Genomic DNA, 110,262 nt, shown 5'->3' on the forward strand with positions numbered 1-110,262 from the left:
GCTGGCGAGCCGCGGCACCCACGCCAAGGTGCTTATCACACTCGAGGACGCGGCAGTCGAAACCCCTGACGGCACGCTGCTGTTCCGGACCGGCAAGCACCATATCTGCCAGGGCGATCGCATCACGCTGCTTGGCCGCAACGGCGTCGGCAAGACGCGCTTCATCGCGATGATCCGCAACGCCGTCGCCCAGCCGCGTTCAGTCGCGAACATCAAGGTGACGCCGTCGACCGTGCTCGGTTACAGCGACCAGGCGCTCTCGGACATCGATGGCGACGACACGCCACTGGCGATGGTCTCGCGCCGCTTCGAGATCGGCGAGCAGCGCGCCCGCTCGCTGCTTGCCGGCGCCGGCGTCCCCATCGAGATGCAGGAGAGGAAGATCGGCGCCTTGTCCGGCGGACAGAAGTCGCGGCTGATGATGCTGGTGCTCAGGCTCATCCATCCCAATTTCTATCTGCTCGACGAGCCGACCAATCATCTCGACATCGACGGCCAGGAGGCATTGGAGGACGAGTTGCTGAAGCATCAGGCGAGCTGCCTGCTCGCCTCGCATGACCGCTCCTTCATCCGCGCCGTCGGCAACCGTTTCTGGCTGATCGAGAAGCGCCGGCTGACCGAGGTCGATGACCCGGAGGCCTTCTTCCGCTCGATTGCCGAAACACCGAGCTGAGACGATGCATCTGCCGAGCCGGCACCGTCGGCGCGGCAATACTTTTCGATCTGCTAAAAAAAGCGCATGCTGAATTGCTCAGCCATGGAGGGAACGGGCCATGCGTGCAGTGGACATCGTCAACAATCTCTACCAGGCCTATGCGGACCGCGACATCGAGGGCGCCCTGGCGCAGTGCTCCGAGGATGTCGTGTTCCGCTGGATTGCCGATCCACGGCAATCGCGCCACGCCGGCACCGCACATGGCAAGCAGGAATTCCTCACCAGATTGCTGGCGCTGGACGACGACTTCGAATACCGGCACTTTGTCCCGGTCGAGATCATCGACGGCGGCGACAAGGTCGCCGCGCAGGTCGAGATCCATATGACGCGCCGCGCCACCGGCGAGGAGTTCATCATGCGCACCGCCAATTTCTGGACGGTCCGCGACGGCGAGATCATCGAGATGGTGGAATATTACGACACCGCGCTGGCGGCGTCGGTGCTCTGAAAAAGATTGAGGCGATCTGTCGGATCGCCGATTGCCGCCTCGTCCTTGGGATGCCGACACGATGATGCCGGCATCAACCAGGGAGAAGCAACATGTCGGTACTGTCATCCATCGGCCGCCTCGCCAACCGGTATGCGCAGGCGCGCGCCCGTCACCGCAGCGAGCGCATCCTGCTGTCGCTACCGTCCGAACTGCGCAAGGACATCGGCTTTCCGGAGATTTTCGAAACGCGGGAAAGCCGCCGCGCCACCACCTTCTCCGCGAAGGTCATATAAAATGGCGCTTTCAATGCGATTGTTTCCCGGTTGCCCGGACCGTCGGGGGCCGGCGCTTTAAATTTTTTTCGGGGGCCATGTCGGATCGCCGCTGCTTCATCCGTCCTTTGGCTCGCAAGCCAGATCAACCCGTGAAGAGGAACACGAGCATGAACGACCAGACCCCGCCCCGCGCCAAGGTCCTTGGCGGATTGACCCCTTATCTGCAGGTCGACGGCGCCATCAAGGCCGCCGAATTCTACAAGAAGGCCTTCGGCGCGGAGGAAGTGTTCGCCTATCCGCCGGACGACAAGGGCCGCACCATGCATATCCATCTCTATGTCAACGGCTCGACGCTGATGCTGGGCGACGCCTATCCCGAACACGGCCATCCCCACCAGGTGGCGCAGGGCTACACGCTGCAGCTCCATCTCGGCAGCGACGATATCGACGCCTGGTGGAAACGCGCGGTCGATGCCGGCTGCGAAATCGTCACCCCGCTGCAGGTGATGTTCTGGGGCGATCGCTGGGGCCAGGTGAAAGACCCCTTCGGCGTCGCCTGGGCGATGAACGCGCCGGTGAAGTGATTTCCTAGCGAGCAGGCGACGTCCCGCGGGATGACGCGCTCACTCGCGCCGGGTCGTTCCCCGCCGACCCGGCGCTCGTTTTCAGCAAAGGAGTTTCATCATGTCCTATGTCGATGGTTTCGTGCTTGCCGTGCCGAAGGCAAATCTCGATGCATACAAGAAAATGGCTGAGAACGGCGGCGCCGTCTGGATGGAGCATGGCGCGCTCGCCTATGTCGAATGCGTCGGCGACGACGTGCCCTATGGCGAGCTGACTTCGTTCCCGCGCGCCGTTCAGGCGAAGGACGACGAGGTCGTCATCTTCTCCTGGATCGTCTATGAATCCAGGCAGAGCCGCGACGCGGTCATGGCCAAGGTGATGGCCGACGAGCGTCTGAAGATGGATTGGTCCGCCATGCCGTTCGACGGCAAGCGCATGATCTTCGGCGGCTTCCAGCCGTTCTTGGAACTTTGAGGAACTCTGCCCCAAGCTGGCTTGAGATTGAGGTCAGGCCGAGTCGAGAATGGTGGTTCCCGAGAACCGGAGCGGAGCGTACTTGAAGTACGTGAGCACCGGAAGCGCAGGGAACCGCCGTTCGCAGACCGGCCTCACCTCAATATCAGCCTAGCTTGTCCAGCAGCGGCTTCAGCCGGTCCCCATAACGCTTCCACAAATCGACCGAGCCCTGATACATCGGCTGGCGCACCTGCGCGGCCGATGCGGTGCGCACCGGCCGGTCCGTCTCGTGGAACGACAGCACCTTGTCGTCCCAGGGCAGGCCGAGATAAGCCATCAGCGCCCGCGTCTGCCCCTCCTGGTCGGCGACGAAATCCTCATAGCGCACATCGTGCACGACGCCCGGCAGCACCTTGTGCCAATGCGCCATGATGTCGGTATAGAGGTTATGGAAATCGGCGAGCTCGCCGAGGTCGTAGCCATAGCGGTGGCTGTCGCCGCGGAAATGCACCTTGAAGATCGACAGGCACGTCGCCGCCGCATCGCGCGCGCAATGGACGATCTTGGCCTTGGGCAGCATCATGTGCAGGAAGCCGACCAGAAGGAAGTTGCCCGGCATCTTGTCGGTGACATGGCGGTAGCCCGGATAGCGGGTGTGCAGCATGTCGAGATAGGCCTGGCCCGCCTCGGCAAATGCCTTATCGGGCATGTCGGAGATACCGGCGGGGAAGCCGCCCGGCATGCTCATCGGAAACTGTTTGCCGACGACCGTCTTCAGGATATTCAACTCGCCGGCGCCAAGGACCTGTGGATGGCTGGCGATAATCTGCTCGACCAGCGTGGTGCCGGAGCGCGGCATGCCGACGACGAAGATCGGCGTGTCGTCGGAAATGCCGCTTGGCCTGTGCTTCTCGAAGAAGGCCGCGTCGAAGGTCGCCTTCATCGCCTCGAACTCGCCGCGCGTGCGAACGGGATCGTAGACGATCGCCTTGCGGCGGATGGCATTGCCCTCGGCGAAATAGTCGAAGGCGCGGCCATAATCCTTCAGGTCGTCATTGACCTTGCCCAAGCCGAAGGAGAGCTGCATGCGCGCGAGGCTGCCCTGCGGCGCCTTGGCGTGCTCGGCTTCCATGCCGGCAATCTCCTTGTCGCGCTCGGTCTGGCGTTTGACCTGCGTGAGCAGCAGCCAGGCCTTGGCCATGTTCGGGGCGATCGCCAGCGCCTGGCGGGCGAGATCGGCCGCCTCGTCGAGCTTGCCCTTCTCCATCATCGCGACGCCCAGCCCGTAGAGGAGCTCGGCGTCCTTCGGCCGGATCGACAGCGCCTCGCGGAACAGCTTGATTGCCTCGTCCAGCCGTCCGGCCTCCTGCAGCGTCTCGGCAAGGCCGATGCGCGCACGGACATGGAACGGGTTGCGACCGATCGTGCCGCGATAGATCTCCTCTGCAGCGTCGAACTGGCCGAGCTGCGTGAGCGACGAACCGAGATTGTCGCGCGCGGCCAGCTGGTCGGGCCGGATATCCACCGCGCCGCGGAAGAAATCGATCGCGGCGGCGACGCGCCCGAGGTCACGCATGACCGTGCCCATATTGTTGAGGAAGTCGGCATTCTCGGGCTGCAAGGTCACCGACTGCTCGAGGAGATCGAGCCCCTCCTCGCTCCTGCCGGTCTGGTGCATCAGCAGCCCGAGGAAATGCAGCGCCGCGGCATGGTTCGGCTGCTGCCCCAGGACCTGCCGGTAGAGCGCCTCGGCCTCCTGGCGGCGGCCGGACTGGTGCAGCTGCAGCGCCTTCTGCACATACGGGTCGAGCGGGCTCGCCGAGCCACCTGGCCTGCCGCCGGCATTTGCCGCTCTTCTGTGATTTCTGTTAATGGGAAACCTGCCCTATTTGTTGGTCCGCCGGACCTACGCCATGCGGGCAAGAGATTCAAGACAAAGCGTCGACGCGCGTCGCGGTCTCCATTGCGCAGATGGGCACCGCCGTCCTTTCAGCAGGGTCCGTCACCGACGATGCGATAGTCCGCCGCGCGCGCCTCGCATGCGTTGGGGAAGGTGCGCATTTGGCCGTGGCGCCTCGCGCAGACGGGAGCGTATTCGCGCGTGCAGAATGTCTGCTCTCCGCCGCCGCCGTCGCGGCAAGGACCGTCGCGCACGATACGGTACCCTTCCCGTTCGGCCAGGCAGGCATTGGCGAAGGTCTGGCGATCGCCGCCGCGCCGGGCGCAGACCGGTTGGTACTGCATGGTGCAGAGCTGCGGATGCGGCCTGGGCGGCCGCGGCCGGGCCCCATCGTCGACGACCACCGTGCAGGCCGCCAGCAGCGCGGACAGGATGAAAGTGATGACGCCCTGACGTGCGGCCGCAAGAAATCGCACATGTCCCTCCTCCGCCCCGGCGCGTGATGCCGGCTCGCGGCATCCTCGCATGCTGCGCGGCAAACGCAACCACTGTTTGTGGAGGCGCGAGACCCGCGGTCACCACCCTCGTTCTGGCCTATGCTTGGCCAGTCTCTGGCCGATGACCGGTGATGGAGCCGGGTCTATCGAGGCCCCAGCGTTGGACGCGCCGCGGGCCGCCCGCGACCGTCGTCTTGCAACTATCACGTTTCCGTGTAATAAAAATCACGTTCGGGCATTTGCGACCCGGAGAGCGGCACGTTTTGGACGACCTTTCCCCGACAAGTGTGAATCTCTGACAACCCCGTTTTTCGGCGGGGGGTTCGACCATGCGCAAATGCATGACCGCCGAAGCAACCACCGGGATTTGCCCAGGCGCGAGGCAGCGGGCAAACCACAAGACTGACACGGGTGAAGGAGTTTTCCCCAATGGCCCAGACCGGTACCGTAAAGTTCTTCAATGCCACCAAAGGCTTCGGCTTCATCACGCCGGATGGCGGCGCCAAGGACGTGTTCGTCCACATCTCCGCGATCGAGGCTTCCGGCCTGCGCACGTTGGTCGACGGCCAGAAGGTCACCTTCGACGTCGAGCCCGACCGCATGGGCAAAGGCCCGAAGGCGGTCAACCTGCGCGCCGCCTGATCGTCAAGCGCCTGTCCTTGCGGATGCAGTGGTGCGGCGGGATCATAAATCGGCTTGCGGGCAGGCCCGAAATTGCGAAGGCGCGACGGAACCGTCGCGCCTTTTTTGCACCCAAATGCTTGGGTCGGCAGGCGAAAACTTTCTCTTGCCGATAACGCTAAAATAAAGGACAAATTTCCTCTCGGGCAGTTTGCCGGCCCGAGACTTGACTTGATGGGATCAAAGGAGTTTCCCATGCCGCAGACCGGCACCGTCAAATTCTTCAACCATGCCAAGGGCTTCGGCTTCATCACGCCCGATGATGGCGCGAAGGATGTCTTCGTCCACATTTCGGCCGTGCAGGCGTCGGGCCTTCCCGGTCTTGAGGATGGGCAGAAAGTGACATTCGACACCGAGCCGGACAAGCGCGGCAAGGGTCCGAAGGCCGTCAATCTGTCGATCGGCTGACCGGCCCACGACGGATCCGACGGAGGCTATATGAGGCGGGGCCGCCCCCGCCCAGAACGGGTTGTGCCCAAGCCTCGAAATCGCCAGGCCACGAAAAATCGTTTGCGCGGACTTTCGTTCAGCCTCCGTTCAGCCACGGTCTTCTATTAACCTTTGCTAAAGCCGGTCTGTATCCCCTGAAAAATGCGCAGGCCGGCCCGAAGGAGACCGAAAATGAACCGTTTTCTCAAGACCGCCATCCTCAGCGTTGGCATTGCCGCGACCACATTGGCCACCTTCTCGGCGGCCAATGCCGACGACTGGCGCTGGCACCATCATCGCCATCATAACGGCGACGCCCTCGCCGCCGGCGTTGTCGGCCTTGCGGCCGGCGCTCTGATTGGCAGCGCGCTCAGCAACCCTGGCCCGCGCTATTACGAACCGGCCTATGGTGACGACTACTATGTCGACCGGCCGGTGCGTCGCTACTACGTGCAGCCCCGCGTCGTCTATGCCGACCGCTATGCCGAGCCGTGGACCCGGGCCTGGTACGAGTATTGCTCGGATCGCTACCGCACCTTCAATTCACGCACCGGCACCTTCACCGGCAGCGATGGCGATCAGCATTTCTGCGTCGCCAACTAACCAGACCCAAGCTTCCCTGCCCAAAAAAGCGCCGCCTCCAGCGGCGCTTTTCTTTGCATGCGGATCAGGTGAGAAAGGGGTTGGTCCGCCGCTCGTCGCCGAAACGGCTGCCTGGCCCGTGGCCGCAGATGAAACCGATGTCGTCGCCAAGCGGCAGGAGCTTGTCCTTGATCGAGGCGATCAGCGCGGCGTGGTCGCCGCCGGGCAGATCGGTGCGCCCGATCGAGCCGCGAAACAGCACGTCGCCGACATGCGCGAATTTGGCCGCGCGGTTGTAGTAGATGACATGGCCCGGCGCATGCCCCGGGCAATGCAGCACCTCGAAATGATGATTGCCGAACGACACCGTCTCGCCTTCGGTCAGAAAACGGTCGGGCAGGCAATTGCGCACCGGATCGGTGAGCCCGAAACGCTTGGCCTGGCTCTCGAGATTGGCAAGCAGCGGCTTGTCGGCCTCGTGCGGGCCGATAATCTCGATGCCCAGCGCGTCCTTCAGTTCCATCGCGCCGCCGGCGTGGTCGATATGACCATGTGTGATCCAGATTGCGCCGGCGGTGATGCCATTGTCCTTCAGCACCGAGAGTATCTTGTCGACATCGCCTCCGGGATCGACGACGACGCCCGTCTTGTCGTCCATATCGAACAATATGGTGCAGTTCTGCTGGAATGGCGTGACCGGCACGATACCGGCATTGAGCTGACCCATAACGTTCCTTTCCAAGTTTCGCACTGATGTAGACAGGTGTGCTAAGCGCGTCCACTGCCCCGGACAAATATCCTGGAAACGAAAATGGGCGGCCGAAGCCGCCCATTTGGAAGCTCGAAGCGAAAGGCCTCACTTCTTCATCGCGTTCATGACCGCGCCGACGATGCCGGTCAGGATGGCACCGCCGCCCACGCCGCCGAGAAGGTTCTTCAGGTCGAGCGCACTGCCGATTCCACCCGCAGCTGCCGCCGCGTCGACTCCACCGCCACCGAGCAGACTGCCAAGGATGGCGGCACCGCCGACGCCGCCGATGGCGCCGCTAAGGATTTTGGTAAGCTGGCCCATCGCCGCCTGCTTCAGCGCCGCGCCAACCGCCTGGCCACCGATAACGCCGGCAATTACCTGTACAACGATCTGAATAATCGTGTTGCTGTCCATGTAACTAGTCCCTCCATAGCCGCCTGCCTCCAAGGGCCGACACCATCATGAGACGCCGAACCGTTCGAAAGTCAAATGCGTGAAAGCTTAAATAAAAAGGGCGGCCCGAAAACCGCCCCTATTGCACAAAAAAAGCTGTGACTATCGCTATTCTGCGGCAATCGCATGCTTTGGCTGCACCGCAGCCGAATAGTCATTCATCAACGTCTTGGCGATCTCGCCGACCTCGAATCGGTACGGACCGATCTCCGAAACCGGCGTGACCTCGGCCGCCGTCCCGGTGAGGAAGCACTGCTCGAAACCTTCGAGTTCCTCAGGCATGATGGCGCGCTCGACCAGTTCGAAACCGCGGTCCTTCGCCAGGCCGATCACCGTGCGGCGGGTTATGCCGTCGAGGAAGCAGTCGGGCGTCGGCGTATGGATCTTGCCGTCCTTGACGAAGAAGATGTTGGCGCCTGTGGCTTCCGCCACCTGGCCACGCCAATCGAGCATCATGGCGTCGGCATAGCCCTTGGCCTCGGCGGCATGCTTGGACAGCGTGCAGATCATATAGAGGCCGGCGGCCTTCGACTTTGACGGCGCGGTGCGCGGATCGGGCCGGCGCCACTCGGCGATATCGAGGCGGATGCCCTTGAGCTTCTGCGCGGGGTCGAAATAGCTCGGCCACTGCCAGATGGCGATGGCGCAGTTGATGCGGTTGTTCTGCGCCGAGACGCCCATCTGCTCGCTGCCGCGCCAGGCGATCGGACGCACATAGGCGTCCTGGAAACCTTGCTTCTTCAGAAGCGTACGGCAGGCCTCGTCGATCTCGGCGACCGGATAGGGGATCTTAAAGCCGAGCAGGCGCGCCGATTCATGCAGGCGCTCATTATGCTCGGTCAGCTTGAAGATCTGGCCGCCATAGGCGCGCTCGCCTTCAAAGACGGCGCTGGCATAGTGCAGGCCATGGGTCAGCACGTGGATCTTGGCGTCGGCCCATTTGACGAACTCGCCGTTCATCCAGATGAAGCCGTCCAATTGATCGAAGGGAACGGATGCCATGGAAACCTCCCGCGGGCGGGCGCCCGCAAATCGTTGTGTCTTAAAGCCTTTCATATCGGCTCCGTCACGGGATCCGAAACGCCGGCCAATGCTTGAAAGCGTAGGTGGATATTCAATTCGTGGCAAACTCAGGAAGTTCCGGAAAAACGGCTTCCGCTTGCCTTTTCGTTCGCAATCCGCCGAAAAGCTTGTCAAAAATTATCAGTGCCTGGAAATTACGTCAATAGTACTGACATAATTCCCGCCTTGCATGGAGAAATGATGACGGATCAAAGCCCCGCAGCCGGAAAACCGATCAGGACGGCGATTGCCGACGAGGACGGCATCGACTTCGCCATCATCGAACTATTTTTCTTCGCCTATCGCGATTTCACCTCCGATCCGGACCAGATCCTCGCAGAATACGGCTTCGGCCGCGCCCATCATCGCGTGCTGCACTTCGTCAACCGCAGGCCCGGGCTCACCGTCGCCGAATTGCTTGATGTGCTGAAGATCACCAAGCAGAGCCTGGCGCGGGTCTTGAAACAGTTGATCGATACCGACCATATCGTCCAGGTGCAGGGTCCGCGCGACCGCCGGCAGCGCGAACTCTACCCGACCGCCAAGGGTCGCGCGCTGGCCTTGGCGTTGGCGCGGCCACAGTCGCGCCGCATCCGTGCGGCATTGGAGGACTCCGGAGCGACCGAACGCGCCACGATCGAGCGATTCCTGGAAGCGATGGTCAATCCGGAACTAAGAGCGCAGATCGACATTGTGCCTGCGCAAACATCGGGGAAAAACCATGGAGACCATTGAGAAGGTTGATCATCCGGCCGCGCCCGACGATGACGCGCCGCACCTCTTGGTTGTCGATGACGACACGCGTATCCGCAACCTGCTCAAGCAGTATCTGTCCGAGAACGGTTTTCGCGTCACCGTCGCCGGCAATTCCGGCGAGGCCAGACGCAAGCTTGCCGGCCTCGACTTCGACCTTCTGGTGCTCGACGTCATGATGCCGGGCGAGACCGGGGTCGACCTCACCAAGGCGCTGCGGGCCGAGAAGAACGTGCCGATCCTGATGCTGACCGCGCTGTCGGAGACCGACAGCCGCATCACCGGACTGGAGGCCGGCGCCGATGATTACCTGCCGAAGCCATTCGATCCGCGAGAGCTCATCCTGCGCATCAACAACATCCTGCGCCGCGGCGGCCCGGCGGCGACGCCGAAGGTCGAACAGCTGGTGTTCGGACCCTACACGTTCCAGATCGCCAAGCGCGAATTGAAGCGCGGCGGCGAGGCGCTTAAACTGACCGACCGCGAGCAGGAGATCCTCGCGATCTTCGCCGCGCGGGCGGGCGAGACCATACCCCGCCATGAACTGGTTGGCGACGAATCGGATGTCGGCGAGCGCACCATCGACGTGCAGATCAACCGGCTGCGCCGCAAGATCGAGCGCGACCCGTCCAATCCGGTGTGGTTGCAGACCGTGCGCGGTATTGGGTATCGGCTCAGCGTCGAATAAGTTACCGTGGAAGGCCCTTTGCTGAACGGCCATCGACGAGCGGAAGGGCGAATGGCGACCACGCAACTGGACAAGCCGAAGGGAGGCGGCCTCGGCGATTTCGCATCGCGGACGCTGAGGGCGATGCCGCGCGCCTGGAACCGGTTCTGGCGTCTGGTCGCGCTCTATATGCCGAAGCGGCTCTATGCCCGCTCGCTGATCATCGTCATCGCGCCGATGATCCTTTTGCAGTCGGTGGTGGCCTTCGTCTTCATGGAACGCCACTGGCAGACCGTCACCCAGCGCCTGTCGCAGGCGACGATCTCGGACATAGCGGCCGTCATCGACATGATGGAGACCTATCCGCACGACGCCGACTACGCCAACATCATCCGCATCGCCCAGGATCGCATGCAGCTGAAGGTCGACCTTTTGCCGCCCGATCCACTGCCGCCGCCCGGGCCAAAGCCGTTCTTCTCGATCCTCGACGAGGCGCTGTCGTCCGAGATCACCAGGCAGATCAACCGTCCATTCTGGATCGACACGGTCGGCAACTCCAACGTCGTCGAGGTTCGCGTCCAGCTGGAAGGCAAGGTGCTGCGTGTCTTCGTACGGCGCAGCCAGGCCTATGCCTCGAACACTCATATCTTCCTGATCTGGATGGTCGGCACCTCGCTGGTGCTGTTGATGATCGCCATTCCGTTCCTGCGCAATCAGATCAGGCCGATCCTCACGCTCGCCGAGGCCGCCGAGAGTTTCGGCAAGGGCCGGCCGATGCCGCGCGATTTCCGCCCGCGCGGCGCGGAGGAGGTCCGCCGCGCCGGCTTCGCCTTCATCCAGATGCGTGAGCGCATCGAGCGCCAGATCGAGCAGCGCACCGCCATGCTGACCGGCGTCAGCCACGATCTCAGGACCATCCTCACCCGATTCAAGCTGCAATTGGCGTTGGCCGGCGGCAAGTCCGAGACCAAGGCAGCGCTCAACCAGGACATCGATGACATGCAGTCGATGCTGGAGGGCTATCTCTCCTTCGCCCGCGGCGAGGCGGCGGAGGATACCGGCCGTTTCGACCTCAACGCCTATTTCCAGAAGCTCGGCGAGGAAGCGCAATTGCGCGGCTGCAAACTCACGACGACGCTGACCGGCGATCCGGCCGTGCATGTGCGGCCGAACGCTTTCACCCGGCTGCTGTCGAACGTCATCGGTAATGCTTTTCGCTATGCCAAAACCGTCGAGGTCCATGCCAACCATGGCCGTGGCTCGCTCATCGTCACCATCGACGACGACGGGCCGGGCATCGCTCCCGACAAGCGCGAAGAGGTGTTCAAGCCTTTCCTGCGCCTCGACGAGGCGCGCAACCTGGATGCCAGCGGCACCGGACTTGGCCTGTCGATCGCCCGCGACATCGCCCGCAGCCATGGCGGCGACATCAGCCTCGAGGACAGCCCGCTCGGCGGCTTGCGCGCCGTCATCAAGGTTCCCGCGTAGCCAGAGCATGATCCCGAACCGACCTCCGGTTCGGATAAGTTCATGCTCAATCAAAAACAGCTTCATCCGCCCGTCATGAAATCATGATCAAGAGCGCGCATGAAGCGCGCGACCTTCGTTGATTCGGCCCCGACGCCCCGCTTCGATCCGGTGCCCGCCCGGGTGCGCTGGAGCGAGGCGCGGGCTGCTGCCTGGTTGCCGTTCCGGCACGGCGCCGGCGCGCTCAGGACTTACCGCAGCGAAGGACCGTCAGGCGCATCGGGATCGCCATGCGTATCGGGATCGCCATGCGTATCCTGATGGTCACCGACGCATGGCGACCGCAGGTCAACGGCGTGGTGCACACGCTGGAACGCCTGACCGAGGCGCTCAAGCCCTTCGACGTCGATCTCGATTTCCTGACCCCGAACCTCTTTCGCACTTTGCCGATGCCGACCTATCCCGACATCCGGCTCGCCCTGACGACGCCGGGCCATGTCGCGCGCCTGATCGAGGCCGCCAAGGCCGACCACATCCACATCGTCACCGAGGGTCCGCTCGGTATCATGGCACGCCGCCATTGCCGAAAGGTGGGCCGCCCCTTCACCACCAGCTATCACACGCGCTTTCCCGAGTATCTCAGTGCCCGCCTGCCGGTGCCGGAGAGCTGGGCCTATAACTGGCTGCGCGATTTCCACAATTCCGGACAGGGCACGCTTGTCGCCACCCAATCTCTGGCGGACGATCTCGCGGCGCGCGGCTTCAACAAGCTGAGGCCCTGGACGCGCGGCGTCGACACCGACCACTTCCGGCCCGACAAGCGCAAGGAAACCAGGTTCCCCCGCCCGGTTTTCCTGTGCGTCGGCCGCGTCGCGATCGAAAAGAACCTGACCGCCTTCCTCGACCTCGACCTGCCGGGCAGCAAGGTTATCGTCGGCGAAGGGCCGGAACTGGCAAAGCTCAAGGCGCGCTATCCCGACGCGCATTTCCTCGGCCACCGACCGAACGACGAGTTGGCCGAGATCTACGCGTCGGCCGATGTCTTCGTCTTCCCGAGCCGCACCGACACCTTCGGCAACGTTATCATCGAGGCGCTGGCCAGCGGAACGCCCGTCGCCGCCTATCCGGTGACCGGACCGATCGACATTGTCGGCGACGGTGTCGGCGGAGCGGTGTCGAACGATCTGGGCGAGGCGGCGCTGAAGGCGCTTCACGTCGATCGCGCGGAAGCGCGCCAGCGCGCCATGCGCTACAGTTGGCAGGCCTGCGCCGAAATGTTCCTCGACGCGGTGGAGGAAGCGCTGGGCATGCCGCGCAAATTGGCAGCTTGATAATGCGGCGATTGGGATGCGCCGAGATTCAGATCAGGCCGAGCTGAGAATGGTGGGCTCCGAGAACCGGAGAGGAGCGTACTTGAAGTACGTGAGCACCGGAAGCGCAGGAGACCGCCATTCGCAAGCGGGCCTCACCTGAATCTCGGCGCATGCTAGAATAGGCGCCCGCCGTCTGGCACCTTGCGCTCTATGGCGCCGAGCACCACGGCGCCCTCTTCGTCCGGAAAGCCGAGCGTCAGCACTTCCGACATGAAAGGACCGATCTGTCGCGGTGGGAAATTGACCACCGCGAAGACCTGGCGGCCGATCAGCGTCTCCGGCGCATAATATTTGGTGATCTGCGCCGACGACTTCTTCACGCCGATCGCCGGACCGAAATCGATCTTCAGCTTGATCGCCGGCTTGCGCGCCTCCGGAAACGGCTCGGCTTCGACGATCGTACCGGCACGGATGTCGACACGGTCGAAATCGGCAAAGCTGATCTCGGGCTTGCGCTCGCTGCTGGAACTCATCGGTTTGGTTCAGGCGTTACCGTGGGTCTCGAAGAGCACGCTGGAGAGCGCGTCCTTGGCCGATGTACCCGACCAGACAACGAACTGGAAGGCCTGGAAATAGCATTCGCAGGCCTCGAGCGCCGAAGACAGCAGCACCTCGACCTGCTGGCTCGACGGCTCGACGCCGCCGGCAAGCAGCAGCGACTGCCTGAACATAATAGCGCCTTCCTGTTCCCACAGATCGAAATGCCCGAACAGCATCTGCTCGTTGATCAGCGACAACAGCCGCATCACTTCCAGCGCGCGTGTTTCCGGCACCTTGATGTCGAAGGCGCAGGCCAGATGCAACGCCTCGAAATCCTCCATCCAGGAAAAGGAGACGTGATAGTCGGTCCAGCTGCCGGCGACCGAAATCGAAATCTCATCGTCGCCGGCGCGTTCGAAAGACCAGTCGTTGTTGTGGGCCACCTGCTCGATGACGTCCACCGGGTGGATTTCGCGGGAGAATTCGAGTTCGAGGAGTTCCATGAATGCTTCCTGTGTTCAGGGGAGCGCCACACGCTCCGCGGGGCACACACGACGAACAATCTTGTCTAGAACTCGGACGGTCAGGACTTTCCAACGCAAAGACCCAACCGGACCCCACCGCCCGGCGCACGACCCTGCTCGAATCATGCAACAAATTCAGTCTATTGATCGGGAGTCGCGTGAACAGCCCAATTTTTCGCGCTGCGTCATCCGCATGTGGAAAGGTGGCTGTGAGGAAGATTCATGCAATGCCGGTAAGCGATTCACGGCAAAGCGATTTTTCGGATCGCGCTATGTGGAAAAGTTTAACGATTATTTTTTTGCGCGGGGCTTCGCAGCACCCGCAGGTGCGGCCTGTCCGGTCAGTTCGGCGAGCTTGGCCTCGAGCGCCTCGAGGCGCGTTGCCAGCTGAATGTTGTCTTCCCGCGCCTTGACCGCCATCTCGCGCACGGCCTCGAACTCCTCGCGCTGCACCACATCCATGGAGTTCAGCATGCGCTCGGCCTGCGCCCGGAACGCGGTCTCCACCTCGCGCCGCACGCCCTGCGCGGCGCCAGCGGCGTCGGTCATGATCTTTGCGAATTCGTCGAGAATGCGGTTCGGTCCGGTCGCCATGGCAGATCCTCGCTTTGTCGTTTTGACGTAGTGGCGCGCGGCGCGGAATGCAAGCGAAGCCTTGCCTTGACCGCGCCAAAAGCCTGCCGCATGGTCCGCGCCCGATCGTGACCGTCACCGGGGACCCCGTTTTGAGCGAATATTTCCTGCTGCCGCTGGCCTCCCTGCCCTTCCCCAACATCGATCCGGTCATCGTGCATGTCGGGCCGCTGGCGGTGCATTGGTACGGCGTCGGCTACATCGTCGGCATCCTTTTTGCCTGGTGGTACGCCAAGCGTCTGGTCACCAACGCCAGTCTCTGGCCGGAGGGCAAGCTGCCGATGAAGCCCGAGGACCTCGACGACTTCATCGTCTGGGCGGCGATCGGCGTCGTGCTCGGCGGACGCACCGGCTACGTGCTTTTCTATGACCTGCCGCGCTATATCGCGCATCCGCTCGACATCTTCGCGGTCTGGCAGGGCGGCATGTCGTTCCATGGCGGCCTGCTCGGCGTGATCCTTGCCATGACGCTGTTTTCGCTCAAGCGCCGCATTCCTACCTGGACATTGTTCGATGTGGTGTCGGCCGGCGTGCCGGTCGGGCTCGGCCTTGTGCGTGTCGCCAACTTCATCAATTCGGAGCTCTGGGGCCGGCCCTCGGACGTGCCCTGGGCAATTGAATTCCCCAATGGCGGCCCGTTCACCCGCCATCCCAGTCAGCTCTACGAGGCCTTGCTCGAAGGCCTCGTGCTCTTCCTGACGCTGCGCTTCCTCACCCATTCGCGGCTGAAACTGAAGACGCCGCGCTTCGTCGGCGGCGCCTTCATCTGCGGCTACGGCCTGTCGCGCATCTTCGTCGAGTTCTTCCGCGAGCCCGACCAGCAGCTCGGCTATCTGCTCGGCACCAGCTGGCTGACCATGGGCATGATCCTGTCCACGCCGATGGTGCTCGCCGGCATCTGGGCCATGGCAACGGCGAAGCCGGCGCCTGAGCCGCGGGCGGCATGACCGGGCTGAAGCAGCGCATCATAGGCCTGATCGGCGCAGCGGGGCCGATCCCGGTCAGCGAATATATGGCGCTCTGCCTGTTCGATCCCGACGCGGGCTATTACACGACGCGCGAGCCCTTCGGCGCCGCCGGCGACTTCATCACCGCGCCCGAGATCAGCCAGATGTTCGGCGAGCTCGTCGCCGTCTGGCTTTACCAGGCCTGGCAGACTGCCGACCGGCCTCTGCCCGCGATCTTCGCCGAGATCGGTCCCGGCCGCGGCACCTTGATGAAGGACATGCTGCGCACCTGGTCGCGGCTCGACCCGGCGCTCGTCGCCGGCGCCTCCTTTGCCATGGTCGAGACCAGCCCGCGCCTGACTGAAATCCAGAAGCAGACCCTCGCCGGCCAGAGTGCGGCGCTTGCCTGGCACCAGACGATCGACACGCTGCCGCGGCAGCCGCTCTTCATCGTCGGCAACGAATTGTTCGACGCGGTGCCGATCCGGCAGTTCGTCTATGTCGGCACGGGCTGGCGCGAGCGCGTTGTCGGCCTCGACGGGGCCGATGAGCTGCATTTCTTCGCTGGCGCGGGGTCAGTCGACCCGGCGCTGCTGCCGGCAGCCGCCGCCGATCCGCCGCAAGGCGCCATCGTCGAAGTGGCGCCTGCCCGTTCGGCGCTGATGTCGCGGATCGCTGAACGCATAGCCACCCGGGGCGGCGCCGGCCTCTTCATCGACTACGGCCATCTGCAACCGGGCATGGGCGACACTTTCCAGGCGCTGCGCCGGCACGAGCGCGAAGACGTTTTGGCCAATCCGGGCGAAGCCGACCTCACCGCCCATGTCGATTTCGCCGCTCTTGCCGAGATAGTGCGCGCGCACGGTCTTGGCGTGCAATTGTCGACCCAGGGCGAATTCCTGCTTGGCATGGGCTTGCTTGAGCGCGCCGGCACGCTCGGCGCCGATGCCGATCCCGAAACACGTCAAGCCATTTTAGACGCGGTCGAACGCCTGGCCGGTCCCGACGCGATGGGCGAGCTGTTCAAGGTCATGAAGGTCCTGCCGGCGGCAGAACCCGCCTGAGATCGGCGAGCGGCCTCGCCGTCTGGTCCGCTTCGTTCTCCGAACTTCGCCTTGACGAACCTGCCTTGCGCGGACGACAAACCCAACCATGCTGAATCAGACCAGACCCGATCCAGTACGCTCGCCGCTGCTTGAAAAGGCTGAAGGCATGCGACACGGCTACTTCACCCGCGTCGGCGGCGTCTCCGACGGCATCTATCGCGGGCTCAACATCGGCACGGGCTCTAGCGACGATCAGACACTGGTCGCCGAGAACCGGCGGCGCGTTGCCGACTGGATGGGCGTGCCGGCGGATCATCTGTTGACCGCGCACCAGATCCATTCGCCGGATGTCATTGTCGCCAGGGAGCCCTTCGCCGGTCCTCGGCCGAAAGCCGACGCCATCGTCACCGACCGTCCCGGCATCGCCGTCGGCGCCTCGACCGCCGATTGCGGCCCGATTCTCTTCGCGGATGCCGGGGCGCGCGTCATCGGCGCCGCACATGCCGGCTGGAAGGGCGCCTTTACCGGCGTGCTCGAAAACACCGTCGCCGCGATGGAAGCCCTCGGCGCCCGCCGCGAGCGCATCGTCGCCGTGCTTGGCCCCTCGATCGGCCCCGACAATTATGAGGTCGGGCCGGAATTCGTCGCCCGATTCGTCGAGGCCGACGTCGGCAATCACCGCTATTTCAGGCCCTCGAAGACGGCCGGCCACTCGATGTTCGATCTCAACCGATATACCGTCGACCGGCTGCGCAAGGCCGGCGTGACCGCCGAGAGCCTTGGCCGCTGCACTTACGCGGAAGAAGAGCTGTTCTATTCCTACCGGCGCACCACACACCGCAAGGAAGCGGATTACGGGCGCCAGGTTTCGGCAATCGTTCTGGAGAAAGAGTAATGGCGCTGCATTTCGAACGTTCGGAATTCGACGCGCGACGCGACCGGCTGCTGATCGAAATGGCCGAGAAGAAGCTCGACGCCGTGTTGCTGTTCGCGCAGGAGAGCATGTACTGGCTGACCGGCTACGACACCTTCGGCTTCTGCTTCTTCCAGTGCCTGGTGGTGAAGGCCGACGGCTCGATGGTGCTGCTCACCCGTTCGGCCGATCTCAGGCAAGCGCGCCATACTTCGACCATCGAAAACATCGTGCTGTGGACCGATCGTCAGGGCGCCAACCCGGCGATCGACCTGCGCAACCTGCTCAACGATCTCGATCTGCTCGGCGCCCGCATCGGCGTCGAATACGACACCCATGGCCTGACCGCCTATAACGGCCGCCGCCTGGACGAGCAGTTGCAGACCTTCGGCCAGATCGCGGATGCCTCCGGCATCGTCGGCCGGCTGCGCTTGTTCAAGAGCCCGGCCGAGATCGCCAAGGCGGAAAAGGCCGCCAATCTCTCCGACGACGCGCTGGATGCGGCGCTGCCGCTGATCAAGCAGGGCGGCGACGAAGGGCTCATTCTCGCAGCCATGCAGGGCGCGGTCTTTGCCGGCGGAGGCGACTATCCCGCCAACGAGTACATCATCGGCTCCGGCGCCGATGCCTTGCTCTGTCGCTACAAGGCCGGCCGCCGCAAGCTGACCAAGAACGACCAGCTGACGCTCGAATGGGCCGGCGTCTTCCACCATTATCATGCTCCGATGATGCGCACTGTTCTGACCGGCAAGGTGTCGAAACGTCACCAGGAATTGTTCGACGCTTCCCGTGCCGCCCTGCTCGCCGTCGAGAAGGCGATGACGCCGGGCAACACCTTCGGCGATGTCTTCGACGCGCATGCGCGCACGCTCGAAGCGCACAATCTGACCAAGCACCGGCTGAACGCCTGCGGCTATTCGGTCGGCGCCCGCTTCACGCCGTCCTGGATGGACATGCCGATGTTCTACCAAGGCAATCCGGAGCCGATCGCGCCCAATATGACGCTGTTCGCGCATATGATCATCATGGACTCGGAGACCGAGACCGCGATGACGCTCGGCCGCACCTACCTCACCACGGAATCGGCGCCGAAGCCGCTGTCGCGCCATGATCTCGACTTGATCGTGCAGTGAATCCATAATGGTTGGTCCACGCGGGGGCGTTCGCCAGCAGGGAGTTTTCAGGCAAATGAGACGATCGCAGGTGACGACCGTGTCATTGCTTGCGGCGCTGGCGCTTGGCGCCTGCACCAACGCCAAGGACGTGCTCGAGCCTTCGGCGATCACCCCGCCGGCGAGCTCGGTCCAGTCTTCGGCCGCCCCGCAGGCCACATCGACAACGGCCACATCTGCGACCACAACCGCGCCGGCTCCTTCGCCCGGTCCCGCGACGACATCCGCAAAACCCGCAACGCCGGCGCAAACCGCCGCCCTCGCCAGGACGCGGCTGCAGGTGGCGCCGATCGTCGGCGCGTCGGTTGACGCAGCGGCACCGTTGACGGCGGAGCTGCAGACCCGTGCCAAACAGCGCGGCCTGACGCTTGTCGGCAGCACGGACCAGACGGCGACGCATGTGCTGAAGGGCTATTTTTCGACGATGTCCGAGGGCAAGGACACGACCGTCATCTATGTCTGGGACATTTACGATCCCTCCGGCAACCGCCTCCACCGCATCAATGGCCAGCAGAAGGCGCCTTCCGTCGGCAGCGGCGAAGGGTGGCCCACGGTAGCGCCCGCCACCATGCAGGCCATCGCCGACCAGACGATCGACCAGTTCGCCGCCTGGCTCGGCAGCGGCGGCGCCGGTTGATCGGATCGGCCGAACTGTTGCCAGCCAAACTGTTGCCAGGTTGCGATGTTTTTGCGCTGTTCGTTCCGGTCGCCGCAAGGATTCCCCACAACGAGGCTTGCAATACCGGCGCGGGCCGCTAAAAGCCCGCATAAAAGGCTTATGAGAGTCTCTCCGGCCTCTCCATCCTTCACCAGGAACGGTGCATGAAGCTTTTCGCGGGCAATTCCAACCGGGTGCTGGCCGAGGCGGTCGCTCGCTATCTCAACATCCCGCTGGGGAAGGCCAGCGTCAGGCGCTTCGCCGACCAGGAAATCTTCGTCGAGATCCAGGAAAACGTGCGCGGCGAGGATGTGTTCATCCTGCAGTCTACCTCTTATCCGACCAACGACCATCTGATGGAACTGCTCATCATGATGGACGCCTTCATGCGCTCCTCGGCGCGGCGCATCACGGCGGTCATCCCCTATTTCGGCTATGCGAGGCAGGACCGCCGCGCCTCCGGCCGCACGCCGATCTCGGCCAAGCTGGTCGCCAACATGATCACCCGCGCCGGCGCCAATCGCGTGCTGACGCTCGACCTGCATGCCGGCCAAATCCAGGGCTTCTTCGACATCCCGACCGACAATCTGTTCTCGGTGCCGGTGATGGCCCGCGACGTGAAGGCGAAATACAAACAGCTCGGCAATGTCGTGGTCGTGTCGCCCGACATCGGCGGCGTGGTGCGGGCGCGCGCTTTGGCCAAGCGTTTCGACGCGCAGCTTGCCATCGTCGACAAGCGTCGCGAGCGCCCTGGCGAATCGGAAGTTATGAACATCATCGGTGCCGTCGCCGGCAAGGACTGTCTCCTGATCGACGACATCGTCGATTCCGGCGGCACGCTTTGCAATGCGGCCGACGCGCTGCTGGCCAATGGCGCGACCTCCGTCACCGCCTACATCACGCATGGCGTGCTCTCCGGCGGCGCCGTCGCCCGTATCGCCGGCTCGAAGCTGCAGGAGCTGGTGATCACCGATTCCATCCAGCCGACGCAGGGCGTGCTCGACGCGCCGAACATCCGCGTCATTTCGATCGCCGACCTGATGGGCGAAGCGATCTCGCGCACGGCGACGGAAGAATCCGTGTCGAGCCTGTTCGACTAAGCTAAGCTGCTGCTGGCCTGAGCAGGCCCGGTCATCCGTTTCGTCCCTTCGCCCGCCTCGCGCGCGCCGCGCATATAGCCGCGCGGCGAGGTGCCGAGCATGCGCTTGAACATGGTCGTGAAGGCCGGCACGCTGTCATAGCCGAGATCGAGCGCCACCCTGGTGATCGGCTCGCCGTCGGCGAGCCTGGGCAGCGCCGCGAACAGGCACGCCTGCTGGCGCCAGGTCGACAGCGACAGCCCGGTCTGGCGATGGAAGGCACGGGTGAAGGAGCGCCGGCTCATACCCACGACATTCGCCCATTCGTCGATCGTCGCATGCGGCGACGGGGCTGCCACGAAGCGCCGGCAGAGCGCTGCGAGCTTCGGATCGGACGGGAAAGGCAGGCCGAGCGGCCGTTCCGGCAGGTTCGGGATCTCGTGCAGCAGAAGTCCCATGACGAGCGCGGCACGCCCCTCGAGCTCACTCCCCTGCGGCAGCTTCTCCGATTCGACGATCAGGCTGTGCATCAATTCCGTGATGCCGACGACGCGCAAACCCTTGGGCAAGCCGGCGATGGCGTCCGGCATGACATAGACCGAGCGCATCGAGACATCGCCCAGCATCTCGACGGAATGCTCGGTGCCGGCCGGTATCCACATCGCATGGTCGGGCGGCACCATCCATCGCCCGTGCCTGGTCGTCACAAGGACCACGCCGACCAGCGCGTGCAGCAATTGGCTGCGGCTGTGACGGTGCTGCGGCACGTGGTAGCCGTCCGGGTATTCCGTGGGCAGTGCCACGGCCGGCCCGACGGCCTGTTCCAGCCATTGCCAGCGGCTTTCATGCAGCCGGCCGAGCTCGGCGGCGTCGCCCTTGAATAGCTCCCTGCCATGCGGCATCGATCTGGCCCACTTGCGAAACTATTGGACCAAACCACGAAAGAAGTCGCTTGGCAACCGGCCTATAAGGCCGGCTGCGGTTCGCCGCCTAGAGCATGATCCCGAAAAGTGGGAACCGGTTTTCGGAAAAGATCATGCTCCAACAAGACTACGGAGCATTGCCTTGACTGATACGACCGCCACCTCCGTCGCCGCACCGGCGCCGGCAAGCAACATCTCGGCGCAAGCGACGGCCTTCACCGTCATTCTTGCGGTGAGCTTCTGTCACTGTGTCAACGACATCATGCAGTCGCTGCTTTCCGCGATCTATCCGCTGCTCAAGGACAACTATGGTCTCGATTTCTGGCAGATCGGCCTTCTGACCTTCACCTTCCAGGTGACGGCTTCGCTGCTGCAGCCGGTCATCGGCATGATCACCGACAAGAAGCCGATGCCCTACTCCTTGCCCTGGGGCATGGCTTCTTCGCTGGTCGGGCTGGTGGTGCTCGCTCATGCCGGCCATTACTGGCTGCTGTTGATCGGCGCGTCGCTGATCGGCATCGGCTCGGCGATCTTCCATCCGGAATCCTCGCGCATCGCCCGCTTCGCGTCCGGCGGCCGCTTCGGTCTGGCGCAGTCGCTGTTCCAGGTGGGCGGCAATTTCGGCCAGGCCATGGGACCGTTGCTCGCCGCCTTCATCGTCGTGCCGTTCGGCCAGACCAGCATTTCTTGGTTCGCCGTCGGCTCGCTGATCGGCATCGTCGTTTTGTGGCAGGTCGGCGGCTGGTACAGCCGGCTGCGCGCCTCGATGGCCGCCCGCAAGCAGGCCGCCCAGGTCTCGCCCTTCGCACGCAAGAAGGTCATGTGGGCGCTGGTCGTGCTGACGCTGCTGGTGCTGACCAAGAACGCCTATATTGCCTCGCTCTCCAGCTACTACACCTTCTACGCCATCCATAAGTTCGGCGTTTCCGTGCAGATGAGCCAGGTGATGCTGTTCCTGTTCCTCGGCGCCTCGGCGCTGGGCATCCTGCTCGGCGGCCCGTTCGGCGACCGCTATGGACAGAAGGCGATGATCTGGTTCTCGATCGTCGGCGTGCTGCCCTTCACGCTGGCGCTGCCCTACGCCAATCTGGAATGGACGATGGTGCTCACCGTGCTGATCGGCCTGATCCTGTCCTCGGCCTTCTCCAACATCGTCGTCCTCGCGCAGGAACTGGTTCCGGGCCGCGTCGGCATGATCGCCGGCATCTTCTTCGGCTTCGCCTTCGGCATGGGTGGCATCGCCGCTGCCGTGCTCGGCGTCGTCGCCGACATGAAGGGGATCGACTTCGTCTACCAGGTCTGCTCGTACCTGCCCTTCCTCGGCCTGCTGACGGTGTTCCTGCCCAACATGAAGGAGGCGCGGAAGGCCTGATTGCGCGGCCACTTCGAATGGCTTCCGAGGATCAAAGCACCCGCCGTAGGGCGGGTGCTTTCGTGTTTGGCGACCTGCCTCAGGCCTTGAAGAAAGTCAGGAGGTCGGCGTTGATCACATCCGCATGGGTCGTCGCCATGCCGTGCGGAAAACCCTTATACACCTTGAGCTCGCCCTTCTTGAGCAGCTTGATCGCAAGCAGCGCGGAGTCCGCGATCGGCACGATCTGGTCGTCGTCGCCATGCATGACCAGCACCGGCACGTCGATGGTCTTGAGGTCTTCGGTGAAGTCCGTTTCCGAGAAGGCCTTGATGCAGTCGTAATGCGCCTTGGCGCCGCCCATCATGCCCTGACGCCACCAATTGTCGATGACGCCCTCGGAAACCTGCGCGCCCGGGCGATTGAAGCCGTAGAACGGCCCGGCCGGAACGTCGTGGAAGAACTGGGCGCGGTTGGCCTCCAGCGCCGCACGGAAACCGTCGAACACCTCGATCCGCAGGCCGCCCGGATTGGCGGGCGTCTTCAGCATGATCGGCGGCACCGCGCCAATCAGCACGGCCTTGGCGACACGGCCTGCGCCGCCATATTGCGCGACGTAGCGCGCCACCTCGCCGCCGCCCGTCGAATGACCGACATGGATGGCGTCCTTGAGATCGAGATGCGCGGCGAGCGCCGCCACGTCGGCGGCGTAGGTGTCCATCTCGTTGCCGGTGTCGGTCTGGCTGGAACGGCCATGGCCGCGCCGGTCATGCGCGATGACGCGGTAACCTTTTGACAGGAAGAACAGCATCTGGGCGTCCCAGTCGTCGCTGCTCAGCGGCCAGCCATGATGGAAGACGATCGGCTGGCCCATCCCCCAATCCTTGTAAAAGATCTGCGTTCCGTCCTTGGTGGTGATCGTGCCGCTGCCCGAACCTGACTTGTTCTGCGAGGTCATCTCAATCTCCTTTGGTTGATGTTGCGATAAACAATATCGCGATAACAATATTTCTACCGGAGTTTCGAGCTCTTGTCCACGAAAATATGTATCGCAATATCTTTTTTCGTGGTATAGAGCAGATGCTCAGTCGGCAAAAGGAATGCGCCGTGCCTCTCCCGTTGGACAATCAGCTCTGCTTCACGCTCTATGCGACCAGCATGGCGATCAACCGCACCTACAAGCCGATGCTGGACGAGATGGGAATCACCTATCCGCAATATCTCGTGCTCAACGCATTGGGAGAGGCGGACGGCATGTCGGTAGGCAGCATCGCGCATCGGCTCGCTCTGGAATCGAGCACCATCACCCCGCTGGTGAAAAGGATGGAGCAGGCGGGCCTTGTCACCCGGCAGCGCAGCCAGATTGACGAGCGTCAGGTGCAGGTCGACCTGACCCCAAGAGGACGGGCCCTGCTTGTCCAGTGCAATTGCCTCAACGAGACGCTGATCGAGCGCTCAGGCATGAAGCTGGCCGAGCTTGATGCCCTGAACCGGCAAATCCAAAAATTGCGCGATGCGTTGAGCAGCGACGAACCAGTCGACGCCGCCTGAAGCGTGTTGAGATTGAGATCAGGCCGAGTCGAGAACGGTGAGTTCCGAGAACCGCGTATTTTTGGGCATGTGGATACCGGCCTACGCTGGACGAGGCCCGCCTCACCTGAATATCGACACACCTAGTGCAGGCCGAACTCGCGCAGCAACTCCTCGCGATAGCGCACGAAGCGGCTTTCGCTGCGCTCGCGCGGACGCGGCAGATCGACGTCGATCAGCCGCGCCGCGCCGCTTTTTTCCTTGGGCAGGATCAGCACCCTGTCGGCGAGATAGATCGCCTCTTCCAGGTCGTGCGTGACCACGACCATGGTGACGTTCTCCTCGCTCCAGATGCGCGCCAGTTCCTCCTGCATGGAGATCTTGGTCATGGCATCGAGCGCGCCGAGCGGCTCGTCGAGCAGCAGTATCTCCGGCCGCACCGTCAGCGCCCGCGCGATACCGACGCGCTGCGCCATGCCGCCCGAGAGCTGCCTGGGATAAGCGTCGCTGAATTCGGCGAGGCCGACCAGCGCGATATAAAAGCGCGCCCGCTGCTCGGCCTCCGCCTTCGCCACGCCGCGCACTTCGAGGCCGAAGGCGACATTGCCGAGCACGGTGAGCCAGGGCAGCAGGCGCGGCTCCTGGAAGATCACCGCGCGCTCCTCGCCGACACCCACGATCTCCCTGCCGTCGATCGCGACGGCGCCGCCATCCGCCTCCTCCAGCCCGGCAAGGATACGCAGCAGCGTCGTCTTGCCCGAACCGCTGGCGCCAACGATGACCAGGCATTCGCCGGATCGGATGTCGAGGTTGAGCGAGCGCAGCACGGCGAGCTGGCGACCGCCAAGGCTGAAGGATTTCGACAAGTCGCGTATCGTGACCTCACCGCTGCTTGGCCTGGCCATGGCTTGCGCCTCCGTGCTCAGTTGGTTTTGGTTTCGCCGGGGCGGTAGAGGATGTCGGCGGCCTTGAGCTTGCCTTTCGGCAGGCGCCCGTCGCGTTCGAGGATGCTCACCCAGAAGTCGACGTCGCGGTCGGCAACCGCAGCCTTTTCGCGCAGGCCGAAGCCGGTGAAGTAGCGCGCCAGCTCGCCATTCTCGCCGCGCCTGTTGAGGATGTCGGCCAGCAGCTTGCGCGTCTCGTCCGGATTCTGCCGCGACCAATCGGCGGCACGCGCCGATTGCTCGACGAAGTTGCGCGCTGCGTCGGGATTGGCGGCAATGAAATCGCGCCTGAGCACGACGAAGCCGCCGGCGATCTCGCCGAGCACATCGGTGTCGTTGAAGACGCCGCGCACGCCGCCATCGGCGACCAGCTGGCCGGCGAAGGTCGCCTGCCAGTAACCCAACCCCGCGATATCGACCTGATGCGAGCGCAAGGTCTGCTCGAGCTGCGGCCCGGGCACCACGACGAGCTTGGCGGCATCCGGCGGCAGACCGACGCCATGCAGCGCCTCGCGCACCGTATAATCGAGATGCGCCCCGAGCGTGTTGACCGAGATCGTCTTGCCGGCGATGTCGGCGATCGATTTGATCGGGCTGTCTTCCAGCACATAGAAAACGCTTTTGACATCCTTGTTGATGCCGTTGCTTGGGTAGGCCGCGACGAAGTCGTTGCCGCCGGCGATCGAGTTGATCACGGCCGGCGTGGCGGCCGAACCGAGATCGACGCTGCCGGAGGCGAGCGCGAACAGCGATTCCGGGCCGCCCGCCGCATAGCCGACATTTTCGAGCTCGACGCCGAGGCCCTTGAAGTAGCCGAGCTCATCGGCGAGCTCGTGCGGGGAGATGCCGCCGCGGCTGGCGAGATAGCGGATCTTGACGGATGGGGCCTGCGACCTTGCGATCGAGGGCAGTCCCACGGCGATGATGCCAGCGGCAAGCGGGGCACGCAGGAGAAGCGAGCGGCGTGTGATGGACATGATCCGACCTTTCATGGTTTCAGCAGGGAGATCGGTTGCTTAGGCGACCGAGTTGTTCCAGCGGCAGAGCCGCCGCTGCAAGATGACCAGCGCTTGGTTGGCGAGCAGGCCGAGGGCCGCGAGGATGACGATCGCCGCGAACATCAGCGGGATCTGGAAATTGTATTGAGCATTCATCACCTGGAAGCCGATGCCCTTGTTGGCGCCGATCATTTCCGAGGCGATCAAGAGCAGCAGCGCGGTGGTGGCCGCCAGCCTCAAGCCGACGAAGATCGACGGCACGGCGCCCGGCAGCACGACGCGGCGGAAGATCGTCAGCCGCCGGGCGCCATAGACGCGCGCCATTTCGAGCAGCTTCGGGTCGACTTCCTTCACGCCGTTGATCGTGTTGAGCAGCAGCGGGAACAGCGTCGCCCAGAAGATGACGAACACCTTCGAGGCTTCGCCCAGTCCCAGAAGCAGGATGAACACCGGATAGAGCGCCAGGGCCGATGTCTGACGGAAGAGCTGCAGGATCGGGTCGAGCGCGGCTTCCACGGCGCGCGCCTGGCCCATGACCAGGCCGAGCGGGATGGCCACGACGACAGCCGCGGCGAAGGCGAGGCCGGCGCGCTGCAGGCTGATGGCGATGTCGCCGAGCAGGCTGCCGCCGGCGAGGCCCTTCCAGAGCGCTGCGACAATCGCATCGATCGGCGGCAAGACGGCCGCATTGACCCAGCCGCTGCTCGCCGCAACCTGCCAGAGCGCGAGAAAGCCCAGAAGCACGCCATAGCGCGAAGCGATTCTTGCCGCGGCCCGCCCGGCTGGCCGCAGGAAGTCCGTGAGCAGGCCATTGCCCTCTTGCCGGCCAACGCCGGCCGTCCGTTCGATGTGCTGCAAGGTCATCGTCTTGCCTTTCGTTTCGGGATCACTCGGCGGCGAGCACGGTCGAGCGTGCAACCGTCCATGGATTCTGCGGCCGCCTGAGGCCGAGGTTCTCGCGCAACGTCCTGCCCTCATAGGCGGTACGGAAAAGGCCGCGCCGCTGCAGTTCAGGGATCACCAGCTCGACGAAATCCTCAAGCGCGCCGGGCAGCCATGGCGGCAGGATGTTGAAGCCGTCGGCGGCTTCGTTGCCGAACCATTCTTCCAACTGGTCGGCGACCTGCGAGACGCTGCCGATCACCGTGTAGTGGCCGCGCGCGGTCGCCACCCATTGATAGAGCTGGCGGATCGTAAAATTATGCTCGTCCGCGATCTGGCGGATCAGCGCCTGGCGGCTCTTCATGCCTTCGGTTTCCCGGCTCGGCGGCAGCGGTCCGTCGAGCGGGTAGTCCCTGAGGTCGAGGGTCTGCCCGGCGAGACCGTTGAGCAGCGCCACGCCGTCCTCGGGCAGGATGAGGTCGTTCAACTGCTGGTATTTGGCGCGGGCTTCCTTTTCGGTGCGGCCGACGAAGGGCGCCACGCCCGGCATGATCAGCACCTGCGCCGGATCGCGGCCGGCCGCCACCACGCGCGCCTTGATGTCGCGATAGAACTCCTGCGCCGAAGCCAGGTTCTGATGCGCGGTGAAGATCACTTCGGCCGAAGCTGCCGCAAGCCTCCGCCCGTCCTCGGACTGCCCCGCCTGGACGACCACCGGGTGGCCCTGCACCGGACGCGGCACGTTGAGGGGGCCTTTGACGCTGAAATGCTCGCCTTTGTGGTTGACGTCGTGCAGCCTGTCCTTGTCGTAGAAGCGGCCCGTCTCCTTGTCGCGGATGAAGGCGTCGTCTTCCCAGCTGTCCCACAATGCCTTGACCGTCTCTACATGCTCATGCGCCCGCGCATAGCGCTCGGCATGGTTGGGCTGGACGTCGCGGTTGAAGTTGCGCGCGGTATCGTCCCCGGCCGACGTCACCACGTTCCAGCCTGCGCGCCCGTTCGACAGAAGGTCGAGCGAGGCGAATTTGCGGGCGAGCGTGTAGGGTTCTTCATAGGTGGTCGAGGCAGTGGCGATGAAGCCGATATGCGTGGTCAGCGGCGCCAGTGCCGAAAACAGCGTCACCGGTTCGAAACCGGCGATCTTGGCGTTGCCGCCTTCACGCGCGCCAAGCCCGACCGTCAGATTGTCGGCAAGGAAATAGGCGTCGAACAGGCCACGCTCGGCGATCAACGCCAGCTTCTTGTGGAACTCGAAGTTGGTCGCGCCGTCGGCCGGCGCATCCGGATGCCGCCAGGCCGCGATGTGCTGGCCGCCGCCGGGCAGGAAGGCACCTAGCTTGATTTGTCTCCTGGAGCTGGTCATGACTGATCCCTCGGTTCGGAAAACGACTGGCTGAAATCAGGCGGCAAGGCTGACGCTGCCGGTTTCACCGATGACGCGCGAAACCTCGGCGACGGCCTGGCGGGCACGGGCGTGGATGGCCTCCGACATCAGCGCGCCGTCGACGAAGTCCTTGTCCGAAGCATAGATCGCGGTCGGCATGGTGAGTGCTTCGAAGAAGCCGAACAGCGGACGCAGCTGATGCTCGACGATCAGCGAGTGGCGCTCGCCGCCGCCTGTCGCCGCCAGGATGACCGGCTTTCCGCGCAGCGACGACGGATCGAGCAGGTCGAACAAGTGCTTGAAAAGCCCGGTGTAGCTGCCCTTGAAGGTCGGCGATCCGGCGACCAGCACATCGGCGCGGGTGAGCAGATCGACGATGGCGCGGGCCGCAGGATCGAGATCGGAAAGGCGCCGTGCGTGAGGGAGCGATGGACCAAGATCCTCGATATCGAACACCGCGTGGGTCGCACCGATCCGGCCGGCGGCCTCACCGGCGATATGACTGACGAATGACTTGGTTTTCGACGGGCGGGTCAAATTGCCGGATATCCCGACCACCAGCTTCTTCGTCATCTCGGCTCTCCTCGCGGTGATACCGATTTTGTAGAGTTAGATGAGCCAGAAGATTTCAAAACGAGCCTGGCAGAGGGATTGAGTTTGCGTCCTTTCGTGGTTGCTTGGTTCAGCGGATGCGGCGTTGCAGCCTTCGCGCCTTCGCCCAGATGGTGCGGCTATCGTCATTTCCGCTGCGGATTGGCACATTCCGCAGCGGTCATCCTTCCCAAGGATCATTCGGATAGCGGTCAGTCCAGCACGACCTCGCCGTTGACCGGCGGCAGCTCCGGCGCTTCCAGCCCATTGAACGGATCGCGCCAGGCATCGATCTCCTCGAGCAGGCGATACCAACGGCCAAGGGAAGGATAATCGTCAAGCGGCAGCTTGGCGACATCGTTGAAGGCGAGAAACGTCGCCATGCGGAAATCGGCATAGGAGACCGAATTGTCGACCAACCACTCCCGTCGGGAAAGCTCGGCCTCAAGGATGGCTGCGGCCGCGTGAAACTGCCTCAGCCCCTCCGCAACCAGCGCCTTGTCGACCGGTCCCAATCCCCAGCGCTGCTTGGTTCCGCGTTCGAAATGCACCATGTCGCAGGCCCTGACAAAATTCTCCTTGCCCCAGCTTAGCCACCGGATCATCTCCGCCTCGTCGTCGCCGGTGCGCCAGAAATCCGAATGCGCAACGCGCGAGAGCCGGCAGGCTATGGCGTCGGCTTCCCAGAGGCTCCATCCGGGGCCAACCAGGATCGGCAAGGTCAGATTGGGGTTCAGCGCGCGATAGCGCTCGGCCTGCCCCGGCGCCATGGGCGATGCGAATTCAAACGCGATCTTAGCCTTGAGATAGCGCGCCGTCGCGACCGCGAGGCGCGGATTGGGATTGCGGCTGAACAGAAGTTTCATGTCGATCTCCAAAGTCTTTCGAATGCCTGTTATAGGACGATCGAGAACTGCCCGATGCTACATGACGAGGGTAAGGAACCCCTGGCGCCGCCAAGGCTTCCGGTTCAACGGCTTGCGCCTCAGGCTGCCTTCCGCTATAGAGCCGCCACCCGCGTAGACACCCTTGGAGGCAACGCGGAGGAAGGCCGGCCAGGCCTCGCATGATCCCCAAAGCATTTGGACAGCCAAAAGCGTTTGGACCGACTGTGCAAGGCCGACGGCTTTCGACGTTTACGGACGGGTTTGCCGGCCGTGGACGCTCCATAACACGCGAAAGGAAATGCCATGAGCCACGATACTTACGAGCTCAAGGCCGAAGCGCGCGAACAGGTCGGTAAGGGGTCCGCCCGTGCAGTTCGCCGCAACGGTAAAGTGCCTGCAGTCATCTATGGCGACAAGCAGCCTCCCCTGGCTATTGCGCTGAACTACAAGGACATCTTCTACAAGATCCATGGCGGCGGGTTCCTGACCACGATCGCCACGATCGATGTCGACGGCAAGAAGATCCAGGTCCTGCCGAAGGACTTCCAGCTCGACCCGGTCAAGGATTTCCCTGTCCATGTCGACTTCCTGCGCATCGGCAAGGACACCGAGGTCAATGTCGACGTGCCTGTCCACTTCATCAATGAGGACAAGTCGCCCGGCATCAAGCGCGGCGGCGTGCTCAACATCGTTCGCCACGAAGTCGAGTTCCACTGCCCGGCCAATGCGATCCCGGAATTCATCACCGTCGACCTCGCCGGCACCGACATCGGCGACTCGATCCACATCTCGGCGGTCAAGCTGCCGGCCGGCGTCAAGCCGGTCATCTCCGATCGCGACTTCACCATCGCGACCATTGCCGGCTCGTCGGCGATGAAGCCGGAGGCGGAAGCCACCACCGAGGCGGCGGCGACCGAGACGGCGGCCCCGGCGGCCGAAGAGAAGTAATTCTCCGAGCCGGATGATTTCATCCGGCTCTAAATCAAAGAAACAGAGCATGATGTTTTCCGAAAACCGCTTCACACTTTTCGGCATCATGCTCTAACGCCGGAGGCGACGATGCTTGTCTTTGCAGGCCTCGGCAATCCGGGCGCGAAATACGAGAACAACCGGCACAATGTCGGCTTCATGGCGGCGGACGCGATAGCCCGCCGCCATTCCTTTTCGCCCTGGTCAAGAAAATTCCAGGGCCTGATCTGCGAAGGCACGCTTGGCGGCGAGAAAATCCTGCTGATCAAGCCGCAAACCTTCATGAACCTGTCCGGACAGTCGGTCGGCGAAGCGCTGCGCTTCTATAAGCTCGAACCGGCTGCCCTCACCGTCTTCTATGACGAGATCGACCTTGCCGCCGGCAAACTCAGGGTCAAGGTTGGCGGCGGCTCAGGCGGCCACAACGGCATCCGCTCGCTCGACCAGCATGTCGGCAACACCTATCGCCGGGTGCGCATCGGCGTCGGCCATCCCGGCGTCAAGGAGATGGTGCACGGCCATGTGCTTGGCGATTTCGCCAAGGCGGACCGCGAATGGCTCGATGTCCTGCTGGACGCCATCGCCGACGACGCCGCGCTGCTCGCCAAGGGCGACGACAGCTCGTTCATGAACCGCGTCACGCTCACCCTGCGCGACAAGCTCGTGCCGACCGGCGATAAAGACCGCCCGCCGCCCAAACCGCCGAAGCAGCAAAGCCATGTCCGCCAGGCGCGCCCGCAGCAGCCGGCGGCAAAACTGCCCGAAAGCGGTCCCATGGCCGCCATGCTGAAGAAGCTGTTCGGAAAGGACTAAGAAGCGGCGCCACCCGCGCGAGGATCGCTCGGCGGCAATTCACATCGGTCGGCCCAGGCCTTCGTTCGCAGCGAACGGGTGCGTCTCGCCAGACTTCGCCGGCTTGCACGATGATCCCGCGCTAACCAGATTAGCGGCCACGAGGCGGCCGGGCCGATCGGGGCTTGACGTTCATCACCCCTATCGCCCATAGCCCTCACCAAAATCGAATTCCGACAGGACTGGACGAACATGGGTTTCAAATGTGGCATCGTTGGCTTGCCCAACGTCGGCAAGTCGACGCTGTTCAACGCGCTGACCAGGACGGCCGCCGCGCAGGCGGCCAACTATCCTTTCTGCACCATCGAGCCGAACACCGGCGAGGTGGCCGTGCCGGATCCGCGGCTGCAAAAGATCGCGGCGATCGGCAAGTCGAAGGAGATCATCCCGACCCGCATCTCCTTCGTCGACATTGCCGGCCTGGTGCGCGGCGCCTCCAAGGGCGAAGGGCTGGGCAACCAGTTCCTCGCCAATATCCGCGAGGTCGACGCCATCGTGCATGTGCTGCGCTGCTTCGAGGATGACGACATCACCCATGTCGAGGGCCGCATCGATCCGGTGGCCGATGCCGAGACGGTCGAGACCGAGCTGATGCTCGCGGACCTCGAAAGCCTCGAACGCCGCATCGTCCAGATCCGCAAGCGCGCCGCCGGCAAGGACAAGGAAGCGATGGCCGTGCTGCCGATGATGGAGGCCGCGCTCGAATTGCTGCAGGCCGGCAAGCCGACGCGCTTCCTGCTCAACGGCATCGCGCCGGAGGACCTGCGCATCCTGCAAGGGCTTAACCTGCTCACCTCGCATCCCGTCCTCTATGTCTGCAACGTCGCCGAGGCGGATGCGGCCACCGGCAACGAGCACACCAGGGCGGTGGAGAAGATGGCGGCCGCCCAGGGCGCCGGCACGGTGGTGATCTCGGCGGCGATCGAGGCGGAAGTCGCCCAGCTTTCCGACGAGGAGGAAATGGAGTTCCTGGCCTCGATCGGCCTCGACGAGCCGGGCCTCAACAAGGTGATCCGCGCCGGCTACGAGCTCCTGCATCTCATCACCTACTTCACCGTCGGGCCGAAGGAGACGCGCGCCTGGACGATCCACAAAGGCGATAAGGCGCCGCAGGCCGCCGGCGTCATCCACACCGACTTCGAGCGCGGGTTCATCCGCGCCCAGACGATTTCCTACAACGACTTCGTTACGCTGGGCGGCGAAGTCGCGGCCAAGGAAGCCGGCAAGGCCCGCGACGAAGGCAAGGAATATGTCGTCCAGGACGGCGACATCATGCTGTTCAAGTTCAACACCTGAGTGCCTGACTGGCTTACCAGAAATCACTTGACCAAATCGTCCCACCACCAGGATCTAAGGATGAACCGGACCGCCGACATGACGGGAAAGACTTGGGCCTATGAGGATTTCGTCGAGGGCTCCTCGCTGGACCTCGGCAGCAAGACTGTAAGCGCTGCCGAGATCATCGAATTCGCCTCGGAGTTCGATGCCCAGCCGATGCATCTCGACGAGGAAGCCGGCAAGGCCAGCATCCTCGGCGGACTTTCGGCTTCGGGCTGGCATACCTGCGCGATGTTCATGCGCATGCTCTGCGACGCCTTCCTGCTCGATTCGACCTCTCAAGGGTCGCCCGGCATCGAGCATGTGAAATGGAAGAAGCCGGTTCTGGCCGGCGACACCCTGCGCGGCACGGTCACGATCCTGTCCAAGCGCCAGTCCAAATCGCGGCCCCAGCTCGGCTTGATCACCATGCGCAGCGAATTGATCAACCAGCGCGGCGAGAGCGTCTTCGAGCTGGAGAACACCGGCATGTTCCTCGCGCGTGATGCCGCACGGGGCCTATCATGACTCTGGACGAATTCTTCCTGATCGGTCAGACCGTGACCCTCGGCTCGCACAAGTTCGAGGCCGACGAGATCAAGGCGTTCGCCAGGAAATACGACCCGCAGATCTTCCACGTCGACGAAGAGGCGGCGAAGAAGAGCGTGCTCGGCGGGCTCTGCGCCTCGGGCTGGCACACCGCCGCCACCTGGATGAAATACAATCTCGAAAAGCGCATGGAGACCGAGGGCGTGCGTTGGACCGGCCCCGGCCCGCAGCCCGAATTCGGCCCCTCGCCCGGCTTCCGCAATTTGAAATGGCTGAAGCCGGTCTATGCCGGCGAGACGGTGACCTTCACGCGCACAGCGCTGGCGCACCGCCCGCTCGCCGGGCGCCCGGGCTGGAACCTGCTCACGCTGCGCTCGGAAGGCTTTGATTCGACCGGCGACAAGGTGATCGAGTTCGACAGCGCGGTGCTGGTAAAGGTGGAGTAGGGCCACCTCCCCTTCTCCCCTTGTGGAGAAGGTGTCGGGAGGGCGACGGATGAGGGGTGCTCGAGGGAATGCCAACGTCACACTCCGCTGGAACACCCCTCATCTATCTCGGCGCTATCGCGCCGATCCACCTTCTCCCACAAGGGGAGAAGGAAGAGGCGCTCAATGCCCCTCGAACCCAATCAGCGTCCTGACCGGCACGCCGAGCGCTTCCAGCTTCTGGCGGCCGCCGAGGTCCGGCAGGTCGATGACGAAGCAGGCGGCGACGATGTCGGCGCCGATCTGCCTGAGCAACTTCACCGCCGCTTCCGCCGTGCCGCCCGTGGCGATCAGGTCGTCGACCAGGATCACCTTCTCGCCCGGCGAGACGCCATCCTTATGCATCTCCATCTCGTCCAGCCCGTATTCAAGGCTGTAGGCTACGCGCACCGTCTCGTAAGGCAGCTTGCCCTTCTTGCGGATCGGCACGAAGCCGGCCGACAACTGGTGCGCCACCGCGCCGCCGAGGATGAAGCCACGCGCCTCGATGCCGGCGATCTTGTCGATCTTCAGCCCGGCATAGGGATGCACCAGCTCGTCTATGGCGCGGCGGAAGGCGCGCGCATCACCGAGCAGCGTGGTGATGTCGCGAAACAGGATACCGGGCTTCGGATAGTCCGGAATGGTGCGGATGGCCGCAAGCAGCGTGTCTTCGAGGGAGGGTTTCATAAGCGGTTGATCCGTTGCCGCACAGTTTTGCCGGCAAGCGGCCGAAAAGAAAAGGGCACCTTTCGGCGCCCTTGCATTTTTCTGGAAGCCGGCCCGCTCAGTGCGCGACGTCGGCCCACACCCTGCGCTTGGTCATGTAAACCAGAGCGCCGAAGAGCAGCAGGAAGACCATGACGCGGAAACCGGTCTTCTTGCGGTCCTCCAAATGTGGCTCGGCGACGAACATCAGGAAGGCCGAGACGTCGCGGGCATACTGGTCGACGGTCTGCGGCGAGCCGTCGTCATAGGTCACCTGGCCGTCCGAAAGCGGCTTCGGCATCTTCAGCGACACGCCGGACAGGAAGTACGGATTGTAGTGCGTACCTTCCGGGATCACCATGCCGGCCGGCGGCGTCTGGTCGTAGCCGGTAAGCAGCGAGTGGATGTAATCCGGGCCGCCCTGCGCATACTGGGTGAAGATATCGAAAATGAAGCGCGGGAAGCCGCGCTCGACGCCGCGCGCCTTGGCGAGCAGCGACATGTCCGGCGGGGCGGCGCCGCCATTGGCGGCCGCGGCCGCCTGCTCGTTCGGGAACGGCGCCGGGAAGTGATCCGACGGCTTACCGGGGCGGTCGAACATGTCGCCCGCATCGTTCGGGCCGTCATGGATGGTGTATTCGGCGGCCAGCGTCTTGATCTGCGCGTCCGAGTAGCCGAGCCCTTCCAGGGTGCGGAACGCCACCAGGTTCATCGAATGGCAGGCCGAGCAGACTTCCTTGTAGACCTTGAGGCCGCGCTGCAGTTGCGCCTTGTCATAGGTGCCGAACGGCCCGGCGAAGCTCCAGCTCATTTCCTTCGGTTCGTTGATCGGGAAATGCGTCGGGGCCGCCGCGTTGTGTTCCTCTTCGGCGGCGATGGCAGCGGTGCCCGCGACCACCAGGCCAAGCAGCGCCAGCGAGGTGAGAATCTTCTTCATGCCAAATCCCCTCAGATTCTCAGCCCTTGGTTTCCGGCGCGCTAACCGCGCCTGCCGGATGTCCGCCGGCGCCCTTGTTCTTCTTTTCCAGCACCGCTTCGGTGATCGAATTGGGCAAGCGCCGTGGCGTCTCGATCAGGCCGAGCACCGGCATGATCACCAGGAAGAAGGCGAAGTAGAACAGCGTCGCCATCTGTGCCATGAACACGTAAGAGCCTTCCGCCGGCTGCGAGCCCAGCCACCCAAGCAGAATGGCGTCCGCGACGAACAGCCAGAAGAACAGCTTGTACCAAGGACGGTAGACCGCCGAGCGCACCTTCGAGGTGTCCAGCCACGGCACCAGGAACAGCATGGCGATGGCGCCGAACATGCACAGCACGCCGCCGAGCTTGGAGTTGATCGGGCCGATATTGAAGGTGATGGCGCGCAGGATCGCGTAGAACGGCAGGAAGTACCATTCCGGAACGATATGGGCCGGCGTCTTCAGCGGGTTGGCGACCGTGTAGTTGTCCGGGTGGCCGAGATAGTTCGGCAGGTAGAAGACGAAATAGGCGAAGAAGAACAGGAACACGATCATGCCGAACGCGTCCTTGATGGTGGCGTAAGGCGTGAAGGCGACCGTGTCCGTCTTCGACTTGACCTCGATGCCAGTCGGGTTCGACTGGCCAACGACATGCAGCGCCCAGATGTGCAGCACCACGACGCCGGCGATCATGAACGGCAATAGGTAGTGGAGGGCGAAGAAGCGGTTCAGCGTCGGATTGTCCACGGCGAAGCCGCCCAGCAGCAATTCCTGGATCCAGTTGCCGACCAGAGGGATGGCGCTGAAGAAGCCGGTGATGACGGTCGCGCCCCAGAAGCTCATCTGGCCCCAGGGCAGCACATAGCCCATGAAGCCGGTGGCCATCATCAAAAGGTAGATGATGCAGCCCAGAATCCACAGCAGCTCGCGCGGCGCCTTGTAGGAGCCGTAGAACAGCCCGCGGAAGATGTGGATGTAGACGGCGACGAAGAAGAACGAGGCGCCGTTGGAATGGAGATAGCGCAGCAGCCATCCCGAATTCACGTCGCGCATGATCTTCTCGACCGAATCGAAGGCGAGATTGGTGTCGGACGTGTAGTGCATGGCCAGCACGATGCCGGTCAGGATCTGCGAGGCGAGCATGATCGACAGGATGCCGCCGAACGTCCACATGTAGTTGAGGTTGCGCGGCACCGGATAGGCCACGAAGCTGTCATAGATCAGCCGCGGCAGCGGCATGCGCGCGTCGAACCAGCGCTCGATACCGGTCTTGGGCGTATAGGTCGAGTGTCCCTCGCTCATCGAAATATCCCCTGCCTCAACCGATAAGGATCTTGGTATCGGAAATGAACTTGAATACCGGGATCGCCATGTTCTCCGGCGCTGGGCCTTTGCGGATGCGGCCGGCGGTGTCGTATTGCGAACCGTGGCACGGGCAGAACCAGCCGCCGAAATCGCCTTCCTGACCGAGCGGGATGCAGCCGAGATGGGTGCAGACCTGCACCATCACCATCCAGGCTTCCTTGCCGGGCGTGGTGCGGTTGGCGTCGGTCGCCGGCGCGTCGGCCGGCAGGTTGGCGTTGCGCGCAATCGGGTCCTTGAGATCGGCGAGGTTGACAGCTTCGCCGTCCTTCATTTCCTTTTCGGTGCGGTTGCGCACCACCACCGGCTTGCCGCGCCATTTGACGACCAGCGAGCTGCCGGGCTGCAGCGACGAGACATCGACCTCGACCGAAGCCAGCGCCAGCGTCGAGGCGTCGGGGCGCATCTGGTCGATGAACGGCCACGCGACGGCTCCAGCGCCGACAACGGCGGCCATGCCGGTGGCTACGTAGAGAAAATCGCGACGGTTGGGATCGTGGATGTCGGTTGCGCTCACGGGTGCCTGATCCTTTCGCCTCTTCCTAACCGGAGGCCGAGCCTTGTCCCCGCTCAATCGCACCTGCCCGACAGCGCATGGCGAACAGGCTAGCGAATTCCTCCGGCATTTGGAGGTTCGGTTTATGCGTGAAGCCTGTTTTTGTCCAGCGGGGTGAAGGCACAAGGGCAGATTGTCGCGGGCACGTGCCGCGGCCTGCGCCACGGCTTGATCATCGGGCCGCCGAACAGCGCCAAACAGCACTGAATTCAATGATAAAATCGGGGCTCCGCTTGCCTCGACAGCGACCGCTGGCCCGGTCTATTGTCAGGCCATGGCGCATGTCATCGACCGCGACAGATGGGCGGCAGCACCCGACCGCTGGCAGGGCGAGTTGCAATGCGGGCCGTTCGGCTCCAACTCCTGCCTTATCTTTAATTATCAGCCCGAGGTCGGCGGTGGTCCGCGCCTGCACAAGCATCCTTATGCGGAGATCTTCATTATCCGTTCCGGCACCGGCCTGTTCACGGTCGGCGAGCAGCAGATAACGGCGACTGCGGGCCAGATTCTGATCGTGCCGCCGGACACGCCGCACAAATTCACCAATCTCGGCCCGGGTCCGCTCGAGACCACCGACATCCACGAGAACGGCAGCTTCGTCACCGAATGGCTGGAGTGATCCCGGCTGCGCGAGAGGCAGGCCCTGTCCCTTCACCGATTCCCGCCTAGTTCTATCGTCCTTGTTTCTTCGCAATTCCGAACGGGGACTGTGCACACATCTTCTGGAATTGCTTTAGCTTGCGCCCAGCCTGACCAGCACGGCCCGCGGGATGTTATATTCGCGGATTACGGCATCGTGCTTGCGCAGCCCGCAGAGCTCGCGCTGGATGAAGTAGGCGTGGACGGCGGCGGCCGCTTCCTTGAGCAGTCGGTTGCGATGCTCGCCCTCGCCATGGTCGCGCAGCTTCGCCAGGGTTTCCTCTACGCGCTCTCCGGCGCGGCCGAGCGCCGCGGCCTTCTCGGCGAGGATTTCGTGGCCGAGCAGGTCGAGCGCGCTTTCCTGCGCGCCTGACCGTCCAAAATTGGTGGGCATTCTGACCGACATATCTCTCGTTCTACTCCGCCGGGCGCGTCTCTTCCAGCACGCTTTCCTCGTTGAACAGGAAGCCGCCGGACTGCCGTTTCCAGAGCCGCGCGTAGAGGCCGTCGAGCGCCACCAGTTCGTCATGCGTGCCCTGTTCGACGATGCGGCCGCCGTCGAGCACCACCAGCCGGTCAAGTGCTGCGATCGTCGAGAGCCGGTGCGCGATGGCGATCACGGTCTTGTTCTCCATCAGCCTGGTCAGGTTCTCCTGGATCGCCGCCTCGATATCCGAATCGAGCGCCGAGGTCGCTTCATCGAGGATGAGGATAGGCGCATCCTTGAGGAAGACGCGCGCGATCGCCACGCGCTGCCGCTGCCCGCCGGAGAGTTTGACGCCGCGCTCTCCGACATAGGCCTCGTAGCCGACGCGACCTCTGGTGTCGCGCAGTCCCAGGATGAAGTCATGCGCCTCGGCTCTTCGGGCTGCGGCGACCACCTGCGCATCGGTGGCGTCCGGCATGCCGAGCTTGATGTTGTCGCGCAGCGAGCGGTGGAACAGCGCGGTATCCTGGCTGACCACGCCGATATTGCCGCGCAGCGAGTTCTGCGTGACCCCGGCGATATCCTGGCCGTCGATCAGGATCTGGCCGCCTTCGAGGTCGTAGAGGCGCAGGATCAGATTGGCCAAAGTCGTCTTGCCGGCGCCTGACGGGCCGACCAGGCCGACCTTCTCGCCCGGGCGCACGACGAGGTCTATGCGGTCCAAGACCCCTCCCCCCTTGCCGTAATGGAAGGTGACGTTGCTGACGTCGATGCGACCGCCGGTGACGACCAGTTCCTTGGCGTCCGGCGTGTCGGTAAGGCCGAGCGGCTGCGAGATCAGCGCCTTGGAATTCTCCAGCACGCCGAGATTCCTCAAAATGCCGTTGAGCTGCATCATCAGGCGGCCGAGCAGCATGTTGAGCCGCAGCACCAGCGACAGGGTGAAGGCGACGGCGCCGACCGTGATCGTGCCTTCGACCCAAAGATAGATGGCAAAGGCGGCGATCGCGGTGATCATGACGCCGGAGAGCATGGTCAGCGCCATGCGCACGCCGGTCAGCCGGCGCGTGAAGGGCCGCAGCGCGTCGAGATAGATGTCGAAGCCGCTGCGGATATAGCGGTCGTCGCCATCGGCCGAGAACAACTTCAGCGTCTGCACGTTGGAATAGGAATCGACGATGCGGCCGGTGATCATCGAGCCCGCCTCGGCGGTCGCTTCGGCATGCTTGCGGATCGCCGGCAGATAGAGTTTCGCCAGCCAGCCGAAGGCGGCGATCCAGACCACCACCATGACCGCCAGCCGCCAATCCAGCCCGGCTACCAGCGCCAGCGTGGTGACCGTATAGACGATCATGAACCAGACCACCTCGATGAAGCTCTCCATCAGGTCGCCCGTCGCCTGCCCCGCCTGCCAGACTTTGGTGGCGATGCGGCCGGCGAAGTCGTTCTGGAAGAAAGCGTAGGACTGGCGTGACACATGCCGGTGCGCCTGCCAGCGCACCAGATTGTAGAAGCCCGGCGTGATCGTCTGCTCGTCGACCAGCGCCGAAAGGCCGACGACGGCCGTGCGGATGACGAGCACCACCGCGCCCATGAACAAGAGCTCGGGACCGGCCGCGGTCCAAAGCGCGTGCCAGCTGCGCTCGCCCGGCAACTGGTCGAGGATATCGACCAGCCTTCCGACGAAATAGAACAGCCCCGCCTCCACCAGCGGGGCGATGCCGCCGATGATCAGCATGGCGAAAAAGGCGAGCTTTGCCTGCCCGACATAGTGCCACAGGAAGCCGCCGACGCTGGCGGGCGGCCGCAGATTCGCGGGCTCGCGGAACGGGTAGACCCAGCGCTCGAACCAGCGGTAGATGGCATGCATCATTCGGCGGCTTCACCTTTCGTCGCCGGATCGTCGGCCGCCTGCTTTTCCTCGAGCAGGAAGCCGCCCGACTGGCGCCGCCAAAGCTGGGCGTAGAGGCCGCCCTTGGCGATCAAGGCCTCATGCGAGCCTTCCTCGACGATGCGGCCCTTGTCCATGACCACGAGCCGATCCATCGCCGCGATGGTCGACAGGCGGTGGGCGATGGCGATGACGGTCTTCCCCTGCATGAGCTTATAGAGGTTCTCCTGGATGGCCGCTTCCACTTCCGAATCGAGCGCGGACGTCGCCTCGTCGAGAATGAGGATCGGCGCGTCCTTCAGCATAACGCGGGCAATTGCGATGCGTTGCCGCTGGCCGCCGGACAGCTTCACGCCGCGCTCGCCGACAAGCGCCTCATAGCCGCTTTGCCCATGCGGATCGGTCAGCCCCGCGATCACATCGTCGATCTGCGCGGCTTTGGCGGCGCTGAACATCGCCTCGTCGCTGGCCGACTGGCGTCCATATTTGAGGTTCTCGCGAACGGATCGATGCAACAGCGAAGTGTCCTGATTGACGAAGCCGATCGCCGCGCGGACGCTCTCCTGCGACACATTCCGGATGTCCTGCCCGTCGATCAGCACCTTGCCGTCCTGCACATCGAACAGCCGCAGCACGAGATTGACCAGCGTCGACTTGCCGGCTCCTGAACGCCCGATCAGGCCGACCCGCTCGCCCGGCGCGATCTTCAGCGACAGATTGTCGATGACGCCGCCTTTGCCGTCCTTGCGCCAGTAGTTGAAGTTCACCCGGTCGAACTCGATGCCGCCGGCGGTCACGACGAGGGCCGGTGCGTCGGGCTGGTCCTGCATGACGATCGGCCGGGCGATCGTCGTCATCGAATTGCTGGCAACGCCGATCTGCCGGAAGACGTTGGCGCCGACATCGAGGATCCTGCCGGAGATGTTGGCGATCTGCAGCGCGAACGGTATCGCGGTTGCCACGGCCGCCGTGGTCATGGCGCCGGCGTTCCAGCCGGCGAGCGCCAGCCAGCTCACGGCGATCAGCAGCGCCGCGTTGAGGATGAACAGGGCCGACCACATCAGCGTGAAAACGCGCATCAGCCGGTAAAACGTGTCGGCGTGCTCGACCACCGCTTGCGAGACATATTTGTCTTCGTGCTCGCCGGTGGAGAATGTCTTCAGCGTCAAAATGTTGGTGTAGCTGTCGACCATTCGGCCACTTACCTGCGACCACCGCTCCGACAGTTGGGACGAGCGTTGCGTGATCCTGGGCATCGCGGACCAGAAGATCAGGCAATAGAACACAAGCCATACCGCCACCACAGCCAGCAACAGCGGGTCGAGTCGCGCCAGCACCACGATGGCGACAGCGACGAAGACCAGCGCATACCAGACGGCATCGACGGTGAGGTTGACGCTCATCTCCATCGAATCGCCGCTCTGCATGACCTTGGTGCCGATGCGGCCGGCAAAGTCGTTCTGGAAGAACGACCAGTCCTGGCGCACGACATGCCAATGGCTCTGCCAGCGGATGAGGTCGATGAGGTTCGGCGCGATGGCGTGGTTGCGGATGAGCGCGTCGATAACCATCGACAGCGGACGCAGCAGCACGACGAAGGCCATCAGCACGAGCAGCGGCCCATGCGCGGCAAAGAAATCGCCCGGCTTGGTGCTGGAGAGCAGGCCCACGATCAAGCCGACGAAAATCGGCAGCATCGCGTCCACGACAGCGGCGACGGCAACGATGACGATGCGCAGCCAGTAGGCGCCGCGAAACTGCCTTATGAAATACCAATAGAACCGCCAAAGTCCCATTGGCGGCTGCCGGTCTTCGGCCAGCGCCACCGGCGAATAACGGCTTTCGAACCAAGTGAAGATGCGGTCGAACATTTTTCTCTCGCAGAGGCCGAAAACCTGCCGGTGCCCGATCTGGTCGCCGGCAGGCCTCTGATCAAGTCGTGGTTACGCCCGGGAACGATTCCCGGCAATCGCCGAACCTTGATGCCGGAGCGGCTCGACGGCTCGCAGAACCATCGGACCGCTCCAAGTCTTTGTTTTTGCGCAACTCCGGACGAAAAACCGCTAGGCACTTTTCCTGGAATCGCTGCGATCGCGATCGCGTTACTCCGCCGCCAGCTCGGATTGAGGCGCCTTGGCGTCGGCCGGCGCATCGTCGAGCAGGAAGCCGCCGGACTGGCGTTGCCAGAGCTGGGCATAGAGCCCGCCCTTGGCGACGAGGTCCTCATGCGCGCCTTCCTCGATGATGCGGCCCTTGTCCATGACGACGAGCCTGTCCATCGCTGCGATCGTCGACAGCCGATGCGCGATGGCAATCACGGTCTTGCCCTGCATCAGCTTGTAGAGGTTCTCCTGGATCGCCGCCTCGGCTTCCGAATCGAGCGCCGAGGTCGCCTCGTCGAGGATCAGGATCGGCGCGTCCTTCAGCATGACGCGGGCGATCGCGATACGCTGCCGCTGACCGCCGGACAGTTTGACGCCGCGGTCGCCGACATGGGCGTCGAATCCCTTGCGGCCGTTATGGTCCGAAAGCCCGCCGATGAAATCGAGCGCCTCCGCCCGCCGCGCCGCCTCGATGAGCATCTCGTCGGTCGCGTCCGGCCGGCCGTAGAGAATGTTCTCTTTCACCGAGCGGTGCAGCAGCGAGGTGTCCTGCGTCACCATGCCGATCTGAGCGCGCAGCGAATCCTGCGTCACCGTCGCGATCTCCTGGCCGTCGACCAGGATCCTGCCGCTTTCCAGGTCGTAGAAACGCAGCAACAGGTTGACCAGCGTCGACTTGCCGGCGCCCGAGCGGCCGACAATGCCGACCTTCTCGCCGGGCCTCACGGTGAGCGACAGGTTCTCGATGACACCCTTTTGCTTGCCGTAGTGGAAGCGGATGTCCTCGAAGCGGATTTCACCCTGGCTGACGGTGATGTCCTTGGCGCCCCGGCGGTCTTCGACCAGGCGCGGCAGCGAGATCGATTGGATGCCGTCCTGCACCGTGCCGATATTCTCGAACAGGCTTGACATCTCCCACATGATCCACTGCGACATGCCCCACATGCGCAGCACCAGGCCGATGACCACGGCGACCGCGCCGATCGTCACCGCCTCGCCCAGCCACAGCCAGAGCGAGATTGCCGTCACCGAGAACAGAAGCAGCGAATTCAGGATGTAGAGCATGCCGTAGAGCTGCGTCACCAGCCGCATCGAGCGGTAGACGGTGTCGAGGAAGCTCGCCATGCCTTCCCTGGCGAAAGCAGCCTCGCGGCGGGCGTGCGAAAAAAGCTTCACCGTCTGGATGTTGGTGTAGCTGTCGACGACGCGGCCGGTCATAGTGGAGCGCGCATTGGCCTGCTCCTCGCCGACCTTGCCCAGCCGCGGGATGAAAAAGCGCAGCAGCGCGATATAGCCGACCAGCCATCCGGCCAAGGGCGCCGCCAGGCGCAAGTCAGCCGAGCCGACGATGAACAGCATGCCGAGGAAGTAGACGATGACGTAGTTCAGGACGTCGATCAGCTTGATCACGCATTCGCGCACGGCGAGCGCCGTCTGCATCAGCTTGGTGGCGATGCGGCCGGCGAATTCGTCCTGATAGAAGGCCATCGACTGCTTGAGCAGATAGCGATGGACCTGCCAGCGGATACGCATCGGGTAGTTGCCCATCAGTGTCTGCTGGTTGAGAAGCGAATGCAGCCACACCGTGCCGGGCAGCGCGAACAGCACGACGAAAGCCATGCCGGCGAGCTTCCAGTGCTCCGTCTGCAGGAAGGTTTCGCGGTTCTGCGCCGACAGCCAGTCGACGATGCGCCCCATGAAGCCGAACATCCACACTTCGGTGAAGGCGATCGCCGTCACCAGCACCGCATCGAGGATGATATAGGGCCAGGCGCCGCGCGTATAATGCACGCAGAAAGCGATCAGCGTCTTCGGCGGCTCGATCGGCTCCGCGGCCGGAAACGGATTGAGCCTGTTTTCAAACCAGCGGAACATTCCGGGCACTCACAATGCTATGCGCGCTCGCGCGACGCGGGATTGATGGGCAAGGCCTTTCGGCCGCGCGGCGCGACGGGCCGGCGATACGGAATCGTCCGTCTCACCGGCCCTGCCTCGCGCAATATAGGATGTCCCAGGCTTTTCGCCGACAGCCTCGCTCGACGATCCTGACGGCCCCGAACTCGCCGGCGAAAAGCCCGAGCCTGCCCGGTTCCTGTCGCCCGGCCGGATCAGGCGGATGATCCGCCGCACCAGCGTGGGCCGGCTGTGGTCGGGCACCGCGCGCGAGAAATCGACGTCCGGCAGCATGCCGCGATGCGGCCTGCGCCGTTCCTCGGCATGCACCGCCGACGAATAGGTCTCGCCGATCAGCAACGCCCAGGTGGCCACCTTGCGCTCGTGCAGGCTTCTTAACCCCGGTATTTTGTAGGGATCGAACATTGGTCCGTCCTCCATATGCAAATGCGTTAAAAAGGGTGATGCGGCCTCGACCACCGGCATTCGACCGACGGCGCGGATCGAATCGGTCGGAACGGGACGGCAAGCGTCGATTGGGACGCGACGAGCGTCGGCCTCGACACGTTCAGCTGGGGCGCGGCGCCCCTTTGGCAGTTTGAAAAACATCGCAAGATTCCTTCGAAGGCCGAAGACTGGGTTCGGCGGGAATCGGTGCGATGAGTACTTAAAGTGTCAGAAGAATCGTCGTACCGAAACCGCCGGCGGGCAGAGGTGAGCCCCGGATGGGAGCTGGATGCGCATGGTCATCATGTGTTCCCCTCCATTCGGTTCGGGTTGACGATGGTGGGGGTATACTCGACTTCGCCGAAAATGGCCACCCGCCAGTCCAGAAATCGCCGAAAGCCGGAGAAGCCTGTGGCCGATCTGCCACTTATTAGCAGGATGCGAAAATGAACGATCGTCTCCGCATCGCGCTCTACCAGCCGGATATTGCCGGAAATACCGGGACAATCCTGCGCTTCGCCGCCTGCGTCGACGTCGGTGTCGATATCATCGAGCCGGCTGGTTTCCCCCTCTCCGACCGGGCGCTGAAACGGGCCGGCATGGACTACCTCGAAATGGCGGCGCTCTCCCGCCATGCCGACTGGCACGCCTTCGAGGAATGGCGAAAGGCGCATGCGCGCCGCCTGGTGCTGCTCACCACCAAGGCCGCGACCGCCTATACGGACTTTGCTTTCGCCTCCGGCGAGATTCTTCTGTTCGGCCGCGAATCCGCCGGCGTGACGGAAGACGTCCACCAGGCGGCGGATGCGCGGCTGACCATTCCGATGCGGCCGGGCGCGCGCAGCATCAATGTCGCGCTGTCGGTCGCCATGGTCGCGGGCGAGGCGCTCCGCCAGCTCGGAAAATAGCTTTCGCGCTTCCGCGCTGCCCCGAACCGCCATCCCTTCCGCCGTCATTCCTGCCCAGGCGCACATCGCCCTTCTCCTGCAATTGCCCTATCAATCTTTCTTGGCTACAAGCTCAACTTAACTTGAGGTCAAGCGGGAATTTGGAAATGGCGCCGGTGAAGGAATTGACGGTCGGCCAAGTGGCTATGCGGAGCGGCGTCGCGGTATCGGCGCTGCATTTTTACGAGGCGCGCGGGCTGATCCGCAGCCACCGCACGTCCGGCAATCAGCGGCGCTACGGCCGAGACGTGCTGCGCCGCGTGGCGATCATCCGCGTCGCCCAGGAGGTCGGCATTTCGCTGGCCGAGATCGCCCAGGCGTTCCAGTCCCTGCCTGAAGAGCGCACGCCGAATCGCGAGGACTGGAACCTGCTTTCGACAGCCTGGCGCGACGCGCTCGACCATAAGATCAGCCAATTGAAGAAGTTGCGCGACGGCCTGACCGACTGCATCGGCTGCGGCTGCATGTCCATCGACAAATGCCCGCTGAGGAACAGGGACGACCGGCTGGCCCGGGAGGGTACGGGGGCGAGAAGGCTGGCGGTGCGCTAACGGTCTGGCGCCAAGATGCATTGAGATTCAGGTCAGGCCGAGTCGAAAACGGTGGCTTCCGAGAACCGGCCTACGCCGGCCGTAGCCTTCATGGAGCGGGGACGCTTGTGAGGGCTTCGGCCGGCGAAGGCCGGAACCGCAGGAAGCCGCCGTTTGCAGGCCGGCCTCACCTGAATATCAATGCATCTTAATCCGCCCCTGGCAGCCGGCGCATGGTGAATTCGATCACGTCGCCCGGGCGTTCGAACCAGCTTTCGATTTCGGTCCAGTAGGCTTGCTTGGGGAAACGCTCGAACCATTCCTTCGCCTTGAGGCGCGCGGCGGCCCTGGGCAGCACGAAGGTCTCACGCAGGAAGCCGTCACGCGGCTGGTTAGCGCGCTCGGCCCGCGAGCGTTCCAGACTCTTCTTTAAACCATCCAGCGGCGGTCTTGCCGGGGTGCGCACGAAGGAACTCCTTTGCACCTGGATCAGACAGGGCTTGACCCTTGCCTTTAAGAGATTAGGGATCGCGCGCAGAAAAAACGAGTCATTTGTCAGGCAAGCGGCCTGTGACTGGAGACGGATTTGGAACGACCTGACCTTCCGGTGGGACTGCCGGCCGACATCGAACAGAAGAAGATGAAGGCCCGCCTCTGGTTCGAAGCGCTGCGCGAGCGCATCTGCGCCACCTTCGAGCAGCTCGAGCAGGAACTCACCGGCCCGCAAGCGTCATGGTCGCCCGGCCATTTCGAGAAGACGCCTTGGGAGCGCGACGAGGGTCGTGGTGGCGGCGGCACCATGTCGATGATGCGCGGCCGCGTCTTCGAAAAGGTCGGCGTGCACACTTCGACGGTCCATGGCGAATTCTCCCCCGAATTCAGGAAACAGATTCCCGGCGCCGAGGAAGACCCGCGCTTCTGGGCGAGCGGCATTTCGCTGATCGCCCATCCGTGGAATCCCAACGTGCCGGCCGTGCACATGAACACGCGCATGGTCGTCACCACGCGCCAGTGGTTCGGCGGCGGCGCCGACCTGACGCCGGTGCTCGACCGTCGCCGCACCCAGGACGACCCCGACACGATCGCCTTCCATCGGGCCATGCAGTTCGCTTGCGAGAAGAACGCCGCCGTCGCCGATTATCCCAAATTCAAAGCCTGGTGCGACGAGTATTTCTTCCTGCCGCACCGCAACGAGCCGCGCGGCATCGGCGGCATCTTCTTCGACTGGCTGCATTCGGACGAGGACAAGGGCGGCTGGAACGCCGATCTCAATTTCGTCCAGGATGTCGGCCGCTCTTTCCTCGTCGTCTATGCCCATCTGGTGCGGGGCAACTTCAACCGGAACTGGACCGACGCCGAGCGCGACGAACAGCTCATCCGGCGCGGCCGCTACGTCGAATTCAACTTGCTTCACGATCGCGGCACCATCTTCGGCCTGAAGACCGGCGGCAATGTTGCCTCCATCCTGTCCAGCCTGCCGCCCGAGGTAAAATGGCCGTAACGATCCGGTGAGCGCGGCGATGGCCGCATTGCTGTCCCATTCGCCGAAACTTGGCGGGCAATGTGGCAGGGACAATATCTTTTTCGTCTAATATCCTTTTGAAAAAATTGATCTATTTAAGATCGCCGGGTCGGGAAGCGCCGGCGGTCGAAGCGGAGATCCCTTGTCTCCCGCCGGCCGTGACCCGACGCGACTTGACGGCCCTGACCAATGACGGTGCCTTGCCAATGGGCACCCGCATTCCAGGAGAGCATGCCATGCGCAAGCTTATCGTGACGGCGGCAGCGGCCGCCTTTCTCGCCTCCGGTGGCGCCGCGTTCGCGGCGGTCAAGCACACCACAGGAACCGTGAAGAGCTTTGACGGAACGGCCATGAGCCTTGTTCTGGATGATGGATCGACATTCAAGCTGTCCAAGGCCTTCAAGGATCCCGGCATTCAGGCCGGCGAGAAAGTCCGCGTGTCCTGGGACATGAGCGGCAAGAACAAGATTGCCGAGGCCGTCAAGATCATGAAGTAACGGCTGGCCCCGGCAGAGCAGGCTCAGGCAGCACGAAAGGCGGAGCACCAGTGCTCCGCCTTTCGGTTTTGGGTGTTTGCCGCGCCGACCGACCTTGGCTTTCTCATGCAACCGAAAACGGCGGCACGTGTTATTGTTATCCATCCGGGCAATCCTGCGAAACGCGCGCAACGGCTTCCGACGGGATTGCATAAAAACAAATGGCTGGAGCGGCCGGCTTGGTGGCTCCGGAGCGAGGAAAGGAGACCCCGATGAAGGAATTTCAATGCGGATCGCTGGTTCCCGGCTGTGACTGGCACACGCGCGCCGAGGAGGAAGCGGAGGTCATGCGCCGCGCCGTCGAGCACATGCGCGAGACGCATGGCGAGACCATCATCCGCGAGACGATGATCGAGGCGATCCGCTCGCGCATACAGAAGGTTCGCGACGCCGCCTGAGGGGCCAAATTCCAGAATTCGACCACATCGGCCAACACGCAAGAGCGGAACGCCGCTTACGCCTATGCCAAATTTTCTGCCGGCAGTCTCCCGGATCCCGGCAGAAACATTTCCCGCAGATTTCAAACAAATTCTTATATTCGTAGCGGCTTGGATAACCTTGCAGTAACGGTACGCGTGCGATTCTCCGATCCGTAATCCGGCCGGCGGGGCTGCCCGAGGAGCCTTCGCCATCAAGGCTGTCCGGAATGGTGAGGCGAGGTGCTTCGCGCATGCGCGAGCGGTCCAACATCGGAGTCGGTCTCTGCGCGGCGGCGCTCCTGTCGTGCGCCTTCCTCCTTGCATCCGCGGCAACGGCCCAGGAATGGACGACCTCGCTCGTCGATATCCATCAGGGTTCCCCACTCAGCGATCGCGCCAGGGGCCTCGGCAGCGGCGGCTACGAGTTGCAGAGCGGAAGCTGGGTATCGTTCACCCGTTGGTACCATGCGAGCTGGGTCGACATGCATGTGGACCTTCTGACCCAGATCACACCTGATACAGGCATTCTTTGGGGATTTGGCACAGGCGAGCAAGCCGAGAAATACCGTATCGAGCCCAGCCTGAAGCTTGGCTTTCTCACCCAGATCCACCCCAACCCGAACAGCACGCTGTCCCTTTCGGTCACCTCGACCATCGGCGGCGGCCTCAATGAAAAGCCTTGCGAAGCCGACTATGGCGACCTTGGCACCTACAGCGTCAATTGCCGGCTCGCGGCGGGCATGACCGCGCCGGAGGAAACCTTGAAATACCTAGTCAGCGCCAAGCCGGAGACCATGCATCTCTGGTTGAACTATCGTCTCACTTTCTGATCGCGGGAGCCGCAAATGAACATCATCTCATGCCCGAAGTCGCGCCCGTCGCGGTTCTCGTTGAACTGGAGAACGACCATGAGGTTGGGCGTTGCAGCCGCTTTTGCAATCCTTTGGGTGCCGATGGCCTCGGCGCAGGAGGTTCTCAGCGCGGATGAGACGGCTGCGCTCTGCCATGGCGGCGGCTCCATCTGCGTGAGCGCAAGGATCCCGGTCGCGCGGACGACGCAAACGGTACAGAACTGGATGAGCCCCGACGTCGGCGCCGCTTGGGCAGCCGGCTACAAGGGCAAGGGCGTCACCATCACCATGGTCGACGACTTCAGCAGTTCATCGCGCTTTTACGGCAATTTCGGCATCGGTATCCAATACCAGCGGCATGGCGAATGGACGCGCGAAGAAGCAAGCATGATCGCCCCCGCCGCGACCATACGCTCTAAGGATTTCTCGACGGGTACGGCCGTTTCGCTGGCGCGCGGTCTCAACGTGCTCAACCTGAGCTACGGCATGTACACCACCGCGGGCTACAGCACGAACCAGATCGGGTGGGCTCCAGAGGAGTCCTCGATCATCTCCTATGCCACCAAGGGTTCGGCCATCGTCTCGAAGGCGGCCGGCAACGACTCGGTCGCTGTCGGCGGTGTCACCGGTGGCCAGCAGGACTATCTCGACCTTGCCCTGATCGGCAAACCGACGGCGATCTTCGTCGGCGCGCTGTCGACGAACGGCACTACGGCCAACAAGGCCCAGCTCGCCTGGTATTCCAATTATGCCGGCTCCGACCCGGCCGTGCAGAGCCACTTCCTGGTGGTCGGCGTCGAGGGCGACAAGACCGGTCTCTACGGAACCTCTTTCGCCGCGCCGATCATCTCGGGCTATGCTGCGATCATCGGCAGCAAGTTCACCAAGGCGACGCCGGTGCAGATCACCAATGACCTGCTCAATACGGCCCGCACCGACACGCTGGTGAACTACGACCCGTCCGTCTACGGCAAGGGCGAGGCAAGCCTTTCCCGCGCGCTCGCCCCTGTTGCGATCCATTGACGGGCGCCTAGAGCAATTCCAGGAAAAGTGTGAGCGATGTTCCGTCCGGAATTGCGTAAAAACAAAGGGATAGAGCGGTCCTGATCTTTTAGATTTCCAGGGCCTGCGCGGCGCGTCTCATGAGCGCGCCGCGTTCCAGAGTGAAGCCCGACTCGACCCATTCCTTCTCGAGGTTCTTCAGCGTGGCGCCGAGCTTCGGCCCCGGCGAGCCACCAAGCGCGGTCAGGTCGGCGCCCTTGATCGGAAACACCGGCTTTTGCCATTTCAGCGTGAAATTGAGCAGGCGTGAAAAGCCGCCGGCTTCCATCATCGCCTGATTGTCCTCCGCGGCGCGCGTTCGCGCGGCGCCAAGCGCCAGCCGGATGCGGTCGAGATAGCCGGCGCGATCGCCATAGTAGAGTTTCTTGGCCAGTTCGGTCTCGGTCGCCTTCGCATCCGGCGCAACGGTCAGCGCCCAATGCCGCAGACGATCGGCCTCTTCATTTGACAATCGCAGCCGCTCGCCAAGCGTCTTCATGCGCACGGCATCGGGCGGGACGATCGCCTCCAGCCTCAGCATCGGATCGGCGGGCCAGCCGAGATCTTTTCCAGCCTTGGCCAAGCCATGGATGGCGTCGATGCCCCACTTCTCGCTCTCCGGCAGCACGGCGGAGAGCACGCCGGCCTGGCGCATCCACAGCAGCGCGCGTGAGGGATCCGGAGCCGACAACAGCTTCTTCAGTTCGGACCAGACGCGCTCGGCTGAAAGCTGTGCAAGCCCGTCCTTCAGCCTGGCGCAGGCCTTCAGCCCTTCCGCGTCCGGCCGTCCCTCGCCATACCAGGCAAAGAACCGGAAGAAGCGCAGGATGCGCAGATAATCCTCGCGGATGCGCGCTTCCGCGTCGCCGATGAAGCGCAGCCGCCGCGCCTCGATATCGGCTATGCCGCCGACGAGGTCGACGATCGTGCCGTCGGCTTCGGCATAGAGCGCGTTGATGGTGAAGTCGCGCCGCTCGGCGTCCGCTTTCCAGTCACGCCCGAAAATCACTTTTGCCCGCCGCCCGTCGGTCTCGACATCTGCCCTGAGCGTCGTCACCTCATAAGGCTTGCCGCCGGCGATCACCGTGATCGTGCCATGCTCGATGCCCGTCGGCACCGTCTTGAAGCCGGCCGCCGCGGCGCGCCGGATCGTTTCCTCGGGCACGGTGGTCGCGGCGATGTCGATGTCGGCGACCGGCTGGCCGATCAGCGCATTGCGCACCGCGCCGCCGGCGAGACGCGCTTCCTCGCCGCCCTGCTTCAGCGCCGCAAGAAGCTTCTGCAGATGCTTGTCGGCCAGCCAGTCGGCCCTGCCTGAGAGTGACGCCTCAGCGCTCAACCATATAGCCTTTCATAGAGCGTGCGGATGATGCCGGCGGTGACGCCCCAGATGCGCTGGCCGCCATAGGGCATCTCGTAGAAGAACCATTCGAGTTCGTTCCACATTCGGCTGTCGCGGGCGTGGTTGGCAGGATCCATCAGGAAACTCAAGGGCACCTCGAAGGCTGCGTCGACCTCGTCGGCGTTAAGCGCCAGCGAAAAACCCGGCCGCACAATGGCAAGCACCGGCACGATGCGATAGCCGCTGCCGGAGACGTAATCCGGCATGCGGCCAATGATCTCGATATGGCCGCGATCGAGGCCGATCTCCTCGAAGGTCTCACGCAAAGCGGTGGCCTCGGGGCTTGGATCGGTCGCATCGATGGTGCCGCCCGGAAAAGCCACCTGTCCGGAATGGCTGCGCAGCTTCTCGGCTCGCTTGGTGAGCAGCACCATGGCGCCCTCGGCACGGTCGATCACCGGGATCAGCACCGCCGCGTCGCGCAGCGGCTTGATGTGCTTGAGCCTGGGATGGCCGGGATTGAAGCGATGGTCGCCGAAATCGTCGCCAGGGCTGGGCACGGCCTGCGCGGCGACGCGCGCCCGGAAGTCCGCGATCGAAAACGGCGCCGGCGTCACCTGGTCCATCACGCGCTCAGCCGTTTCAGCTTCTCGGCAGGCATGATCGGATAGGCTTCGCCACCCGAGCGGACGGCGAACATCGCCCTGCCGTCGATGTCGATCTCCTCGCCATGCTCGACCAGTTCGTACATCACCGGCCGCGCAACCAGCGCTTCCAGCCGTCCGCGCACCAGCACATAGGGCTTCAACCCTCCGGTTTCGTCCTCGTCGACGAAACGCAGCGGATGGCCGGGACCGGCGGCGACGACGTCGCCGACATTGGTGCGGAAGGTGATGACCTGATCGTCCCCGCTGCCGGACACGTTCATTTCGACGGCGATGAAGGGCGCGTCTGCGACGCGTATGCCGACCCGCTCGACCGGCGTCACCAGATAGGTCTTGCCGTCGGCATCCTTGCGCAGCACGCTGGAAAAAAGCTGTACCAGCGGCATGCGGCCGATCGGCGTGCCGAGATAGAACCAGGTGCCGTCCGCCTTGATCTCCATGTCGAGGTCGCCGCAGAAGTCCGGATTCCAGCGTTCGACCGGCGCCGGCCCCTTGCCGGCCCGCGCCGCGCGCGAGATCAGCGCCTCCAGGCCCCGCGCCTCGGTGGCGCCAGTCAGACTCTGTTTGCCCAGACTCTGCTCGCCCGGGCTTTGTTCACGATGTTCGCTGCGTTCGGCCATGGTCACGAAATAGTCACTGTTGTCCCGATTGTCAGCCTTGTCCGCCCGAGTCTGTGATTTAAGTTCAATTACAGGCGCTGGGTGAGAGGCCGAATCGCGGCATTCTGCGGCCTTGAGAATGCAGGCCGGTATCTCCAACCACAAGGATCGAGCGGCATGAGCGTGATGATCAAGGAAAGCCCGATCAGCGAAAAAGCGATGATCGAGGAAGCCGAAAAGGCGCTGGCCGACATCTCCAAGGTCCGCGACGCGGTCGGCCGGGTGATCTTCGGCCAGGAGGCCGTCGTCGAGCGCACGCTGGTGGCGCTGCTGGCGGGTGGCCATGCGCTGCTGGTCGGCGTGCCGGGCCTCGCCAAGACCAAGCTGGTCGAGACGTTGGGCATCGTGCTCGGCCTCGATTCACGCCGCGTCCAGTTCACGCCCGACCTGATGCCGTCGGACATCCTCGGCTCCGAAGTGATGGAGCAGGACGAGTTCGGCAAGCGCTCCTTCCGCTTCATTTCCGGACCGATCTTCACGCAATTGCTGATGGCGGACGAGATCAACCGCGCCTCGCCGCGCACGCAGTCGGCGCTTCTGCAGGCAATGCAGGAATATCACGTCACCATCGCCGGCGCCCGCCACGACCTGCCCTCGCCTTTCCATGTGCTGGCGACGCAAAACCCGCTGGAGCAGGAAGGTACCTATCCCCTCCCCGAGGCCCAACTCGACCGCTTCCTGATGCAGGTCGACATCCTCTATCCGGAGATCGAGGCGGAGCGTCGCATCCTGCTCGAAACGACCGGGGTCGATGAGGCAAAAGCCGACAACGTGCTGCAGCCGGCCAGGCTGAGGGAAATCCAGACGCTGATCCGCCGCATGCCGGTGCCGGAAAGCGTCGTCGCGGCGATCCTCAAGCTGGTGCGGTCGGCCCGGCCGGGCCAAGGCAATGTCGAGACTGACAAGCATGTCGCATGGGGGCCGGGCCCGCGCGCCAGCCAGGCGCTGACCCTGTGCGCCCGCGCACGCGCCCTATATGATGGCAGGTTGGCGCCTTCGGTCGACGACGTTCGCGCTTTGGCCGAACCCGTGCTGCAGCATCGCATGGCGCTGACTTTCGCCGCCCGCGCCGAAGGCACTTCCGTGCGTGACGTGGTGGCGAAGCTGGCAAAAGGCATCTGATGGGTCGAATAGGCGAGGTCCAGGCACCGGTTGCGACGCGCGACGCGCTCGCCCGCGGCCGGTTGCGGGCTTCATTGGTGCCGGACCTGCTGGTCGAGGCGCGCCGTATCGTCAACACGGTGATCGCCGGCTGGCACGGCCGCCGCAAGCGCGGCATCGGCGAGAATTTCTGGCAGTTCCGGCCCTATGTCGAGGGCGATTCCTCGCGTATCGACTGGCGCCGCTCGGCGAGAGACGACCATACCTATGTGCGCGACCGCGAATGGGAAGCCGCGCATACCGTCTGGCTCTGGGCCGACCCTTCGCCTTCCATGCTCTACAAATCCGCCACGGCTAGCGTCTCCAAGGAATCACGGGCGCTGGTGCTGGCGCTCGCCCTGGCCGAGCTTTTGTCGCGCAGCGGAGAGCGCATCGCCTGGCCGGGTCTGACCGATCCGTTCACCGCCCGCAACGGCGCCGAGCGCATCGCCGCCCAACTGAGCCACGCCGCCGCGCTGCCCGCCAAGCCGGATCTGTCGGCCATCCGCCGCTTCTGCGATATCGTGCTCGTCAGCGATTTTCTCGATCCGGTCGAGGAAACCAAGGCCTGGCTCGACGTGCTCGCCCGCCACGGCGTGCGTGCGCATCTGATCGAGGTTGCCGATCCGGCTGAGGAAACCTTCCCCTATGCCGGCCGCACCGAATTCACCGATCCCGAGACCGGCGACAAGCTGACCGCCGGCCGCGCGGAGATGCTGGCCGAGGAATATCGGCTGCTTTACCGGGCCCGCCGCGAGGAACTGGCCGCCTGGTGCAAGCGTCTCGGCTGGAGCTACACCGTCAACCACACCGACCGCCTCGCCTCGGAGGCGCTGGTGCACATCCATATGGCGATGACCGCCGACGGCACCGATTTCGCAAAGGCGGTCGCATGAGCTGGCTGCCGCTTTCCTTCGGGGCGCCCATGGTGCTGTGGGGCCTTCTGGCGCTGCCGGTGATCTGGTGGCTGCTGCGCCTCACTCCGCCCAGGCCGCAGACGGAGGTTTTCCCGCCGCTGAGAATCCTCGCCCGGGTCCTGAGGCGCGAGGAAACCCCGCAGCAGAGCCCGTGGTGGCTGACGCTGCTTCGGCTGCTGATGGCGGCGCTCGTCGTCATGGCGCTGGCCGAGCCGGTCTTCAATCCGCGCGAAAAATTGCCGGCGGAAGGTGCGGCCCTGGCACTTGTCATCGACAACGGCTGGGCGAGCGCCGCCGACTGGAACAAGCGCGTGGCCACCGCCGAGCGGCTGATCGCCGACGCCGGTTCGAACGGCGTGCCGGTCGTCATCGCCTTCACCGCCGAGAAGCCCAACGCCGAGATCGGACCTTTCGACGCTTCGGCCGCGCTCGATCACCTGCGCGCCGCCAAGCCGCGGCCGATCCCTACCGACAGGCTCGCCGTCTACGCCCGCGTCGCCGCCGCGTTGGAGCGCCTGCCGGGCGCCAGCGTCGCGGTGCTCGCCGACGGACTTGCCGCCAAAGGCGATGAGGCCGCTTTCAAGACGCTGCTCGAAAAGAACGCGACCCGGCTGGTCTGGGCCACATCCGACCGGCCGTCCGTAACCGGCCTGATCGGCGCCGACAACCAGGTCGACGGTTTCGCGCTGACCGCCATTCGCGCGCCTGGCAACCCGGCGCCGGCGCAGGTCACCGCGGGCGCCTTCGACGACAAGGGCCGCCGCATCGCTGATGCGACGCTGACCTTCGCGCCGGGCGAAGCCACCGCCACGGGGACGATGGCGGTTCCCTTCGAGCTGCGCAACGATTTCGCTTCGATCGCGCTCGACGGCGAGCATCAGGCCGGCGCCGTGCGCGTGCTGGACGAGAGTTCGAAACGCCGCCGTGTCGGCCTTCTGTCGCAGGCCGAAGCCGACCAGGCGCAGCCGCTTCTGTCGCCGCTCTATTACATCCGCCGCGCCCTGCAGCCCTTTGCCGACCTGGTCGAGCCGTCGAGCGCCGATCTCGCGGACGCCATTCCGCAGCTTCTCGACCAGAAGCCGGCGATGATCATCATGGCCGACGTCGGCACCATTCCGGCGCAGGTCAAGCAGTGGCTGGTCGACTGGGTCGACAAGGGCGGCACGCTGGTGCGTTTTGCGGGTCCCCGCCTTGCCGCGGCCGGCAATGACGACGATCTTTTGCCGGTCAGGCTGCGCAGCGGCGAGCGCGCGCTGGGCGGGGCGCTGTCTTGGACGACGCCGCAGGCGGTCACCGAATTCCCGAAGAACGGTCCCTTCGCCGATCTTTCTCCGCCCTCCGAGGTGACGGTCAGCCGGCAGGTTCTGGCCGAGCCGACGCCCGACATCGTCGAGCGCACATGGGCCACGCTTGCCGACGGCACGCCCCTGGTGACGGGCATGAAGAAGGACAAGGGCACGCTCGTGCTCTTCCATGTCACGCCCGAGGCGACCTGGTCGAACCTGCCGATCTCCGGCAGCTTCGTCGAAATGCTGAGACGCATCGTGCAGCTGTCGCGCAACCAGGGCGCCGCGATCGCCAATGCCGAGGCCACCTCCGCATCGCTCGCGCCCTATCGGATGATCAGCGCCGACGGCATGCTGACGCCGCCCTCGCCGGATGCCCGGCCGCTGGTGCCCGGCGCCGGTCCGCTGCCGGTGACCTTGGAAAATCCGCCCGGCCTTTACGGCTCGGAGACGGGCGTCTTCGCGCATAATCTGCTCGACGCGTCGAGCACGTTCGCGCCGCTTGTCCGTCCGCAGGTTTCGCTGCCGGTGACAGCCATCCCTTACGCCTTCGATGAATCGGAAAACCTGAAGGGGCCGCTGGTCGCCATCGCGCTCCTGTTGATGGCGCTCGACACTTTGGCCGTGTTCTGGATGGGCGGCTTGCTGGCACGCCGGCCGCGCCGCGCAGGCACGGCGGCGACCGCCGCGGCCGTTCTGGCGGTGCTGGGCGGCCTTTTCGGCCATGCCGATCTTGCCCGCGCCGACGATTCGAAGCCAGGCGACGGCCAGGCGATCGAGGATATTTCGAAAACCCGCATCGCCTATGTCATCACCGGCGAGCCCGGCGTCGATTCGATCAGCCGCGCCGGCCTCGAGGGCCTCACGCGTTTCCTGATCGAGAAGACCGCGCTCGAACCCGGTCCGCCGGCCGGCGTCGACATCGCCAAGGACGAACTGTCCTTCTTCCCGCTGATCTACTGGCCGATCGATGCGACGGCGCCCATGCCGAGCCAAGCGGCGATCGCCCGCATCGATGCCTATATGCAGCAGGGCGGCACTGTTCTGTTCGACACGCGCGACCAGTTTTCGAACGGCATCGGCGCCGGCTCGGCGAGCCCTGCCACCGAGCGGCTGCGCGACATCCTCGGCAATCTCAACGTGCCGCCGCTGGAGCCGGTGCCATCGGACCACGTGCTGACCAAATCCTTCTTCATCCTTCCGGAATTCCCCGGCCGCTTCAACGGCAGCCCGCTCTGGGTCGAGGCCTCGCTCGATGCCAGCAACACCGAGAACCGTCCCGTGCGCACCGGCGACGGCGTGTCGCCGATCATGATCACCGCCAATGATTTCGCCGGCGCCTGGGCGATCGACGAGAACGGCGATCCGATGCTGCCGACGGTGCCGCCGGACCCGATGCAACGCGTCTACGCGCTGCGCGCCGGGGTCAACATCATGATGTACATGCTGACCGGCAACTATAAATCCGACCAGGTGCATGTGCCGGTGCTGCTGGAACGGCTGGGGCAGTAGATCATGAACTGGTCGATCTCCTTCGAACCGCTCGTCTCCTGGCCGCTCTTCGGCCTGCTCTTCGTGCCGTTGCTCTTGCTGGCGCTGGTCGGCCTGTGGTTCCGCCAGCGCGGCTCGGCATTACGCTTCGTCGCGCTGCTCGCGCTTGCCGCGGCTTTGCTCAATCCCGTTTTCCTCGCCGAGGAGCGCGAGGCGCTGAAGAGCGTCGTCGCCGTCATTGTCGACCGCAGCCAGAGCCAGGACATCGGCGACCGCACCAAGCAGACCGACGAGGCGTTGGCCGGCCTCGAGCAGCGTCTTGCCCGCTTCAAGCAGTTCGATGTCCGCGTCGTCGAGGCCGGCAAGTCCGAAGCCGCGGACGACCGTACCGAAACCAGGCTGTTCAGCGCTCTGGAGGGCGCCTTCCGCGACGTGCCGCCGTCGCGCATCGGCGGCGCCGTGATGATCACCGACGGCGAGGTGCACGATGCGCCTGCCGGTACGCCGGAGTTCAACGCGCCGCTGCATGCGCTGATCACCGGAAACGAGCATGAGAAGGACCGCCGCATCCGTTTCGAGAATGCGCCGCGCTTCGGCCTCGTCGGCAAGCCGCTCGACATGACTTACCGCGTCATTTCAACGGAAGGCGACGGCGCGCCGGTGGACGTGCGCGTCTCGGTCAATGGCGAGCAAGTCTCGGTCGAGCACGCGACCGTCGGCCAGCCGATGAAGCTCTCGGTCACGATCCCCAATGCCGGCCGCAACATCGTCCAGCTCGGCATCGATCGGGAGCCCGGCGAGCTCACCGACGCCAACAACCGGGCGATCGCCTTGGTCGACGGCATCCGCGAAAACTTGCGCGTGCTCCTGGTGTCCGGCGAGCCGCATGCCGGCGAGCGCACTTGGCGCAACCTTTTGAAGTCGGACGCATCGGTCGATCTCGTCCATTTCACCATCCTGCGCCCGCCGGAAAAGCAGGACGGTACGCCGATCAACGAATTGTCGCTGATCGCCTTCCCGACGCGCGAGCTGTTCGTCGAGAAGATCAAGGATTTCGACCTGATCATCTTCGATCGCTATCAGCACCGCGACGTGCTGCCGATCCTCTATTACGACTACATCTCCGAATATGTCGAAAAGGGCGGCGCGCTTCTGATTGCCGCCGGCCCCGAATATGCCGGCGAAAACTCCATTGCCCGCACGCCGCTCAACGCCGCGCTGCCCGCCATGCCGACCGGCGAGGTGGTGGACAAGGCCTTCTATCCGCGTCTGACCGATCTCGGCCAGCGCCATCCGGTGACGCGCGGGCTCGACGGCTCGGCAAGCGAGCCGCCGCATTGGAGCCGCTGGTTCCGCACCATCGGCGTCAAGAACCCGGAAGGTGAAGTGGTGATGAAGGGTGCCGACAACCGGCCCCTGCTGCTGCTCGACCGCAAGGGCGAAGGCCGTGTCGGCATGCTCTTGTCGGACCAGGGCTGGTTGTGGGCGCGCGGCTTCGAAGGCGGCGGCCCGCATGTTCAGCTCTATCGCCGCATCGCCCATTGGTTGATGAAGGAGCCGGAGCTGGAAGAGGAACGGCTGACTGCCGACGGCCGCGGCATGGTACTCGAAATCCGCCGCCAGACGATGAGCGACGATCCGGGTCCCGCCCAGGTGATCACGCCGTCCGGCAAGACCGTGACGGTGAAGCTCGAGAAAGCCGAGCCCGGCATCTTCACCGGCAGCCTGCGGACCAGCGAAATCGGCCTTTACCAGATCGGCAATGGCGATCTCACCGCGCTTGCCCATGTCGGCCCGATCAACGCGCCGGAATTCTCCGACGTGATTTCGACCGAGGACAGGCTGAAGGCGCCGGCCGAGGCGACCGGCGGCAGCGTGCGGCGGTTGGCGCCCTCATCGACGCTCGCCAATCTCGCCGGCGGCGTGGCCTTGCCGTCGATCGTGCCGGTCCGCTCCTCGGCGGCCGCCTCGGGCGACGATTGGATCGGCCTGCGCACGACCGACGACAGCACGCTCAAGGCCGTGTCGCGCGTGCCGCTGTTCGGCGGCTTCCTCGGCCTCGGCCTCTTGCTGCTCGCCATCGGCTCGATGTGGTATCGCGAAGGGCGATAGCGCCACCTTCCCCTTCTTCCCTTGCGGGAGAAAGAGAGGCGCCCCACCCCTATTCTTCCGGCTCGGTCGTGAACAGCAGCGGATAGCCCTTGGCCTTGCCGGCGTCGGTCGCGCGCGCCGCCTTGGTCTCGGCGACGTCGCGCGTGAACACGGCGACCACGCACACGCCGCGCGTATGCGCGGTGATCATGACGCGGTGCGCCTGATCCTCGCTGAGCTTGAATTCGCCCTTGAGCACCGTCACCACGAACTCGCGCGGCGTGAAATCGTCGTTGACGAGGATGACTTTGTAGAGCTTCGGCCGCTCGGTTTTCGGCCGCGTCTTGGTGCGGGGTTTGAGGACGGTTTCGGGCATCGGAATCCACCAGTGATGAACTGGGTATTCATTTCACTTTGTCACGCAGGGACGCGCACGTCCATTTGCCTGCGCAACGGCAACGGCCGAGGCGATGAAAACTCTATGTGGGGAAGCGTTGCCCGCCGGTCAACGGCCCTGCCGTCCAGCCGTGCGCGGCCTGCCGGGGCCGCCCGATCCGCGCTCCAGCAGCGCGAAGAGCATCCAGGCGACAAAGCCGACCATCGTCGCGCCGGTCAGCACGAGCAGGATCCAGGACTGCGCCGGGGTGATGTAGTCGAAGCTCGAAGAGATCAGCGGAGCGAACAGCTCGGGCTCGGTCCTGCCGCTGGCGGGATCCGGCACGGGGCTTGCGGTGAAGATGATCAACGATCGTGCGGCCGCGGTGACGATCAGGCCGCCGAGTGTCAGCGAACGCATCAGGGACGAAAACCGCTTCTTCATGCGGATTGTCCTACAGCACCGGCATTGCAATCAGGTTAAGGGCCGCAACAGGCGTAGCGGAAACTGCCGGTTGAGACGGCTCCCCCTCGCGCGTAAGCCGCCCCGGCCGAAATGGCCGGAACGGCTTTGCAGTGCCGAAGCCGGGATCAGGTCTTCGGAGCGTCCTTCTTGTCGGTCTTCTTGACGACCTTCTTCGCAGCCTTCTTGTGCTTCTTGGCGGTCTTCTTGACGACTTTCTTCGCGGTGCTGTCGGCCGGAGCGGTCGTGGTGGTCGCGGTCGAGGCAGCCGGAGCGGTGGTCGTCGTCTGGGCGTTGCCGAGAGCCGGCATCGCGAAGGCGAGAGCAACACCGAGGCCGAGGGCGGAGAGGATGGACTTCTTCATGGCTTCATTTCCCTTTTTCTTGCAGATCTGGATGAGCGTCACTGAGCGGGATCGATCGGCGTCACTCCAAGCAGCTTCAAAGCATTTGCGAGCATCCGGATTCCCTGTGCCTGTTTCTTGTTGGCGCAGAACCGGTTTCCCCTTCTTTGCAGTGCTTTCGCCGCGGTGACCTGCGTTGCCGCGGCATGGGTTTCGAGGGCTTCGTCAACCTGACGGCTCAGATTGGTGCAGCGCTCGGTCCGGGTGAGCGGGGCGACCTTTGCGGTGGAGGCGCCGGCTGCGGCTGTGATGAGCGATATGCTGAGCAAACCACCCATCACGCTGATCCAGAACCTCTGCATTGGTCTCGCCCGTTACTCCGGAAAACTTGCGTTGCAGCCGATGACCTGACCGCCACGGCACCGGTTATGACCTTGAAATTTTTCACCAGTTTTTCCCGACTGTAGAATTTTGTTTCTGGATTGTTTCTGGGGAATCCGGCCGGCGCGGCGGTCGCGGCCACTGGCCAAGATGTGGCCCGAATTCTATCGTGTGGGTATTCGCGAAGGGATGTCCGGCCAAAATAGGATGATAGGTTTCGAGTGAAATCCGATGCGCACATACTGATCGTCGACGACGACAAGGGCATACGCGACCTGCTGCAGGAGTTCTTCCAGAAGCGCGGCCTGCACACGACGGTAGCCGGCGACGGCACAGAGATGGAAGCGATCCTGCGCCGCACGCCCGTGGACCTGATCGTTCTCGACGTGATGCTGCCCGGCAAAAGCGGGCTTGAGCTTTGCCGCGAGATCCGCGCCAACTACACGACGCCGATCATCATGCTGACCGCGGTCACCGAAACGACCGATCGCGTGGTGGGCCTCGAAATGGGCGCTGACGACTACGTGCCGAAGCCTTTCGATCCGCGCGAGCTTCTGGCCCGCATCCGCGCCGTGCTCAGACGCAACGGCAGCGCCGAGCCGCGTCGTCCCACCGCCAAGCAGATCTACCGTTTCGCCGGCTGGACCATGGATTGCGGGCGGCGCCGCCTGACGGCGCCCGATGATGTCCGGGTGGAGCTAACGATGGCGGAGTTCAACCTGCTGCAGACCTTCGTCAAGAGCGCCCAGCGCGTGCTTACCCGCGAGCAGCTGATCGAGCTTTCCGGCGGCGACACCGGCTACAGCTTCGACCGCAGCGTCGACATCCTGGTGAGCCGCCTGCGCCGCAAGATGGAAGACGACCCGAAGACGCCCAAGCTGATCCTGACCGTGCGCAGCGGCGGCTATCAGTTCCTGCCCGAGACCACGTCCGAATGAGACGCTTCCTGCCGCAGACGCTGCCAGTCTGGGTGCTGCTCATAGTCATTGCCGGCCTGATGATCAGCCAGGTGGCGACGCTCTACATCGTGGCGCGCGACCGGGCCGCCGCCAACAGCATCGTCGATCTCTACCGGCTGAACGACCGCGCCTACTCGCTGGTGCAGCTGATGCATGACGCCACGCCCGAAGAGCGCAAGGCGACCGCGTCGGGCCTGTTCAACTCGACCTATGCGCTGACGGTTTCGGACACGCCCGCCGTCACCTCTTCGATCGCCGGCGACGATGAACTGGCCGAGTTGGAGGACATCCTGGTCGGCCGCCTGTCGAAATTCGGCATCACCGACGCGCGCGTGCGACGCGATCCCGCCACGCAGGAATCCGATGTGCCTGACGGCGAGGCGACGAACAAGGATGTCGGCCAGGTCGAGCGCGACCTTCTGGTCCTGGCAGCGGATTTCGCGCAAAGCGACAAGCTGACCGCCTCGCTGCGCTTTTCCGACGGGCAATGGCTGAATTTCACCGAGCCGATCACGCCGGCGGGACCAATTCTGAGCGTCGACAGCCTGCCGCTCTACTCGCTGATCGCCGGTTTGATCGTCATCATGTCGATCTGGTCGCTGCGCCGGCTGACCGCGCCCTACCGGATGATGGAAACGGCGGTGACGCGCATCGGCAACGACCTGAAAAGCCCGCCGATCGCCGAGAGCGGCAGCCGCGAGATCCGTGCCGCCGCGAAAGCGATCAATGCCATGCAGATGCGGCTGCGCGATTATGTCGAGGATCGCGAGCACCTCGCGGCGGCGTTGGCGCATGATCTGCGCACGCCCCTGACACGCATGCGCCTCCGCCTCGAACTGCTGCGCAAGTCGCCGGCGCGCGAGGCGCTCGCGCACGACCTCGCCGAGATCGAAAGCATCGCCAGCTCGGTCATCGACTTCGCCAAATTCGAGGTGACCGAAGAAAAGGCCGAGCGGATCGATTTCTGGTCGCTGGTGGAATCGGTGGCGGACTCCTTCGACGGCGCGTCCTTCGACGAAGACGTGGTTCCGTCGCGCGGCCTGATCTGCATCGCGCGACCGGTGGCTCTGCGCCGCTGCGTCACCAATCTCATCCAGAACGCCGTGACTTACGGCAAGAAGGCGCATCTCGGCGTGCGCCGATCGGGCGACACGATCACGCTGTCGATCCGCGATGAAGGCCCCGGCATTCCGCAGGCGAAGCTGGACGCGGTATTCGGCTCCTTCGTGCGGCTGGAGGAATCGCGCAACCGCACCACCGGCGGCCTCGGCCTCGGCCTCACCATCGCCCGCAACATCGCGCGCGGCGCCGGCGGCGAGGTCAATCTTTCCAACTACCCTGGCGGCGGGCTGCTGACGGAGCTGAGCTTGCCGGTGGCAGCTTGAGTCAGCAGGCGGTCATCCCGCCGCATTGAGCCACTGGATCGACCGCCCCTTCCTTGTGATAGTGCGGCCCGCTTGGTTACGAGGGAAATCCACCCATGTTCTACGCCGTCCTTGCATATCACGCGGAAGACACCGTGCAGTCCTGGACGCCCGACGAGGATGCGGCGCTGATGAAAGACCTGCTCGAGGTCAACGACCGGCTGACGCGCGAGGGCAAGCTCGGGCCGGCGGCCAGGCTCGACGCGACGGCCAAGGCCGTGACCCTGCGCGGCCCAGGCGATGGCATGGTCATCGACGGTCCCTTCGCAGAGACGAAGGAACAGTTGCTCGGCCTCTATGTCCTCGATTGCGCGAACCAGGACGAGGCGATCGCCGCGGCGCGCGATCTCAAGCGCGTCAACCCGACCGCCGTCTACGAGATCCGGCCGATCATGCTCTATTTGCCGGGCGCAGCGCTGCAGGTTGGTTGAGATACGCTTCGCCCGCATGTTTCAGATCGGTGTGGCGGCAGCCGCGATTTCCCGTCCCAGCCGGAGCATCTCTGCGACCAGCAGGTCGAGATCCTCGCGGCGGGTGCGGTGATTGGCGATCGCCACCCTCAGGCAGTGCCGGCCATGCACGGTTGTGTCGGACAGAGCCGCGATGCCCTCTTCCTGGAGTCTCAGCATGATCTCGGTGTTGAACGCCTTCAGGCTTTCCTCCGACGCGCCATCCAGCCGGTGGCGGAAGCTGACGATGTTGATGGTGGTCGGCGCCATCAGCTCGAACGACGGCTCCGCCTCGATCAGCTGGGTGAGGTAGCGGGCCTGGGCGATGTTCTGGTCGATCAGCCGGCCGAACTTTTCGACGCCATGCTCCTTCAGCGCCATCCAGATCTTCAACGCGCGGAAACCGCGCGATGTTTGTAGCCCGTAATCGTGCAGCCACTCTCCGGAGGCGAGGCCGCGCGGCCTCGATTCCAGATATTCCGGCGTGACGGCAAAGGTTTTGCGATGCTGGGATGCGTCCCGCACCAGCGCGCAGCCGGCTTCGAATGGCGCGTGCAGCCATTTGTGCGGATCAAGCGCGATCGAATCCGCCTGTTCGATACCTGCGACGAGCGATCTGTTTTCAGGTGCGATGGCGATCAGCGCGCCGATGCAGCCGTCGATATGGAACCAAAGGTCCTCCTCGGCAGCCAACACCGCCAGCGCCTGCAGGTCGTCGATCGCACCGGTGTTGACGGTGCCAGCCGTGCCGATCACGCAGGCCGGCTTGAAACCCGCCTCGCGATCCTCCGCGATTGCCGCTTTGAGCGCGGCGATATCGATGCGCAGACCGGCATCGGTCGGAATCCGCCGCAGCGCCCGATTGCCGAGCCCGAGCGCCTCCATCGCCTTGCGGTGACACGAATGGACCTGGTCCGAGGCGTAGTAGCGCAACGGCTTCGGCATGGCGCCGACGCCACGTTCGCGCACGTCGATGCCGGCCTTGACGTTGCGCGCCACGGTCAGACCGATGAGGTTGGCCATCGAGCCGCCGCTGACCAGCGTGCCGCTTGCCAAGGCCGGAAATCCGACCATCTCCTTCATCCAGTTGACGACCTGACCGTCCATCAAGCCAGCGGCATGGTTGCCGCCCCCGAGATTGGAACCCTGGATCGCGGCAAGGAAGTCGCCGAGCGCGCCGGTGAAGTTGCTGGCCCCCATATACCAAGACCAGAAACGCGGATGGATGTTGCCCATCGGGTAAGGCATCACGTTGCGGGCGACATCGTCATAGACGTCGGCAATGAGCATCGGCTCGCGCGGCAGCGGCGCAGAAAAGAAGGCGCGGATATCGACCGGCATCTCGCGCCACACCGGACGGTCCCGGACATCCCTGAGATAAGCGACGGCGTCCTCGACGATCCGGTGCGAAAGGGCCTGCATATCGGCCCAATCTGGTGGATCGAGCGTTTCCTCCGCGACAACGGCTTGCTGCAGCGTGTCCATCAGTTTCTCCCCCGAGACATGCGAATCGGCCGCGGCGCCGCCGACCCGACGGGACGGCGGCGCCGCGCCTTCTCAGGCTTCGAACTGGCAGCTCGGCGTCGAGCGCGACAGCGCCGTCTCCTCGGCGTCCATCTCCGCCTCGATGCCATCGAAGAGCGGCGTCGACATGTAACGCTCGCCGGTATCGGGCAGCATGCACAGGATCACCGAGCCCGCCGGGGCCTTGCCAGCGATCTGCCGCGCGACGGCGAAGGTGGCGCCGCCGGAGATGCCGGTGAAGATACCTTCCTGCTGCGCCAGTGCCTTCGCCCATTTGATGCCATCGGGACCGGGGATCGGCACCACCTCGTCATAGTAGCTCCGGTCGATCGCTTCCTGCAGAACATTGGGGATGAAGTCCGGCGTCCAGCCCTGGATCGGATGCGGCTCGAAAGCCGGATGGCTGACGGCCGGCGCACCGCCGGCGCCGCGCTCCTGGGCCTTGCCGCTGCCGATCAGCTGCGCGTTCGCCGGCTCGGCCAGCACGATCTTCACCTCCGGCCGCTCGCGGCGCAGCACCCGGCCGACGCCGGCCACTGTGCCGCCGGTGCCGTAGCCGGTGACAAGCACGTCGAGACGCGACCCGGCGAAATCGTTGACGATCTCGCGGCCCGTGGTCGCCTCGTGGATGGCGGCATTGGCCTCGGTCTCGAACTGGCGCGCCAGGAACCAGCCATTGGCCTCGGCCAGCTCGACCGCTTTCTTATACATGCCGAAGCCTTTCTGGGCGCGCGGCGTCAGCACCACCTTGGCGCCAAGCATGCGCATCAGCTTGCGGCGCTCGACGGAGAAGCTGTCGGCCATCGTCACCACCAGCGGGTAACCTTTCTGCGCGCAGACCATGGCAAGGCCGATGCCGGTGTTGCCGCTCGTCGCCTCGACCACCGTCTGGCCGGGCTTGAGCTTACCGCTGCGCTCGCCTTCCTCGATGATGTTGAGGGCCAGCCGGTCCTTTACCGAGGCCGCCGGATTGAAGAATTCGGCCTTTACATAGATTGTCGCGTGACCCGGCCCGAGATTGTTGATGCGGATGACCGGCGTGTCGCCGACCGTGTCGAGAATGCTGTCGAATAGCCGGCCGCGCCCGGCCGTGGTCCTGATTTTCAACTGATGCAACATGCGGCTTTCTCCTCGATGTCCTCACGTGCCGGTTACAGACCGGCAGTTTTGGCGGCGCGGTTTCGACACCTGGCCGCGATAGGGTTTGCTCGACCTGCCGCATACGCGGCAACGGCGGCGTTCCGGCACGGAATGGGCTGCCGGCTGCCTCCTGTCGTCTTTGGTGATAGAATATGGACCAACTGGTGAGCGTTGGAGAAAGCGTGGAAACATACGTGGAATCCACTCGACCGTGCATCGAGGGCAGCTCAGGCAGCCTTTCCGTGCGGTTGCTCGGGAAGCTGACGATCGCCCGTGACGGTGTGCCCGTCAGGCTCCCTTCCTCGCGCAAGCTGCGCGCACTGCTCGCTTATTTGGCGCTGGCGCCCCGCCCTGTCAGCCGCAGCCGTCTTTGCGAACTTCTCTGGGACGTGCCCAACGATCCGCGCGGCGAGTTGCGCTGGTGTCTGAGCAAGCTGCGTGCCGCGCTGGACGAACCAGGCTTGCGCCGAGTCGAGACGGAAGGCGACACCGTGGCGCTTCGCCTCGGCGGAGCGAGCGTCGATGCCGTCGAGGCCGCCGCAGCGGTGGCGGAAGGGATCGAGACGCTTCGCCTCGACCGTCTGCGGGCGCTTGCGCAACTGTTCGCCGGCGATTTTCTCGACGGGCTCGAGCTCGATCGCAGCCCGCATTTCGGCAGCTGGCTGACGGCGCAGCGCCGCCGTTTCAGTGCCTGCCATGTAGCGGTTCTGGAGCACATCATCAGTCTTGTCCCGCAGGGAGCCGATGAGGCCGGCGCCTATATCGACAAATGGCTGGAGCTTGCGCCCTTCGACGGCCGTGCCCATGTGGCGCTGCTGGAAAACCTGGCCCGGCGCGGACAGATCGGCGCCGGCGAGGAGCACCTTGCCACCGCGGCGGAGCTGTTTCACTCCGAAGAGCTGGATTTCACGCCGTTGCGTGAGGCGTGGCAGGAGATAAAAGCCCGCAATGCCAGCGCAACCCCATGCGCCCGATCCGGACCGGCTTTCCCGTCCCCGGACCTGCCGGTCGCCGAGATCGAAACCGAACCGGCGGCGACGCGCCGGGCGTCGCTCGCGGTGATGCCGTTTGCGGAGAGCGCCGGCACTGGCGGCTTCCGTGGCGGACTGGCCGACGGCCTCACGCACGACATCATCACGCGGCTTGCCAAGCTTCGCGATTTCTTCGTCATCGCCCGTGGCTCGGTCTTTGCGCTCGCCGAGAAGAACATTGCGCCGGAAGACGCCGGACGCAGGCTGAATGTCGACTATGTCGCGACAGGCTCGGTGCGCAGCCTGCCGGGCCGGTTCATCGTCTCGGTCGAGCTTGTCGAGGTCCGCACGGCAAGGGTGGTCTGGGCCGAGACCTTCGAGCACAAGCCCGACGACATCTTCATCGTCAGCGAGAATATCGGCAACAGCATCGTCTCTTCCATCGCCGCCGAGATCGCGACGGTGGAGCGCAACCGCGCATTGCTGAAAGCGCCAAACTCGCTCAATGCCTGGGAGGCCTATCATCGCGGCCTCTGGCACATGTATCGCTTCACCCGCCAGGAAAACGAGCTGGCGCAGCATTTCTTCGGCGAGGCGCTGAAGCTGGACCCCACTTTCGCCCGGGCCCATGCCGGCATGTCCTTCACCCACTGGCAGAATGCGTTCCAGCGCTGGGGCGACCGCGACCGCGAGACCGCGCTTGCCTTCGAAAGCGCCGGCCAGAGCCTCTTGGTCGACGACCGCAACCCTGCCGCCCACTGGGCGATGGGCCGCGCGCTATGGCTGCGCGGCGAGCAGGACGGCGCGCTGCTGGAACTCGCGAATGCGGTCGATCTCAGCCCCAATTTCGCGCTCGGCCATTACGCGCTGTCCTTCGTCCATTCGCAGTCGGGCGATCCGCAATCGGCGATCGGCTCATCCGACCATTCGCGCCACCTCAGCCCCTTCGACCCGTTGCTGTTCGGCATGATGGGGGCGCGCGCCATGGCGCACGCGCGGCTCGGCGAATTCGACGCGGCGGCCGAATGGGCGCTGAAGGCGGCCGCAAGACCCAATGCCCACGTCATCATCCTGGCGATCGCCGCCCATTGCCTGGCGCTGGCTGGCCGGCAGGACGAGGCGCGCAGCTTCGCCGCCAGGATCCGCAACACTTGGCCTGACTATCGTGCCGACGATTTCATCGCCACGTTCCGCTTCGACCGGGACGGCGAAGCCCTGTTCCGCAAGGGCGCCAAGCTGATCGGACTGAATTGAGCCATTCAGCTTAATGCATCAGCGGGCCGCTGGCCTTCCGCCAGGCGTCGATACCGCCCTGGATGTGGCGGGCACTGGCGATCCCGACATCCTGCGCCGCCTGCACCGCCATGGCCGAACGCTCGCCGAAGGCGCAATAGAACAGGATCTGCTTGCTCGTCGACTTCGCCAGCTCGTGCAGCATGCCACCGGCGGCGATGTTCTCCTGCAGCCGCGCATAGGGCAGATGGATCGCGCCGGGAATGACGCCGTGGCGCTCGCGTTCGGATTGCTCGCGCAGGTCGACCAGCGCCACGTCGGGCCGCCCGACCAGCGCCAGCGCCTGCTGCGCGGTCACCGCCCAGCCGCGGCTGGCGATGTCATCCTGGTGCAGCCCGACCCGCATGTTGGCGGGCACGGCCACGTCCATCATTTTCGGGTTGGACAGATTGAGGTTGTTCATGATGTTCACATACTCATCGACCGACTTCACCTGCAGGCGCGGGTTGAAGGCCTTTTCCTCGCCGATCGTCGACACGGTCTCGCCCTTGTAGTCATGCGCCGGGAAGATCAGCGTCTCGTCGGGCAGCTTGAGCAGGCGGCCGAAGATCGATTCATACTGCTGGCGCGGATCGCCGTTCTGGAAATCGGTGCGGCCGGTGCCGCGGATGAGCAGGGTGTCGCCGGTGAAGACCCGGTCCGGCAAGACGAAGCTGTAGGAATCGTCGGTATGGCCGGGCGTGTAGATCACGTCGAGCGCCAGCCCTTCGATCCCGAGCTTGTCGCCGTCGGCAAGCCGCATCGACACCACATCGGCCTTGGTCTGCTCGCCCATGACGGTCACGCAATGTGTCTTGTCGCGCAACGCGCCAAGGCCGGTGATGTGGTCGGCATGAAGATGCGTATCCACCGCTTTGACCAGCCTGAGATCGAGTTCGTTGACCAGTTGCAGGTAGCGGTCGACCTTTTCCAGCACCGGATCGATGATCAGCGCCTCGCCGCCCCTGCGGCTAGCGAGCAGATAGGAATAGGTGCCCGAAACGGAATCGAACAGCTGACGGAAGATCATTCGCGCCCCCTTTCGCCTGACGCCGGCAGTCCGGCTGTCGGCCAGTTTAGAACAAGCACGAGGTGCCCGCCAGCGCGCGCACCTCAAGCTGCTCTAAAAAGGCAAAACCTTATCGCCTCAGCACGGCGCTCAACACGTCGCGGATGCCGATCGAGCCGACGAAACGCGAGCCTTCGTCGAACAGTGCCACTGGCGCCGTCTGCGAGCGGTGCATTGCGAGCATCACCGTCTTCAGCGGCGTGCCGGGATTGGCCCAGAACACCTGCGCCCCCTCCTCCGGCTGGCGCTCGACATCGGCGCAGGAGACCCACACCGCCGGCTTTCCGTCGCGCTCGGCGGCGGCCACAAGGCCGTGCTCGTCGATCTTGAAGCGCGTCGTCTTGCGCCGGTCGAGCCACACCCAACCGTTGTCGCCCTGCTCCAGGTCGCGGCGGTCCCGCATGACGTTCCACGCCGTCAGCACCGACAGCGGGTTCACATTGGCGATGAAGTCGCGGACATAGTCGTTGGCGGGCCTGAGCACGATGTCTTCCGGCGCGCCAGTCTGGACGATGCGGCCGCCCTCCATGATCGTGATGTGGCTGCCAATCTTCAGTGCCTCCTCGAGGTCGTGGCTGACGAAGATGATGGTCTTCTTCAGCTCCGCCTGGAGCTGCAGCAGTTCGTCCTGCAGCTTGGTGCGGATCAGCGGGTCGAGCGCCGAGAACGGCTCGTCCATCAAAAGGATCGGCGCTTCGGTGGCGAAGGCCCGGGCAAGGCCGACACGCTGCTGCATGCCGCCCGAAAGCTCATGGGCGTATTTCTTCGACCATTGGTCGAGATGGACAAGCTGCAGCTGCTTTTGCACCCGCGCCTTGCGTTCCGCCTCCGGCACGCCGGCAAGCTCCAGGCCGAAGCCGACATTTTCCTCGACTGTGCGCCACGGCAGCAGGCCGAACTGCTGGAACACCATGGCCACCTGCTTCTGCCGCAGCCGGCGCAAGGTCGTCTCGTCGCAGGTGACGACATCGACGATGCGGTCGCCGTCCTTGACCAGCACCTGGCCGCGCGACACGACGTTCAGCCGGTTGACGGCCCGGAGCAGCGTCGACTTGCCCGAACCGGACAGGCCCATCAGCACCGAGATCTCGCCTTCATGCACGGTTAGGCTGGCGCCGGCGCATCCGAGCACATCGCCGGTCTTTTCGAGGATCTCGGCACGCGTGGCGCCTTGGTCGATCAGCGCCAGCGAGCCGGCCTGATCGGCGCCGAAGACGATGTCCACATTCTTGAAATCAACCGCGACGGTCATTTCTTGCCTCCAACGCCGATGCGGGTCATGCGATCGAGCACGATGGCGAGCACGACGATGGCGAGGCCCGCCTCAAGCCCGAGATCGATGCGACGCGAGCCGAGGGCGCGGTTGATTTCCGTACCGAGGCCGCCGGCGCCGATCAGCGCGGCGAACACCACCATCGACAGCGACAGCATGATCGATTGCGTCAGGCCCGCCATGATGGTCGGCAGCGCCGAGGGCAGCTCCACCTTCCACAGAAGCTGGCGCTTGGTGGCGCCGAAGGCCTCGCCCGCTTCGATGATTGCCTTGGGCACGGAAACCACACCGAGATGGGTGAGCCGCACGGCCGTTGGGATCACGAAGATGATGGTGACGATGAGACCCGGCGCGTTGCCGAGGCCGAACAGGGTGAGCACTGGGATCAGGTAGACGAAGGTCGGCAGCGTCTGCATCAGGTCGAGCACCGGCAGCATGACGCGGTAGACCTTCGGTTTGTGCGCGGCCCAGATCCCGAGCGGCACGCCGATGGCCATCGCCATGGCGGCGGCGGCAACCACCAGCACCAGCGTCTGCACCGTCTGTTTCCACAGATTCTGGTTGATGATGAAGATCAGGCCGAGGAAGACGCCGATGGCAAGCGGCCGCGAACGCTGCAAGAGCCAGGCGATGATGGCGATGACCAGCGCCAGCAGCACCGGCGGCACCATCAGCAGGAGGTTCACCGCCCCGTCGAGGATGAAGTTCAGCCCGTTTGAGAACGCCCGGAAGATGGTGTCGAAATTGTCGGTCAGGAAGCCGAAGAACGCCTTGCCCCATGGCCCGATCGGGATCTTGTAATCGGTCAGGAATTTAGAAATCGGATCCATCTTTCCCCTCTCGGCTTCGCCGCGCTTGCCGCACGGTCATCCTCTCACGTCTCCAGGCATATGAAAAAGGGCAGCCTCTTCAAGGGCTGCCCTTTTCCGGAATTATGCCGGTCCCAAGCGGATCAGCCCCCGAGCGCGGTCTTGACGGCCGCAGCCGCGTCGCCGCCGTCGAAGGTGGTGACGCCGGCGATCCAGGGCGTGATCGCGTCCGGATGCTTCTTCAGCCAGTCGGTCGCCACCGTCTGCGGGTCGCCACCTTTCAGGATCGCGTCCATCATCTCGCCTTCCATGTCGAGATTGAACTTCAGGTTGGCGATGAATTTGCCGGCGTTCGGGCATTCGGTGGTGTAGCCCTTGCGCACGATGGTGTAGACGGTGGCGGCGCCGAAACCGCTGTCGCCCATGCCGTCGAGATAGGTGATCTTCATGGCGCCCATCACTGGATGCGGCGTCCAGCCGAGGAAGGCGATCCACTCATTGTTCTTCATCGACTGCTCGGCCTGCGTCAGCATGCCGGCTTCCGAGGACTCGACCAGCTCGAAGCCGGCCAGATTGTCCTTCGGGTTCTTGATCATGTCGAGGATGATGCGGTTGCCGTCATTGCCGGCCTCGATGCCATAGATCTTGCCGTTGAACTTGTCCTTGAACTTGCCGAGATCGGTCAGCGTCTTGACGCCGGCGTCCGCGACATAGTTGGGCACGACGATGCCGTAGCCGGCGCCGGTCAGGTTGGTGCTGATCGTCTCGATCGAGCCCTCTTTGGTGTAGTCCTTGATGTCGTTGGTCATCGACGGCATCCAGTTGCCGAGGAAGACGTCGAGGTCCTTGTTCTTCAGCGAGGCCATGGTCACCGGCACCGAAAGCTGGATCGTCTGCGGCTCATAGCCGAGCGCGGTGAGCAGCACCGAGGCGAGGCCCGTGGTGGCCTGGATGTCGGTCCAGCCGACGTCGGAAAGCCGAACCGCCTTGCAGCTCGCCGGATCGCCGGCATAAGCGGCGGTCGTGGACAGAAGCGCCGCGAGGCCGAGGCCTGCGACGAAAGATTTCATACGCGACATGAACTTTTCTCCCATTAGAGTCCGAGGCGAAGCGAAGTCACGGTTCTTGCGCCCGCCTTGTTTCGTCAGCCAAACACCATTTTGAAGTTGTTTCAAGCGCTTCAACGTCGCGACGAACGGCGCGCGCTGGCCATTAAGCGACATGACAGGTTTTTGAACGACATCGGATTTTAGACTGCAGGAGTTTTTGGTGGACGGAGCCGCGGGCCCCCTCCCCGTGCGCCGACATGTGAGCTTAGAAGGACGGCATGGCCAAGCTTTACTTCCACTACGCCACGATGAACGCCGGCAAGACGACCATGCTTTTGCAGGCGTCCTACAACTATCGCGAACGCGGCATGTCGACGATGCTGTTCGTCGCCGGCCACTATCGCAAGGGCGATAGCGGGCTGATCTCGTCGCGCATCGGCCTCGAAGCCGAGGCCGAGATGTTCCGCGACGGCGACGATCTTTATGCCAGGGTCGCCGAGCACCACCGGCATGCCCCGGTGCATTGCATCTTCGTCGACGAGGCGCAGTTCCTCGAGGAAGAGCAGGTGTGGCAGCTCGCCCGCATCGCCGACCGCTTGGACATTCCGGTCATGTGCTACGGCCTGCGCACCGATTTCCAGGGTAATCTGTTCTCCGGCTCGCGGGCGCTGCTCGCCATCGCCGACGAACTGCGCGAGGTGCGCACCATCTGCCGTTGCGGCCGCAAGGCGACGATGGTGGTGCGTCTGGGCTCCGACGGCAAGGTAGCGAAACAGGGCGAGCAGGTGGCGATCGGCAAGGACGTCTATGTTTCGCTCTGCCGCCGCCATTGGGAAGAGGAGATGGGCAGGGCGGCACCGGACGACTTCATCGGCTTTGTCGGGCCCTGAGCCGGAAGCTTTTTGGCTGCCGGTTGTCGGGTAGCCGGCTGCCACCTTCTTGCAGCCGCGCGATCTATGCTGCCCCTTGTTAAGTCGGCGCTCTAATTTCCCGCCCAGCCAGAACCAGCCGGAGAACCCCTCAATGTTTCGAGCCATCACGCCCGCCGTCGTCTTGCTGTTCGCCGGCGGCCTTGCCGCGCATGCCGATGGCGATGCGGCACTGGGCAAAAAGGTCTTCAACCGCTGCATCGCCTGCCATGAGGCGGCGACGGATCGCGACAAGGTCGGCCCGCATCTCATGGGTGTCGTCGGCCGCAAGGCCGGCTCCGCGGAAAGTTTTCAGAGCCGTTATTCGCAAGCCATGAAGGATGCCGGGGCCGCGGGCCTCGTCTGGGACGACGCCAACCTCACCGAATATCTCAAGGCGCCCAGGCTGAAGGTTCCCGGGAACAGAATGGCCTTTACCGGCCTGACCAGCGATGATGACATCGCCAACGTGATTGCCTATCTCAAGGCCGACCCCAAGCCCTGATCGGTGTTGGAAGAAACCGGTATTGCCGCCGACGCAAGAGCAATTCCAGAAAAAAGGTGTGAGCGGTTTTCCATCCGGAATTGCGCAAAAACAAAGAGATAGAGCGGTTTGCCGTTTCCGGGAAACGGTGAACCGCTCTAGAGATTTGCCGGCGCTGTTTCATCGCTTGGGGTCCGCAAAAACAATAACTTAAGGCATATAAGCTGAAGCCGTTCAACGGCGGCGCGCATTACTGGACGCCATGCGCATGCTTGCCTTGTCTTTCAAGGGCCTGATCAATTCTTTTGTTTTGACGCCTCTCCTTGTCTTCCTTCTTTCAATCCCTTTAGGCCCCACATATATTCGCCGCCACGACACGGAAAACGCATGCCGAAGCGGGAGGCCCCAATGGCGACATTGCAGAATTTCGATGCCGAGATTGCCAAGACCAAGCAGGTCGTGCAGGACATGCGTACCAAGATCGAGCAGTCCGGCACCGTGCTCGACACGCTCGCCCAGGCCGACAAGAAGATCGGCGACGCCAATTTCGACATCGAGAACGCCCGCATCGAGGACGTGCTCAAGCAGCAGAAGGTCATGGAAGGCAACATCGCCGACCTGATCATTGGGCTTGAGGACGCCACCAACGTCTTCGGCGCCGAGTTCGAGAGCATGAAGAATTACACCGGCTGGGAAAACTTCGTCGGCATCTTCTCGGCGCAGCGCAAGCAGCGCATGCGCACCGACCGTGTCCGCAACATGTCCCTGGCCGGCAATCTGCAGGAGCTTCTGGCGAAGTCGGATACCATCGTCGGCATCCTGAAGGCGCAGAAGCAGGTCCTCGACCAGCGCTACAAGACATCCGAAACCAGCCTGTCGCAGGTGATCGAGCGCCGCAAGACGACCATGTCCAATCTCGAGGCGGTGCAGAAGCGCATCGAGGAATTGAACCCTCTGCTGCTCGACATCGAAAACAAGATCGCCTCCTCCACGACCCAGAAGGAGCGCACCGAGCTCGAGGGCGAGCGCTCGAAAATGGCGACCGAATACAACGAAAAGCAGGCCAAGGAGCAGGAGCTGCTGGCCGAAAGCCAGACGCTGGAACGTTACACCTCGATGTTCCAGACATTTGTGGATTCCCTTAACAACCAGATCGCCGCGCAGGCGACGCTGATCAACAAGCTCACCATCGACACCGAGCAGCGCATCGTGCTGTACAAGGCGCTGGAAGACTCGCTGAAGACCGCCGCCCAGCAGGACGTCGCCCACAAGATCAACACGCTGGGCAGCCAGGTCGACAACACTGCCGAGGAGACGATGGCCGGCATCGGCGCCGCGGCGCAGAAGCACATCGGCGATCTGCTCGAGATGCACGAGAAGAACATGGTCGCCACCGCCGACATCCAGCGCCGCAAGAAGCTCGCCGACGATGCGTTCGCCCGTCGTTTTGACGAGGTGATGAAGAAGCACAACGCCGCCAACTACGTGCAGCAGTAGGCGTGCCGGCATTTTCGTCCAGGGCAGTGCCATGACCCCCGAAAATGATGCGGCGGCGCGCTACTTCTCCGCGATCAGGGCGGCTTTGAACGGGCTGGAAGTGTTCATGCGCGACGACCGCTCGCCGCTCTACCGGCACGGCATCGTCGCTAAGGTCGTCGCCGAATACATTGCCCGCCTGGACAAATCCTTTTCCTGCTGGCGCAACCGGCTGGGTTTCATGGACACCTTCCGTATCTCGCGCGCCGATAGCGGCTATCCGGTCTTCCAAAACCTGCTCGAACTGGAGAACGACCGCCAGCAGGCCGATGCTCGCCTGGCCAACATCCCGCAGGCCGGTGAGCTGCGCGAGGAAATGGCCGACTTCATCCTACGGCATAAGGAATTTCCCGCCGCACTGCAGAAGTCGATGGCCGAGCGGCTCTATCTGGAGGGCGTCAAGAGCGAGGCGACCTTCGCTCCCTTCATTCTGGCGCAGACCGCCAAGGTCTCGGTCAATCCGAAGACCATGCGGCCCTATTATCTCGTCCACTGGGCGACGTTCGACGGCAGCGCCAACCTGCCGCTGGTCTATATGGTGACTGTGGAGGACTCCTCCGAAAGCATGGTGCGCCAGCTGGTCGACGTGAACGGCAAGCTGAACGAGAACGTCGATATCCCGCTACCCGTCGACGGCCTGCTCAACCCTGAGCTTGCGCACCGCTTCGATGACTTCACCGAGAAGAACTCGGCCTACGCGCTCTCGCCGGCGACGATCGCCGTCAATCTCGATAAAGATTTCGAGCCGCTGCATCCCAAGCAATTGCGGCGCGTCGTGCTCGGACCCTTCTACTCGGCCGGCATCACCGACAACAATTCGACGGTGGCCGAGGTGCTGGCCAAGGTGCGCAAGCCGGAGAACGCCTGGCTCTTGACCTGGACCATCCAGGAGGTCTTTTCGAAGGCGGAGAAACCCGGCCGCAAGGGCCTGTTCTCCAGCGAGAAGACGACGCAGGAATTCTTCATCAACACCGACGACCTTGAAGCGGCGCGCCAGGGCGTGTCGAGCTACGAGAACCACGCGCTGATCCCGCACGAGGCCTATCAGGCGCTCTACGCCGCAGGCGAGGCGCAGAAGATCTTTTCGGGCTACAAGGTCCACATTCTGTCCAAGGGGCAGGTCATCAGCGACGTCTGATTTCAACCGCGGAGCATCCTTCATGGACACCGGGCTGACCACGATTTCGGAAGCGGCAATCGAAAAGCACCGCGCGACCGCGCAGAGCTTCATCACCCGTATTGTCGTGCTGGAGGACCCCTCGCGCGAATCCGGCACCGCGCTTGCCGGCACCAACCGCCGCTTCGTCTCGACCGTGTCGGTCGGCTCGGTGCGGCGCACGCGCGAGGTCGAGCTCACCAAGACGGTTGCGGCGATCCATCCCGACGACCAGTTGATGACGATTCCGCAGCACACGCTGCTCTACCGCGCCCGGCGCGGCCTGGCGATCGCGCTCGCCATATCCGATATTTTCGCCGAGGGTTCCGACCTCGAAAGCCTGCAGGCGAAAAACGCCCGCGCGCCGCTGGAAGGCGACGAGGCAGCCACCTTCAAGAAGCTTTTGTCTGCCTCGGCTTATGTCTCCGCCTTCAGTTTCGCCTCCTATTTGTTCCAGCTGATCGACAGCGACGGCGAGGCGCCGAACGACATCCCCGAGCCCGACTTTCTGTTCGACACGCCTCAGGATGCCGTGAAGTCGATCGTCGCCGGACTCGACAAGGCGGTCGCAGGTTCGAAGGATGACGCCGATCTGGCGACACGGGCGCGTGCCTTTGCCCGCGTTGCCATCGACGGGCTTCTTGCGCGCAAAGGCCGCTTCGACGGCATCGGGCCGTTCGAGAACGCCCATATCCGCATCGATGTCGACGACTTCACCCTCGACGGCTTCGACGTCGCGCCGGGCAAACGTTCCAAGCCGCTGGTGATGACCTTCAAGAAGCCGGAAGAGGTGGTCGGCAACCACATCGCCAGATACCAGTCGGTCAAATTGGCCAAGATGCTGATGGCCTATGATTTCGAGCGCGAGCTGAACCCCTTCGTCGAGCTCGGCGGCTTTCTTTTCACCTTCATCGGCGACGGCGCGCCGGGCACCGGCAAGACGACGCTGATCCAGATGATCGCCGGCCTCGTCAACGGCTACTGCCAGGTCGCCGGTTATCCCTTCATCTATGAGAATTTCGGCGTCGACCAGATTTCGTCCTATCAGGGCAAGTCGGGCCAGAATTGCCGCCAGTTCATCAACAATGTGCTCAATCCGCGCGTCATCGGCTTCGGCACCATCGACGACATCGACCAGGTGGCGGCGCGCCGTTCCGACGACCGGGCATCGGCCGGCCAGCAGGAAATCAACCGGCGTCCTGATGGACGCTTTCGCCGGAGCCTCGACGGTCGTGCGCGGCAATTGCACCTTCGGCATGTTCTCCAACTATCCTGAAAATGTCGACGATGCGCTGCGCCAGCGCGCTGGCGCGCGCTGGCTGGTCGACGGCCCGCAGACCCGCGACGACTACATCGACATCTTCGTGCTGCTTGCCGGCAAGAACCACAAGATACCGCTTGGGCCGCACGAGCTCTATGCCGCGCAGGAAATCCAGCGCGCCGTGGCCGAGGCTTATGAAGAGCATGAGAAGCCGCAGGAAGACGGGTTGATGAAGGTCTATGAGCGCTACATGAAGCAGAATGGCGCGCCGAAAACGATGGCCGACATCGGGACCTACCTGCACATGATCAAGGACGCCGAACCGCGCTTCACCGGCCGCGCCATCAAGAACGTCACCGACGCCATCAAGATGCGCGCCATGGACATCGAACTGCCGGACGACTGGTTCGAGAAGCCGGAAGCCTTCATGCATAAAAGCTATGACGACAAGAAGGCGATGATCGAGGAACTGCGCGGGCCGTTCTCGATGGATATGGTCATGCAGGAGATCAACCGCTACGCCGATTCCGAATTCCGCTATTCCGACAAATCCGACGACGCCGCGGTGGAGAAGCTGCTGCGCGACGCCAGGCTGCGCGAGAGAGCAGCGCGCGAGATGGACGAGCTGAAGAAGAAGGGGCAGTGGAATGCGTGAAGCGCGCCTTCCCCTGCTCCCCTTGTGGGAGAAGGACAGGTGAAGAAAAAACCCGACCTTCTGCGCGACAACGAGCTGATCTACGGCCGCCTGCTGACCGTGGACGAGCCGCATCTTATCCAGCGCTACAACAAGGCGCTTGCCGCCTTCGGCCTGGAACCCACCAAGCTGAAAAACTTCCAGATCGACCGCACCGGCTTTTCGCCCGAAATCGCCGAAGAGTGCGGCGACTACGATTATCTCGATCCCAACGAGGTCAATCGCCGCTTCATCATCCTGACGCCGTCGCAGATCGACCTGCCGGTGGTGCACACCGCCTTCTCCAACACCTCGCAGCTGATGTTCGAGTTCATGTCGAAGAACCAGCGCGCCATCGACGCGCTGACCATCAAGGACGTGATCTACGGCGAGATCGAAGACTCGGTTCCCAAGGTCAACGACATCGAGGATTTGCTGTCGATCAACCAGGTCGAGTTCAAGGTGCTGTCGGCCGAGGACGTGCTCGGCAAGGCGGCCGAGCTCGGCAAGCTGGTCGACAGGCTGAAGCAGGAACCGGATGCCTGGCGCGACAATGCCATGCTTCAGCGCATGGTCGATCTTGCGAAGGTCTGTGGCGACATCCGCGAGAACGCGCTGGTGCCGGACCAGGTGATCTTCCGCCACAACGCCTATTGGACCAGCCATTTCGGCGGCCTCTACGTCTTCGTCGACCCCGACATGACGACGGTGATCAGCGACCCGGCCGCCCCCGGCTTCCGCCGCTCGCGGCCCTGGCAGGTGAGCTATCTGTCGATCAACGACGCCGACAAGGTGTTCCGCTTCCTGGCGGCCACCGGCCGCCTCGATCTGCCGCGCGCCTCATGGATCGAGGCCTCCGGCTATCTCGAGCACCGCGCCGAGATGATCGTGCGCGCGCTGATCCGCGACGCCGAGCCCAATCGCAATCTGACCGATGTCGACAAGGTCTGGCTGCAGACCTGGATCCATGGCCATGCTGACCTGATTGCCAGCGACGGCAATTTCCCTTTCCTCAATGCCGCCAAGCGTGAGATCGCCCAGTTCGGCCATCTCAAGATCGAAGATGTGCCGCCGCGCCAGCGCTTCCTGGTCGTGCGCGCCAAGCCCGATCATCCCGACGCCTGGCTGACCAACCAGCTGATCTCGGATTTCGTGCCGCAGGACTTCGTCTCGCGCTACGTCTTCAACAAGCCCGGTTTCTACAAGGACTATGACGGCTTCAGCGATGCCTGGCGAAGCCATGTTGTGGACGTTCTGAAAACCACATATTTGAAGGACAAGGCAGCGTTCCGCGCGCGCCTTTACGGATTGACTGACTAGAGCATGGTCCCGAAAAGTGGGAACCGGTTTTCGGAGGAGATCATGCTCTAACAAAGAGTTAGATCAGAATGGCGTTTCATCGAAACGTCGTCCTGATCTAGAGCAATTCCAGGAAAAGTGTGGGCGGTTTTCCGCCCGGAATTGCGCCAAAACAAAGGGTTAGGGCAGATCGCCGTTTCCCTTGAAACGGTGAAATGCTCTAAGGGGGTGACGAGAGCCATGCTTGACCCGATCGTGAATTTCTTCACCCGGATCTTCCAATGGATCGGCCGCGGCATTGGCTTTGTCATCGGCGTCATCCTGTGGCCGTTCATGTGGGTCGGCCGCTGGTACGGCCAGCGCGGCTGGATCCTCAAGGCGGTGGTCGGCCTTGCCCTGCTGGTGCTGATCGGCCTCTACGCCAACTTCTTCTACGCCACCCAATGGTGGAGCAATTTCAACCCGAACTATCCCGACAGCTACACGTTCGAGAAGCGCAACGTTTCGGCCGGCGAGCAGGTTGCGGCCGGCAGCGGCACCGACACGGCCAAGACCTGCGGCAACTCCGCAATAGCCCAGGTTGCCGCCGATCTGACGGACTTCAACGTCAACCAGAATGCCTGGATCTCGTCGATGATCCTCTACAAGCTCGGTCTGTTCGGCATCAACTGGGACAACACGCCGTGGATGGACAACAAGGCATCCTTCCAGCGCGGCATCAACCAGGCGGTGCGGCGCACCGCGACCGAGCTTGCCGACAATCTCGGCCGTGTGCGCACGACCTCGCAGATCGACGCCGACCTCCAGGATGCGCGCGGCAATCTGCAGTTCGATGAATACACCTGGTATTTCGGCCTGAATCCCTTCGGGCCCAAGACGCCGACGCCGAGCTATTACCGCGACGCGGTGCGCAAGCTGCGGTCCTTCAACGCGCGCCTGGCCTCCTGCCAGGCTACGTTCGACGCCCGCGCCGACAATCTCAAGCAATATATCGACCGCATCGCTTCGGACATCGGCTCGACCTCGGCTATCCTCAAGGAACGCGCCGAGAACCATAATGACGGCTGGTTCGACTTCCGCGCCGACGACCGCTTCTGGTTCGCCTATGGCCAGCTCTACGCCTATTACGGCCTGATGAAAGGCGCCCAGGCCGACTTCGAGGACGTGATCAAGGAAAAGCACCTGCAGAACCTGTGGGATACGATGGACCAGCAATTCGTATCGGCGCTGCGCATCCAGCCCTTCATCATCGCCAATGGCCGCGAGGATGGCTGGCTGTTGCCGACGCATCTGACCACGATGGGCTTCTACATCCTGCGCGTGCGCTCCAACATGGTCGAGATCAGCAACGTGCTCACGCAGTAGCGGCGTCTCGAGGCGACAGGGCGATGGCGGATTTGCGCCGTTGCCGCTGTCGCTTTTCGCGCATTAGGCGGCTGTTTTGAGACGGCGGAGCGGCATCCGCTCTGGCTTCTATACGCCGCGACGACGGGGCCCGGAATGATCGCCTTGACGAGGCCCGGCGACGGGAACACTCTTTCTTAACAGGAAACATAGTTGCATGGAAGTTGACGCCGCGACAGCGACAGGGTTACATGCCCTTGCGTCCGGGCGGCGTTTCGACCATGCACGAATGATCGAACCCCTCCCCTCCACCGCCTACTCCAGAGGAAAGCCGCCATGGCCGAAGTGAAGTCCGACATCGAGATCGCGCGCGCCGCCAACAAGAAACCGATCCAGGAGATCGGTGCCAAGATCGGCATCCCCTACGAGCACCTTTTGCCCTACGGCCACGACAAGGCGAAGGTCTCGGCCGAGTTCATCAAATCGGTGAAGAACAACAAGGACGGCAAGCTGATCCTGGTCACCGCCATCAACCCGACGCCGGCCGGCGAAGGCAAGACGACGACCACGGTCGGCCTCGGCGACGGTTTGAACCGCATCGGCAAGAAGGCGGTCGTGTGCATCCGCGAAGCCTCGCTGGGCCCGAATTTCGGTATGAAGGGCGGTGCGGCCGGCGGCGGCCTCGCCCAGGTCGTGCCGATGGATGACATGAACCTGCACTTCACCGGCGACTTCCATGCCATCACCACGGCGCACAACCTGCTTTCGGCGCTGATCGACAACCACATCTACTGGGGCAACGAGCTCGGCATCGACATTCGCCGCGTCGCCTGGCGCCGCGTCATGGACATGAACGATCGCGCCCTGCGCGAGATCATCTGCTCGCTGGGCGGCGTGGCCAACGGCTTCCCGCGTGAGGCCGGCTTCGATATCACCGTCGCCTCCGAAGTGATGGCGATCCTGTGCCTCGCGACCGACCTCAAGGACCTCGAGAAGCGCCTCGGCGACATCATCGTCGCCTACCGTCGCGATAAGTCGCCTGTCTATGCCCGCGACCTCAAGGCCGACGGCGCCATGGCGGTGCTGTTGAAGGACGCCATCCAGCCCAATTTGGTGCAGACGCTGGAGAACAACCCGGCCTTCGTGCATGGCGGCCCGTTCGCCAACATCGCGCATGGCTGCAACTCGGTCGTCGCCACCACGACGGCACTCAAGCTTGCCGACTATGTCGTCACCGAAGCCGGCTTCGGCGCCGACCTCGGTGCCGAAAAATTCTTCGACATCAAGTGCCGCAAGGCGGGCCTGAAGCCGGCGGCGGCCGTCATCGTCGCCACAGTGCGCGCCATGAAGATGAATGGCGGCGTTAAGAAGGAAGACCTCGGCAAGGAAAACATCGAGGCGGTGAAGAAGGGCTGCCTCAATCTTGGCCGCCACATCGAGAATGTGAAACAGTTCGGCGTGCCGGCGGTGGTGGCGATCAACCACTTCACCACCGACACCGAGGCTGAGATCCAGGCGATGAAGGACTTCGTCAAGGCACAAGGGGCCGAGGCGATCCTGTGCAAGCACTGGGCGCAGGGCTCGGCCGGCATCGAGGACCTGGCCCGCAAGGTGGTCGAGATCGCCGAATCCGGCGCCTCGCAGTTCTCGCCGCTCTATCCGGACGAGATGCCGCTGTTCGACAAGGTCAACACCATCGTCAAGCGCATCTACCGTGGCGACGAGGCGATCGCCGACAAGTCGATCCGCGACCAGCTGCATGCCTGGGAACAGGCCGGCTACGGCAACCTGCCGGTCTGCATGGCCAAGACCCAGTACTCGTTTTCGACCGACCCGAACCTGCGCGGTGCGCCGACCGGCCACACCGTGCCGGTGCGTGAGGTCAGGCTCTCGGCCGGCGCCGGCTTCGTCGTCATCATCTGCGGCGAGATCATGACCATGCCGGGGCTTCCCAAGTCGCCGTCTTCGGAAAAGATCTTCCTCAACGAGCAGGGTCAGATCGAAGGCCTGTTCTAGACGGCGATAGAGTTGAGATAAGGGGCGCCGCGGCAACCGCGGCGCCCTTTTCCATTCCCGAGTTCGGCTTGGCTAAGCCGCGTTGCGCTTGAGCGCCCGCTGGTTCGATGCATAGATCGTGTCGCGCTCGGGCAGCTTCCCGGTCTTCAGGCAATCGATCCATTCGGCGGTCTTCAGCACCGCGGCGAAGCGCGACTGCAGAACCACGCTCACCACCCGGTGTATGTCCTCGGCCGACGCGTAGCCGGCGCTGTTGGCGTAAGGCACCGAGCCGCTGGCATCCGAAAGGAATTCGACGGCAAAGCCCATATGCACGGCGTGGATGATGGTCGACAGATCGCAATTATGGGTCATGTAGCCGACGACCGCGATCGTATCGATGACGTTGGCGCGCAACCAGTCTTCGAGATCCGTGCCGGTGAAGGCCGAAGGCAGCGTCTTCTCGACATAGTGGTCGCGGCCGCGCCCGGCGATCTCGGCATGCAGCTCGCCGCCATGACTGCCCTTGGCGAAGATCGGCGACGTCTCGGGCGCCATCTGCTTGACGACGACGATCTTGATGCCGGCCGCGGCGGCCGCATCCATGGCGCGCGCGACATTGGCGACGGTCTCGGAGAAGAGCGGATGCTGGATGGCGAGATTGCCGCCGTCATAGTCGTTCTGGACATCGACGACGACAAGCGCGCGGCGCGGCTGGGTGGGTGCTGACATGGCGGTTTTCCTTTCGCCCGGTTGATGACGCAAAGCTAGGCAGATGTTGTGGGCCGAGAAAGTGGCCCGATTGACATCAATCGAAAGAATTGGGACATTCGGCTTTCAATAGAACGATGCCTGCCATGAAGAACCCGATCATCGCCGCTGTCGCTTTCGACGGCATCAGCCCGTTCCACCTCTCCGTACCGTGCCTTGTTTTCGGCGCCGATCGAACGAAGCTTGGGCTGCCGCGCTTCGACTTCCGCGTCTGCGCGATGGAGGAGGGACCCATTCATACCGATGCGGGGCTGAGCATCGTCGTGCCGCATGGGCTTTCGGCGCTCGACGAGGCCGACATCGTCATCATCCCGAGCTGGAAGGATCTCGAGGATCCTCTGGCCGCGCCGTTCAAGGATGCTCTGCAGCGCGCGCATCGGCGCGGCGCGCTGATCGTCGGGTTGTGCCTCGGCACCTTCGCCATCGCCGGCGCCGGATTGCTTGCCCGGCGCAAGGCGACCACGCACTGGGCCTATACCGATCGGTTGCAGAAGCTGCATCCCGACATCGCGATCGACGCCGACGTGCTCTATGTCGACGAGGGCGACATCATAACCTCGGCCGGCGTCGCCGCCGGGCTCGACTGCTGCCTCCACATCGTGCGCGCCCGCTATGGCGCAGAGGCGGCGCTGCGGCTTGCCCGCCATGTCGTGCTCTCGCCGCATCGGCAGGGCGGGCAGGCGCAGTTCATCGAGCGCCCGCTCGCGCCAACGCCGAACGCCGACCGCTTCGCCAAGGCCCTCGATGAGGTGCGGGCATCGCTCGGCGAAGCCCACAGCCTGGACAGTGTCGCCGAAGCAGCGGGCCTTACCCGCCGCACCTTCACGCGCCGCTTCCAGAAGTCGATCGGCACCAGTTTCGGCGACTGGCTTGCCGACCAGCGCGTCGCGCTGGCGCAAAGGCTGCTGGAGCAGACGGACAAATCGATGGACATCGTGGCCTTCGAAGCCGGCTTCGGCAGCGCCACCTCGCTGCGCCAGCATTTTGCCGCTCGGCTCAGGACCTCGCCGAGGCAATACCGGCGCGAGTTTTCGAGAGGCACCCAGGCACCAGGCGGGCTCAGCCTCTTGTAGCGGCCCGCGCCGGATTGCCGACCACAGTGATGTTCGCCGGCACGTCGCGGGTCACCACCGCGCCCGCGCCGACGATGGCGCCCTCGCCAATGCTGACGCCGGCGAGGATCACCGCGCTGCCGCCGATCCAGGCGTTGTCGCCGATCGTCACTGGTTTTGCGATCTCCAGCCCGGCCAGTCGGCCGGTGGCTTCACGATGATGTTCGGCGCAGTAGATCTGCACATTGGGGCCGAGCAACGTGCCCTTGCCGATACGCACCGGCGCGGTATCGAGGATGGTGCAGCCGGCATTGAGGAAGACGCCCTCGCCGAGGAACAGGTTGAAGCCATAGGCGCAATGGAACGGCGCCTCGATGCGCGCGCCCTTGCCCGCGCCGCCGAGCAGCGCCCGCAAGGCGGGAGCAATATCGCCGCGCTGCCTGGGCGGCAGGCCGTTGTGCTCGAACACCGCATCGCGCGCGGTGACGCGAAACGCCTCCAGCTCATCGTCGATGCAGGTGTACCACTCGCCCGCCGCCATCTTCATGCGCTCGCTTGTCGTCATGGCGATACCTCCGGATTTTTCGTCTGCTGCCGAAGCATAGTCGCCAAAGCATAATAGATTGTCAGACAAAGCCGCGTGGCCAAACGCCTGGCTTGTGTTAGCCTGCCGTTGCGAGACATGCGACGGTCTCAGGTTGGGGGGTCGATCATGCTTTTCATTCTTGCACTGCTGATAGGCGTCGTTACCGGCTTGCGGGTCGGAACGGCGCTTGCGGTCACCGCCTGGGGCGCATGGCTCGGCTGGCTGCCGGTCGGAGGCACCTGGGCGAGCTTCATGGGCCACTGGATCGCGGTCGGCATCTTCACCATCCTGGGAATAGTCGAGCTCATCGCCGACCAGCTGCCATCGACACCGAGCCGCAAGGTGCCGCCGCAGTTCGGCACGCGTCTTGTCGTCGGCGCCTTCTGCGGTGCGGTCATCGGAGCGACCGCCGGCTCGACCATCGGCGGCTTGATCGCCGGCGCCATCGGCGCGGTGATCGGCACGCTCGGCGGCGCGGAAGCACGCGCGAGATTGGCCGCCGCCTTCGGCAAGGATCCGCCCGCCGCCTTCATTGAAGATGCCGTGGCCATCATCGGCGGCCTGCTCATCGTGGCGGCGGTCGCATGAGCGCAAAGAGCTTCGACGCGATCGTCATCGGCGCCGGCCAGGCCGGGCCGCCGCTGGTCGGCCGGCTCGAGGCCGCCGGCATGAAGGCCGCGCTGATCGAGCGCAAGTTCATCGGCGGCACCTGCGTCAACACCGGCTGCATGCCGACCAAGGCGATGGTGGCGAGCGCCTATGCCGCGCATCTCGCCCGCCGCGCCGCCGACTACGGCGTCGCGCTCTCAGGCCCCGTTGGAGTGGACTACAGACGCATCAAGGCGCGCAAGGACAAGGTCACCAACGACGCCCGCGGCAATCTCGAAAAATGGATCGCCGGCATGAAGGGCTGCACGCTTTATCGCGGCCACGCGCGTTTCGTCAGCGCCGACACGGTGCGCGTCGGTGACGAACTGCTCACCGCGCCGAAGATCTTCCTCAACACCGGCGGCCGCGCTTCGGTGCCAGACCTGCCCGGCGTCGACGACGTGCCCTACCTCACCAATTCCTCGATGATGGATCTCGATGTGCTGCCCAGCCATCTGATCGTCGTCGGCGGCAGCTACGTCTCGCTCGAATTCGCGCAGATGTTCCGTCGCTTCGGCTCCGAGGTCACGGTGATCGAGAAGGCGCCGCGGCTGACCGGGCGCGAGGATGAGGACACGTCCGCGGCCATCCTGTCCATCCTCGAAAACGAGGGCATCGCCGTCCATGTCGGCGCGGACAATATCGCCTTTGCCAGACAAGGCAACGGGATCGCCGTCACCTTCTCCGCCGGCAAGCCGGCGGCGGTCGGCTCGCATGTGCTGCTGGCGCTGGGGCGCACGCCCAACACCGACGATCTCGGCCTCGACAAGGCCGGCGTCGCGGTCGACCAGCGCGGCTACATCGTAGTCGACGACCAGCTGCGCACCAACGTGCCCGGCATCTGGGCGATGGGCGACTGCAACGGCAAGGGCGCCTTCACACACACCTCCTACAACGACTTCGAGATCGTCGGCGCCAATCTGCTCGACAATGATCCGCGCAAAGTCAGCGACCGCATCGAAGCCTATGCGCTCTATATTGACCCGCCGCTCGGACGCTGCGGCATGACGGAAGCCGCGGTGAAGAAATCCGGCCGCCGCGCGCTCGTCGGACAGCGGCCGATGACGCGTGTCGGCCGCGCGGTCGAGAAGGGCGAAACGCAGGGCTTCATGAAAATCCTCGCCGATGCCGATACCGGGGAAATCCTCGGCTGCTCGGTGCTCGGCCCGGGCGGCGACGAGGCAATCCACTCAGTGCTCGACCTCATGTACGCCAAGGCGCCGATCTCAACGCTGGCGCGCGCCATGCACATACACCCGACCGTCTCGGAGCTGCTGCCGACCATCGCCCAGGAGCTCAAGCCGCTGGTCTGACGTCCGCCGTCGCGATCGCCTCGCCGAAAGCTCCCCGCTTTTCTGCATTGCTGCGTTGCAACAATGGCGCTTGCGCGTCGGCATGTCTGCGGACAGTCTCGACTTTGAACCGATTCAGTCCGGACATCCCATGCCGCTGCCGATCCTAGCGCTCGCCATTGCATCCTTCTGCATCGGCACCACGGAATTCGTCATCATGGGCCTGCTGCCGGAAGTGGCGGCCGATCTTGGCGTCTCGATCCCCTCCGCCGGCCTGCTGGTCACCGGCTATGCGCTGGGCGTCGTCTTCGGCGCGCCGATCGTGGCCATGGCGACCGCCCGCCTGCCGCGCAAGCCCGTGCTTGTCGGCCTCGCCGCCCTCTTCGTCATAGGCAATCTCTTCTGCGCCATCGCGCCGAACTACTGGCTCTTGATGGCAGCGCGTGTCTTCACTGCTTTCGGCCACGGCGCCTTCTTCGGCATCGGCTCCGTCGTTGCGGCGAGCCTCGTGCCGCGCAACAAGCGGGCGAGCGCGATTGCGCTGATGTTCGCCGGCCTGACGCTGTCCAACATCCTCGGCGTTCCCGCCGGCACGGCGCTAGGCGAAGCCTTCGGCTGGCGCGCCACTTTCCTCGCCGTCGTCGGCATCGGTCTCATCTCGGTCGCAGCCATCGCCTGGCTGGTTCCGTCCAATGTCGCGGAACCCAGCGGCGGTGGCCTGGTGGGCGAGCTTCGCGTGCTCGGTAAGCTGCAGGTCTGGCTGGCGATGCTGATCGCCTCGCTCGCCTCCGCCAGCCTGTTCGCCGTCTTCACCTACATCAAGCCTTACCTCACCGGCGTCTCCGGCCTGTCGACGGCAACCGTCACCTGGGTGCTGCTCTTGTTCGGCGCCGGCATGACCATCGGCAACATTATCGGCGGCAGGCTGGCGGACTGGAAGCTGATGCCGACTGTGATCGCCACGCTGCTCGCCATGGCGCTGCTGTTCGTCGTCTTCACGGAGCTCGGTGCCATGGCAAGCGTGGCGGTGGCCATCGTTTTCCTGTGGGGCATGCTGATCTTCATCGTCGTGCCGCCCTTGCAGATTCGCGTCGTCGAGGCGGCTGCCGAAGGACCGAACCTGGCCGCCACGCTCAACCAGGGCGCCTTCAATGTCGGCAATGCCGGCGGCGCCTGGATCGGCGGCCTCGCCATCTCCTGGGGCGTATCTTACGCCAACCTGCCGTTGGTGGGCGCGGCGCTTGCGCTTCTGGCCGTCGCTGTGGCCGTGCTGTCGCAGGCGCTCGACCGCCGAACAATCCTGCAGCCGCAGCCGGCGGAATAAGGCTCGGCGTTTCGCCGTAGCAGGCTCGGCGCCTTAGCGGTAGCCACCCTGCCCCGACAGTGGCGGCGGCTGGACCAATCGACAGCCCGATCGCAAAAATGCATGGGTGAAACCGCTTCAAGCGGAGGTACCCCATGCAGAAGACGATCGAGCGCATCGCCGGCGACAGCGAAGGCGTCGCCTACGAATTTCCGGTCTTGCGTTTCGAGGGCAAGGACAAGGCGGCTCCTTCCGCCTATCTGCAGGCGGCACTGCATGCCGGCGAACTGCCAGGCGTCGTCGCTATCGACGCGCTGATGCCGATGCTTGCCAAGGCGGAAGCGGAAAGCCGCATCAGGGGTCCCGTCACCATCGTGCCCTGGGCCAATCCGATCGGCCGCGCGCAATATCATTTCGGCGAGCATCAGGGCCGCTTCAATCTCGGCACCCGCACCAACTTCAACCGCTCCTTCCCGTTGCTTGCCACCCCCGACGCCAGGCTCCTGCCGGATATCAGCCTTGGCGGCGCCGATCGCCGGCTGAAGAACCGGCTCGTCCAGCTGTCGCTCGGCAACGACATCGTCCTCGACCTTCACTGCGACGACGAAGGTCTCGCCTATCTCTACATCCACACCAGCCTGTGGCCGCATATGGCCGACTGCGCCGCCGCCATGGGCATCGACGCGGTGGTGCTGTGGAGCGAGGACACGGACGGCACATTCGAAGGCGCCTCCATCATGCCCTACCAGAACGCGCCGGCGAACGTTGCACGCTTCGATCGCCGCGCCGTGACCACGGTCGAATATCGCGGCATACTCGATGTCGACGCCGCGCTGGCGGCCTCGGATGCCGAAGGGCTTTATCGGCTGCTGGTGACGCGCGGCATCATCCAGGATCCGTCGATCCCGAAATTCGAGACATTTTCCGGACCCGTCGTGCCGCTGGAAAACATCGACATGATGCCTTCGCCCAAGGCCGGCGCGATCCTCTACGACGTCAAGCCAGGCGACCGCGTCAAGAAAGGCGACAAGCTGGCGACGATCGTCCATGCGCCCGGCGAGGTCGGTGGCCGCATGGAAGTCTTCGCCCCGCAGTCGGGCTTCATCCTGACCCGCCGCGCGCGCCGCATCATCCGCGCCGGCGAGGATCTTCTGAAGCTCGCTGGCAACGCCAGGAGCGGCGACGCCCGCTCCGGCACGCTGGAAGACTGAAGCCGCGCGGTCGGAGTCGTCGTGAAATCCAGTTGCACGGACCTCCATTCGCCGCTATGGGAGTCGCCATGAACATGCGTTCGAACAAGACCATTTGGTGGTGGGGCTGCTGACAGCGGCCTGTTCGTGCGCGTGCGCGTGAAATTTGAGGGTGGCCGCAACGGAATGTCCGGGCGGCCATTTGTTTTTAGAGCCATTCCCGGGTCCGTTGCCCAAAACGCTGATGGAGACGGCAATGACGACTAAAGTTCTGGACAACGGGGCCGAGCGCTTCGTCACCGCAGGCGGGGTGACGATCACCCGCGAGCGGCACGACCGGCCATATGAGGGCGCGATCGATGCCTATGTCGACGGCCTGAATTCGCGCCGCGGCGCCGTATTCTCCTCCAATTACGAATATCCGGGCCGCTACACGCGCTGGGATACGGCCATCATCGATCCGCCGCTGGTGATCTCCGCGCGGGGCCGCGCGATGCGCATCGAAGCGCTGAACAGGCGCGGCGAAGTATTGCTGCCGGTGATCGGCAAGGCCCTTGACGAGCTCAGCGAAGTGACGATCGCCGAGACCTCGAAGACGCTGATCCGTCTCGATGTCGCCAAGCCCGGCCGGGTCTTCACCGAGGAGGAGCGCAGCCGCGTTCCGTCCGTCTTCACCGTGCTGCGCGCCATCACCGCTTTGTTCAAGACCGCCGAGGATGCCAATCTCGGCCTCTACGGCGCCTTCGGCTACGACCTCGCCTTCCAGTTCGACCCGGTCGACTACAAGCTGGAGCGCAAGGAAAGCCAGCGCGACCTGGTGCTGTTCCTGCCCGACGAGATCCTGGTCGTCGACCATTATTCGACCAAGGCCTGGACCGACCGCTATGACTATTCCGGCGAAGGCTTTTCGACCGAGGGCCTGGCCCGCGATCCCCATGCCGAGCCGTTCAAGACCGCCGACCGCATCCCGCCGCGCGGCGACCATGAGCCGGGCGAATACGCCAACCTGGTGCGCCGGGCGATGGAGAGCTTCAAGCGCGGCGACCTCTTCGAGGTCGTGCCTGGACAGATGTTCTACGAGCGCTGCGAGACGCAGCCCTCCGACATTTCCCGCAAGCTGAAATCGATCAACCCCTCGCCCTATTCCTTCTTCATCAATCTCGGCGAAAACGAATATCTGATCGGCGCCTCGCCGGAGATGTTCGTGCGCGTCAACGGCCGCCGCGTCGAGACCTGCCCGATCTCCGGCACCATCAAGCGTGGCGACGATGCCATCTCCGACTCGGAGCAGATCCTCAAGCTGCTCAACTCCAAAAAGGACGAGTCCGAACTCACAATGTGCTCGGATGTCGATCGCAACGACAAGTCGCGCGTCTGCGACCCGGGCTCGGTGCGCGTCATCGGCCGCCGCCAGATCGAGATGTATTCGCGCCTGATCCACACCGTCGACCATATCGAGGGGCGGCTGCGCGAAGGCATGGACGCCTTCGACGCGTTCCTGTCGCACGCCTGGGCCGTCACCGTCACCGGCGCGCCGAAACTCTGGGCCATGCGCTTCATCGAGCAGAACGAGAAGAGCCCGCGCGCCTGGTATGGCGGAGCGATCGGCATGGTCAATTTCAACGGCGACATGAACACCGGGCTCACCTTGCGCACCATCCGCATCAAGGACGGCATCGCAGAGGTGCGCGCCGGCGCCACGCTGCTTTTCGACAGCGTTCCCGAGGAAGAAGAAGCCGAAACCGAACTGAAGGCATCAGCCATGCTCTCCGCCATCCGCGACGCCAAGACCGGCAACGCCACCGGGACCGAGCGCACCACCGCGCGCGTCGGCGACGGCATCAACATCCTGCTGGTCGACCACGAGGACTCTTTCGTCCACACCCTGGCCAACTACTTCCGCCAGACCGGCGCCAACGTTTCCACCGTTCGCACCCCGGTGCCGGAAGAGGTCTTCGAGCGGCTGAAGCCCGATCTCGTCGTACTGTCGCCCGGACCGGGTACGCCGACGGACTTCGATTGCGCCGCCACCATCAGACGAGCGCGCAGCCGCGACCTGCCGATCTTCGGCGTCTGCCTCGGTCTGCAGGCACTGGCCGAAGCCTATGGCGGCGAGCTCAGGCAATTGCACATCCCCATGCACGGCAAGCCGTCGCGCATCCGGGTCTCGAAGCCCGGCATAATCTTTTCAGGGCTCCCGAAGGAAGTGACCGTCGGCCGCTATCACTCGATCTTCGCCGATCCGGTGCGCCTGCCCGACGGCTTCGTGGTCACCGCAGAGACCGAGGACGGCATCATCATGGCCTTCGAGCACCGCAAGGAGCCGATCGCGGCCGTGCAGTTCCATCCCGAATCGATCATGACGCTCGGCCATAATGCCGGCATGCGCATCATCGAGAACATCGTCGCGCATCTGCCGCGCAAGGCCAAGGAAAAGGCCGCGTAGGAACGATGACGGAAGCGCCGGAAACGACGACGGCCGCGGTGAAAGCCACGGCCAGACAGAAGGTCGCAAGGCTGGCCTTCTGGTCGATCGTCGTCGCCGGTGTCGTGCTCGCCCTTAAGCTTGTCGCCTGGTATATCACCGGCTCCGTCGCGCTCTATTCCGATGCGCTGGAATCGATCGTCAATGTGATTGCGTCGGCCGCTGCCTTCTGGGCGATTCAGGTCAGCTACAAGCCGGCCGACCAGGACCATCCCTTCGGCCATCACAAGGCCGAATATTTCTCAGCCGTCCTCGAGGGGGTGCTGATCGTCGTTGCGGCCCTGCTCATCCTCAACGAGGTCTGGCGGTCCTGGCAGCATCCGGTCCCGCTAGAACAGCCTTGGGAAGGCCTTGCCGTCAACGGCGCCGCGACCGTCGTCAATGCGATCTGGGCCTTGACGCTGATCCGCGCCGGCCGGAACGCGAAATCACCCGCTCTCGTGGCCGACGGTCAGCACATCATGACCGACGTCGTGACGTCCGTGGGCGTGTTCGGCGGTCTCGTCGGAGCCGTGCTCACCGGCTGGCAGATTCTCGATCCGGCGCTGGCCGTGATCGTCGCGCTCAACATCCTCTGGCAAGGCTGGCATGTCATCGGCTCGTCGATGAACGGCCTGATGGACCGCGCCGTCGATCAACAGGAACACATGCAGATCCGCGATATCATCTCGGCCAATTCCAAGGGCGCGCTCGAGGTGCATGATCTGAAGACGCGCATTGCCGGCCGTGCCACCTTCATCGAGTTCCACCTCGTCGTCGACGCCGACATGACGGTCGGCGCCAGCCATGTCATCTGCGACCGTATCGAGGACGCGCTGAAAGCCGAGATCCCCTCGGTGCGCGTCATCATCCATGTCGAGCCGGACGACGAGGCCAAGCTGCCGAAAGGCACAACCGCGGTGCCTTTCGCCTGAATCTTATGGAGCGCAGGCCGACTGCGGCATGGGCGTCAATCGAAAGACCTTGTCGTCCGACTTCGTCTTGCCGTTCGCCGCTTTTGAGCAAAGATCGACAACCGCCACGGCATCGTTGGGATTCGCAACCATCATCATGCCGCCAGCGCCGCGCTTGAGAAAAATCTCCTTCTGCGAGATGTCGCAGGAAAAATCACTCATTTTCGCGCTGGCCGAGCAGCGCCACTGGTCGGCCTCGCCCTGGCAGGAATAGGTCTGCGTGACCTTTTTCCCCTTCTGCCTCGTCGTCACCGAAACGGCGATATCCGCCCCGTCGGGCCAGTTCGCGGCGTCCCCGCCGGCGGCGAAGGAGGCGAGCTCGATCGGGCCGCGGAAGACGCGAATCGATTGCGTGAGCTGGTTGGGATGCGACTTCAGGTGCGCGTCGTCGTAATCGCGCCCGAAGCAGAAGGGCTGATCGGGCTTCAGCCGCACGCGCAGCGGGTCGCCAAGCGCCGGATCGATGGGGTCGATGCGCGCGAACTCCGCCTTGCAGGTCTCGGCCGGCATCGGATCCAGCTTGAAGTTGTCGTCCTCGCTGCCCAGCGCCTGCTTGTTGTACTCGGCCTTGCTCATCGACTCCGACGCGTCGGGATCGAGATAGACGTCCGGCGACAGGCCGAACAGAAGCAGCTTTCCCTTGTCGTCGACTTTCAGCGAGGCCAGCGTGCGGTCACAATCCATGCCGCAACGAATGCCGCTCGCCTTGTCGCTCGGGTCTTCCTTGTTGCACCAGCTGCTTGCCCATTCAGGCGTGTTGGCGCCGCGCACCGTGGTGGTGAGGAAGCCGTTATAGGACGTATCCTGGTTCGCCGGAGGTTCTTCGTTCGGCCGGCTGACCGGGTCGTGGCCGTAGAAGAAGAAGATGCGCGCCACCTTCTGGCGCGGATGCGTCTTGAGATGGGCTGCGTCGTAGACACGGCCGAAGCAGGCATCGGCGCCGGTCGGGCTGAGCTCGGGAAGCTTGGGCGGCTGTTCGGCGCGCGCAGCACTGGCAAAAGCGGCAAGGGCGACGCAAAGCACCACGCCCGCCATGGTCCTCCCCACAACGGTCCTCGATGCCATGTGACCCTCCTCCCACCGACAGGACCGCGATATGCTAATCTAGGAGCGTCGCCTGAGCCATGCAAAATCGCGCGAGCAGGCGAGCGAACGGAGGATAGGATGCTGCGCCGTGACATTTTTCGTGCGGGTCTTGCGGGCGCCGCGGGTCTTTTCGGCCTGAGCCGTGCAAACGCGGCAACGCCTGAGGGAAAGCTGAAAGTCGCCTATCACCTCAGCGACGCGGCCAAGGTCAACTTCGTTCTCGGCAACATCAAGAACCACTATGAAGGCACCGGCGGCAATGTCGATATCGTGCTTGTGGTGCACGGTCCGGCTCTCGCCGCCTTCAAAGCCAAGGGCGCTTCCGGCGCCGTTTCCAGCCGCTTTGCCGGCCTTGTCCAGCAGGGGCTTGTCCCGCAAGCCTGCGGCAACACCTTGCATGGCATGGACATCGCGCTGACCGACCTGCTGGCGGGCTTCGAGCTTGCCGACAAAGGCGGCGTCGTGAAGCTCGCCGAGCTGCAGCACCAGGGCTATGCCTATCTCAGGCCCTGAGCGCGACCGGACTTGAACGCCCCACTTGAACGCAAGGCCGGCAATGGCCTACGAAAGACGGCAACGCGGAGGCCGGCCCACATGACGACACTTGCCATCCCCGATCTTGCCGGAAAGGCGGTGCTGGTCACCGGCGCTTCGACCGGCATCGGCGCGGCCCTTGTGCGTGCCTACGCGGCGCAGAAGTGCCGCGTCGCGCTGCACTACAATGCGAGCCGCGAAGCCGCCGAGAACCTGGCCCAATCCATCCGCGACGATGGCGGCGAGGTGTTTCCGGTCCAGGGCGATTTTTCGATGCCTGCGGACGTCGAGCGTGTGGTCGAAGAGAGCGCAAACCATTTCGGCCGGCTCGACGGCCTAGTCAACAATGCCGGCGGCATGCTCGGCCGCGTCGCCTATGCCGATCAGGACGAGGCGCATTACGATGCCGTGATGGACCTCAATGCGCGCTCGGTGCTGACCGCCTCGCGCAAGGCGATCCCGTGGCTGAAGCGCCAGGGCGGCTTCATCATCAACACCACCTCGATCGCGGCCCGCAACGGCGCCGGCGGCGGCGCCGGGCTTTACGGCTCCGCCAAAGCTTTCGTTTCCAACGTGACTCGCGGCATGGCCAAGGAGCTGATCGGCTTCGGCATCCGCGTCAACGCGGTGGCGCCGGGCACCATCCTGACGCCGTTCCACGAACGCTATTCGAACGCCGAGCAGATCAAGGCCATGGTCGCCACCATTCCGCAAGGGCGCGCCGGCACGGCGCAGGATTGCGTCGGCGCCTATCTGTTCCTGTCGTCCGACCTGTTGAGCGGTTACATCATCGGCCAAGTGATCGAGGTGAATGGCGGCCAGTTGATGCCGTGAGCCGGCGATTGCATACTTGATGCAGCGTGTAACTTGGAGGGAGAGCAAGGGCATGTACGGACTGATCGGCAAGATGCGGGCGGCGCGCGGCCAGCGCGATGCGGTCATGGACGTGCTGCGCGAAAGCACCACCGCGCTTCCCGGCTGCCTGAGCTATATCATCGCCACCGATCCGGCCGACGCCGACGCGATCTGGGTCACCGAAGTGTGGACCGACCAGGCGAGCCACAAGGCCTCGCTGCAGCTGCCGGAAGTCCAGGCGGCGATCGCCAGGGCGCGCCCCTTCATCGCCGGCTTCGAATTCCAGATCGAGACCCGTCCAGTCGGCGGCTTTGGGCTTCCTGCTCCCGAAAAGGCTGATTGACCTCTCTTGCGCGAATTTGCCGAAAGCGGGTTCGCATTTGTCAGCGTCCGCTTTAAGAGCCCATATGGACTCCTCGCCAGAGCAATCATCTCAGGACCAGACGCCGACCGAGCGCATGGCGCGCCTGCGCCCGCCCCGGCAGTGGCTGGTGTTGCTGGTGTTTTCCTTGCTCTTCGCCGGCGCGCTGGAGCTCGCCGCGCTGCCCGCGGCGCTGCTGATCGGCCCGATGCTTGCCGCGATCCTGGCCGGCACCAACGGCGCCACCGTGCGCGTACCCCGTCCGCTGTTCGGCTCAGCCCAGGCGATCGTCGGCTGCCTGGTCGCCGGCTCGATCTCGACCGACATCTTTCCGGTGTTCTATGCGGAATGGCCGCTGTTCCTCGGTGTGGTGATAGCAACCGTCGCCGCCTCCAGCCTGCTCGGATGGCTGATAAGCCGCTGGCGCATCCTGCCCGGCACCACGGCAGTCTGGGGCTCCTCGCCCGGCGCCGCGACGGCCATGGTGCTGATGGCCGGCGCCTTCGGCGCCGACCAACGCCTCGTCGCCTTCATGCAGTATCTGCGCGTGATCTTCGTCTCGATGACGGCCGCCCTCGTCGCCAAGATGTGGGTCGACACATCCGGCGTCGAAGTACCGCCCGTCGTCTGGTTTCCGGCCATCGATGCCTTCGCCTTCGCCGCCACTATCGGCATCGCGGCGGTGGGCGGCCTGGCCGGAAAGCTGGTCAGGCTGCCCTCGCCGTTCTTTCTCGGCGCCTTCATTTTCGGCGCGGTGATCCATCTCGGCCTCGGCGTGCCGATGCAACTGCCGCCCTGGCTGCTGGCGATCAGCTACGCCATGGTCGGCTGGTCGATCGGGCTGAATTTCACCCGGCCGATTCTGCGCCATGCGGCACGCGCCCTGCCGCAGATCGTCGGCTCGATCGTCGCGCTGATCGCCTTTTGCGGCGGCATGGGATTCGCCATCAGCCGCCTGCTCGGCATCGACCCGCTGACCGCTTACCTGGCGACCAGCCCGGGCGGCATGGACAGCGTCGCCATCGTCGCAGCCGCGGCGCAGAACGTCGACATCTCCTTCGTCATGGCCTTGCAGTCGGCGCGATTCCTGGTCGTGCTGCTCATTGGGCCAAGCGTAGCCAGGCTTGTGGCGCGAAACCTCAGGGGCTGATCCGCTATATCCAGGGCATGGGCGCAAAAGCAATTCCCGGAAAAGTGTGCAGCGGTTTTCCGTCTGGAATTGCCTGAAAGCAAAAAATTTGAGCAGGGCAGCATCCCGATCGGGATGCCGAATTGCTCTAAAGGAGCGGAGGAGAATGCCATGAACCGTCGCGTGAATGCCGTTGATCTTTCCGGCCGCGTCGCCGTGGTGACCGGCGGCGCGCAAGGCATCGGCTTTGCTGTCGCCCGACGCTTGCTGTCGTCCGGCGCCGGCGTCGCCATCTGGGACGTCGACCAGGCCGCGATGAGCAAAGCTGCCGCCGAACTCGCGTCGCTCGGCCGCGTCGAGGCCATTCTCTGCGACCAGTCGCAGATCGAGGCCGTCGATCGCGCCGCCGCAGAGACCGAGCGGACGCTTGGCCCCGTCGATCTCCTCGTAAACAATGCCGGCATCGCCGGACCGGCGGCAACCTTGGTGGACTACGACCCCGCCGCCTGGCGTCAGATCGTCGATATCGACCTCAACGGCGTCTTCTACTGCTGCCGGCGCCTGGTGCCCGGCATGATCGCACGCAATTACGGCCGCATCGTCAACATCTCCTCGGTGGCCGGCAAGGAAGGCAATCCGAATGCCGCCGCTTATTCCGCTGCAAAAGCCGGCGTGCTGGCGCTGACCAAGTCGCTCGGCAAGGAACTTGCCGGACATGACATCGCCGTCAACGCGCTGACGCCCTCGCCCGCCCGCACCCGCATCTTGGAGCAACTCACCGAAGCGCAGGTCGCCTATATGCTCGGCAAAGTCCCGCGCGGCCGTTTCGTCGAGGTCGAGGAGGCGGCCGCCATGGTCGTCTTCATGCTGTCGGACGAGAACTCCTTCACCACCGGCGCGACCTTCGATCTTTCCGGTGGACGCACGACCTACTGACCGTCGCCAAGCTTACGAGACAGCTTTCGACCGGCTGCTCATCGTGCTGGCGACGATCACCGTGCTTACTGTCATCATCGTCTTTCTCGACCTTCGTCGCGGATCGGCGCCGGAACAACACGTCGCTTCTGTCCCGGCCTGCCAGGAAGGTTGACACCACGCGATGCCATCAAGTGCGGCGAAGCAGCAAAAAATACTTGACTCACATACTCATATTTGAGAGCGCGGAAGCGCAATCAAAACATGAGAATTGGAGACAGGTTAATGCCGAAGCGGTCGAGGACGTGGCGCCGGGGACTATCATTGCTGGCGGGCAGCGCCATGCTCGGTCATGCCTGCCCGGCGATTGCGCAGGATGGCGGCGACGCCGTCGTTCTCGACAAGATCGAGGTAACCGCCGAGAGCAACGAGATCCTGAAGCAGGACGGCTATGTCGCGAAGAAGGATCGTATCGGCACCAAGACCGACACGCCGATCGCCAGAATCCCGCAGGCGGTTTCGGTCGTCACGCAAAAGCAGATCGAGGACCAGAAGCCGCGCACCCTGAACGACGCGCTGGGCTATACGGCGAGCGCCAATCCAAACAGCTTCGGTTTCGACACGCGCTACGACGCCTTTTTCCTGCGCGGTTTCCAAGCCTTCTACAACGGCATGTTCCGCGATGGGCTGCGCCAATACAATGGCCCTTCCGCCTGGTTCAAGACAGAACCCTACGGCATCGAGGGCGTCACCATCCTGAAGGGTCCGGCCTCGTCGCTTTACGGCGTCAGCGGTCCCGGCGGCATCGTCAACGTCGTGACCAAGCGGCCCAAGGACGAGCCGTTCCACGAGATCGAGCTGCTGGCCGGCGAGCACAACCGCTTCCAGGCGGCGCTCGATGCCTCCGGGCCGGTCAACGATGACGGCAGCGTCCTGTATCGCTTCACCAGCCTCGGCCGCCTGAGCGAGACCGGCCTGCCCGACTACCCTGACGACAAGCTCTATCTGGCGCCAGCCGTCACCTTCAAGCCGGACGAGGACACCAAGCTCACCATCCTCGGCGAGTATTCGAAGTCCGTCACAGGCGGCACCGCCGCCTTCTACAACTCCGCCTATGGCGTGTTGTCGAACGTCTATGAAGGCGATCCGGCCTGGAACGATTTCACGCAAGATCAGGGGCGCATCGGCTACGAGTTCGAGCACCGCTTCAACGATTGGCTGACCGTGCGCCAGAACCTGCGCTACAACGCCGTCGACTCGGACATCGAATATAGCGGCCACTATTCGATCGGCGCCGACCAGCCGCTTGAGCGCTACTGGGGCCACTACACCGAGACGATGAAGAACTTCGTCGTCGACAACATGGCGCAGCTCGAATTCGATACCGGCCCGGTCACGCACACCGCGATTGCCGGCATCGACTATGCCTGGTCGGACTATGATGCCGGCAGCGGGCTCTCCTATGTCTCGGTCGAGGATATCAAGTCAGCCCCCGTCCCGCATTCCGGCGGGCAGGAGATGAACCAGCTCGGCGTCTATCTGCACGACCAGATGGAGTGGAACGATGTCACCCTGTTCACCAGTGGCCGCTACGACTGGGTTGACACAACGTCCACCGCGGCCGATTTCAGCCAATCGGAGCAGAAGGACAGCGCCTTCTCCGGCCGCGTCGGCCTCTCCTACCGGACCGAATGGGGCATCATCCCCTACATCAACTACTCGACCTCGTTCTCTCCCAACATCGGCTTCGTCTATGACGACGTTAATAGCCCGGTCGGCCGCGTCGCCCGCCCGACCATCGCCACGCAGAAGGAGATCGGCGTCAAATACGAGATCCCCGACCATAACGCGACCGTCAGCGCCGCGCTGTTCGACATCGACCAGAAGGACGGTGTCGTCTTCGACGCCTCGACCGGCATCAACAAGCAGCGCCAGCTCGACCTGAACTCGCGCGGCGTCGAGCTGGAGGCCAACGCCTCTTTGGACAATGGCTTCAGCGTCATCGCCTCCTACACCTATCTGCGGGTGAAGATCGAACGCGGCGCCGAGGGCACCGACGGCAAGGAATTGTCGGCGACGCCGAACCACATTCTGTCGCTCTGGGGCCACTACCAGTTCGAGAACGGCACGCTGGAAGGGCTCGGTCTGGGCGCCGGCGTGCGGTTTGCCGGCGCGAGCTATGGCGACGACACCAACACCTTCAAGAACGATGCCCGCGCCTTCGTCGACGCCTCGCTGTCCTACGATTTCGGCTACCGCAACCCGAAGCTCGAAGGGGTGAAGCTGCAGATCAACGCCAAGAACCTGTTCGACAACCAGCAGACGATCTGCTCGGCCGGCTATTGCTACCGCGACGAGGGCCGCTCGCTGTTCGGCAGCCTGCGCTACCGCTTCTGATGTCGGTCTCCGTCTCGAACCGGTCCGCCTCGTCGCCGGCCGCCGTCGTCGCGGCGATCGGCGGCCTCTATGTGGCGCAGAGCGTGATCGGCGGCATCACCTGGACAGGCCTGCCGGCCGTCATGCGCGACCAGGGCCTGCCGCTCGACCGCATCGGCCTGCTCACGCTGATCGCCCTGCCATGGGCGCTGAAATTCCTGTGGTCGCCGGCGGTGGAACGCTACCGGCTTCCGCCCGCGGGCAGGAACCGCACCGGCACGATCATTCTCATCGGCGGCCTCGTTTCCATCATCGGACTGCTGGCCGTCGCCCAGCTCGGCCCGGCCGCTTTCTGGCCCGTGGTCGCCTGCCTGACGGTGGTCGCCTTCGCGGCCTCTACCGTCGATATCGCCTGCGATGGCTTTGCGGTGCAGAACCTTGCCGGCAGGAATCTCGGCTGGGGCAATGCCGCCCAGGTCGGCGGCGCCTATCTTGGTTCGGCGATCGGCGCCGGCCTTTTCCTCTATCTGGTCGAAATCCATGGCTGGCGCGCGGCGGTGTCGGCCATGGCCTCGCTGCTTGTGCTGCTCGGCCTGCCCTTCCTGTTCGGCATTGCCGGCCAATCGCGCAAGGAAGTGCGCGAGCACGTGCCCTCGCTCGGCGCCGCATTGCGGCGCCCGCAGATACGCCGCGGTCTGGCGGCGTCGGCGATCTATGTGCTGGCGCAGAAGGCGGCGCTGACCATGCTCGGCCCGTTTCTCGTCGATGCCGGGCTCAGCCTTTCCACGATCGGCCTGGTCAACGGCGTCGGCAGCATGATCCTCGGCGTTGCGGCCGCGCTTGCAGGCGGCGCTCTCGTCCGGTGGCTGGGCACGCGCAGCGTGCTTGTGCTCGCGCTCGTCCTACAGGCCGGATCGCTGCTCATCCTCGCGGCCTTCTCGCTTTCCGGCATTTTCCCGACAGGCCCGCTGGCGGCCGTCGCGATGCTGAGCTCCTCGGGCATCATGGCGCTTGGCTTCGTGGCGCTCTATGCGCAGTTCATGCGCTGGTCGGATCCGAGGCAGGCCGGCGTCGATTTCACGCTTTTCCAGTGCATGGACGCCTTGGTCAGCATGGCGGGCGGCATCCTGGCCGGCTACCTGGCGCAGCATCTGGGTTATGGCGCGCTGTTCGGCGGCGCAGGCCTCGTCGCGCTGCTGGCGGCGCCGGCGATCGCCATGGTCAGCGATCGCGAATGAAAAGCCGGAACTATTCCTCGCCGGCACCGTCTTCGCCCGGCGCGCCACGGCGCCAGTAGGCGGTGACAAGATGCCGGTCGCGCGGCATGCCCCATTCCTTGCGCAGAATTCTGCGGATCTCGCGGAAATCGGCGAACTCGCACCCGGCCCAGGCAAAGAGATCGTCGGCCCCGCGGCCGCGCTCACGCAGCGCTTCCGGCAGCAGGCCGGCACGGCCTGCTTCGCGGCCATGCCGATAAAGCCAGTGGACGGCGATGTTCTCGCCCGCCGCCAACGTCACTCGGTCCTGCGGACCGTCGACCTCGATGAAGGCCTCGGCACGGACGGGCGGCGCAAGCTCTTCCAGCATCCGGCCGATCGCCGGAAGCGCGGTATCGTCGCCCAGCAGAAGCAGGTTTGATGCCTTGGGCACATCGCCGCCGCCGGGGCCGATCATGCCGATGACGTCACCGGCCCGCGCATTCTGCGCGAAACTCGCGGCCGGCGTCTCGGCGCCGGGATGCAGCACGAAATCGATGTCGAGCCAGCCCTCGGCCACGTCCAGCGCGCGGATCGTGTAGACCCGCACGGTCAGCGCATCCTCGCCCGACGGCCAGACGATCAGCCCGTCGGCGCCCATGGTCGGCCAGACCGCCTGGCGTCCGGCCGGCGGCAGCAGAAGCCGGACATGAAATCCGCCATGGGCGAAGCGGCCGAGGTCGCGGCCGGAGAAACGCAGGCGCTGCATATGCGGCGACAGCCGCGTCGAGGACAGGACCGATATCTCGCGGAAGAACACCGGCGTGCCGGCATCCTTGCCGTCGCCTCGCCAGCGGAGGCCCTCGGTGGTGCGCAGATGCGCGGCGATGTGGCCGGCAAAGACCATCTTCATATAGGAGAGGCAGGTCTCGTCCTCCGCCGCGACGCTGACCAGCACGCCACTATCGTCGAACGAGGCGTTCAACGAGCCGTAATGCATGCGGAATTCCCATCGGCCGGCAACGCCGGTATCGACCTCGCTGTCACCGTGCTCCTCGCGCAGCCTGTCCATCACCGCGCGGATATCATCGTTCTGGATACGGGTTTGCGCGCTCAAGAGCTTCATCGCCGGGCCTTTCGATATCGATGGCAGCGGCACCGGCCGAACGCGATGTCGCCGAGCGCCGGCATGCCACAGCGTCGGCAGCATTGCCACTAAAACATGATTTTAAGAGTCATATTTTTGGACGGAACCGCACGAAGGTCGGCAACGCATCCGGTTTTCAGCTGATGATCAGGCTTCCTACAAGGCCGATCATTTCGATGATTGCACCACGGTACGGTGAACGTGAGACAGAGGTGATTGACGCGACTCGGAAGGGATTAGAGAACTCATCGACACATGCCGTACACATGGCTTCAAAGACGTCGAACAGCACGCCCTATAAGTTCCAACCACGGCGTGCGGCCTGGCCGGCACTTGCCTCCGACGGGCCGCTCCTGTAAGAGAGCCGCCATGACCACGCGCGTCCGCTCCGTCGCTTCTTCTCGCACCGGCTTTGCCGGCGAGACCGCGCGCGCGCTTGCTTCGACCCTGCTTCTTCTCGGCCTTATCGGCGATCGCCGGGCTCGCTGAAGGAGCGCCCGGCGGTCGATACCCGCCGCTTCAGGCGCATGCTCCTTGGCAAAGTCACAATCAAGCGAACGAAATTCTGGTAGAGGCGACGCTCGCCATCAATCCGCCTAAGGCGAACATGCGGGCCGCCCGGAGAAGAGACGATGAACGCACGAGAAGAAATCCGCGCCGTCGAGGCTGAAGCCGGGAAGCGCGCGGCCGGCCACATGTCGGACGCAGCACGCAAATACCAGCCCTACCCGACCGTGGGCCTGACCGACCGCACCTGGCCGAACAAGGTGATCGACAAGGCGCCGATCTGGTGCTCGGTCGACCTGCGCGACGGCAATCAGGCGCTGATCGACCCGATGGGCCATGAACGAAAGGCGCGCATGTTCGCGCTGCTGCTCGACATGGGCTTCAAGGAAATCGAGATCGGCTTCCCCTCGGCCTCGCAGACCGATTTCGATTTCGCCCGCTGGTGCATCGAGGAAGGCGGCGTGCCCGCCGACGTGTCGCTCCAGGTGCTGGTGCAGTGCCGCCCCGAGCTCATCACGCGGACCTTCGACGCGCTCAAGGGCGCGCATCGTCCGATCGTGCATTTCTACAATTCGACCAGCGAGCTGCAGCGCCGCGTCGTCTTCGAGAAGGACGTCGCCGGCATCAAGCGCATCGCCACCGATGCCGCCAAGATGATCACCGACATGGCCGCCAAGGCCGGCGGCGGCTACCGTTTCGAATATTCGCCGGAAAGCTTCACCGGCACCGAGCTGGAAGTCGCGCTGGAGATCTGCAATGCCGTCACCGAGATCGTGAAGCCGACGGCCGACAACAAGCTGATCATCAACCTGCCCTCGACGGTCGAGATGTCGACGCCCAACGTATATGCCGACCGCATCGAATGGATGTGCCGCAATCTCGACAACCGCGAGAACCTTATCATCTCGCTGCACCCGCATAACGACCGGGGCACCGGCATTGCCACCACCGAGCTCGGCCTGATGGCCGGCGCCGACCGCGTCGAAGGCACGCTGTTCGGCAATGGCGAGCGCACCGGCAATGTCGACATTGTCACGCTGGCGCTCAACATGTTCACCCAAGGCGTCGATCCGGAGCTCGACTGTTCCGACATCAACCGGATGAAGGATGTCTATGAGTATTCGAATCAACTGAAGATTCCGGAACGCCATCCTTATGTCGGCGAACTGGTTTACACCGCTTTCTCCGGCTCGCATCAGGACGCCATCAACAAGGGTATGAAGGCGCTGAAGAAGGCCAACACAGCGCTTTGGGAAGTGCCTTATCTGCCGATCGATCCGGCCGATGTCGGCCGCACCTATGAGGCGATCATCCGCATCAACTCGCAGTCGGGCAAGGGTGGCATCGCCTATGTGCTGCAGGCGGACTACGGCCTCAACTTGCCGCGCAATCTGCAGATCGAGTTTAGCCAGGCGATCCAGGCGATCACCGATGCGGAAGGCAAGGAAGTGCCTGCCAAGCGCATCCATGAACGCTTCCTCGAAACCTATGTCGACCAGCCCGGCGCGCGGCTGAAGTTCCTCGACCATCGCACCTTCCCCGACACCGAGGTGAAAGGCCGGCGTATCGTGGAGGCGGAGATCCTCGACAACGGCAAGGAAATGACCATCACCGGCTCGGGCACCGGTCCGATCGACGGCTTTGTCGATGCGCTCTCGCGCCATGTCGGCGTCGACATGTCGGTGCTCGACTATTCCGAGCATTCCCTGCAGCGCGGCTCCAACGCCTCGGCCATCTCCTATGTCGAGATGGAGTATCCGGGCGGCAAGCTGTTCGGCGCCGGCATCAACACCAACATCGTCGCCGCCTCGCTTGAGGCCGTTGTTTCGGCCGCCAACCGTATCGTCGGCCGCCGGAGCAGCTGATGTGAAACGGTCCGGCTCGGCGGCAGGCTGACCGGGCAGATCTGGCTGAAGCGTAGCGCATACCAATTGCGCCCCGCTTCAGCCATAGACGCGAGAGCTGCCATTCGTTAACCGGTGGCGGAATTTCCGGTGGGCTTACGCGATCGCATAATAGAAGCATCCTTGTGCGACGGCGCGAGCGCTATATGATCGCGCCCTAACCTGTGCCGACTTCGGAAGGATCGACACTTGGAGCATGCCCCGCCTGCCGCCCCCGCAGTGCGCGAGACATTGGAGCGACTGCTTGCCAGCGAAACGTTCGGACGGTCCGAGCGTGCTCGCAGGCTCTTACGCTATCTGGTTGAACGCGAGCAGGCCGGCGAGGCCGACAGGCTGAAGGGCATTTCCATAGCCATGGACGTCTTCGGCAAGGACGGCGATTTCGACGCCTCCACCGATGCCGTGGTCAGGGTGCAGGCCGGTCGGCTGCGCGAGCTCCTGGAGCAGTATTTCGCCAATGAAGGTGTCGCCGAGCCGGTGCGCATCGCGATCCCGCGTGGCGGCTATGTCCCTTCCTACGAGCTCAATGCGATTCGGCTGCCTGGCGACGCCAGGTCCGCCTCCGAAACCATCGCGCAGCGGCCCAACGCATCGGCCGAAGCCGCTCCGTCGGTGTCCGAGCATCTCGACAACTCTGTGCCGGGCGAACCTGTGGCGCTGAAGGCGCCGGCGGCACCTGCGCAGTCGCTCACGCGGCAGTTGCGTTTCTTCTGGGCCGCCATGATCCTGGTCATTGTCATGCTCGGCGTGCTTATCGTGCGCCAAAGCAACACCTTCCTTGGCGGCGACGCGGGCACACCGGTCGAAACAGCGGGCACGGCAAGCATCGCTGCCCAGCCGACATTCGACTCACTGCCGCTAATCTACATTGCGGTGAAAGCCGAGGGGCCGGAGGCGGCTCGCGTCGCGTCGTCGCTGCGCGCCGGGCTTGCCGGTTTCGACACCATCGATTTTATCGGGCGCGATGCGGATTCGACGCGCGATCGGTCCGCCGATCCGATCAGTTTCGTTTTCGAAATTGTTCCCGGGCCGGCTGCCGGCGACGTCACGGTGGAATTGCAGAGCGTCGCGACCGGGCGGGTTCTCCTGTCACGCAACCTGACATCGGCCGAAAGTGCCCCCGATATGGTTGAAAGCAACATCGCCAGCCTTCTCACCTCGACCGTTCCCGCCTCCGGCGCGATCTACAGCTACATTGACCAGAGCGACATCCGAACCAGCCAGATCGCATGCCTGGTGCTCGACGACCGCTATTATCTCGATATGAGCGCCCAGACGTACGAGGCTGCGTATCGTTGCCTGCAGAAGCTGGTCAGCGAAGGCACCAAATCGTCGCTTGTCTACGCGGAACTGGCTTCGCTTCATGTGGAGGCGGTCAACGCCCACTATGCCTATCCGCCGGAAGCGACGCTCGAAAAGGCCATGTCGCTTGCGCACCGCGCCGTCCAGATGGGGCCGATGAGCCCGCACGCGCATCGCGCCTTAGGCTACCTGAACTCGCGCCTCGGCAACACGGACGAAGCAACCCGCTTGATGCGCAAAGCCTACGAACTCAACCCGTATGATCTCGGCATGGCCGCCGCCTATGGCTACGGGCTGATCTTCGCCGGCAAATATGACGAGGGGACGCCGATCCTGGATCACGCGGTCGAAGCCTTCAGCGGCCATCCGACCTGGTGGGATTATGGCCTGTTCATCGGAGCCTTCATGCAGGGCGATATGAAGAAGGCCGCGATCGCCAGCGAGTCGCTGCGCACGACGGCATCCAAGTCGCACTATCTGGCCGCGCGACTGATCGGCGCCAAGATTTCAGGGCGCGACAAGCTGGCGGGCGAGCTTGCCAACGAGCTCATCGCGGAATTCCCGAACTTCGTCGCCGACCCGCGCGCGACATTCGTCGACCGCAAATACCCCGCCGATCTCACCGACCGGCTGGTGCAATCCTTGCGGGCCGCCGGTATCGGCAACCCGAGCTAATCCAGCCCTGCGCCCGTGTTTGGGCCAAAGGATTTCAGCGGGCGGAAGTACGAGGCCGATCCGTCAAGTATCGGGCGATGCTTGCGCGTCGGGCGCCTGACGGGGCGCTGTGGTCGCGAAGATTTTACTGGCCATCAGCCTGGATCGGGAGCAATTCAGCCACAATTCGCAATGGCTGCACGTCTGCCTACCGCTCCTTCTTTCATGCTTCCATTCCCTTATGCCGTCGAGCGCGGCGCTGGTCCGAAGACAATCGTCTTCCTGCACGGCTTCGGGGCCTGCCGTGAGATTTGGCGTGACGTCATGGCATCGCTGGCGTCCGAAGCGAGAATGTTGGCCTACGACCTGCCGGGCCATGGGCAATCCCTGAAATGCGAAGGCATGGGCGGTGCCAAGCCGGCCGCGCAGGCTATCCTGGCCGATCTGGCGGAGCGAGGGTTGAGCAAGGTTCATCTGGTCGGTCACTCCATGGGCGGCGCGATCGCGACATTGATGGCGCTTGCCGATCCCGATCGGGTTGCCTCGCTCACTCTGTTGGCACCCGGCGGTTTCGGCCCGGAAATCAACGCGGCCTTGCTGCGCCGCTATGCCGCCGCAACTGGTAGGAAAGAGATCCGGGCCTGCCTTGCAGCCATGTCGGGCCCGCGCAGTGTGCCGCCTGACCATGCGGTCGATGCAATCTGCCGGATGCGCAAACGGCCAGGCCAGTTGCAGACGCTGACCGATATGGCGGCGGCGATGACCAGGGATGACCGGCAAGGCGTTATTCCCGGGGCGCAACTGGAAGGGCTCGACATGCCGGTGATGGTTGTCTGGGGAGCGGAGGATCCGCTCCTGCCTGTCGTGCAGACCGAGACTTTGCCGCCGCACTTCCATCTGCATCATGTTCTTGACGCTGGTCATATGCTGGTCGAGGAGGCCCCGGCCCTGGTTGCCGAGATCTTGCGTCGCAACACGCGGCGGCGCGCCAGACGGTTGCATCCGCCGCTGGGCGCCGCGGCGAGCTGATTGCCGAGTGCTCTGCCGGGATTGGCTCTCCCGGATCGATCTCGAAAGCATCGGTGATGCGTTTCATGCGGACCGGGGCGGCCGCGCCGCTCATCGTCGGCAGTGCATTTTGCCGGCGACTGTGTTAACTCGCTGTTAACCAACAACGAGGCAGCCGCCGATGAAGGATGCAGGCGACAAGATCACTCCGATAGAGCCATCGCGAAAACTCTCGGACGCCATACGCGACGTCAAGAACGCCTTCGCCGACCGTGATGATG

General features: G+C 64.0%; 110 protein-coding genes and 1 pseudogene (2 of these 111 only partly in view). 68 read left to right on the forward strand and 43 right to left on the reverse strand.

Annotation, left to right across the window (positions count from 1 at the left end; genetic code table 11):
* The 5 genes from ACVMIM_RS29510 to ACVMIM_RS29530 all read left to right on the forward strand — a co-directional run.
* Positions 1-673: the 3' end of an ABC-F family ATP-binding cassette domain-containing protein gene (locus ACVMIM_RS29510; protein ID WP_476116276.1), read on the forward strand. Its footprint begins 854 nt before the window's first position; 673 of the gene's 1,527 nt are visible here — the last part of the coding sequence; the start codon falls outside the window, past its left edge; it ends in the stop codon at positions 671-673.
* 100 nt (positions 674-773) lie between these two features.
* Positions 774-1,163 carry a nuclear transport factor 2 family protein gene (locus tag ACVMIM_RS29515; RefSeq protein ID WP_476116278.1) on the forward strand — a complete coding sequence of 130 codons (390 nt, stop codon included), beginning with the start codon at positions 774-776 and terminating at the stop codon, positions 1,161-1,163.
* 92 nt (positions 1,164-1,255) lie between these two features.
* Entirely contained in the window at positions 1,256-1,438 is a 183-nt protein-coding gene (locus ACVMIM_RS29520; protein WP_040996825.1) for a hypothetical protein, read from the forward strand.
* Positions 1,439-1,587: 149 nt separating this feature from the next.
* Entirely contained in the window at positions 1,588-2,004 is a 417-nt protein-coding gene (locus tag ACVMIM_RS29525; RefSeq protein ID WP_040997648.1) for a VOC family protein, read from the forward strand.
* A 100-nt stretch (positions 2,005-2,104) separates the two neighbouring features.
* On the forward strand, positions 2,105-2,458 hold the full coding sequence (locus ACVMIM_RS29530; protein WP_476116280.1) for a DUF1428 domain-containing protein: 354 nt from the start codon (positions 2,105-2,107) through the stop codon (positions 2,456-2,458).
* A 145-nt stretch (positions 2,459-2,603) separates the two neighbouring features.
* On the opposite strand, the gene ACVMIM_RS29535 is transcribed toward ACVMIM_RS29530, so the two are convergent.
* Together ACVMIM_RS29535 and ACVMIM_RS29540 are read right to left on the reverse strand one after the other, a co-directional pair.
* The gene (locus tag ACVMIM_RS29535; protein ID WP_476116282.1) at positions 2,604-4,238 is read right to left on the reverse strand and encodes a tetratricopeptide repeat-containing sulfotransferase family protein; all 1,635 of its coding nucleotides are present in this window, start codon (positions 4,236-4,238) and stop codon (positions 2,604-2,606) included.
* Positions 4,239-4,429: 191 nt separating this feature from the next.
* Positions 4,430-4,816: a Kazal-type serine protease inhibitor domain-containing protein gene (locus ACVMIM_RS29540; RefSeq protein WP_476116284.1), complete on the reverse strand. Its 387-nt coding sequence runs from the start codon at positions 4,814-4,816 to the stop codon at positions 4,430-4,432.
* Between the two features lie 450 nt (positions 4,817-5,266).
* Between ACVMIM_RS29540 and ACVMIM_RS29545 the strand changes: the two genes are divergently transcribed.
* From ACVMIM_RS29545 to ACVMIM_RS29555, 3 genes are all read left to right on the forward strand, one after another.
* A complete protein-coding gene (locus tag ACVMIM_RS29545) occupies positions 5,267-5,479 on the forward strand; it encodes a cold-shock protein (protein WP_006202520.1) in 213 nt (70 codons plus the stop codon).
* 234 nt (positions 5,480-5,713) lie between these two features.
* On the forward strand, positions 5,714-5,926 hold the full coding sequence (locus tag ACVMIM_RS29550) for a cold-shock protein (RefSeq protein WP_006202521.1): 213 nt from the start codon (positions 5,714-5,716) through the stop codon (positions 5,924-5,926).
* A 213-nt stretch (positions 5,927-6,139) separates the two neighbouring features.
* Complete coding sequence (locus ACVMIM_RS29555) at positions 6,140-6,550, forward strand: BA14K family protein (protein WP_476116290.1); 411 nt, start codon at positions 6,140-6,142, stop codon at positions 6,548-6,550.
* Between the two features lie 64 nt (positions 6,551-6,614).
* Here ACVMIM_RS29555 and ACVMIM_RS29560 read toward each other — a convergent pair whose 3' ends face one another.
* The 3 genes from ACVMIM_RS29560 to ACVMIM_RS29570 form a co-directional block, all read right to left on the reverse strand.
* Complete coding sequence (locus tag ACVMIM_RS29560; protein ID WP_476116292.1) at positions 6,615-7,256, reverse strand: MBL fold metallo-hydrolase; 642 nt, start codon at positions 7,254-7,256, stop codon at positions 6,615-6,617.
* Between the two features lie 129 nt (positions 7,257-7,385).
* Complete coding sequence (locus tag ACVMIM_RS29565; protein ID WP_040996837.1) at positions 7,386-7,694, reverse strand: hypothetical protein; 309 nt, start codon at positions 7,692-7,694, stop codon at positions 7,386-7,388.
* A 147-nt stretch (positions 7,695-7,841) separates the two neighbouring features.
* Positions 7,842-8,735, reverse strand: a complete 894-nt coding sequence (locus ACVMIM_RS29570) for a branched-chain amino acid aminotransferase (RefSeq protein WP_476116294.1) — start codon at positions 8,733-8,735, stop codon at positions 7,842-7,844.
* Between the two features lie 261 nt (positions 8,736-8,996).
* On the opposite strand from ACVMIM_RS29570, the gene ACVMIM_RS29575 reads away from it, so the two are divergent.
* The 4 genes from ACVMIM_RS29575 to ACVMIM_RS29590 all read left to right on the forward strand — a co-directional run bounded on the left by ACVMIM_RS29575 (position 8,997) and on the right by ACVMIM_RS29590 (position 13,013).
* Complete coding sequence (locus ACVMIM_RS29575) at positions 8,997-9,530, forward strand: MarR family winged helix-turn-helix transcriptional regulator (protein ID WP_040997650.1); 534 nt, start codon at positions 8,997-8,999, stop codon at positions 9,528-9,530.
* Positions 9,517-10,236, forward strand: a complete 720-nt coding sequence (locus tag ACVMIM_RS29580) for a response regulator (RefSeq protein ID WP_040989639.1) — start codon at positions 9,517-9,519, stop codon at positions 10,234-10,236. Before ACVMIM_RS29575 ends, ACVMIM_RS29580 begins: the two co-directional genes overlap by 14 nt.
* Positions 10,237-10,287: 51 nt before the next feature.
* On the forward strand, positions 10,288-11,703 hold the full coding sequence (locus tag ACVMIM_RS29585; protein ID WP_476116296.1) for an ATP-binding protein: 1,416 nt from the start codon (positions 10,288-10,290) through the stop codon (positions 11,701-11,703).
* Positions 11,704-11,990: 287 nt separating this feature from the next.
* A complete protein-coding gene (locus ACVMIM_RS29590; RefSeq protein ID WP_476117414.1) occupies positions 11,991-13,013 on the forward strand; it encodes a glycosyltransferase family 4 protein in 1,023 nt (340 codons plus the stop codon).
* Positions 13,014-13,168: 155 nt separating this feature from the next.
* Here ACVMIM_RS29590 and ACVMIM_RS29595 read toward each other — a convergent pair whose 3' ends face one another.
* The 3 genes from ACVMIM_RS29595 to ACVMIM_RS29605 all read right to left on the reverse strand — a co-directional run bounded on the left by ACVMIM_RS29595 (position 13,169) and on the right by ACVMIM_RS29605 (position 14,653).
* Positions 13,169-13,528 carry a tRNA-binding protein gene (locus ACVMIM_RS29595; RefSeq protein ID WP_127251739.1) on the reverse strand — a complete coding sequence of 120 codons (360 nt, stop codon included), beginning with the start codon at positions 13,526-13,528 and terminating at the stop codon, positions 13,169-13,171.
* A gap of 9 nt (positions 13,529-13,537) precedes the next feature.
* A complete protein-coding gene (locus tag ACVMIM_RS29600; RefSeq protein ID WP_040989643.1) occupies positions 13,538-14,038 on the reverse strand; it encodes a type III secretion system chaperone family protein in 501 nt (166 codons plus the stop codon).
* A gap of 312 nt (positions 14,039-14,350) precedes the next feature.
* Entirely contained in the window at positions 14,351-14,653 is a 303-nt protein-coding gene (locus ACVMIM_RS29605) for an accessory factor UbiK family protein (RefSeq protein WP_040996844.1), read from the reverse strand.
* A gap of 131 nt (positions 14,654-14,784) precedes the next feature.
* Here ACVMIM_RS29605 and lgt point away from each other — a divergent pair, with 131 nt between their 5' ends.
* The 6 genes from lgt (at position 14,785) to ACVMIM_RS29635 (ending at position 20,528) form a co-directional block, all read left to right on the forward strand.
* Positions 14,785-15,639, forward strand: a complete 855-nt coding sequence (gene lgt / locus ACVMIM_RS29610; RefSeq protein WP_476116300.1) for a prolipoprotein diacylglyceryl transferase — start codon at positions 14,785-14,787, stop codon at positions 15,637-15,639.
* Positions 15,636-16,703 (forward strand): class I SAM-dependent methyltransferase, encoded by a 1,068-nt coding sequence (locus tag ACVMIM_RS29615; RefSeq protein WP_476116302.1) that lies wholly within the window; start codon positions 15,636-15,638, stop codon positions 16,701-16,703. The genes lgt and ACVMIM_RS29615 overlap by 4 nt, the downstream gene beginning before the upstream one ends.
* 88 nt (positions 16,704-16,791) lie before the next feature.
* Positions 16,792-17,580: a peptidoglycan editing factor PgeF gene (pgeF, locus tag ACVMIM_RS29620; RefSeq protein WP_476116304.1), complete on the forward strand. Its 789-nt coding sequence runs from the start codon at positions 16,792-16,794 to the stop codon at positions 17,578-17,580.
* Complete coding sequence (locus ACVMIM_RS29625) at positions 17,580-18,731, forward strand: M24 family metallopeptidase (protein WP_040989654.1); 1,152 nt, start codon at positions 17,580-17,582, stop codon at positions 18,729-18,731. Before pgeF ends, ACVMIM_RS29625 begins: the two co-directional genes overlap by 1 nt.
* 55 nt (positions 18,732-18,786) lie before the next feature.
* Entirely contained in the window at positions 18,787-19,407 is a 621-nt protein-coding gene (locus ACVMIM_RS29630) for a hypothetical protein (RefSeq protein WP_476116306.1), read from the forward strand.
* 185 nt (positions 19,408-19,592) lie between these two features.
* On the forward strand, positions 19,593-20,528 hold the full coding sequence (locus tag ACVMIM_RS29635) for a ribose-phosphate pyrophosphokinase (RefSeq protein WP_040989656.1): 936 nt from the start codon (positions 19,593-19,595) through the stop codon (positions 20,526-20,528).
* On the opposite strand, the gene ACVMIM_RS29640 is transcribed toward ACVMIM_RS29635, so the two are convergent.
* Positions 20,525-21,409 carry an AraC family transcriptional regulator gene (locus ACVMIM_RS29640; protein ID WP_476116307.1) on the reverse strand — a complete coding sequence of 295 codons (885 nt, stop codon included), beginning with the start codon at positions 21,407-21,409 and terminating at the stop codon, positions 20,525-20,527. The genes ACVMIM_RS29635 and ACVMIM_RS29640 overlap by 4 nt on opposite strands.
* Before the next feature lie 163 nt (positions 21,410-21,572).
* On the opposite strand from ACVMIM_RS29640, the gene ACVMIM_RS29645 reads away from it, so the two are divergent.
* Complete coding sequence (locus ACVMIM_RS29645; RefSeq protein ID WP_476116309.1) at positions 21,573-22,802, forward strand: MFS transporter; 1,230 nt, start codon at positions 21,573-21,575, stop codon at positions 22,800-22,802.
* 79 nt (positions 22,803-22,881) lie between these two features.
* Here the strand turns inward: ACVMIM_RS29645 and ACVMIM_RS29650 are convergent, their stop codons facing one another.
* Complete coding sequence (locus ACVMIM_RS29650; protein WP_476116311.1) at positions 22,882-23,739, reverse strand: alpha/beta fold hydrolase; 858 nt, start codon at positions 23,737-23,739, stop codon at positions 22,882-22,884.
* A 149-nt stretch (positions 23,740-23,888) separates the two neighbouring features.
* On the opposite strand from ACVMIM_RS29650, the gene ACVMIM_RS29655 reads away from it, so the two are divergent.
* Entirely contained in the window at positions 23,889-24,332 is a 444-nt protein-coding gene (locus ACVMIM_RS29655; protein WP_476117416.1) for a MarR family winged helix-turn-helix transcriptional regulator, read from the forward strand.
* Positions 24,333-24,454: 122 nt separating this feature from the next.
* Here the strand turns inward: ACVMIM_RS29655 and ACVMIM_RS29660 are convergent, their stop codons facing one another.
* The 6 genes from ACVMIM_RS29660 to ACVMIM_RS29685 all read right to left on the reverse strand — a co-directional run bounded on the left by ACVMIM_RS29660 (position 24,455) and on the right by ACVMIM_RS29685 (position 29,976).
* Positions 24,455-25,216, reverse strand: a complete 762-nt coding sequence (locus ACVMIM_RS29660) for an ABC transporter ATP-binding protein (RefSeq protein WP_476116313.1) — start codon at positions 25,214-25,216, stop codon at positions 24,455-24,457.
* 17 nt (positions 25,217-25,233) lie between these two features.
* Positions 25,234-26,232: an ABC transporter substrate-binding protein gene (locus ACVMIM_RS29665; RefSeq protein ID WP_476116315.1), complete on the reverse strand. Its 999-nt coding sequence runs from the start codon at positions 26,230-26,232 to the stop codon at positions 25,234-25,236.
* A 39-nt stretch (positions 26,233-26,271) separates the two neighbouring features.
* The gene (locus ACVMIM_RS29670) at positions 26,272-27,117 is read right to left on the reverse strand and encodes an ABC transporter permease (RefSeq protein WP_476116317.1); all 846 of its coding nucleotides are present in this window, start codon (positions 27,115-27,117) and stop codon (positions 26,272-26,274) included.
* A 22-nt stretch (positions 27,118-27,139) separates the two neighbouring features.
* The gene (locus tag ACVMIM_RS29675) at positions 27,140-28,498 is read right to left on the reverse strand and encodes an LLM class flavin-dependent oxidoreductase (RefSeq protein ID WP_476116319.1); all 1,359 of its coding nucleotides are present in this window, start codon (positions 28,496-28,498) and stop codon (positions 27,140-27,142) included.
* Positions 28,499-28,534: 36 nt separating this feature from the next.
* Complete coding sequence (gene msuE, locus ACVMIM_RS29680) at positions 28,535-29,092, reverse strand: FMN reductase (RefSeq protein ID WP_476116320.1); 558 nt, start codon at positions 29,090-29,092, stop codon at positions 28,535-28,537.
* A gap of 230 nt (positions 29,093-29,322) precedes the next feature.
* The gene (locus ACVMIM_RS29685; RefSeq protein WP_476116322.1) at positions 29,323-29,976 is read right to left on the reverse strand and encodes a glutathione S-transferase family protein; all 654 of its coding nucleotides are present in this window, start codon (positions 29,974-29,976) and stop codon (positions 29,323-29,325) included.
* A 324-nt stretch (positions 29,977-30,300) separates the two neighbouring features.
* On the opposite strand from ACVMIM_RS29685, the gene ACVMIM_RS29690 reads away from it, so the two are divergent.
* From ACVMIM_RS29690 to ACVMIM_RS29710, 5 genes are all read left to right on the forward strand, one after another.
* Positions 30,301-30,945 (forward strand): 50S ribosomal protein L25/general stress protein Ctc, encoded by a 645-nt coding sequence (locus ACVMIM_RS29690; protein ID WP_040996860.1) that lies wholly within the window; start codon positions 30,301-30,303, stop codon positions 30,943-30,945.
* Positions 30,946-31,056: 111 nt separating this feature from the next.
* On the forward strand, positions 31,057-31,779 hold the full coding sequence (gene pth, locus ACVMIM_RS29695) for an aminoacyl-tRNA hydrolase (protein ID WP_476116324.1): 723 nt from the start codon (positions 31,057-31,059) through the stop codon (positions 31,777-31,779).
* 231 nt (positions 31,780-32,010) lie between these two features.
* Entirely contained in the window at positions 32,011-33,114 is a 1,104-nt protein-coding gene (gene ychF / locus ACVMIM_RS29700; RefSeq protein ID WP_040996864.1) for a redox-regulated ATPase YchF, read from the forward strand.
* Between the two features lie 78 nt (positions 33,115-33,192).
* Complete coding sequence (locus tag ACVMIM_RS29705) at positions 33,193-33,663, forward strand: MaoC family dehydratase (protein ID WP_476117417.1); 471 nt, start codon at positions 33,193-33,195, stop codon at positions 33,661-33,663.
* Entirely contained in the window at positions 33,660-34,130 is a 471-nt protein-coding gene (locus ACVMIM_RS29710; protein WP_040996866.1) for a MaoC family dehydratase, read from the forward strand. Before ACVMIM_RS29705 ends, ACVMIM_RS29710 begins: the two co-directional genes overlap by 4 nt.
* A gap of 162 nt (positions 34,131-34,292) precedes the next feature.
* On the opposite strand, the gene ACVMIM_RS29715 is transcribed toward ACVMIM_RS29710, so the two are convergent.
* The 4 genes from ACVMIM_RS29715 to petA form a co-directional block, all read right to left on the reverse strand.
* A complete protein-coding gene (locus tag ACVMIM_RS29715; RefSeq protein WP_040996869.1) occupies positions 34,293-34,838 on the reverse strand; it encodes an adenine phosphoribosyltransferase in 546 nt (181 codons plus the stop codon).
* A gap of 97 nt (positions 34,839-34,935) precedes the next feature.
* On the reverse strand, positions 34,936-35,793 hold the full coding sequence (locus tag ACVMIM_RS29720) for a cytochrome c1 (RefSeq protein ID WP_040996871.1): 858 nt from the start codon (positions 35,791-35,793) through the stop codon (positions 34,936-34,938).
* 19 nt (positions 35,794-35,812) lie between these two features.
* Positions 35,813-37,117 carry a cytochrome b gene (locus ACVMIM_RS29725; protein WP_278049334.1) on the reverse strand — a complete coding sequence of 435 codons (1,305 nt, stop codon included), beginning with the start codon at positions 37,115-37,117 and terminating at the stop codon, positions 35,813-35,815.
* A 16-nt stretch (positions 37,118-37,133) separates the two neighbouring features.
* Positions 37,134-37,694, reverse strand: a complete 561-nt coding sequence (gene petA, locus ACVMIM_RS29730; protein ID WP_040996875.1) for a ubiquinol-cytochrome c reductase iron-sulfur subunit — start codon at positions 37,692-37,694, stop codon at positions 37,134-37,136.
* 313 nt (positions 37,695-38,007) lie between these two features.
* Here petA and ACVMIM_RS29735 point away from each other — a divergent pair, with 313 nt between their 5' ends.
* Positions 38,008-38,352 carry a cupin domain-containing protein gene (locus ACVMIM_RS29735; RefSeq protein WP_476116327.1) on the forward strand — a complete coding sequence of 115 codons (345 nt, stop codon included), beginning with the start codon at positions 38,008-38,010 and terminating at the stop codon, positions 38,350-38,352.
* 114 nt (positions 38,353-38,466) lie between these two features.
* Here the strand turns inward: ACVMIM_RS29735 and ACVMIM_RS29740 are convergent, their stop codons facing one another.
* The 5 genes from ACVMIM_RS29740 to ACVMIM_RS29760 all read right to left on the reverse strand — a co-directional run bounded on the left by ACVMIM_RS29740 (position 38,467) and on the right by ACVMIM_RS29760 (position 45,111).
* Positions 38,467-38,778 carry a DUF6665 family protein gene (locus tag ACVMIM_RS29740; protein WP_476116329.1) on the reverse strand — a complete coding sequence of 104 codons (312 nt, stop codon included), beginning with the start codon at positions 38,776-38,778 and terminating at the stop codon, positions 38,467-38,469.
* Positions 38,779-38,788: 10 nt separating this feature from the next.
* Positions 38,789-40,672, reverse strand: a complete 1,884-nt coding sequence (locus ACVMIM_RS29745; RefSeq protein ID WP_476116331.1) for an ABC transporter ATP-binding protein — start codon at positions 40,670-40,672, stop codon at positions 38,789-38,791.
* On the reverse strand, positions 40,669-42,561 hold the full coding sequence (locus ACVMIM_RS29750; protein ID WP_476116333.1) for an ABC transporter ATP-binding protein: 1,893 nt from the start codon (positions 42,559-42,561) through the stop codon (positions 40,669-40,671). The genes ACVMIM_RS29745 and ACVMIM_RS29750 overlap by 4 nt, the downstream gene beginning before the upstream one ends.
* A 231-nt stretch (positions 42,562-42,792) precedes the next feature.
* Positions 42,793-44,667 (reverse strand): ABC transporter ATP-binding protein, encoded by a 1,875-nt coding sequence (locus tag ACVMIM_RS29755; protein WP_476116335.1) that lies wholly within the window; start codon positions 44,665-44,667, stop codon positions 42,793-42,795.
* Positions 44,668-44,676: 9 nt separating this feature from the next.
* A complete protein-coding gene (locus ACVMIM_RS29760; RefSeq protein WP_476116337.1) occupies positions 44,677-45,111 on the reverse strand; it encodes a hypothetical protein in 435 nt (144 codons plus the stop codon).
* Positions 45,112-45,578: 467 nt separating this feature from the next.
* Here ACVMIM_RS29760 and ACVMIM_RS29765 point away from each other — a divergent pair, with 467 nt between their 5' ends.
* Complete coding sequence (locus tag ACVMIM_RS29765) at positions 45,579-46,040, forward strand: tRNA (cytidine(34)-2'-O)-methyltransferase (protein WP_476116339.1); 462 nt, start codon at positions 45,579-45,581, stop codon at positions 46,038-46,040.
* A gap of 146 nt (positions 46,041-46,186) precedes the next feature.
* Positions 46,187-46,630 carry a redox-sensitive transcriptional activator SoxR gene (soxR, locus tag ACVMIM_RS29770; protein ID WP_476116341.1) on the forward strand — a complete coding sequence of 148 codons (444 nt, stop codon included), beginning with the start codon at positions 46,187-46,189 and terminating at the stop codon, positions 46,628-46,630.
* Positions 46,631-46,817: 187 nt separating this feature from the next.
* Here the strand turns inward: soxR and ACVMIM_RS29775 are convergent, their stop codons facing one another.
* The gene (locus ACVMIM_RS29775) at positions 46,818-47,075 is read right to left on the reverse strand and encodes a hypothetical protein (RefSeq protein WP_040996891.1); all 258 of its coding nucleotides are present in this window, start codon (positions 47,073-47,075) and stop codon (positions 46,818-46,820) included.
* 120 nt (positions 47,076-47,195) lie between these two features.
* On the opposite strand from ACVMIM_RS29775, the gene hemF reads away from it, so the two are divergent.
* The 5 genes from hemF (at position 47,196) to ACVMIM_RS29800 (ending at position 50,960) form a co-directional block, all read left to right on the forward strand.
* On the forward strand, positions 47,196-48,110 hold the full coding sequence (gene hemF, locus ACVMIM_RS29780) for an oxygen-dependent coproporphyrinogen oxidase (protein ID WP_476116343.1): 915 nt from the start codon (positions 47,196-47,198) through the stop codon (positions 48,108-48,110).
* Between the two features lie 257 nt (positions 48,111-48,367).
* Positions 48,368-48,628: a DUF1344 domain-containing protein gene (locus ACVMIM_RS29785; RefSeq protein WP_040996896.1), complete on the forward strand. Its 261-nt coding sequence runs from the start codon at positions 48,368-48,370 to the stop codon at positions 48,626-48,628.
* Between the two features lie 251 nt (positions 48,629-48,879).
* Positions 48,880-49,065 (forward strand): DUF1059 domain-containing protein, encoded by a 186-nt coding sequence (locus ACVMIM_RS29790; RefSeq protein WP_040989704.1) that lies wholly within the window; start codon positions 48,880-48,882, stop codon positions 49,063-49,065.
* A gap of 272 nt (positions 49,066-49,337) precedes the next feature.
* The gene (locus ACVMIM_RS29795; RefSeq protein ID WP_476116344.1) at positions 49,338-49,916 is read left to right on the forward strand and encodes a hypothetical protein; all 579 of its coding nucleotides are present in this window, start codon (positions 49,338-49,340) and stop codon (positions 49,914-49,916) included.
* A gap of 78 nt (positions 49,917-49,994) precedes the next feature.
* A complete protein-coding gene (locus ACVMIM_RS29800) occupies positions 49,995-50,960 on the forward strand; it encodes a S8/S53 family peptidase (protein WP_476116346.1) in 966 nt (321 codons plus the stop codon).
* 88 nt (positions 50,961-51,048) lie between these two features.
* Here ACVMIM_RS29800 and ACVMIM_RS29805 read toward each other — a convergent pair whose 3' ends face one another.
* From ACVMIM_RS29805 to ACVMIM_RS29815, 3 genes are read right to left on the reverse strand one after another with little or no spacing between them, the layout of a single operon-like run.
* Entirely contained in the window at positions 51,049-52,317 is a 1,269-nt protein-coding gene (locus ACVMIM_RS29805) for a CCA tRNA nucleotidyltransferase (protein ID WP_476116348.1), read from the reverse strand.
* Positions 52,314-52,946 (reverse strand): CoA pyrophosphatase, encoded by a 633-nt coding sequence (locus ACVMIM_RS29810; RefSeq protein WP_476116350.1) that lies wholly within the window; start codon positions 52,944-52,946, stop codon positions 52,314-52,316. The genes ACVMIM_RS29805 and ACVMIM_RS29810 overlap by 4 nt, the downstream gene beginning before the upstream one ends.
* Positions 52,946-53,605, reverse strand: coding sequence for a DUF1285 domain-containing protein (locus ACVMIM_RS29815; RefSeq protein ID WP_476117418.1), 660 nt, complete (start codon positions 53,603-53,605; stop codon positions 52,946-52,948). Before ACVMIM_RS29815 ends, ACVMIM_RS29810 begins: the two co-directional genes overlap by 1 nt.
* A 156-nt stretch (positions 53,606-53,761) precedes the next feature.
* Between ACVMIM_RS29815 and ACVMIM_RS29820 the strand changes: the two genes are divergently transcribed.
* From ACVMIM_RS29820 to ACVMIM_RS29835, 4 genes are read left to right on the forward strand one after another with little or no spacing between them, the layout of a single operon-like run.
* The gene (locus ACVMIM_RS29820; protein WP_476116351.1) at positions 53,762-54,766 is read left to right on the forward strand and encodes an AAA family ATPase; all 1,005 of its coding nucleotides are present in this window, start codon (positions 53,762-53,764) and stop codon (positions 54,764-54,766) included.
* Entirely contained in the window at positions 54,766-55,680 is a 915-nt protein-coding gene (locus tag ACVMIM_RS29825) for a DUF58 domain-containing protein (RefSeq protein WP_476116353.1), read from the forward strand. The genes ACVMIM_RS29820 and ACVMIM_RS29825 overlap by 1 nt, the downstream gene beginning before the upstream one ends.
* Positions 55,677-58,499, forward strand: coding sequence for a DUF4159 domain-containing protein (locus tag ACVMIM_RS29830; protein WP_476116355.1), 2,823 nt, complete (start codon positions 55,677-55,679; stop codon positions 58,497-58,499). The genes ACVMIM_RS29825 and ACVMIM_RS29830 overlap by 4 nt, the downstream gene beginning before the upstream one ends.
* Before the next feature lie 3 nt (positions 58,500-58,502).
* Complete coding sequence (locus ACVMIM_RS29835) at positions 58,503-60,590, forward strand: hypothetical protein (RefSeq protein WP_476116357.1); 2,088 nt, start codon at positions 58,503-58,505, stop codon at positions 60,588-60,590.
* A gap of 49 nt (positions 60,591-60,639) precedes the next feature.
* On the opposite strand, the gene clpS is transcribed toward ACVMIM_RS29835, so the two are convergent.
* The 4 genes from clpS to ACVMIM_RS29855 form a co-directional block, all read right to left on the reverse strand.
* Positions 60,640-60,945, reverse strand: a complete 306-nt coding sequence (clpS, locus tag ACVMIM_RS29840; RefSeq protein WP_040996915.1) for an ATP-dependent Clp protease adapter ClpS — start codon at positions 60,943-60,945, stop codon at positions 60,640-60,642.
* Positions 60,946-61,074: 129 nt separating this feature from the next.
* On the reverse strand, positions 61,075-61,389 hold the full coding sequence (locus ACVMIM_RS29845) for a hypothetical protein (protein WP_476116359.1): 315 nt from the start codon (positions 61,387-61,389) through the stop codon (positions 61,075-61,077).
* 146 nt (positions 61,390-61,535) lie between these two features.
* A complete protein-coding gene (locus tag ACVMIM_RS29850) occupies positions 61,536-61,772 on the reverse strand; it encodes a hypothetical protein (protein WP_476116361.1) in 237 nt (78 codons plus the stop codon).
* A 38-nt stretch (positions 61,773-61,810) separates the two neighbouring features.
* A complete protein-coding gene (locus ACVMIM_RS29855) occupies positions 61,811-62,113 on the reverse strand; it encodes a hypothetical protein (protein ID WP_476116362.1) in 303 nt (100 codons plus the stop codon).
* Between the two features lie 240 nt (positions 62,114-62,353).
* Between ACVMIM_RS29855 and ACVMIM_RS29860 the strand changes: the two genes are divergently transcribed.
* The 3 genes from ACVMIM_RS29860 to ACVMIM_RS29870 all read left to right on the forward strand — a co-directional run bounded on the left by ACVMIM_RS29860 (position 62,354) and on the right by ACVMIM_RS29870 (position 64,946).
* Positions 62,354-63,070 carry a response regulator gene (locus tag ACVMIM_RS29860; RefSeq protein WP_476116364.1) on the forward strand — a complete coding sequence of 239 codons (717 nt, stop codon included), beginning with the start codon at positions 62,354-62,356 and terminating at the stop codon, positions 63,068-63,070.
* Positions 63,067-64,476, forward strand: coding sequence for an ATP-binding protein (locus ACVMIM_RS29865; protein WP_278049315.1), 1,410 nt, complete (start codon positions 63,067-63,069; stop codon positions 64,474-64,476). Before ACVMIM_RS29860 ends, ACVMIM_RS29865 begins: the two co-directional genes overlap by 4 nt.
* Positions 64,477-64,571: 95 nt before the next feature.
* Positions 64,572-64,946: a YciI family protein gene (locus ACVMIM_RS29870; protein ID WP_476116366.1), complete on the forward strand. Its 375-nt coding sequence runs from the start codon at positions 64,572-64,574 to the stop codon at positions 64,944-64,946.
* Positions 64,947-64,967: 21 nt separating this feature from the next.
* Here ACVMIM_RS29870 and ACVMIM_RS29875 read toward each other — a convergent pair whose 3' ends face one another.
* On the reverse strand, positions 64,968-66,449 hold the full coding sequence (locus tag ACVMIM_RS29875; RefSeq protein WP_476116368.1) for a pyridoxal phosphate-dependent decarboxylase family protein: 1,482 nt from the start codon (positions 66,447-66,449) through the stop codon (positions 64,968-64,970).
* Between the two features lie 72 nt (positions 66,450-66,521).
* The gene (locus ACVMIM_RS29880; RefSeq protein ID WP_476116370.1) at positions 66,522-67,607 is read right to left on the reverse strand and encodes a PLP-dependent cysteine synthase family protein; all 1,086 of its coding nucleotides are present in this window, start codon (positions 67,605-67,607) and stop codon (positions 66,522-66,524) included.
* Between the two features lie 173 nt (positions 67,608-67,780).
* Here ACVMIM_RS29880 and ACVMIM_RS29885 point away from each other — a divergent pair, with 173 nt between their 5' ends.
* Positions 67,781-69,853 carry a transcriptional regulator gene (locus ACVMIM_RS29885; protein ID WP_476116372.1) on the forward strand — a complete coding sequence of 691 codons (2,073 nt, stop codon included), beginning with the start codon at positions 67,781-67,783 and terminating at the stop codon, positions 69,851-69,853.
* 10 nt (positions 69,854-69,863) lie between these two features.
* Here ACVMIM_RS29885 and ACVMIM_RS29890 read toward each other — a convergent pair whose 3' ends face one another.
* The 4 genes from ACVMIM_RS29890 to choX all read right to left on the reverse strand — a co-directional run bounded on the left by ACVMIM_RS29890 (position 69,864) and on the right by choX (position 74,101).
* Complete coding sequence (locus ACVMIM_RS29890; protein WP_476116374.1) at positions 69,864-70,901, reverse strand: MBL fold metallo-hydrolase; 1,038 nt, start codon at positions 70,899-70,901, stop codon at positions 69,864-69,866.
* A gap of 109 nt (positions 70,902-71,010) precedes the next feature.
* Positions 71,011-72,192: a choline ABC transporter ATP-binding protein gene (choV, locus tag ACVMIM_RS29895; RefSeq protein ID WP_476116376.1), complete on the reverse strand. Its 1,182-nt coding sequence runs from the start codon at positions 72,190-72,192 to the stop codon at positions 71,011-71,013.
* Positions 72,189-73,043: a choline ABC transporter permease subunit gene (gene choW, locus ACVMIM_RS29900; RefSeq protein ID WP_040996939.1), complete on the reverse strand. Its 855-nt coding sequence runs from the start codon at positions 73,041-73,043 to the stop codon at positions 72,189-72,191. Before choW ends, choV begins: the two co-directional genes overlap by 4 nt.
* A gap of 122 nt (positions 73,044-73,165) precedes the next feature.
* Complete coding sequence (choX, locus tag ACVMIM_RS29905) at positions 73,166-74,101, reverse strand: choline ABC transporter substrate-binding protein (RefSeq protein ID WP_278049309.1); 936 nt, start codon at positions 74,099-74,101, stop codon at positions 73,166-73,168.
* A gap of 248 nt (positions 74,102-74,349) precedes the next feature.
* Here choX and ACVMIM_RS29910 point away from each other — a divergent pair, with 248 nt between their 5' ends.
* From ACVMIM_RS29910 to ACVMIM_RS29945, 8 genes and pseudogenes are all read left to right on the forward strand, one after another.
* Entirely contained in the window at positions 74,350-74,961 is a 612-nt protein-coding gene (locus ACVMIM_RS29910) for a thymidine kinase (protein ID WP_476116379.1), read from the forward strand.
* Between the two features lie 133 nt (positions 74,962-75,094).
* Positions 75,095-75,484, forward strand: a complete 390-nt coding sequence (locus ACVMIM_RS29915) for a c-type cytochrome (RefSeq protein WP_476116381.1) — start codon at positions 75,095-75,097, stop codon at positions 75,482-75,484.
* Positions 75,485-75,871: 387 nt separating this feature from the next.
* Positions 75,872-76,960, forward strand: a complete 1,089-nt coding sequence (locus ACVMIM_RS29920; protein WP_278049306.1) for a coiled-coil domain-containing protein — start codon at positions 75,872-75,874, stop codon at positions 76,958-76,960.
* Between the two features lie 31 nt (positions 76,961-76,991).
* The gene (locus tag ACVMIM_RS29925) at positions 76,992-78,137 is read left to right on the forward strand and encodes a hypothetical protein (RefSeq protein ID WP_476116383.1); all 1,146 of its coding nucleotides are present in this window, start codon (positions 76,992-76,994) and stop codon (positions 78,135-78,137) included.
* 22 nt (positions 78,138-78,159) lie between these two features.
* Positions 78,160-80,071: pseudogene (locus tag ACVMIM_RS29930) on the forward strand (ATP-binding protein).
* 39 nt (positions 80,072-80,110) lie between these two features.
* Positions 80,111-81,409 carry a DUF6638 family protein gene (locus ACVMIM_RS29935; RefSeq protein ID WP_476116385.1) on the forward strand — a complete coding sequence of 433 codons (1,299 nt, stop codon included), beginning with the start codon at positions 80,111-80,113 and terminating at the stop codon, positions 81,407-81,409.
* A gap of 219 nt (positions 81,410-81,628) precedes the next feature.
* Positions 81,629-82,753, forward strand: coding sequence for a DUF2333 family protein (locus tag ACVMIM_RS29940; protein WP_476116387.1), 1,125 nt, complete (start codon positions 81,629-81,631; stop codon positions 82,751-82,753).
* Positions 82,754-83,068: 315 nt separating this feature from the next.
* The gene (locus tag ACVMIM_RS29945; RefSeq protein WP_278049301.1) at positions 83,069-84,748 is read left to right on the forward strand and encodes a formate--tetrahydrofolate ligase; all 1,680 of its coding nucleotides are present in this window, start codon (positions 83,069-83,071) and stop codon (positions 84,746-84,748) included.
* Positions 84,749-84,820: 72 nt separating this feature from the next.
* On the opposite strand, the gene ACVMIM_RS29950 is transcribed toward ACVMIM_RS29945, so the two are convergent.
* The gene (locus ACVMIM_RS29950) at positions 84,821-85,459 is read right to left on the reverse strand and encodes a cysteine hydrolase family protein (RefSeq protein WP_476116389.1); all 639 of its coding nucleotides are present in this window, start codon (positions 85,457-85,459) and stop codon (positions 84,821-84,823) included.
* Between the two features lie 125 nt (positions 85,460-85,584).
* Here ACVMIM_RS29950 and ACVMIM_RS29955 point away from each other — a divergent pair, with 125 nt between their 5' ends.
* Positions 85,585-86,571 carry a helix-turn-helix domain-containing protein gene (locus ACVMIM_RS29955; protein ID WP_476116391.1) on the forward strand — a complete coding sequence of 329 codons (987 nt, stop codon included), beginning with the start codon at positions 85,585-85,587 and terminating at the stop codon, positions 86,569-86,571.
* On the opposite strand, the gene ACVMIM_RS29960 is transcribed toward ACVMIM_RS29955, so the two are convergent.
* Positions 86,558-87,115: a sugar O-acetyltransferase gene (locus ACVMIM_RS29960; RefSeq protein WP_476116392.1), complete on the reverse strand. Its 558-nt coding sequence runs from the start codon at positions 87,113-87,115 to the stop codon at positions 86,558-86,560. The genes ACVMIM_RS29955 and ACVMIM_RS29960 overlap by 14 nt on opposite strands.
* Before the next feature lie 147 nt (positions 87,116-87,262).
* On the opposite strand from ACVMIM_RS29960, the gene ACVMIM_RS29965 reads away from it, so the two are divergent.
* The 6 genes from ACVMIM_RS29965 (at position 87,263) to ACVMIM_RS29990 (ending at position 94,968) form a co-directional block, all read left to right on the forward strand.
* A complete protein-coding gene (locus tag ACVMIM_RS29965; RefSeq protein ID WP_476116394.1) occupies positions 87,263-87,724 on the forward strand; it encodes a DUF4126 domain-containing protein in 462 nt (153 codons plus the stop codon).
* The gene (locus tag ACVMIM_RS29970; RefSeq protein ID WP_476116396.1) at positions 87,721-89,097 is read left to right on the forward strand and encodes an FAD-containing oxidoreductase; all 1,377 of its coding nucleotides are present in this window, start codon (positions 87,721-87,723) and stop codon (positions 89,095-89,097) included. The genes ACVMIM_RS29965 and ACVMIM_RS29970 overlap by 4 nt, the downstream gene beginning before the upstream one ends.
* 130 nt (positions 89,098-89,227) lie before the next feature.
* Complete coding sequence (locus ACVMIM_RS29975; RefSeq protein ID WP_476116398.1) at positions 89,228-90,400, forward strand: MFS transporter; 1,173 nt, start codon at positions 89,228-89,230, stop codon at positions 90,398-90,400.
* A gap of 134 nt (positions 90,401-90,534) precedes the next feature.
* On the forward strand, positions 90,535-91,590 hold the full coding sequence (locus ACVMIM_RS29980; RefSeq protein ID WP_476116400.1) for a peptidase M14: 1,056 nt from the start codon (positions 90,535-90,537) through the stop codon (positions 91,588-91,590).
* A 235-nt stretch (positions 91,591-91,825) separates the two neighbouring features.
* Positions 91,826-94,015, forward strand: a complete 2,190-nt coding sequence (locus ACVMIM_RS29985; protein ID WP_476116402.1) for an anthranilate synthase — start codon at positions 91,826-91,828, stop codon at positions 94,013-94,015.
* A gap of 5 nt (positions 94,016-94,020) precedes the next feature.
* Complete coding sequence (locus ACVMIM_RS29990; RefSeq protein WP_476116404.1) at positions 94,021-94,968, forward strand: cation diffusion facilitator family transporter; 948 nt, start codon at positions 94,021-94,023, stop codon at positions 94,966-94,968.
* A gap of 3 nt (positions 94,969-94,971) precedes the next feature.
* Here ACVMIM_RS29990 and ACVMIM_RS29995 read toward each other — a convergent pair whose 3' ends face one another.
* Positions 94,972-96,072, reverse strand: a complete 1,101-nt coding sequence (locus ACVMIM_RS29995) for a hypothetical protein (protein WP_476116405.1) — start codon at positions 96,070-96,072, stop codon at positions 94,972-94,974.
* 99 nt (positions 96,073-96,171) lie between these two features.
* On the opposite strand from ACVMIM_RS29995, the gene ACVMIM_RS30000 reads away from it, so the two are divergent.
* From ACVMIM_RS30000 to ACVMIM_RS30035, 8 genes are all read left to right on the forward strand, one after another.
* Positions 96,172-96,606: a DsrE family protein gene (locus tag ACVMIM_RS30000; protein ID WP_476116407.1), complete on the forward strand. Its 435-nt coding sequence runs from the start codon at positions 96,172-96,174 to the stop codon at positions 96,604-96,606.
* Positions 96,607-96,687: 81 nt separating this feature from the next.
* On the forward strand, positions 96,688-97,461 hold the full coding sequence (locus ACVMIM_RS30005; protein ID WP_476116409.1) for an SDR family NAD(P)-dependent oxidoreductase: 774 nt from the start codon (positions 96,688-96,690) through the stop codon (positions 97,459-97,461).
* Positions 97,462-97,513: 52 nt separating this feature from the next.
* Positions 97,514-97,825, forward strand: coding sequence for a putative quinol monooxygenase (locus tag ACVMIM_RS30010; protein WP_476116410.1), 312 nt, complete (start codon positions 97,514-97,516; stop codon positions 97,823-97,825).
* Positions 97,826-97,889: 64 nt separating this feature from the next.
* Positions 97,890-98,993 (forward strand): AbrB family transcriptional regulator, encoded by a 1,104-nt coding sequence (locus ACVMIM_RS30015; RefSeq protein WP_476116412.1) that lies wholly within the window; start codon positions 97,890-97,892, stop codon positions 98,991-98,993.
* A 162-nt stretch (positions 98,994-99,155) separates the two neighbouring features.
* The gene (locus ACVMIM_RS30020) at positions 99,156-99,908 is read left to right on the forward strand and encodes an SDR family NAD(P)-dependent oxidoreductase (RefSeq protein WP_476117420.1); all 753 of its coding nucleotides are present in this window, start codon (positions 99,156-99,158) and stop codon (positions 99,906-99,908) included.
* Positions 99,889-100,062, forward strand: coding sequence for a hypothetical protein (locus ACVMIM_RS30025; protein ID WP_476116414.1), 174 nt, complete (start codon positions 99,889-99,891; stop codon positions 100,060-100,062). Before ACVMIM_RS30020 ends, ACVMIM_RS30025 begins: the two co-directional genes overlap by 20 nt.
* A gap of 110 nt (positions 100,063-100,172) precedes the next feature.
* Positions 100,173-102,284, forward strand: coding sequence for a TonB-dependent siderophore receptor (locus ACVMIM_RS30030; protein WP_476116415.1), 2,112 nt, complete (start codon positions 100,173-100,175; stop codon positions 102,282-102,284).
* A complete protein-coding gene (locus ACVMIM_RS30035; protein WP_476116417.1) occupies positions 102,284-103,501 on the forward strand; it encodes an MFS transporter in 1,218 nt (405 codons plus the stop codon). Before ACVMIM_RS30030 ends, ACVMIM_RS30035 begins: the two co-directional genes overlap by 1 nt.
* A 10-nt stretch (positions 103,502-103,511) precedes the next feature.
* On the opposite strand, the gene ACVMIM_RS30040 is transcribed toward ACVMIM_RS30035, so the two are convergent.
* A complete protein-coding gene (locus tag ACVMIM_RS30040; RefSeq protein WP_476116419.1) occupies positions 103,512-104,585 on the reverse strand; it encodes a siderophore-interacting protein in 1,074 nt (357 codons plus the stop codon).
* 653 nt (positions 104,586-105,238) lie between these two features.
* On the opposite strand from ACVMIM_RS30040, the gene leuA reads away from it, so the two are divergent.
* From leuA to ACVMIM_RS30060, 4 genes are all read left to right on the forward strand, one after another.
* Positions 105,239-106,978 carry a 2-isopropylmalate synthase gene (gene leuA, locus ACVMIM_RS30045; RefSeq protein WP_476116421.1) on the forward strand — a complete coding sequence of 580 codons (1,740 nt, stop codon included), beginning with the start codon at positions 105,239-105,241 and terminating at the stop codon, positions 106,976-106,978.
* A 228-nt stretch (positions 106,979-107,206) separates the two neighbouring features.
* Positions 107,207-108,994 (forward strand): tetratricopeptide repeat protein, encoded by a 1,788-nt coding sequence (locus tag ACVMIM_RS30050; protein WP_476116423.1) that lies wholly within the window; start codon positions 107,207-107,209, stop codon positions 108,992-108,994.
* A 204-nt stretch (positions 108,995-109,198) separates the two neighbouring features.
* Positions 109,199-110,002: an alpha/beta fold hydrolase gene (locus ACVMIM_RS30055; protein WP_476117422.1), complete on the forward strand. Its 804-nt coding sequence runs from the start codon at positions 109,199-109,201 to the stop codon at positions 110,000-110,002.
* A gap of 160 nt (positions 110,003-110,162) precedes the next feature.
* Positions 110,163-110,262, forward strand: partial view of a hypothetical protein gene (locus ACVMIM_RS30060; protein WP_476116425.1) — the 5' portion only. 518 nt of this gene lie beyond the right edge of the window; 100 of the gene's 618 nt are visible here — the first part of the coding sequence; it begins with the start codon at positions 110,163-110,165; the stop codon falls past the right edge of the window.

The organism is Mesorhizobium sp. USDA 4413 (assembly GCF_056280365.1).

What these genes read in the sequence shown, in the direction of transcription:
- ACVMIM_RS29515 (WP_476116278.1), top strand. Translation starts at nt 774, where the DNA reads ATGCGTGCAGTGGACATCGTCAACAATCTCTACCAGGCCTATGCGGAC.
- ACVMIM_RS29520 (WP_040996825.1), top strand. Translation starts at nt 1,256, where the DNA reads ATGTCGGTACTGTCATCCATCGGCCGCCTCGCCAACCGGTATGCGCAG.
- ACVMIM_RS29525 (WP_040997648.1), top strand. Translation starts at nt 1,588, where the DNA reads ATGAACGACCAGACCCCGCCCCGCGCCAAGGTCCTTGGCGGATTGACC.
- ACVMIM_RS29530 (WP_476116280.1), top strand. Translation starts at nt 2,105, where the DNA reads ATGTCCTATGTCGATGGTTTCGTGCTTGCCGTGCCGAAGGCAAATCTC.
- ACVMIM_RS29545 (WP_006202520.1), top strand. Translation starts at nt 5,267, where the DNA reads ATGGCCCAGACCGGTACCGTAAAGTTCTTCAATGCCACCAAAGGCTTC.
- ACVMIM_RS29550 (WP_006202521.1), top strand. Translation starts at nt 5,714, where the DNA reads ATGCCGCAGACCGGCACCGTCAAATTCTTCAACCATGCCAAGGGCTTC.
- ACVMIM_RS29555 (WP_476116290.1), top strand. Translation starts at nt 6,140, where the DNA reads ATGAACCGTTTTCTCAAGACCGCCATCCTCAGCGTTGGCATTGCCGCG.
- ACVMIM_RS29560 (WP_476116292.1), bottom strand. Translation starts at nt 7,256, where the DNA reads ATGGGTCAGCTCAATGCCGGTATCGTGCCGGTCACGCCATTCCAGCAG.
- ACVMIM_RS29565 (WP_040996837.1), bottom strand. Translation starts at nt 7,694, where the DNA reads ATGGACAGCAACACGATTATTCAGATCGTTGTACAGGTAATTGCCGGC.
- ACVMIM_RS29570 (WP_476116294.1), bottom strand. Translation starts at nt 8,735, where the DNA reads ATGGCATCCGTTCCCTTCGATCAATTGGACGGCTTCATCTGGATGAAC.
- ACVMIM_RS29575 (WP_040997650.1), top strand. Translation starts at nt 8,997, where the DNA reads ATGACGGATCAAAGCCCCGCAGCCGGAAAACCGATCAGGACGGCGATT.
- ACVMIM_RS29580 (WP_040989639.1), top strand. Translation starts at nt 9,517, where the DNA reads ATGGAGACCATTGAGAAGGTTGATCATCCGGCCGCGCCCGACGATGAC.
- ACVMIM_RS29585 (WP_476116296.1), top strand. Translation starts at nt 10,288, where the DNA reads ATGGCGACCACGCAACTGGACAAGCCGAAGGGAGGCGGCCTCGGCGAT.
- ACVMIM_RS29590 (WP_476117414.1), top strand. Translation starts at nt 11,991, where the DNA reads ATGCGTATCCTGATGGTCACCGACGCATGGCGACCGCAGGTCAACGGC.
- ACVMIM_RS29595 (WP_127251739.1), bottom strand. Translation starts at nt 13,528, where the DNA reads ATGAGTTCCAGCAGCGAGCGCAAGCCCGAGATCAGCTTTGCCGATTTC.
- ACVMIM_RS29600 (WP_040989643.1), bottom strand. Translation starts at nt 14,038, where the DNA reads ATGGAACTCCTCGAACTCGAATTCTCCCGCGAAATCCACCCGGTGGAC.
- ACVMIM_RS29605 (WP_040996844.1), bottom strand. Translation starts at nt 14,653, where the DNA reads ATGGCGACCGGACCGAACCGCATTCTCGACGAATTCGCAAAGATCATG.
- ACVMIM_RS29615 (WP_476116302.1), top strand. Translation starts at nt 15,636, where the DNA reads ATGACCGGGCTGAAGCAGCGCATCATAGGCCTGATCGGCGCAGCGGGG.
- pgeF (WP_476116304.1), top strand. Translation starts at nt 16,792, where the DNA reads ATGCTGAATCAGACCAGACCCGATCCAGTACGCTCGCCGCTGCTTGAA.
- ACVMIM_RS29625 (WP_040989654.1), top strand. Translation starts at nt 17,580, where the DNA reads ATGGCGCTGCATTTCGAACGTTCGGAATTCGACGCGCGACGCGACCGG.
- ACVMIM_RS29630 (WP_476116306.1), top strand. Translation starts at nt 18,787, where the DNA reads ATGAGACGATCGCAGGTGACGACCGTGTCATTGCTTGCGGCGCTGGCG.
- ACVMIM_RS29635 (WP_040989656.1), top strand. Translation starts at nt 19,593, where the DNA reads ATGAAGCTTTTCGCGGGCAATTCCAACCGGGTGCTGGCCGAGGCGGTC.
- ACVMIM_RS29640 (WP_476116307.1), bottom strand. Translation starts at nt 21,409, where the DNA reads ATGCCGCATGGCAGGGAGCTATTCAAGGGCGACGCCGCCGAGCTCGGC.
- ACVMIM_RS29650 (WP_476116311.1), bottom strand. Translation starts at nt 23,739, where the DNA reads ATGACCTCGCAGAACAAGTCAGGTTCGGGCAGCGGCACGATCACCACC.
- ACVMIM_RS29660 (WP_476116313.1), bottom strand. Translation starts at nt 25,216, where the DNA reads ATGGCCAGGCCAAGCAGCGGTGAGGTCACGATACGCGACTTGTCGAAA.
- ACVMIM_RS29665 (WP_476116315.1), bottom strand. Translation starts at nt 26,232, where the DNA reads ATGTCCATCACACGCCGCTCGCTTCTCCTGCGTGCCCCGCTTGCCGCT.
- ACVMIM_RS29670 (WP_476116317.1), bottom strand. Translation starts at nt 27,117, where the DNA reads ATGACCTTGCAGCACATCGAACGGACGGCCGGCGTTGGCCGGCAAGAG.
- ACVMIM_RS29675 (WP_476116319.1), bottom strand. Translation starts at nt 28,498, where the DNA reads ATGACCAGCTCCAGGAGACAAATCAAGCTAGGTGCCTTCCTGCCCGGC.
- msuE (WP_476116320.1), bottom strand. Translation starts at nt 29,092, where the DNA reads ATGACGAAGAAGCTGGTGGTCGGGATATCCGGCAATTTGACCCGCCCG.
- ACVMIM_RS29685 (WP_476116322.1), bottom strand. Translation starts at nt 29,976, where the DNA reads ATGAAACTTCTGTTCAGCCGCAATCCCAATCCGCGCCTCGCGGTCGCG.
- ACVMIM_RS29690 (WP_040996860.1), top strand. Translation starts at nt 30,301, where the DNA reads ATGAGCCACGATACTTACGAGCTCAAGGCCGAAGCGCGCGAACAGGTC.
- pth (WP_476116324.1), top strand. Translation starts at nt 31,057, where the DNA reads ATGCTTGTCTTTGCAGGCCTCGGCAATCCGGGCGCGAAATACGAGAAC.
- ychF (WP_040996864.1), top strand. Translation starts at nt 32,011, where the DNA reads ATGGGTTTCAAATGTGGCATCGTTGGCTTGCCCAACGTCGGCAAGTCG.
- ACVMIM_RS29705 (WP_476117417.1), top strand. Translation starts at nt 33,193, where the DNA reads ATGACGGGAAAGACTTGGGCCTATGAGGATTTCGTCGAGGGCTCCTCG.
- ACVMIM_RS29710 (WP_040996866.1), top strand. Translation starts at nt 33,660, where the DNA reads ATGACTCTGGACGAATTCTTCCTGATCGGTCAGACCGTGACCCTCGGC.
- ACVMIM_RS29715 (WP_040996869.1), bottom strand. Translation starts at nt 34,838, where the DNA reads ATGAAACCCTCCCTCGAAGACACGCTGCTTGCGGCCATCCGCACCATT.
- ACVMIM_RS29720 (WP_040996871.1), bottom strand. Translation starts at nt 35,793, where the DNA reads ATGAAGAAGATTCTCACCTCGCTGGCGCTGCTTGGCCTGGTGGTCGCG.
- ACVMIM_RS29725 (WP_278049334.1), bottom strand. Translation starts at nt 37,117, where the DNA reads ATGAGCGAGGGACACTCGACCTATACGCCCAAGACCGGTATCGAGCGC.
- ACVMIM_RS29735 (WP_476116327.1), top strand. Translation starts at nt 38,008, where the DNA reads ATGGCGCATGTCATCGACCGCGACAGATGGGCGGCAGCACCCGACCGC.
- ACVMIM_RS29740 (WP_476116329.1), bottom strand. Translation starts at nt 38,778, where the DNA reads ATGTCGGTCAGAATGCCCACCAATTTTGGACGGTCAGGCGCGCAGGAA.
- ACVMIM_RS29745 (WP_476116331.1), bottom strand. Translation starts at nt 40,672, where the DNA reads ATGATGCATGCCATCTACCGCTGGTTCGAGCGCTGGGTCTACCCGTTC.
- ACVMIM_RS29750 (WP_476116333.1), bottom strand. Translation starts at nt 42,561, where the DNA reads ATGTTCGACCGCATCTTCACTTGGTTCGAAAGCCGTTATTCGCCGGTG.
- ACVMIM_RS29755 (WP_476116335.1), bottom strand. Translation starts at nt 44,667, where the DNA reads ATGTTCCGCTGGTTTGAAAACAGGCTCAATCCGTTTCCGGCCGCGGAG.
- ACVMIM_RS29760 (WP_476116337.1), bottom strand. Translation starts at nt 45,111, where the DNA reads ATGTTCGATCCCTACAAAATACCGGGGTTAAGAAGCCTGCACGAGCGC.
- ACVMIM_RS29765 (WP_476116339.1), top strand. Translation starts at nt 45,579, where the DNA reads ATGAACGATCGTCTCCGCATCGCGCTCTACCAGCCGGATATTGCCGGA.
- soxR (WP_476116341.1), top strand. Translation starts at nt 46,187, where the DNA reads ATGGCGCCGGTGAAGGAATTGACGGTCGGCCAAGTGGCTATGCGGAGC.
- ACVMIM_RS29785 (WP_040996896.1), top strand. Translation starts at nt 48,368, where the DNA reads ATGCGCAAGCTTATCGTGACGGCGGCAGCGGCCGCCTTTCTCGCCTCC.
- ACVMIM_RS29790 (WP_040989704.1), top strand. Translation starts at nt 48,880, where the DNA reads ATGAAGGAATTTCAATGCGGATCGCTGGTTCCCGGCTGTGACTGGCAC.
- ACVMIM_RS29795 (WP_476116344.1), top strand. Translation starts at nt 49,338, where the DNA reads ATGCGCGAGCGGTCCAACATCGGAGTCGGTCTCTGCGCGGCGGCGCTC.
- ACVMIM_RS29800 (WP_476116346.1), top strand. Translation starts at nt 49,995, where the DNA reads ATGAGGTTGGGCGTTGCAGCCGCTTTTGCAATCCTTTGGGTGCCGATG.
- ACVMIM_RS29810 (WP_476116350.1), bottom strand. Translation starts at nt 52,946, where the DNA reads ATGGACCAGGTGACGCCGGCGCCGTTTTCGATCGCGGACTTCCGGGCG.
- ACVMIM_RS29815 (WP_476117418.1), bottom strand. Translation starts at nt 53,605, where the DNA reads ATGGCCGAACGCAGCGAACATCGTGAACAAAGCCCGGGCGAGCAGAGT.
- ACVMIM_RS29820 (WP_476116351.1), top strand. Translation starts at nt 53,762, where the DNA reads ATGAGCGTGATGATCAAGGAAAGCCCGATCAGCGAAAAAGCGATGATC.
- ACVMIM_RS29825 (WP_476116353.1), top strand. Translation starts at nt 54,766, where the DNA reads ATGGGTCGAATAGGCGAGGTCCAGGCACCGGTTGCGACGCGCGACGCG.
- ACVMIM_RS29830 (WP_476116355.1), top strand. Translation starts at nt 55,677, where the DNA reads ATGAGCTGGCTGCCGCTTTCCTTCGGGGCGCCCATGGTGCTGTGGGGC.
- ACVMIM_RS29835 (WP_476116357.1), top strand. Translation starts at nt 58,503, where the DNA reads ATGAACTGGTCGATCTCCTTCGAACCGCTCGTCTCCTGGCCGCTCTTC.
- clpS (WP_040996915.1), bottom strand. Translation starts at nt 60,945, where the DNA reads ATGCCCGAAACCGTCCTCAAACCCCGCACCAAGACGCGGCCGAAAACC.
- ACVMIM_RS29845 (WP_476116359.1), bottom strand. Translation starts at nt 61,389, where the DNA reads ATGAAGAAGCGGTTTTCGTCCCTGATGCGTTCGCTGACACTCGGCGGC.
- ACVMIM_RS29850 (WP_476116361.1), bottom strand. Translation starts at nt 61,772, where the DNA reads ATGAAGAAGTCCATCCTCTCCGCCCTCGGCCTCGGTGTTGCTCTCGCC.
- ACVMIM_RS29855 (WP_476116362.1), bottom strand. Translation starts at nt 62,113, where the DNA reads ATGCAGAGGTTCTGGATCAGCGTGATGGGTGGTTTGCTCAGCATATCG.
- ACVMIM_RS29865 (WP_278049315.1), top strand. Translation starts at nt 63,067, where the DNA reads ATGAGACGCTTCCTGCCGCAGACGCTGCCAGTCTGGGTGCTGCTCATA.
- ACVMIM_RS29870 (WP_476116366.1), top strand. Translation starts at nt 64,572, where the DNA reads ATGTTCTACGCCGTCCTTGCATATCACGCGGAAGACACCGTGCAGTCC.
- ACVMIM_RS29875 (WP_476116368.1), bottom strand. Translation starts at nt 66,449, where the DNA reads ATGGACACGCTGCAGCAAGCCGTTGTCGCGGAGGAAACGCTCGATCCA.
- ACVMIM_RS29880 (WP_476116370.1), bottom strand. Translation starts at nt 67,607, where the DNA reads ATGTTGCATCAGTTGAAAATCAGGACCACGGCCGGGCGCGGCCGGCTA.
- ACVMIM_RS29885 (WP_476116372.1), top strand. Translation starts at nt 67,781, where the DNA reads ATGGACCAACTGGTGAGCGTTGGAGAAAGCGTGGAAACATACGTGGAA.
- ACVMIM_RS29890 (WP_476116374.1), bottom strand. Translation starts at nt 70,901, where the DNA reads ATGATCTTCCGTCAGCTGTTCGATTCCGTTTCGGGCACCTATTCCTAT.
- choV (WP_476116376.1), bottom strand. Translation starts at nt 72,192, where the DNA reads ATGACCGTCGCGGTTGATTTCAAGAATGTGGACATCGTCTTCGGCGCC.
- choW (WP_040996939.1), bottom strand. Translation starts at nt 73,043, where the DNA reads ATGGATCCGATTTCTAAATTCCTGACCGATTACAAGATCCCGATCGGG.
- choX (WP_278049309.1), bottom strand. Translation starts at nt 74,101, where the DNA reads ATGTCGCGTATGAAATCTTTCGTCGCAGGCCTCGGCCTCGCGGCGCTT.
- ACVMIM_RS29910 (WP_476116379.1), top strand. Translation starts at nt 74,350, where the DNA reads ATGGCCAAGCTTTACTTCCACTACGCCACGATGAACGCCGGCAAGACG.
- ACVMIM_RS29915 (WP_476116381.1), top strand. Translation starts at nt 75,095, where the DNA reads ATGTTTCGAGCCATCACGCCCGCCGTCGTCTTGCTGTTCGCCGGCGGC.
- ACVMIM_RS29920 (WP_278049306.1), top strand. Translation starts at nt 75,872, where the DNA reads ATGGCGACATTGCAGAATTTCGATGCCGAGATTGCCAAGACCAAGCAG.
- ACVMIM_RS29925 (WP_476116383.1), top strand. Translation starts at nt 76,992, where the DNA reads ATGACCCCCGAAAATGATGCGGCGGCGCGCTACTTCTCCGCGATCAGG.
- ACVMIM_RS29940 (WP_476116387.1), top strand. Translation starts at nt 81,629, where the DNA reads ATGCTTGACCCGATCGTGAATTTCTTCACCCGGATCTTCCAATGGATC.
- ACVMIM_RS29945 (WP_278049301.1), top strand. Translation starts at nt 83,069, where the DNA reads ATGGCCGAAGTGAAGTCCGACATCGAGATCGCGCGCGCCGCCAACAAG.
- ACVMIM_RS29950 (WP_476116389.1), bottom strand. Translation starts at nt 85,459, where the DNA reads ATGTCAGCACCCACCCAGCCGCGCCGCGCGCTTGTCGTCGTCGATGTC.
- ACVMIM_RS29955 (WP_476116391.1), top strand. Translation starts at nt 85,585, where the DNA reads ATGAAGAACCCGATCATCGCCGCTGTCGCTTTCGACGGCATCAGCCCG.
- ACVMIM_RS29960 (WP_476116392.1), bottom strand. Translation starts at nt 87,115, where the DNA reads ATGACGACAAGCGAGCGCATGAAGATGGCGGCGGGCGAGTGGTACACC.
- ACVMIM_RS29965 (WP_476116394.1), top strand. Translation starts at nt 87,263, where the DNA reads ATGCTTTTCATTCTTGCACTGCTGATAGGCGTCGTTACCGGCTTGCGG.
- ACVMIM_RS29970 (WP_476116396.1), top strand. Translation starts at nt 87,721, where the DNA reads ATGAGCGCAAAGAGCTTCGACGCGATCGTCATCGGCGCCGGCCAGGCC.
- ACVMIM_RS29975 (WP_476116398.1), top strand. Translation starts at nt 89,228, where the DNA reads ATGCCGCTGCCGATCCTAGCGCTCGCCATTGCATCCTTCTGCATCGGC.
- ACVMIM_RS29980 (WP_476116400.1), top strand. Translation starts at nt 90,535, where the DNA reads ATGCAGAAGACGATCGAGCGCATCGCCGGCGACAGCGAAGGCGTCGCC.
- ACVMIM_RS29985 (WP_476116402.1), top strand. Translation starts at nt 91,826, where the DNA reads ATGACGACTAAAGTTCTGGACAACGGGGCCGAGCGCTTCGTCACCGCA.
- ACVMIM_RS29990 (WP_476116404.1), top strand. Translation starts at nt 94,021, where the DNA reads ATGACGGAAGCGCCGGAAACGACGACGGCCGCGGTGAAAGCCACGGCC.
- ACVMIM_RS29995 (WP_476116405.1), bottom strand. Translation starts at nt 96,072, where the DNA reads ATGGCATCGAGGACCGTTGTGGGGAGGACCATGGCGGGCGTGGTGCTT.
- ACVMIM_RS30000 (WP_476116407.1), top strand. Translation starts at nt 96,172, where the DNA reads ATGCTGCGCCGTGACATTTTTCGTGCGGGTCTTGCGGGCGCCGCGGGT.
- ACVMIM_RS30005 (WP_476116409.1), top strand. Translation starts at nt 96,688, where the DNA reads ATGACGACACTTGCCATCCCCGATCTTGCCGGAAAGGCGGTGCTGGTC.
- ACVMIM_RS30010 (WP_476116410.1), top strand. Translation starts at nt 97,514, where the DNA reads ATGTACGGACTGATCGGCAAGATGCGGGCGGCGCGCGGCCAGCGCGAT.
- ACVMIM_RS30015 (WP_476116412.1), top strand. Translation starts at nt 97,890, where the DNA reads ATGGACTCCTCGCCAGAGCAATCATCTCAGGACCAGACGCCGACCGAG.
- ACVMIM_RS30030 (WP_476116415.1), top strand. Translation starts at nt 100,173, where the DNA reads ATGCCGAAGCGGTCGAGGACGTGGCGCCGGGGACTATCATTGCTGGCG.
- ACVMIM_RS30035 (WP_476116417.1), top strand. Translation starts at nt 102,284, where the DNA reads ATGTCGGTCTCCGTCTCGAACCGGTCCGCCTCGTCGCCGGCCGCCGTC.
- ACVMIM_RS30040 (WP_476116419.1), bottom strand. Translation starts at nt 104,585, where the DNA reads ATGAAGCTCTTGAGCGCGCAAACCCGTATCCAGAACGATGATATCCGC.
- leuA (WP_476116421.1), top strand. Translation starts at nt 105,239, where the DNA reads ATGAACGCACGAGAAGAAATCCGCGCCGTCGAGGCTGAAGCCGGGAAG.
- ACVMIM_RS30055 (WP_476117422.1), top strand. Translation starts at nt 109,199, where the DNA reads ATGCTTCCATTCCCTTATGCCGTCGAGCGCGGCGCTGGTCCGAAGACA.